Origin of the sequence: Kocuria sp. NBRC 114282 (assembly GCF_030268385.1) — a bacterium.
Taxonomy (GTDB): Bacteria; Actinomycetota; Actinomycetes; order Actinomycetales; family Micrococcaceae; genus Kocuria; species Kocuria palustris.
Window position 1 is genome coordinate 1 of the sequence record NZ_BSQO01000007.1, and the last position, 92,980, is coordinate 92,980.

Annotated in this window: 83 protein-coding genes, 4 tRNA genes and 1 pseudogene; 26 read left to right on the forward strand and 62 right to left on the reverse strand. The window is 70.6% G+C overall.

Annotated elements, in window-relative coordinates:
* Positions 1-203: 203 nt before the first annotated feature.
* Positions 204-551: pseudogene (locus QSJ40_RS10755) on the forward strand (helix-turn-helix domain-containing protein); the annotation flags it as partial.
* A gap of 85 nt (positions 552-636) precedes the next feature.
* Here the strand turns inward: QSJ40_RS10755 and QSJ40_RS10760 are convergent.
* From QSJ40_RS10760 to QSJ40_RS10775, 4 genes are all read right to left on the reverse strand, one after another.
* Entirely contained in the window at positions 637-1,263 is a 627-nt protein-coding gene (locus QSJ40_RS10760; protein WP_241445325.1) for an SRPBCC domain-containing protein, read from the reverse strand.
* Positions 1,260-1,610 carry an ArsR/SmtB family transcription factor gene (locus QSJ40_RS10765; RefSeq protein ID WP_024290610.1) on the reverse strand — a complete coding sequence of 117 codons (351 nt, stop codon included), beginning with the start codon at positions 1,608-1,610 and terminating at the stop codon, positions 1,260-1,262. Before QSJ40_RS10765 ends, QSJ40_RS10760 begins: the two co-directional genes overlap by 4 nt.
* A gap of 191 nt (positions 1,611-1,801) precedes the next feature.
* Positions 1,802-2,645 (reverse strand): IS5 family transposase gene (locus QSJ40_RS10770; RefSeq protein ID WP_155931041.1). Its coding sequence is split into 2 segments (ribosomal slippage): positions 1,802-2,338 and positions 2,340-2,645, totalling 843 coding nucleotides; the frame shifts between segments, so codons are not numbered across the junction.
* Positions 2,646-2,766: 121 nt separating this feature from the next.
* Positions 2,767-4,485, reverse strand: a complete 1,719-nt coding sequence (locus QSJ40_RS10775) for a choline/carnitine O-acyltransferase (RefSeq protein WP_024290612.1) — start codon at positions 4,483-4,485, stop codon at positions 2,767-2,769.
* Positions 4,486-4,701: 216 nt separating this feature from the next.
* On the opposite strand from QSJ40_RS10775, the gene QSJ40_RS10780 reads away from it, so the two are divergent.
* Together QSJ40_RS10780 and QSJ40_RS10785 are read left to right on the forward strand one after the other, a co-directional pair.
* On the forward strand, positions 4,702-5,703 hold the full coding sequence (locus tag QSJ40_RS10780; RefSeq protein ID WP_024290613.1) for a hypothetical protein: 1,002 nt from the start codon (positions 4,702-4,704) through the stop codon (positions 5,701-5,703).
* Entirely contained in the window at positions 5,700-6,647 is a 948-nt protein-coding gene (locus tag QSJ40_RS10785; protein ID WP_024290614.1) for a glycosyltransferase family 2 protein, read from the forward strand. The genes QSJ40_RS10780 and QSJ40_RS10785 overlap by 4 nt, the downstream gene beginning before the upstream one ends.
* Positions 6,648-6,702: 55 nt before the next feature.
* On the opposite strand, the gene QSJ40_RS10790 is transcribed toward QSJ40_RS10785, so the two are convergent.
* From QSJ40_RS10790 to QSJ40_RS10830, 9 genes are all read right to left on the reverse strand, one after another.
* Positions 6,703-7,572 carry a hypothetical protein gene (locus tag QSJ40_RS10790; protein ID WP_285730877.1) on the reverse strand — a complete coding sequence of 290 codons (870 nt, stop codon included), beginning with the start codon at positions 7,570-7,572 and terminating at the stop codon, positions 6,703-6,705.
* Positions 7,569-8,999 (reverse strand): sugar nucleotide-binding protein, encoded by a 1,431-nt coding sequence (locus QSJ40_RS10795; protein ID WP_029643843.1) that lies wholly within the window; start codon positions 8,997-8,999, stop codon positions 7,569-7,571. Before QSJ40_RS10795 ends, QSJ40_RS10790 begins: the two co-directional genes overlap by 4 nt.
* Positions 9,000-9,033: 34 nt before the next feature.
* The gene (locus tag QSJ40_RS10800) at positions 9,034-9,957 is read right to left on the reverse strand and encodes a glycosyltransferase family 32 protein (RefSeq protein WP_204783123.1); all 924 of its coding nucleotides are present in this window, start codon (positions 9,955-9,957) and stop codon (positions 9,034-9,036) included.
* A gap of 55 nt (positions 9,958-10,012) precedes the next feature.
* Positions 10,013-11,008 carry a dTDP-glucose 4,6-dehydratase gene (gene rfbB / locus QSJ40_RS10805; protein WP_268143013.1) on the reverse strand — a complete coding sequence of 332 codons (996 nt, stop codon included), beginning with the start codon at positions 11,006-11,008 and terminating at the stop codon, positions 10,013-10,015.
* Between the two features lie 21 nt (positions 11,009-11,029).
* Positions 11,030-12,004 carry a glycosyltransferase family 2 protein gene (locus tag QSJ40_RS10810; RefSeq protein WP_280614083.1) on the reverse strand — a complete coding sequence of 325 codons (975 nt, stop codon included), beginning with the start codon at positions 12,002-12,004 and terminating at the stop codon, positions 11,030-11,032.
* Positions 12,001-12,522 carry an acyltransferase gene (locus QSJ40_RS10815; protein ID WP_285730883.1) on the reverse strand — a complete coding sequence of 174 codons (522 nt, stop codon included), beginning with the start codon at positions 12,520-12,522 and terminating at the stop codon, positions 12,001-12,003. The genes QSJ40_RS10810 and QSJ40_RS10815 overlap by 4 nt, the downstream gene beginning before the upstream one ends.
* Entirely contained in the window at positions 12,519-13,541 is a 1,023-nt protein-coding gene (locus QSJ40_RS10820) for a glycosyltransferase family 2 protein (RefSeq protein WP_024290621.1), read from the reverse strand. The genes QSJ40_RS10815 and QSJ40_RS10820 overlap by 4 nt, the downstream gene beginning before the upstream one ends.
* A 52-nt stretch (positions 13,542-13,593) precedes the next feature.
* Positions 13,594-14,370 (reverse strand): alpha-1,2-fucosyltransferase, encoded by a 777-nt coding sequence (locus QSJ40_RS10825; protein ID WP_204783121.1) that lies wholly within the window; start codon positions 14,368-14,370, stop codon positions 13,594-13,596.
* Positions 14,371-14,452: 82 nt separating this feature from the next.
* A complete protein-coding gene (locus QSJ40_RS10830; RefSeq protein ID WP_024290623.1) occupies positions 14,453-16,288 on the reverse strand; it encodes an ABC transporter ATP-binding protein in 1,836 nt (611 codons plus the stop codon).
* A 91-nt stretch (positions 16,289-16,379) separates the two neighbouring features.
* Here QSJ40_RS10830 and rfbA point away from each other — a divergent pair, with 91 nt between their 5' ends.
* From rfbA to QSJ40_RS10845, 3 genes are read left to right on the forward strand one after another with little or no spacing between them, the layout of a single operon-like run.
* Complete coding sequence (rfbA, locus tag QSJ40_RS10835) at positions 16,380-17,282, forward strand: glucose-1-phosphate thymidylyltransferase RfbA (RefSeq protein WP_285730888.1); 903 nt, start codon at positions 16,380-16,382, stop codon at positions 17,280-17,282.
* Entirely contained in the window at positions 17,279-18,136 is an 858-nt protein-coding gene (locus tag QSJ40_RS10840) for a nucleotidyltransferase family protein (protein ID WP_024290625.1), read from the forward strand. The genes rfbA and QSJ40_RS10840 overlap by 4 nt, the downstream gene beginning before the upstream one ends.
* 17 nt (positions 18,137-18,153) lie before the next feature.
* Positions 18,154-18,495, forward strand: coding sequence for a hypothetical protein (locus QSJ40_RS10845; protein WP_268143008.1), 342 nt, complete (start codon positions 18,154-18,156; stop codon positions 18,493-18,495).
* Between the two features lie 57 nt (positions 18,496-18,552).
* Here QSJ40_RS10845 and QSJ40_RS10850 read toward each other — a convergent pair whose 3' ends face one another.
* From QSJ40_RS10850 to QSJ40_RS10900, 11 genes are all read right to left on the reverse strand, one after another.
* Positions 18,553-19,755, reverse strand: a complete 1,203-nt coding sequence (locus QSJ40_RS10850) for a glycosyltransferase (protein WP_024290627.1) — start codon at positions 19,753-19,755, stop codon at positions 18,553-18,555.
* Positions 19,756-19,838: 83 nt separating this feature from the next.
* On the reverse strand, positions 19,839-20,813 hold the full coding sequence (locus QSJ40_RS10855) for a glycosyltransferase family 2 protein (RefSeq protein WP_204783118.1): 975 nt from the start codon (positions 20,811-20,813) through the stop codon (positions 19,839-19,841).
* On the reverse strand, positions 20,813-21,862 hold the full coding sequence (locus QSJ40_RS10860) for a glycosyltransferase family 4 protein (protein ID WP_285730892.1): 1,050 nt from the start codon (positions 21,860-21,862) through the stop codon (positions 20,813-20,815). The genes QSJ40_RS10855 and QSJ40_RS10860 overlap by 1 nt, the downstream gene beginning before the upstream one ends.
* The gene (locus tag QSJ40_RS10865; protein WP_024290630.1) at positions 21,859-22,986 is read right to left on the reverse strand and encodes a hypothetical protein; all 1,128 of its coding nucleotides are present in this window, start codon (positions 22,984-22,986) and stop codon (positions 21,859-21,861) included. The genes QSJ40_RS10860 and QSJ40_RS10865 overlap by 4 nt, the downstream gene beginning before the upstream one ends.
* Positions 22,987-23,156: 170 nt before the next feature.
* On the reverse strand, positions 23,157-24,248 hold the full coding sequence (locus tag QSJ40_RS10870) for a glycosyltransferase (protein WP_024290631.1): 1,092 nt from the start codon (positions 24,246-24,248) through the stop codon (positions 23,157-23,159).
* A complete protein-coding gene (locus QSJ40_RS10875; RefSeq protein WP_024290632.1) occupies positions 24,245-26,488 on the reverse strand; it encodes an N-acetylneuraminate synthase family protein in 2,244 nt (747 codons plus the stop codon). Before QSJ40_RS10875 ends, QSJ40_RS10870 begins: the two co-directional genes overlap by 4 nt.
* Before the next feature lie 53 nt (positions 26,489-26,541).
* Positions 26,542-27,249 carry an acylneuraminate cytidylyltransferase family protein gene (locus QSJ40_RS10880; protein WP_024290633.1) on the reverse strand — a complete coding sequence of 236 codons (708 nt, stop codon included), beginning with the start codon at positions 27,247-27,249 and terminating at the stop codon, positions 26,542-26,544.
* Positions 27,246-28,283 (reverse strand): RNA-binding protein, encoded by a 1,038-nt coding sequence (locus QSJ40_RS10885; RefSeq protein ID WP_285730898.1) that lies wholly within the window; start codon positions 28,281-28,283, stop codon positions 27,246-27,248. The genes QSJ40_RS10880 and QSJ40_RS10885 overlap by 4 nt, the downstream gene beginning before the upstream one ends.
* Positions 28,274-29,263, reverse strand: a complete 990-nt coding sequence (locus tag QSJ40_RS10890) for a CgeB family protein (RefSeq protein ID WP_024290635.1) — start codon at positions 29,261-29,263, stop codon at positions 28,274-28,276. Before QSJ40_RS10890 ends, QSJ40_RS10885 begins: the two co-directional genes overlap by 10 nt.
* Positions 29,260-29,826, reverse strand: coding sequence for an acyltransferase (locus QSJ40_RS10895; RefSeq protein ID WP_285730901.1), 567 nt, complete (start codon positions 29,824-29,826; stop codon positions 29,260-29,262). The genes QSJ40_RS10890 and QSJ40_RS10895 overlap by 4 nt, the downstream gene beginning before the upstream one ends.
* Positions 29,826-30,803, reverse strand: coding sequence for a glycosyltransferase family 2 protein (locus tag QSJ40_RS10900; protein WP_051452716.1), 978 nt, complete (start codon positions 30,801-30,803; stop codon positions 29,826-29,828). Before QSJ40_RS10900 ends, QSJ40_RS10895 begins: the two co-directional genes overlap by 1 nt.
* Positions 30,804-30,985: 182 nt before the next feature.
* On the opposite strand from QSJ40_RS10900, the gene QSJ40_RS10905 reads away from it, so the two are divergent.
* Together QSJ40_RS10905 and QSJ40_RS10910 are read left to right on the forward strand one after the other, a co-directional pair.
* The gene (locus QSJ40_RS10905) at positions 30,986-32,506 is read left to right on the forward strand and encodes a tyrosine-protein kinase domain-containing protein (protein WP_024290638.1); all 1,521 of its coding nucleotides are present in this window, start codon (positions 30,986-30,988) and stop codon (positions 32,504-32,506) included.
* Position 32,507: 1 nt separating this feature from the next.
* On the forward strand, positions 32,508-33,689 hold the full coding sequence (locus QSJ40_RS10910; RefSeq protein WP_024290639.1) for a hypothetical protein: 1,182 nt from the start codon (positions 32,508-32,510) through the stop codon (positions 33,687-33,689).
* Positions 33,690-33,698: 9 nt separating this feature from the next.
* Here QSJ40_RS10910 and QSJ40_RS10915 read toward each other — a convergent pair whose 3' ends face one another.
* Positions 33,699-34,316 (reverse strand): arsenate reductase/protein-tyrosine-phosphatase family protein, encoded by a 618-nt coding sequence (locus tag QSJ40_RS10915; RefSeq protein ID WP_285730905.1) that lies wholly within the window; start codon positions 34,314-34,316, stop codon positions 33,699-33,701.
* A 213-nt stretch (positions 34,317-34,529) separates the two neighbouring features.
* Between QSJ40_RS10915 and QSJ40_RS10920 the strand changes: the two genes are divergently transcribed.
* On the forward strand, positions 34,530-36,029 hold the full coding sequence (locus tag QSJ40_RS10920) for a sugar transferase (RefSeq protein WP_204783108.1): 1,500 nt from the start codon (positions 34,530-34,532) through the stop codon (positions 36,027-36,029).
* Between the two features lie 84 nt (positions 36,030-36,113).
* On the opposite strand, the gene QSJ40_RS10925 is transcribed toward QSJ40_RS10920, so the two are convergent.
* From QSJ40_RS10925 to ileS, 3 genes are all read right to left on the reverse strand, one after another.
* Entirely contained in the window at positions 36,114-36,563 is a 450-nt protein-coding gene (locus QSJ40_RS10925; RefSeq protein ID WP_006214627.1) for a DUF4233 domain-containing protein, read from the reverse strand.
* 5 nt (positions 36,564-36,568) lie between these two features.
* Positions 36,569-37,930 carry a bifunctional folylpolyglutamate synthase/dihydrofolate synthase gene (locus QSJ40_RS10930; protein ID WP_285730983.1) on the reverse strand — a complete coding sequence of 454 codons (1,362 nt, stop codon included), beginning with the start codon at positions 37,928-37,930 and terminating at the stop codon, positions 36,569-36,571.
* A gap of 101 nt (positions 37,931-38,031) precedes the next feature.
* Positions 38,032-41,391, reverse strand: coding sequence for an isoleucine--tRNA ligase (gene ileS, locus QSJ40_RS10935; protein WP_285730910.1), 3,360 nt, complete (start codon positions 41,389-41,391; stop codon positions 38,032-38,034).
* A 379-nt stretch (positions 41,392-41,770) separates the two neighbouring features.
* Here ileS and purU point away from each other — a divergent pair, with 379 nt between their 5' ends.
* Positions 41,771-42,634, forward strand: coding sequence for a formyltetrahydrofolate deformylase (gene purU / locus QSJ40_RS10940; RefSeq protein WP_251715402.1), 864 nt, complete (start codon positions 41,771-41,773; stop codon positions 42,632-42,634).
* A gap of 317 nt (positions 42,635-42,951) precedes the next feature.
* Entirely contained in the window at positions 42,952-43,158 is a 207-nt protein-coding gene (locus tag QSJ40_RS10945) for a hypothetical protein (RefSeq protein WP_006214623.1), read from the forward strand.
* Positions 43,159-43,190: 32 nt separating this feature from the next.
* Here QSJ40_RS10945 and QSJ40_RS10950 read toward each other — a convergent pair whose 3' ends face one another.
* Positions 43,191-43,970, reverse strand: a complete 780-nt coding sequence (locus QSJ40_RS10950; RefSeq protein ID WP_251715401.1) for an SDR family oxidoreductase — start codon at positions 43,968-43,970, stop codon at positions 43,191-43,193.
* 307 nt (positions 43,971-44,277) lie between these two features.
* Between QSJ40_RS10950 and QSJ40_RS10955 the strand changes: the two genes are divergently transcribed.
* Positions 44,278-45,249 (forward strand): putative endonuclease domain-containing protein, encoded by a 972-nt coding sequence (locus QSJ40_RS10955; RefSeq protein WP_206390074.1) that lies wholly within the window; start codon positions 44,278-44,280, stop codon positions 45,247-45,249.
* A gap of 55 nt (positions 45,250-45,304) precedes the next feature.
* Here QSJ40_RS10955 and QSJ40_RS10960 read toward each other — a convergent pair whose 3' ends face one another.
* Positions 45,305-45,664: a DUF488 domain-containing protein gene (locus QSJ40_RS10960; RefSeq protein ID WP_040561677.1), complete on the reverse strand. Its 360-nt coding sequence runs from the start codon at positions 45,662-45,664 to the stop codon at positions 45,305-45,307.
* A gap of 110 nt (positions 45,665-45,774) precedes the next feature.
* Between QSJ40_RS10960 and QSJ40_RS10965 the strand changes: the two genes are divergently transcribed.
* Entirely contained in the window at positions 45,775-46,623 is an 849-nt protein-coding gene (locus QSJ40_RS10965; protein ID WP_285730918.1) for a DUF1648 domain-containing protein, read from the forward strand.
* A gap of 126 nt (positions 46,624-46,749) precedes the next feature.
* Here the strand turns inward: QSJ40_RS10965 and QSJ40_RS10970 are convergent, their stop codons facing one another.
* The 12 genes from QSJ40_RS10970 to QSJ40_RS11025 all read right to left on the reverse strand — a co-directional run bounded on the left by QSJ40_RS10970 (position 46,750) and on the right by QSJ40_RS11025 (position 57,016).
* On the reverse strand, positions 46,750-47,502 hold the full coding sequence (locus tag QSJ40_RS10970; protein ID WP_285730921.1) for an ABC transporter ATP-binding protein: 753 nt from the start codon (positions 47,500-47,502) through the stop codon (positions 46,750-46,752).
* Positions 47,499-48,515, reverse strand: a complete 1,017-nt coding sequence (locus QSJ40_RS10975; RefSeq protein ID WP_251715396.1) for an ABC transporter substrate-binding protein — start codon at positions 48,513-48,515, stop codon at positions 47,499-47,501. Before QSJ40_RS10975 ends, QSJ40_RS10970 begins: the two co-directional genes overlap by 4 nt.
* A gap of 10 nt (positions 48,516-48,525) precedes the next feature.
* On the reverse strand, positions 48,526-49,626 hold the full coding sequence (locus QSJ40_RS10980) for a FecCD family ABC transporter permease (RefSeq protein WP_024290652.1): 1,101 nt from the start codon (positions 49,624-49,626) through the stop codon (positions 48,526-48,528).
* Positions 49,627-49,704: 78 nt separating this feature from the next.
* A complete protein-coding gene (locus tag QSJ40_RS10985) occupies positions 49,705-50,532 on the reverse strand; it encodes a class I SAM-dependent methyltransferase (protein ID WP_285730926.1) in 828 nt (275 codons plus the stop codon).
* Positions 50,533-50,687: 155 nt separating this feature from the next.
* Positions 50,688-51,623, reverse strand: a complete 936-nt coding sequence (locus QSJ40_RS10990; RefSeq protein WP_285730928.1) for an urea transporter — start codon at positions 51,621-51,623, stop codon at positions 50,688-50,690.
* Between the two features lie 57 nt (positions 51,624-51,680).
* Entirely contained in the window at positions 51,681-52,577 is an 897-nt protein-coding gene (locus QSJ40_RS10995; RefSeq protein WP_285730930.1) for an urease accessory protein UreD, read from the reverse strand.
* The gene (gene ureG, locus QSJ40_RS11000) at positions 52,570-53,181 is read right to left on the reverse strand and encodes an urease accessory protein UreG (RefSeq protein ID WP_024290656.1); all 612 of its coding nucleotides are present in this window, start codon (positions 53,179-53,181) and stop codon (positions 52,570-52,572) included. Before ureG ends, QSJ40_RS10995 begins: the two co-directional genes overlap by 8 nt.
* A 65-nt stretch (positions 53,182-53,246) precedes the next feature.
* The gene (locus tag QSJ40_RS11005) at positions 53,247-53,957 is read right to left on the reverse strand and encodes an urease accessory protein UreF (protein WP_061711309.1); all 711 of its coding nucleotides are present in this window, start codon (positions 53,955-53,957) and stop codon (positions 53,247-53,249) included.
* Positions 53,958-54,449 carry an urease accessory protein UreE gene (gene ureE, locus QSJ40_RS11010; RefSeq protein WP_285730933.1) on the reverse strand — a complete coding sequence of 164 codons (492 nt, stop codon included), beginning with the start codon at positions 54,447-54,449 and terminating at the stop codon, positions 53,958-53,960. It abuts the gene before it with no gap.
* A gap of 78 nt (positions 54,450-54,527) precedes the next feature.
* Complete coding sequence (gene ureC / locus QSJ40_RS11015) at positions 54,528-56,243, reverse strand: urease subunit alpha (RefSeq protein WP_058871023.1); 1,716 nt, start codon at positions 56,241-56,243, stop codon at positions 54,528-54,530.
* 21 nt (positions 56,244-56,264) lie between these two features.
* Positions 56,265-56,702, reverse strand: a complete 438-nt coding sequence (locus QSJ40_RS11020; RefSeq protein WP_006215157.1) for an urease subunit beta — start codon at positions 56,700-56,702, stop codon at positions 56,265-56,267.
* 11 nt (positions 56,703-56,713) lie between these two features.
* Positions 56,714-57,016, reverse strand: a complete 303-nt coding sequence (locus tag QSJ40_RS11025) for an urease subunit gamma (RefSeq protein ID WP_006215156.1) — start codon at positions 57,014-57,016, stop codon at positions 56,714-56,716.
* Between the two features lie 353 nt (positions 57,017-57,369).
* Here QSJ40_RS11025 and valS point away from each other — a divergent pair, with 353 nt between their 5' ends.
* On the forward strand, positions 57,370-60,024 hold the full coding sequence (valS, locus tag QSJ40_RS11030) for a valine--tRNA ligase (protein WP_285730939.1): 2,655 nt from the start codon (positions 57,370-57,372) through the stop codon (positions 60,022-60,024).
* Positions 60,025-60,206: 182 nt separating this feature from the next.
* On the opposite strand, the gene QSJ40_RS11035 is transcribed toward valS, so the two are convergent.
* Both QSJ40_RS11035 and QSJ40_RS11040 read right to left on the reverse strand, forming a co-directional pair.
* Entirely contained in the window at positions 60,207-60,812 is a 606-nt protein-coding gene (locus QSJ40_RS11035; protein ID WP_006215154.1) for a mycothiol-dependent nitroreductase Rv2466c family protein, read from the reverse strand.
* A gap of 179 nt (positions 60,813-60,991) precedes the next feature.
* Positions 60,992-61,558: a TetR/AcrR family transcriptional regulator gene (locus tag QSJ40_RS11040; RefSeq protein WP_285730941.1), complete on the reverse strand. Its 567-nt coding sequence runs from the start codon at positions 61,556-61,558 to the stop codon at positions 60,992-60,994.
* A 241-nt stretch (positions 61,559-61,799) separates the two neighbouring features.
* Here QSJ40_RS11040 and QSJ40_RS11045 point away from each other — a divergent pair, with 241 nt between their 5' ends.
* The gene (locus tag QSJ40_RS11045; RefSeq protein WP_285730943.1) at positions 61,800-62,687 is read left to right on the forward strand and encodes an ABC transporter ATP-binding protein; all 888 of its coding nucleotides are present in this window, start codon (positions 61,800-61,802) and stop codon (positions 62,685-62,687) included.
* A 173-nt stretch (positions 62,688-62,860) separates the two neighbouring features.
* On the opposite strand, the gene clpX is transcribed toward QSJ40_RS11045, so the two are convergent.
* The 5 genes from clpX to QSJ40_RS11070 all read right to left on the reverse strand — a co-directional run bounded on the left by clpX (position 62,861) and on the right by QSJ40_RS11070 (position 67,571).
* On the reverse strand, positions 62,861-64,147 hold the full coding sequence (gene clpX / locus QSJ40_RS11050) for an ATP-dependent Clp protease ATP-binding subunit ClpX (protein ID WP_053447239.1): 1,287 nt from the start codon (positions 64,145-64,147) through the stop codon (positions 62,861-62,863).
* Between the two features lie 270 nt (positions 64,148-64,417).
* Positions 64,418-65,104, reverse strand: coding sequence for an ATP-dependent Clp protease proteolytic subunit (locus QSJ40_RS11055; RefSeq protein ID WP_006215150.1), 687 nt, complete (start codon positions 65,102-65,104; stop codon positions 64,418-64,420).
* A gap of 50 nt (positions 65,105-65,154) precedes the next feature.
* Positions 65,155-65,784, reverse strand: a complete 630-nt coding sequence (locus QSJ40_RS11060; RefSeq protein WP_053447238.1) for a ClpP family protease — start codon at positions 65,782-65,784, stop codon at positions 65,155-65,157.
* A gap of 209 nt (positions 65,785-65,993) precedes the next feature.
* Positions 65,994-67,367, reverse strand: coding sequence for a trigger factor (tig, locus tag QSJ40_RS11065; protein ID WP_053447237.1), 1,374 nt, complete (start codon positions 67,365-67,367; stop codon positions 65,994-65,996).
* A gap of 131 nt (positions 67,368-67,498) precedes the next feature.
* Positions 67,499-67,571, reverse strand: a tRNA-Pro gene (locus tag QSJ40_RS11070).
* Positions 67,572-67,806: 235 nt separating this feature from the next.
* Here QSJ40_RS11070 and QSJ40_RS11075 point away from each other — a divergent pair.
* Positions 67,807-67,880: transfer RNA gene (locus QSJ40_RS11075), tRNA-Gly, on the forward strand.
* A gap of 202 nt (positions 67,881-68,082) precedes the next feature.
* Here QSJ40_RS11075 and QSJ40_RS11080 read toward each other — a convergent pair.
* Positions 68,083-69,018, reverse strand: a complete 936-nt coding sequence (locus QSJ40_RS11080) for an Fpg/Nei family DNA glycosylase (RefSeq protein ID WP_285730949.1) — start codon at positions 69,016-69,018, stop codon at positions 68,083-68,085.
* A 3-nt stretch (positions 69,019-69,021) separates the two neighbouring features.
* Complete coding sequence (locus QSJ40_RS11085) at positions 69,022-69,531, reverse strand: ribose-5-phosphate isomerase (protein WP_024290667.1); 510 nt, start codon at positions 69,529-69,531, stop codon at positions 69,022-69,024.
* A 204-nt stretch (positions 69,532-69,735) separates the two neighbouring features.
* On the opposite strand from QSJ40_RS11085, the gene pepN reads away from it, so the two are divergent.
* Both pepN and QSJ40_RS11095 read left to right on the forward strand, forming a co-directional pair.
* Positions 69,736-72,381, forward strand: coding sequence for an aminopeptidase N (gene pepN, locus QSJ40_RS11090; protein WP_285730952.1), 2,646 nt, complete (start codon positions 69,736-69,738; stop codon positions 72,379-72,381).
* 287 nt (positions 72,382-72,668) lie between these two features.
* On the forward strand, positions 72,669-73,112 hold the full coding sequence (locus QSJ40_RS11095; RefSeq protein WP_285730985.1) for a globin: 444 nt from the start codon (positions 72,669-72,671) through the stop codon (positions 73,110-73,112).
* 6 nt (positions 73,113-73,118) lie between these two features.
* On the opposite strand, the gene QSJ40_RS11100 is transcribed toward QSJ40_RS11095, so the two are convergent.
* Positions 73,119-73,784 (reverse strand): DUF8185 domain-containing protein, encoded by a 666-nt coding sequence (locus QSJ40_RS11100; protein WP_285730954.1) that lies wholly within the window; start codon positions 73,782-73,784, stop codon positions 73,119-73,121.
* 1 nt (position 73,785) lies between these two features.
* Positions 73,786-74,292, reverse strand: a complete 507-nt coding sequence (locus tag QSJ40_RS11105) for an acyl-CoA thioesterase (RefSeq protein ID WP_285730956.1) — start codon at positions 74,290-74,292, stop codon at positions 73,786-73,788.
* 205 nt (positions 74,293-74,497) lie between these two features.
* On the opposite strand from QSJ40_RS11105, the gene QSJ40_RS11110 reads away from it, so the two are divergent.
* The gene (locus tag QSJ40_RS11110) at positions 74,498-75,346 is read left to right on the forward strand and encodes an acyl-CoA thioesterase (protein ID WP_053448226.1); all 849 of its coding nucleotides are present in this window, start codon (positions 74,498-74,500) and stop codon (positions 75,344-75,346) included.
* A 98-nt stretch (positions 75,347-75,444) separates the two neighbouring features.
* Here the strand turns inward: QSJ40_RS11110 and QSJ40_RS11115 are convergent, their stop codons facing one another.
* Both QSJ40_RS11115 and QSJ40_RS11120 read right to left on the reverse strand, forming a co-directional pair.
* Positions 75,445-76,722 carry an MFS transporter gene (locus QSJ40_RS11115; RefSeq protein ID WP_285730958.1) on the reverse strand — a complete coding sequence of 426 codons (1,278 nt, stop codon included), beginning with the start codon at positions 76,720-76,722 and terminating at the stop codon, positions 75,445-75,447.
* Positions 76,719-77,429, reverse strand: a complete 711-nt coding sequence (locus tag QSJ40_RS11120) for a siderophore-interacting protein (RefSeq protein ID WP_285730961.1) — start codon at positions 77,427-77,429, stop codon at positions 76,719-76,721. The genes QSJ40_RS11115 and QSJ40_RS11120 overlap by 4 nt, the downstream gene beginning before the upstream one ends.
* Before the next feature lie 219 nt (positions 77,430-77,648).
* Here QSJ40_RS11120 and QSJ40_RS11125 point away from each other — a divergent pair, with 219 nt between their 5' ends.
* From QSJ40_RS11125 to QSJ40_RS11140, 4 genes are read left to right on the forward strand one after another with little or no spacing between them, the layout of a single operon-like run.
* Positions 77,649-79,205 carry a pyridoxal phosphate-dependent decarboxylase family protein gene (locus QSJ40_RS11125; RefSeq protein ID WP_285730963.1) on the forward strand — a complete coding sequence of 519 codons (1,557 nt, stop codon included), beginning with the start codon at positions 77,649-77,651 and terminating at the stop codon, positions 79,203-79,205.
* Positions 79,202-81,190, forward strand: coding sequence for a GNAT family N-acetyltransferase (locus QSJ40_RS11130; RefSeq protein ID WP_285730965.1), 1,989 nt, complete (start codon positions 79,202-79,204; stop codon positions 81,188-81,190). Before QSJ40_RS11125 ends, QSJ40_RS11130 begins: the two co-directional genes overlap by 4 nt.
* Entirely contained in the window at positions 81,187-83,079 is a 1,893-nt protein-coding gene (locus QSJ40_RS11135) for an IucA/IucC family protein (RefSeq protein ID WP_285730968.1), read from the forward strand. Before QSJ40_RS11130 ends, QSJ40_RS11135 begins: the two co-directional genes overlap by 4 nt.
* On the forward strand, positions 83,076-85,922 hold the full coding sequence (locus QSJ40_RS11140; protein WP_285730970.1) for a GNAT family N-acetyltransferase: 2,847 nt from the start codon (positions 83,076-83,078) through the stop codon (positions 85,920-85,922). Before QSJ40_RS11135 ends, QSJ40_RS11140 begins: the two co-directional genes overlap by 4 nt.
* Positions 85,923-86,000: 78 nt before the next feature.
* Here the strand turns inward: QSJ40_RS11140 and ettA are convergent, their stop codons facing one another.
* Complete coding sequence (ettA, locus tag QSJ40_RS11145; protein WP_024290679.1) at positions 86,001-87,683, reverse strand: energy-dependent translational throttle protein EttA; 1,683 nt, start codon at positions 87,681-87,683, stop codon at positions 86,001-86,003.
* Between the two features lie 189 nt (positions 87,684-87,872).
* The gene (locus tag QSJ40_RS11150; protein WP_285730973.1) at positions 87,873-88,469 is read right to left on the reverse strand and encodes a single-stranded DNA-binding protein; all 597 of its coding nucleotides are present in this window, start codon (positions 88,467-88,469) and stop codon (positions 87,873-87,875) included.
* A gap of 227 nt (positions 88,470-88,696) precedes the next feature.
* On the opposite strand from QSJ40_RS11150, the gene QSJ40_RS11155 reads away from it, so the two are divergent.
* Positions 88,697-88,769, forward strand: a tRNA-Arg gene (locus QSJ40_RS11155).
* Positions 88,770-89,051: 282 nt separating this feature from the next.
* Here the strand turns inward: QSJ40_RS11155 and mptB are convergent.
* The gene (gene mptB / locus QSJ40_RS11160; RefSeq protein ID WP_285730975.1) at positions 89,052-90,614 is read right to left on the reverse strand and encodes a polyprenol phosphomannose-dependent alpha 1,6 mannosyltransferase MptB; all 1,563 of its coding nucleotides are present in this window, start codon (positions 90,612-90,614) and stop codon (positions 89,052-89,054) included.
* A gap of 177 nt (positions 90,615-90,791) precedes the next feature.
* On the opposite strand from mptB, the gene orn reads away from it, so the two are divergent.
* Together orn and QSJ40_RS11170 are read left to right on the forward strand one after the other, a co-directional pair.
* Positions 90,792-91,421, forward strand: coding sequence for an oligoribonuclease (orn, locus tag QSJ40_RS11165; protein ID WP_285730988.1), 630 nt, complete (start codon positions 90,792-90,794; stop codon positions 91,419-91,421).
* 154 nt (positions 91,422-91,575) lie between these two features.
* Positions 91,576-91,651 (forward strand) — tRNA-His (locus QSJ40_RS11170).
* Here QSJ40_RS11170 and QSJ40_RS11175 read toward each other — a convergent pair.
* From QSJ40_RS11175 to QSJ40_RS11185, 4 genes are all read right to left on the reverse strand, one after another.
* Positions 91,644-91,991 carry a hypothetical protein gene (locus QSJ40_RS11175; RefSeq protein ID WP_285730977.1) on the reverse strand — a complete coding sequence of 116 codons (348 nt, stop codon included), beginning with the start codon at positions 91,989-91,991 and terminating at the stop codon, positions 91,644-91,646. The genes QSJ40_RS11170 and QSJ40_RS11175 overlap by 8 nt on opposite strands.
* 28 nt (positions 91,992-92,019) lie before the next feature.
* A complete protein-coding gene (locus tag QSJ40_RS12840) occupies positions 92,020-92,301 on the reverse strand; it encodes an IS3 family transposase (RefSeq protein WP_352156507.1) in 282 nt (93 codons plus the stop codon).
* Positions 92,302-92,335: 34 nt separating this feature from the next.
* Positions 92,336-92,689, reverse strand: a complete 354-nt coding sequence (locus QSJ40_RS11180; RefSeq protein ID WP_285730979.1) for an IS3 family transposase — start codon at positions 92,687-92,689, stop codon at positions 92,336-92,338.
* Positions 92,686-92,980: IS30 family transposase (locus tag QSJ40_RS11185; RefSeq protein ID WP_285730981.1), on the reverse strand; the 295-nt coding region annotated here is incomplete at its 5' end. The genes QSJ40_RS11180 and QSJ40_RS11185, both read right to left, overlap by 4 nt.

Here is a 92,980-nt window from a genome sequence, read left to right on the forward strand (position 1 = left end):
CGACTTCACGGCGAGATCGGCATGATCCCGCCCGTCGAGCTCGAGGACACCTACCATCACAACCACCCCGCACCGGCACCCGCCGACGCGGCACTTGCGAGCCTCTAACAAACCCGGGGCGATTCACTTCACCCAAACAATCTCGCCGCCCGCGGCGGCATCTGGCCTTCCTGGGCGGCACATGCCCCCAGGAAGGCTCAGTCATGTCCCACGCCAACGCGGCGCTCACCCCACGGCATCGCCTGATCGTCGCGCGCATGGTTGTTGACGACGGTTGGCCGATCAGCGAGGTCGCCGCCCGATTCCAAGTCTCCTGGCCTACCGTCAAGCGTTGGGCCGACCGCTAGCGAGACGGCGAATCCAGGCAAGACCGGTCTTCCCGGCCGCGTCGCTCCCCGAACAAGACGAGTCAGAAGACCACTCGGCGCTGCATCAATCTGCGGCTGCGCCTGAGGGAGGGGCCGGTGCAGTTGGCGTGCCGACTCGGGATCGCCCCGTCCACTGTCCACCGCATCCTGGTCCACGCGCACCTAGAGCGTGTCTCCCAAATCCCGATGCCGTATCGGCGAGGCTAGGCCGTGTTGATCAAGAGTCTGAGACCGGATACGGCCAGGAATCCCATCCGTCAAGACCCGATCAGTCGGCGGGTTCCCACTGGGCGCGATCGAGCGCCAGCGCAGCGCGAGCGGCAGCGTCGGCTTCGCTCTTCGGAGCGCCCGCTTCCTGGTGCGCCCGCGACCACTCTTCAGACCCGCGTCTAGCGAACTCGGCACCTTCTTCTGACCCCATGATGCGGCTGACGGCATCGAGGTCAGCACGCGGATCGTCGAGATGAAGCGCGAGCCCCAGGAGCCCCGCGTCCCACCCGCCACCGCCGGCAGCAGGACCGTACTCGCGCCAGTGGTCGTTGCTCTCTCCAAAGTGACGCACGGTGAGCGCGGCTGCCCCGGTGCCATGTCCTTCGATCGACGCGGTGACGCGAGAGACCTCGCCCTCGTACTCCCACGTTATCGTCAACGCGCGCGGCGCCTCGCACGTCTCGATCGTGCCGACCGTGCCACTGTCCAAAAGGCGATACCGACCACCCCGGCGCAGGTCTCCGGTCAGGGGCTCGAACCAGCGCGCCAGGCGGTCGGGATTCGTGCACGCGTCCCACAGGTCGTCAGGGGTCGTCGGGAAGGTCTGGGTCAGGGTGATCACGTTCCGCTCGTCGTCGAACTCGACGTGACGTAGAACCTCGTTGATCTGACTGGCGATGTTCACTGCTGGCTTCCTTTCGACTCATAGCGACGGTCACGCTGACCGCGCGCGATCTCGGTGCCCAGCGCCGAGAGCGAACCGCCCCACAGCTGCCGCAGCCGGTCCGCCCACTCGCCGATGGCCTCGACACCGTCGCGGTCCAGGCTGTAGATGCGACGCGATCCCTCGACGCGCGAACGTACGAGGCCGACCTCACGCAGCACGCGAAGATGCCGAGACGCTGCGGGCTGACTCACTCCGAACTCTTCACGAACTACGGCGCTCAGCTCGCCGGCCGTACGATCACCCTCGGCAAGCTGCTCCACCATCCGCAGACGAGTGGCGTCCCCCAGGGCACCGAAATGATTCACAGATCTGTTATATAACGAAAAACGGAATCAATCAACAATGCTTGTGATTCGAGGACGGCTGCAAGCAGGACGGGGCCCCGCTCCTGCTATGTCGGCTGGCAATCACCGGCGCATCAGGTCGCGCTGTGCAGGGTGGTGTCGATCTGACAGTTGATCACGGCACCGTCAGCATCGCGGACACCGGTCCGTGCTCAGGCCGGAGGAGGCAGGTCCGTCTTGATCCAGATCAGCGTCGCGGCGAGGCTGACGGCGGCCCGATAGTTGCGGGCGAGCTTGTCGGAGCGCATCGCGATTCCGCGCCACTGCTTGAGTCGGTTGAAGCAACGCTCCACGACGTTGCGGCCCTTGTATCGCCCCTGCTGCTGATCGCCGAAGTCGATCGGTCGGCCCGGCTTCTTGCGGCGGTGCGCGATCTGATCGTTACGTTCCGGGATCGTTGCCGCGATCCTCCGATCGCGCAGCCAGGCCCGGTTCGCCTTCGATGGATACCCCTTGTCCGCCAGGACGCGGTCGGGACGGGTGCGAGGCCGGCCCTTCCCGGCGCGCGGAACGCGGACATTCTCGAGCACGGCGGTCATCATCGCGGTGTCGTTGATGTTCCCGCTGGTGATCATCATGCCTAGTGGCCGGCCACGGCCGTCGCAGACCAGGTGCAGCTTGGTCGTCAGCCCTCCCCGGGAGCGGCCGATCCCGTGATCAGGCGGCTCGAACCGCGGATTCTTGTGATTCCGCAGAGCCCCCTGTGTCCCGCTTCAGGGTCGCGCCGTGCTGATGAACACGCGCGATGGTCGAGTCGATCGAGACGACCCAGTCGATCTTCCCAGCAGCGTCCGCCTGCTTCTGCACCTCGGCCAGCAGCATCTCCCACGTGCCATCTTCAGCCCACCGGTTGAACCTCTTGTAGATCGAATTCCACTTCCCGAACCGCTCCGGCACATCCCGCCACGGCGCCCCAGTCCGGTATTTCCACGCGATCCCCTCAACAGCGAGCCGATGATCCGTCCACGGCCGCGAGCGGCCAGTGGTCGACGGCATCAACGGCTCTATCACGGCCCACAACCCGTCAGAGATCTCCTGTCGCGTCACCGTTCAAGGCTCACCCAGCCGAGGTCGAAACCTCTTGATCAACACGGCCTAGTGGGGCCCGGAGCTCGCTTCAGCGCGCGGGCGTCCCGACAACGGACCACAGCAGCTGCGCGGCCTCGACCAGCGCCTCGGCGAAGCCGTCGGGGTCCTCGGCCGTGTCGGCGCGGAAGCTGAGGCAGAACTCGAACTCGCGCTCGCCCTTGGTGTAGGCGATGCCGAGACCGGCCGCGGAGGTGGGGGCGAAGGCGTAGCGCACGATGGACTGCGCCCCGCCCACCGAGGTGGTCGACAGGAAGTCCTCCGATAGCGCCTCCAGCGATGGATCCCCGAGCAGCCCCTCCCGCACCTGATCCTCATCCGCCATGAGCCGAAGGCCGGTGACGTGGCGCTGCGGGCCGTGCCCGGCCTTGCACGCCTTGATCCAGTCCTTGTGCGCCTCGATCGCAGCGCGCAGCTGCTCCTGGGTCGCGGTGCCCTCCACGGCGGCGGCCGCGAGCTCGACGGCCTGGGCCGTCACCGGGCGCAGGCACTCGGTGCGCCCGGCCTGGAACTCGCGGACGTCGACCGACTCGTAGACGCTGCGCACCCGCCCGAAGGCCAGCTGCTGGGCGATCGTGAAGATCAGCTGCTGGACGGCGTCGTCGCTCATCTTGAACGGGCGCTCCTGTGCTGACATGCGCGGCACCGTGACGAGGCGCACCGACAGCGGCTCGGCGGCCTGAGACACGCCCTCCAGCCCGGTGCGCACGCGCCGGGCCTGCTCCGCAGTCATCGACCAGGCGAGCTCCGGGGCCTCGATGACCAGCTCCGGAACGGCGGCGGGGGCGTCGTGGATCTCGACCTGCTGCATGCGGCCCACGGCCGCCAGCACCGTGGCCCCGTCGATCGTGCTGTGCTCCACGTGCACGCCCGTGAAGGAGTCGTGCAGCGCGATCTCGTAGGACATGGGCTTGCGCACCCAGGCGTCGTGGAAGCCGAAGGCCAGGTGCTGCAGGTGCTGCTCATCCGTGAGCTGCTGCTCCTGCAGGTCCACCGTGTACACCAAGCGGGACAGCCGGTCGTAGGTCCGCGCGTTCGCCGAGTCCTGCAGCAGCTCCTCGAGGATCTCGGCGGCGTCGTCGGCGGGCAGCCAGGAGACCGCGCCGAAGGGCAGCTCGTCCCGGGCTCCGCCCGGCGCGGCGACGATCGTGCGCAGCGCCTGCGCTATCCAGGCGGCGCTGCGGGGCTGGCCGTCGGCATCGGCGATCGGCAGCACTCGGAGGTGCCCGCGGTGGAGGATGCCGATCTCGGCGTCGGCGGCCTCGACCCGCGGCCGGCGGATCTCGTCCATGCCCGCCTGCGGGTGCCGCAGCCCGCCGCCCAGGGCCTCCCACTGCTGCATGCACAGGTGCGCACCGCGCGGGCTGACCTCCACCGGGGTCTCACCGCGCAGCTGCTGCAGGTGGACGGCGGCCGCGCGGTGGATAAACCGGGCTGCGCGGTCGAGGCCGGGAGTCCCGGGCTCGTCGGCCAGCTGGAAGCCCACGCTCGTGCTCAGCGGCAGGGACTCGCGCGTGCGCAGGTAGCCGCGCAGCCACTCCCGCGACAGCCAGCTGCGACCGGCGGCGTCCTCCCGCCGGGCGAAGTCCAGCAGGCGCTGCTGCAGCACGGGGGCGTCGCCGGCCAGCCACTGCCGGGCGGTCTCGCGGGTGCGCTCGGCCTCGGCGTCGTCCTGGAGGGGTCGAAGCGCGCTGAGCAGCCGCTGCACGGTCGGCTCGAGCTCGGGCACAGGCAGGACGGTTGTGGTCATGGGTGTCCTCTGGGAGAAGGCGGCGGCGATGACGGCCTCTCGATTCTCGCAGGCGGCGAGCAGGCCCGGCAGAGCGCGTCAGCGACTGTGATCAGGGCCACGTCACCCGGACTCGCTGCGGCTCGCGGCAGGTGCCGCGGGTGGTCGCGCCCTAGAATCGGGCGAGCCCCGCGGCACCGAACTCGGGGCCACGATGATGCGAGGAGGGTCGGCGCCTTGGAGCTGGATCTGCTGCACGTGCGCGCCGGCGGCCAGGGGTGGGGCCCGGTGGACGCCCTCGTCCAGCTGAGCGCGCGTCTGCTGGACGCACGGCTGATCACCATCGATGAGCGCGCCCGCCCCACGGCGCTGCAGCGCGGCGCCTCCGCGATCCCCCGGCTGCTCTCCGCCTCCTCGCGTCGTCTGCTGGTCATCGCCCCGAATCCGGCGCACCTGGCCCAGGCCGCGCGGATGCGGCACTGGCTGCCCGGCTATGCCTCGACCGCGGCCTGGGTGATCGACTCGTTCTGGACCGAGCGCATCGCGCGCTTCGCCCGTACCGGACGGCACTTCGATCACCTGTTCATCACGGACCCCGGACTTCGCCAGGAGTGGGCAACGCTGACGGATGCTGCCGTCTCCGTGCTGCCCTGGGGCGCCGACACCCTCGCCTTCCCGCTGCAGGACGGCAGCCGGAGCACCGATCTGCTGCGGGTCGGACGCCAGCCCTCAGCCTGGGACGACGACGCCGCCATTGCGCGCCTGGCCTCAGCGCGTGGGCTGCGCTTCGAGGGACGCCCACCGCTGGATCCTGCGGACCCCGCCGGCAGCTATGAGCAGGTGCGGTCGGCACTGCTGCGCACGCGCTTCATGCTGGCGTTCTCCAACCTGGTCAGCCCCGCGACCTACACCCACCCGACGCGGGACTACCTCACGGGCCGCTGGACCGATGCGCTGGCGGCCGGCGCGGTCGTCGTCGGGGCGGCGCCGAGCAGCGCCGCGCAGCTGCTGTGGGAGACGGCCACGGCGGAGGTCTCCCCCACGGATCCGGTCGTCGGACTCGAGCGCATTGCCGAGCTCAGCGCGCAGTGGACCCCGGGCTCGGCACGAGCCCAGCAGCTGCTGGCCCGGCAGAGTCTGGACTGGCGGCATCGTCTCCGCACGCTGTCCGAGGTCCTGGGGCTGCCAGAGCCCCCGGAGCTCACCCGGGAGCTGAGCCAGCTGGTGCCGCCGCGATGAGCGCCGATCCGCTGCGCCGCCTCAAGCACCGGGCCTTCCTGGCCCGCCGGGACGCCGGGCTGGTGGGAAGCAGCCTGCTCAGCCGCCGGACCGGAGCACTGGCCCAGCAGCTGCGGATCGCCCGTGCGGGTCTGGACCTGCCGCCCCTGGCGGCTCACCGGGGCCTGTGGGCCGTGGGCATGGTCCGCGATGAGGCCGATGTCGCGGCCGAGACGATCCGGCATCTGCTCGAGCAGGGAGTGGAGCGAGTGCTCGTAGCGGACAACCTCTCCACGGACGGCACCGGTCGGATCCTGCGCGAGCTGGCCACCGAGCATCCTCAGGTCCTGGTGGCCCGGGACGCGGAGCCGGCCTACGTGCAGTCCGCCAAGATGACGATGCTGGCCGATGCCGCGGCCCGTGCGGGTGCCAGGTGGGTCATCCCGTTCGACGCCGACGAGCTCTGGTACGGCGCTGAGGGCACTCTTGCCGAGACGCTGTCATCCGCACGCGCTCCGATCGCCCGGGCCGTGGTGCACAACGTGTTCCCCTCCCCCGACTCCGAGCACGAGCTCCGGGTGGATCGGACCCCCCACTACGACGACAAGGTCGCCTTCCGCCCCTTCCCCGGGGCCGTGGTGGCCATGGGCAACCACGAGGTCAGCCGACCGGGCAGATCCGAGTCGTCGCTGCGGATCCTGCACCGCCCCTGGCGCAGCTACGAGCAGTTCGTCCGCAAGGCCCGCGGCGGAGCCTCGGCCCTTGCACTGACGCAGCTGCCGGCCGAGAAGGGGTACCACTGGCGAGCCCTGGGCGCACTGTCGGACGACGAGCTGGGCAGGGCATGGGAGTCGCTGCTCCAGGGCACGGCATCGCAGGAGATCGCATGGCGGCCCCGGGGGAGCCTGGTGCCGCTGGGGCCGCGGCTGCCGCGCTTGTGGGACGAGGTCCGGCGAGCGCTGTGAGGCACTGCCTGCCAGAGCACGGACGTCGTCCACGATCCAGAGGCGCCAGCGGCCCTCAGCGCCCGACGAGTCGGCGCAGTGGCGCCTCCGCGGCCGGGACCCTCTTGAGCAGAGGGCGGACGGTGCGCTTGGCACGCGACCAGGCGCGCGCCCGAGCTGCGCGTGCGAGCCGCTCCGGGCGGGTCATCGGGCTGCGCACGCGGACGCTGTAGCGATCCAGCAGGTGCTCGGGCACGAGCTCCTCCCCCACCCCGAAGCGCTCCGCGAAGCGGACGACGCCCAGCGGCTTGTCGCCGTGGCCGCAGAAGTGCATGACCAGCGCGTCCGAGAGGGAATCCTCGTAGTAGTGGCCCCGGGAGTTCAGCGCGCGGTGTCCGACGATCTGCGTGCGCTCGAGCAGATCGGTCGTGGAGAGGGCCCACCACATCTGGTCCTGGTCGCCGCCGGTGAACAGCCCATCGCGCTGCGGATCCCACCACTCGCGCACGGCATCGAGTTCGGCGTCCTCCATGAGCCGCAGCAGCCTGTTCGCGTCGTCGCCGCGGCGCAGCAGGAAGACGCCCGTGTTGATGCGGGACCAGAAGCCATTGGGCTCCTCGGGCCCTTCTGCGATGACCAGGAACTTCCCGTCCTGCTCTGCGTCCTGGGCAAGACGGCGGATGCCGTCGGAGTCGAAGTCCGTGAAGTAGGCGTCGTCGTCGATCCACACCAGCCAGTCGTAGTGCTCCAGGTGACGGCGGATGATGGCTGTGGAATAGAGGAAGGGGTTGTCGATCCCCTCGTCCAGTCCGATCTCCAGCCGGTAGTCCAGACCGTGCTCCCGGGCATAGATCAGGTGATTGACGTAGGAGCGGAAGCGGATCTCGTCTCCGCCGGATACCAGGCCGATGGACAGCTCCTGCTCGCGGCCGTGCCCGTGGGTCATCGTGACTGCTCCTTGAACGTGCGCGTATAGGCGCTCAGGCTCTCCATCGCCTGAGGCAGGGTGCCCTCGGCTCCCAGCAGGGAGTTCCTGGGACGCGGCGCCGCACCGGGGCGGTCCCGGAAGAAGTCCGCCGTGCTGACGGGGCTCACCCGCTGCGGGTCGTGGCCCGTGAGCTCGAAGACCGCGCGCGCCACCTGGAACCAGCTCATGGCCGGTCCCGCGTTGGTGACGTGCCGGGTGCCGTAGGGGGCCTGCTCGACCACGAGGTCCAGCAGGACCTCGGCCAGGTCGGCGGCGAAGGTGAGACGGCCGTGCTGATCATCCACGACGGCGGGGTCGATCCCCCGCTCGGCCAGCGAGGCCATGGTCCGCACGAAGTTCGCGCCGTCGCCGATCACCCAGCTCGTGCGCACGATCCAGTGCTTCGGCCAGGTGCGCACCGCGGCCTCCCCGGCCGCCTTGGACTGGCCGTAGACGGACAGCGGGGCCACGGGGTGCTCGGGGGCGTGCTCCTGATCCAGCGGCAGGGAGCCGTCGAAGACGTAGTCGGTCGACACGTGCGTCAGGGGGACGTCGTGATCGCGGCAGGCGGCGGCAAGCGCGCCCACGGCCGTGGCGTTGACCTGCCAGGCTCGGGAGCGGCCCTCGGCGGTCTCGGCCTCGTCGACCGCAGTGAACGCCGACGCGTTGAGCACCGCGCGGGCGGTCTCCAGCTCGCTGAGCGGCCAGCTGCCCGGGTCCTCCATGTCCCATTCGCCCCGGGTCAGGGCCCGGTGCGCGATCCCGCGACGACGGCAGGCCGCCACCAGGGCACGGCCGAGCTGCCCAGCGGCACCGAGGATGAGCACGGGCGAGGCCCGCACCGGTGCCACCTGCGCCAGACGCGGATGCTCGCGGTCCTTGTCCGAGAGCTCCGCCTGCTCGAGCGGGACCGGCCAGTCGATCGCCGCGGTCTCGTCGGCGAGGTCCAGGAACGTGTAGCGCGACTGCGCCTCGGGCGACCAGTGCGCGGTGACCAGATAGGTGTAGGCGGTCGAAGGCTCCAGGGTCTGGAAGCCGTTGGCCACCCCCCGCGGGACGAAGACCGCGGTGTCCGGTCCGATCTCCTGCGTCACGACGGCGCCGAAGCTCTCCCCCTCGCGCAGGTCGACCCACGCGCCGAAGACCCGGCCGGTCGCAACGGACACGTACTTCTCCCACGGCTCGGCGTGCAGGCCGCGCGTGGTCCCGATCGCGCCGTTGAAGGAGATGTTGTTCTGCACCGGTTGGATGTCAGGCAGCCCGGCCTCGGTCATCTTCTGCCGCTGCCAGTTCTCCTTGAACCAGCCGCGGCTGTCGCCGTGGACGTCGAGCTGCACGATCAGCAGTCCCGGGATCGCTGTCTCGGTGATCTTCACGGGCGGGACCTTTCCAGAAGAGAGAGCCATGGCACGGACACGGAGGGCGGCTGCCCCGCGAGGCTCATCGGTAGCCGCCGCCGGTGTAGTCGAAGTGCATCTGCGGCCAAGGCTCGAAGCGATGCGCGTATCGCAGGGCCAGAGGCGAGAACACATGCCCCATCAGAGCGCTCCACGGTACCGGGTAGTCGCCCTCCAACCCGTACGGGTCCTGGGCCGGGTGCTGCGCGAGCAGTCCCTGGAAGTAGTCCAGGCGCCGCTCGACCTCGCACAGCCACTGCTCGGTCCAGCTGGAGCCGGGCTTGAAGGCGAAGGCCGCCTGGAAGGCCGTCCTCGTGTAGTAGAGCCGCTGCTGCCTCCCGAGGGGGCCCATGGCGGGGCACGTGTTCCGCGAGCTCATCTCATGCGGTCCGGCGGCCCACAGATGATCGGCCGAGTTCAGCCTCTCGAGCACCGGGGCCCACGGCTGGCGCATGACCTTGAGATCCGCGTAGGCGCCCCCGTGATGGTGCATCAGGTAGCAGCAGAGGTAGTCCGAGCGATGTACGGGGCTCAGGAACGAGAAGGCAGGGTGCAGCGGCGAGCCCTTGACGAGGACGTCGTCGAGGTTCTCCAGCGTGATCAGCGCGATCTCGAGCCCGGCGTTGACCTCCCGCATCACCTGCAGGGCCGTCCGGCGCGGGGCCGTCAGCTCGTTGGCGCCCAGCCAGGCCGCATAGACGACCCGCGGAGCCTCGCCGCGCGGCCCGTGCTCCACATGGGGGAACCGGAGATGGTCGATCTGGAACGTCGAGGAGGCGGGCACCACCACGTCGCCGACGTGCTGCTCATGCTCACTCGGGTCATACCGGTACTCGATGTGCGCTGCCCAGTGCCGACGGGCGGCATCAGGCGCCCGCTTCAGCCGCCGACGGGTCAGCCACAGCCCGTGCTTGATCCGCCGCAGCGGCCGCAGCAGGTCCCTCGGCGTTGGCTCCGGCTCGCTCATGGCCTCGCGCCCCCTGCGCCCCGACGCGCTCCACGGCGCTCGGCCGGGTGCGCAGTCACTGCCCCTCCCGGGCGTAGCCGGCCTCGACGGCGGCCTTGTGCGGGCGCCACCAGGACTCGTTGTCGCGGTACCACTGCACGGTCGCCTCGAGCCCGGCGCGGAGATCGGTGAAGCGCGGGGTCCAGCCGAGCTCCTCGCGCAGAGCGGTCGCGTCGATCGCGTAGCGGCGGTCGTGGCCGGGACGGTCGCGGACGAACTCGAGGTCTTCGGCCGGCCGGTCGAAGATCTCGAGCAGCAGCCGGGCGATCTCCAGGTTGCTGCGCTCGCCGTCCGCTCCGATCAGGTACGTCCGGCCGATCTCCCCGCGCTCGAGGATCCGCAGCACCGCCGAGGAGTGGTCCTGCGTGTGGATCCAGTCGCGCACGTTGAGCCCCTGCCCGTAGAGCCGCGGCGGGCGGCCGTCGATCAGCTCGGTGATCTGGCGCGGGATGAACTTCTCCACGTGCTGATGCGGGCCGTAGTTGTTCGAGCAGCTGCTCAGCGTGGCCTCGAGACCGAAGGAGCGCACCCACGCGCGCACCAGGTGATCCGAGCCGGCCTTCGAGGCCGAGTAGGGACTCGAGGGGCGGTACGGCGTGGTCTCGGTGAACTTCTCCGGATCGTCCAGGGCCAGATCGCCGTAGACCTCGTCCGTGGAGACGTGGTGGAAGCGGGTGCCGTGCCGGCGGGCGGACTCCAGCAGGGTGAAGGTGCCGACCAGGTTGGTCTTGATGAACGGAGACGGGTCCGCCAGCGAGTTGTCGTTATGCGATTCGGCCGCGAAGTGCACGACGGCATCCGCCTGGCGCATCAGATCGTCAACCAGCTCGGCATCGCAGATATCGCCCTGGACCAGGCGCATGCGCTGCGGATCGGCTCCCTCCAGGGAGGCCGGGTCGCCGGCGTAGGTGAGCTTGTCCAGCACCACGACGTCGTGGGCGGTGGCCTCCAGGACGTGGTGGACGAAGTTGGAGCCGATGAAGCCGGCTCCGCCGGTGACGAGCAGTTCCATGATGAGCAGGGCCTTCCGTGGTCAGTCGGGACTCGAGGATGAGGCGGAGGCGGCGGGTTCGAGGCCTTCCCCGATCCGGCGGGCTGGGATGCGGCGCAGGATGCGATAGCGCAGCATCCCCTGCAGCGCTCCCAGGTGCCCGCCCAGGAGCCGGGCGTGCAGAAGCCTGCTCTCCCGGTCTCGAGCGAGCAGCAGCCGCGGTGCCTCGCGTGCGACGGTCAGCAGCGAGTCCTTGGCGCTGGGGCCGTTCATGCCGCGGTCCCGGAACCGGATCCACAGCAGGATGCGCGCCAGCTGCTGGATGCGCTGCTGACGCAGCAGCGCCCGCGGGGTGGAGCGCAGGCGGTACTGCATCGTGGCAGCGGGCACCCGGAGCATCGTTCCGCCGGCCTCCAGGAAGCGCCAGGAGAAGTCCGTCTCCTCCGATCCGCCCGGGTACGCCGCATCCATGCCGTTGACAGCCCAGTAATCGCTTCGCAGGATTCCGAAGCCGCATCCGGGCACCGAGGGCAGATAGCCGGCGAATCCCTCCTCCGCCACAGTGGGCGGCTCATCCGTCGCCTGCAGACGCTGCAGATCGGAACCGATCCCATAGGCTGCGAGCACCGCTGAGTCATTGAACCCCTCATGCAGGAGGGTGCTCGAGGCCAGGCACCGTCCCCCATCCTGCACAGCAGCCGCCATCGCGCTGACCCAGTTCTCGCTGACGAGGTCATCGGCATCGCAGAACAGAAGGATCCTCCCGCGGGCGACAGCTGCCCCGCGGTTCCGCGCGAAGGACGCGCCGTGCTGCGCTGAGGCATCCACGATGTGCAGGTCGAGATCCTCGCGGAAGCCGGCGGCTGCTCCCGCCAGGCCATCCGAGCTCCCGTTGTCGGCGATCACGATCTCGAAGCGCGGTGCACCGCGCTGGGCAGCGAGCGCCGCCAGCTGCTCTCCGATCACGGCAGCGACATCGTGGGCGGGGATCACCACACTGACCTCGGGCGCACTCATTCGGACACCTCCGGGGAATCGTCGGGGAGCTCGCGGACGCGACGGGCGGGCACGCCCACATACATCCCGTCGAGCGCGCAATCCTTCGTCACGACCGCTCCGGCGCCGATCACGCAGCCGGAGCCGATCGTGACGCCGGGCAGGATGATCGCCCCGGCCCCGATCCAGCTGCCGTCGCCCACATGGACCGGGTCCGGGTGCCCTGGTGCGGCCCGCTGCTGCGGGCCGCCCACGGGATGACGGGTGGTGACGAACATGGCTCGCGGCCCCACGAAGACATGGCGCCCCAGATGGACCTCCGTGTCCACGAACACCTGCCGGTTCAGGAAGCTGCCCTCGCCGATGCTGATCCGACGCGGCGGGGCGAGCACCACGCCGTCGCTGATCAGCACTCCGTCCGCCACGCCGGCCAGGCCGAGGCGCTGGAGGAGATCGCGCCGACGGGTGTTGGGCACGATCGGTGTCAGAGCCGCCTCCCATGCCGCGCGCCGCAGCGCGGCCAGTCCTGGGATCCTCATCTGCTCGCCTCATCCTCCGGGGTCGGGTGCATGTCCATCGACGGCGCTGCGGCCTCCTGCAGACCGACGCCGATCTGCGCGTCGGGCATCCGCCTCAGCCAGCGGTACCGGACGGTGCCCTCGGCCAGGCCCCAGGCGATGCTCGTCCTGTGGATGAGCCCGAACCAGTCCGGCGTCTGCCGCCGGCTCAGCATCTTCAGTCCTGCTCCGGCACAGCGCAGCAGCTCCGTGTGCCAGCGGGGCATCTGCGAGGCGGGCCAGGCATCGTAGCGCTGCATCAGCAGGCAGTGGGCCCGGGCGGATCGACGGACGATGCGCAGCTGATCGGAGGCCGACCAGTGCCCTCGGCAGCCGACACGGAGGTGTTCGGCCGAATGCAGTGACACCCCGGCCCGCTGTGCGCGGAAGGCCAGGTCGTTGTCATCGCCTGCCAGCGGGAAGGACTGATCGAATCCCCCGAGCCTCAGCAGCAGGTCCCTCCGTGCGCCGAAGTCGCCGCCGAAGAGCACGGGCAGTGCCTGCCCGTCTCCCTGCCGCACCTCGACGACGGCGTCCTCCTGCGACGGCTCGACGTCGAACCGGGCCCGGATGACCTCCAGCGGATGCTCGAAGGCCCCCTGGGGCAGCAGGTGGGCCATGCCGGTCCACAGATCCGCCGTCTCGAAGGCAGCCGCTCCCTGGGCCAGCCAGCGGGCGGAGACGGCGTCGTCGGCGTCGCAGAACATCAGCAGCTCGGCGCGCGCCGCACCGATGCCGACATTGCGCGCGTAGGACGCACCCTGGTGCGCCTCCGCTCGCAGCACGCGCAGGTCCAGGGGCCCGCCCAGGAAGGGCTGCACCGCCGCAGCGAGGTCATCGCTGGATCCGTTGTCGACCACGATGACCTCGAAGGCCGGCGGATCGACCTGTGCAGCCAGCGCCTCGAGCTGCAGCGGAAGCGTCCGGGCAGCGTTGTAGGCGGGGATGATCACGCTCACCGCCGGTGCGGCGGCGCGATCAGCGGGGGGAACGGTCGTCATGGCTGTGCTTCCTGGGGTGCTCGGGGGTGTGCCCAGTGCGGGTCCTGCGGGATCAGAGTCCAGGGTCAGTCTGGTACTCATCCTCGGGGATCGCCGTCCATTGCGGCAGCAGCAGCGGCGAGTCGCCGTGGTTGTACTGCCGGGTGAAGAACAGCGGAGCGAGGATCTGACGAGGGCGCTGCGCTGGGGGCCGGCTCGTGGCCAGATACCCGCCCCAGTAGGAGAACGTGGAGTTCGTGAGGATCAGCGTCCTTGCTGCGGCCAGCTGGGCGAGGTCCTGGAACATGTCGTGCGGCGGCGGCATGGCCTGCACTGCCCCCCGCTCGGCCAGGAAGCCCAAGTGCTCCATGCACCACGGAGGGTCATCGGAGACCAGCACGAACCGCTCCTGCGCAGTGCTCGGTATCCGTCGCACGGCCTCGCGGATGAAGGCCTCGATGTCCATCCCGTAGCGGCTGCGGTTCAGCGCGTCCGAGTAGTAGTCCCCGCGGCGGACGTTGACCACGACCGCATCCGGCACTGCAGCTGCCACACGTTCGGGGAAGCCCGAGCCCGGCAGCAGCACCTCGCGCACGAACATCGGGATCTCCGGGACCAGGTAGTCGTAGCCGGCCTGCTGGCCCCATTCCACGGTGCGCCGCTGGAGGGGGCCGACCTCGTGCTCCTGGACGGTCCACTCACGCAGGCCGGGGAACTCCTCGAGCCAGGGGCGCATCTTGGGCTTGAAGCGCACCGTCCACCGCTTGCCGGTGCGCCGAGTGCGCGACCAGGCGGTGAGCCACAGGTACAGGAAGTTCCCGCCGTTCATGGGCTCGGCACCCCAGATCACGGAGGGGCTCTGCCGCCGCAGGGGGCCCAGGCTGCGGGCGATAAGCGGCCTGAGAGCATCGAGCGGTCTCGACCCCATCGCCTCAGCCCACCTCCAGCCGGCCGAGCTCGACCAGGTGCGCGAAGTCGGGGTCGCGCTCCACCAGCTCGGACATCGTCCCGCTCGCGCGCAGCCGGCCCTCGGCGAAGTAGAGGATCTGATCTGCGTTCTTCACGGTCGAGAGGCGGTGGGCGATCACGATGACCGTCAGCTGTCCGTGCAGCTGCTCGACGGTCTCCGTGATCTGCCGCTCGGTCTCGTTGTCCAGGGCGCTGGTGGCCTCGTCCAGGATCAGCACACTCGGACGCGAGTACAGGGCGCGGGCGATCCCCAGCCGCTGCGTCTGACCGCCTGACAGGCGTGTGCCGGCCTCCCCCACGGTGGTGTCCAGCCCGTGGGGCAGGGACTCCACCACTTCCGTGAGCCGGGCCTTCTCGAGCACGTCGGCCAGGTGGCGCTCGTCGATCTCTCCCGCAGGCGCGGCGAAGGTGATCAGGTCCCGGATGCTCGCGTCCCAGAGGTAGACGCGCTGGGAGACCATGGCCACCCGCGGCAGCCATGCGCCCGGGTGCTCCGTCAGATCCACGCCGCCCACGCAGAGGCTGCCGGTCGAGGGCTCGTACAGTCCGGCCAGCAGGTCGGCGAACGTCGTCTTGCCTGCGCCCGACCCGCCCACCAGTGCCACGGTCGATCCCGCCGGGATGTCCACGCTGACGCCCTCCAGCACAGGGCGCTTGCCGTCCGGGAAGCGGAAGCCCAGATCGCGGACGCGCAGCGGCGCGGTGGGGTCCAGCTCCACGTCACCGCCCGTGCGCCGAGCAGCCCCCTGCTGCTCGAGCGTGCGGATCTCCGCCACGAGTTCGCGCAGAGCCGGGGTGCCCGCATGGATCTGGTTGTTGGAGGCCACCACGCGGTTCAGCGCCGGGACGATGCGCATGGCAGCCGCGACGAACACGGCCAGCAGGCCGAAGGCCCTCTCGGGGCCCTGCAGGCCGAACAGCAGCAGCGCCACCAGCAGGATGCCGAGGATCATGACGACCTCGAGCAGGTAGCGCGGCAGCTCGATGAGCACCGACTGGAAGCGCGCCAGCCCGGCGGCCTCCTCCTTGTTCCTGCGGTAGCGCTCGACGAACAGCTCTTCGCGCTGGAAGAGCCTGGTCTCCCGGAAGCCCTCGATCGCCGGATTCAGGGCGGCGATGGCGTCGCGGTCGAGCTCGAAGGCACGATGGGCGAACTTGAGCGACCAGGGCTTGAGATAGCGGGAGAGCAGCACGGCGAAGCCGCCGAAGACGACCAGGGCCGCAGCCGCTGCGATCGGTGACATGGCCACGAGCAGCCCGAGCATCAGCACGATGGACAGCAGGTCCACCAGCAGCGCGAGCCAGCTCGAGAGCACCAGGGAGAACGCCGCGGGCACGGCACCGCCGACCATGTTGGTCATCGCGGACTTGGAGCGCAGGCGGTGATCGACGTAGCGCGCGGCGGCGTAGCGGCGCAGAAGCTCCGCCTGGACGGCTGCGCTGGCCCGATTCGACTGCCCGATGCTCCACCACCGGATGGCGATGACGGCCACGTTCTTGACCAGGAAGGCGGCGCCGACGGCCACCGCTGTGAGGATCAGCAGCCGCCGAGGGTCGGTGCCCGCCAGCGGGACCAGGAACCGATCGACCGCACCCGGCAGCGGGTCCGGGGCGGTGAGCATCTGGGTCAGCGGCAGCATGGCCGCGACCGCCACGAGATCCAGCATGGCCGCCAGCAGCGCGGCGACCGCCATGGCGATGATCCGCCAGCGCATCCGCCACGGCACCAGGGTGAAGACCACGCGCAGATCGGCGATGGTCGACCCGGCCGAGAGGCGGGACTGATCGCTGGGGGGCACAGGCTTCTCCGAAAGGGGGTTGGGGATGCGGCTGCAGGAGCCAGAACGATGCGATCGCATGGGATGCATGTCTCGCCCTAGGATAGTCCCCATGAAGGGCATCATCCTCGCCGGCGGGACCGGCTCACGGCTGCATCCCATCACCCTCGGGATCTCCAAGCAGCTCATGCCCGTCTACGACAAGCCGATGATCTACTACCCGCTGTCCACCCTGATGCTGGCGGGCATCCAGGACATCCTCATCATCACCACACCGCAGGATGCCGAGGCCTTCCAGCGCCTGCTCGGCGACGGCTCCCGATTCGGCATCCGGCTGAGCTACCAGGTCCAGCCCTCCCCCGACGGCCTGGCCCAGGCGTTCCTGCTGGGGCGCGAGCACATCGGCGAGGACTCCGTGGCACTCATCCTGGGCGACAACATCTTCTACGGCCCCGGCATGGGCACGCAGCTGCGTCGCCATCAGGAGGTCCGGGGGGCCTCGATCTTCGGATATCGGGTCAGCGACCCCGCGGCCTACGGCGTGGTCGAGTTCGACGACGCCGGCCACGCCGTCTCCCTCGAGGAGAAGCCGCCCCTCCCCCGCAGCCCCTACGCCGTGCCCGGGCTGTACTTCTACGACAACGACGTCCTCGCGATCGCCGAGTCGCTCAGGCCCTCGGCCCGCGGGGAACTCGAGATCACCGACGTCAACAGGATCTTCATGGAGCAGGGCCGCCTCAGCGTCGACATCCTGCCGCGCGGCACCGCCTGGCTGGACACCGGCACGTTCTCGGACCTCAACGACGCCTCCAACTTCATCCGCACCGTGGAGAACCGCCAGGGCCTCAAGGTCGGGGCTCCCGAGGAGATCGCCTGGCGACAGGGCCTGCTCAGCGACGACGCGCTGCGCGAGCGCGCCGAGCCCCTGGTGAAGAGCGGCTACGGCAGCTATCTGCTCGGCCTGCTCGAGCACCAGGACGCCTCCGCTCCCGACGCAGCGGAGCGAGCCCGGTGACCGAGCCCGCCGTCGGCTCCGCCCTCCCCATGGAGGTCCGCGTCCGCTTCGCCCACGCGATGATCGCCCACCTGTTCGCACAGGCGGGGATCCGAGCCCTGCACCACAAGGGGCACACCGCCCCGGAGGGCACCTATGTGTCCGGTCGAGCCTCCACGGACGCCGACGTCCTGGTGCCCCCGGACCAGGCCGCCCGAGCCATCCAGGTCCTGCAGGCCCGCGGCTGGGACCTGGTCACGAGCTACCGGGACGGGTCGATCTTCCAGCACGCGGCCTCCCTGTGGCACAGCCATCTGGGCTACGCGGACATCCACCAGCTGATCCCGGGCACCGGCCCCACGCCCCAGGCCGTCTTCGAGCGGCTCTGGAGCCAGCGCTCCACAGCGGATATGGGCGGACAGCCCTGCACGGTGCCGGGGCGCTTGGACCACCTGGCTCTGATCGTCATCCACGCCGCCCGCGACACCTCGAGGGGGCAGCCGGACACGGCCCACCTCCGCTCGAGCCTCTCGCCCCAGGAATGGGCCGAGGTCCGAGCCCGCGCGCTGGAGCTGCGGGCAGCAGCGCCCTGGGTGGTCGCCACCGGCGAGAGCGCACCCGCCGCGCAGGCGGAGGTCGCGCTGTGGCGCGCACTGCGCGATGGCGCCGAACGGGACGTCCTGCTGCGCGCCCGGATCCACGCCGCGGAGGGCTTCCGAGAGCGGGCGAGCATCACCCTGGGCACGCTGGTGCCGAATCGCGGTCATCTGCGCATGCAGCTCGAGAGGGAGCCGCGCCTGACGGATTACCTGGCGGACTACCGCGACCGGCTCGGGGCCGCCGTCGGCGCGGTGAAGAGGGGTCTGCGCCGATGATTCCCCGCGCACATCCGATGTCCTGGCGACCGGCGCCGACCGTCGTCTGGCTGTCCGAGCCTCACGAGGAGACGGCAGAAGACGCGCCGACGGTCTATCTCCTGGACCTCGAGGCCGAGATCCCCAGGATCCTCGAGCAGTCCTCGGCCCTGATCTGGATCGCGCTGCTGGAACGGCTGGCGCACCCCTCGACGTCGGCGGACGAAGGCGTCACGGCCGCACGGATCGCCGAGGATCTGACGGCGGGCGCACCGCTGGACCCGCAGGACATCCAACCGGACATCGAGCGGTTCCTCGAGGCTCTGGGCGCGGACGGTGTGCTGATCCCGGCGTCGAGGGAAGGCATGCGCCAGGACTGATGCCCTGCGCCCCCGTCGCACCGGCTCCGTCCGGAGCAGGCGACGGACCGCTCGTGGTCAGGCCACGGAGGAATGCCGGTGCCGAGCAGCGGATGCCCCGCGCTCCGGCAGCGGGCAGACCACGGACTCCTCGGCCTCGAGCAGCCTCTGGATGCTGGCCATGAACCGGCGCTCGGAGAACTTCGCGGCGTGATCGCGCATGGCCTTCAGGTTCCAGTCGCGCGCCAGCGCCCTGCGGATCCCGGCGGCCAGCGCCTCAGGAGACGGCTGCTCCACGAAGGTCCCGTTGAGGCCCTCCCGGATGGTGTCCAGATAGCCGCCTCCGCGCAGCGCCACCGTGGGAAGGCCCCATGCGCTGGCCTCCAGCGGCGTGATGCCGAAGTCCTCGAAGCTGGCCGCCACCAGGGCCGAGGCATGGGCGTAGGCCCAGCGCAGCTGCGCGTCCGAGATGTCCTGGGCGAAGACCACGCGGTCCCCCGCCAGCGCCCGCAGCCGCTGCTCCTCCGGGCCGCGCCCGACCACCAGCAGCGGCAGATCCAGCTGCTCGGTGGCTCGGATCACGGCGTCGACGTTCTTGTACGGCAGCAGCCGTGCCACGGAGAGCAGGAAGCCCCCCTGCGCCACGAGCCGCTGGGCCCCCTCGATCGGCTCCAGAGGCACGGCCTCCGTCTGCACGGAGTGCGGGGGGAAGATCAGCTGCACATCGTCGCGGTCGTAGACGCGGGAGATGCGGTGCTGGACCTCCGTGGAATTGCCCACGTAGACGTCGTGACGGGCCTGCGCCCGCTGGTCCCAGGGCTCGAGCACCGGGTGCATGGCCCGTGCCAGCACGCCCTTGGGAGAGCTCCACCAGGGCCCTCCCACGTAGTCCTGCAGCAGGTGGACCCAGCGCGCCGGGGTGTGGCAGTAGACGGCGGTCTCGCCCGTGAAGCGGAAGCCGTGCGCCCAGCCCGAGCTCGAGACGATCGCCTGATCGGCATCGACGAGCATCCGCGAGCACGCCCACGGCAGCAGCGGCAGCGCCTTGCGCGGATCCCGACGCAGCGCGCCGATCGAGTTCAGGGGCGAGGTGATGATGGTGGCGTCGCGGAATTCGGGGAACGTGGCCTCGGGCTCGTAGAACAGCGTGTAGATGGGCGCCTCCGGGTAGAGGCGATGCAGGGCGAGCACCACGCGCTCGGCGCCGCCGCGCTGCGTGAGGTAGTCGTGAGCGATCGCCAGCGGGGGCCGGCGCGTCTCATCGGCGAACGAGTGGCTCATCAGGGGCTCTCTGCGAGGCGGGGGGGGAACAGCGGACCGGGGGATGTCCGCTGCTTGATTGTTTCAGATGCATAGTCATCATGTCAGAAGGAAGCGGTCGCGCGAGCGGGATGTCGCCGACCGGCCTCCGCGGCGGCCTCCACCTGCAGCGCGATCAGCTTGATGGCCAGCCACCGGGGCAGACGCCCGATGCTTCGGTCCAGTGCCCGGGCCGTCACGCTCAGCGACCGCTCGGTGGTGACCGAGGCGACCAGGCGCACCGCCGCCCCCCATATCCCCCGCGGCGGACGGTCGCCCTCCAGCGCCTCGGCTCCGTGCCGGGCGATGAAGATCTGCCGCGAGGCCCCGGAGTGCAGGGCTCGCCGGGCCTTCAGGAGGGTCGTGGTCGCCGCGGCGTGGTGCCTCGTCTCCAGCTCCCGGGCGAAGCGGATCGGCACACCGAGCTGATGCAGACGGTATCCGTAGTCCACATCCTCCCATCCGTAGCGGCGATAGGCCTCGCTGTAGCCGCCGATCCGCTCATGCAGGTGCCGCGGGACCGACACGCTGCCTGCCCAGTGCCGCCAGACCTTCTCGGGCGGCAGGGCGTAGGCCTCGGCCGCATGGCGCAGGTCCGCGCGATCTCCGTAGACGCGCTGATATGCCGTTCGAGGCAGGACGTGGCGCTGCATGCCGATCACCCCGCAGTCCCCGGCCGCATGGGCGGCCGCGTGATCCCGGATGTAGTGCGGTCCCGGCTCCAGGTCGTCATCAGCACGGATCAGGATCGGCCCTGTCGTCGCCTCCGCTCCGGCATTCAAGGCAGCCGACCTGCCCCTGTTCTGCGCGAACACCACCCAGTGCAGGTCGAGGACGGGCCAGCGATCGGCGCACTCGCGCAGGACCGCCTCCGAGCCGTCGACGTCGCCGTCGAGCACCACGCAGATCTCGAAGTCCGGCGCGCTCTGCTGCTCGGCCAGCGCCGAGAGCAGGCGGGGAAGGCGGCGGGCTCCTCCGCGCGACGGGACCACGACGCTGAGCTCCGGCCGCGTCCCCTGATTCGTCGTCGATGCGTCCATCAGATTCCCCTCTCCATCAGGAAGCGCTGCAGTCGTCGCCGCCCGGCCTCCGGGGACCAGTGCTGGACCCAGCGCTGGTGCTGGGTCCCGACCAGCTCCTCTGCGTCGAGCTGCTCGGCACGCCGGATCGCCGCAGCGAGGGACTCCGGGTCCCCCGCTCGCGCGATGAGCGGGTGGTCCCTCCCCACGACCTCGGGCAGCGCACCGGCATCGGAGACGATCACGGGCACTCGGGCCGCCATGGCCTCGGCGGCGGCAAGGCCGAAGACCTCCGACCAGTCGGAGGGCACGGCCAGCAGGTCGATCCGCTGGAAGAGCTCCTCCTTGGGGATCCAGCCCAGCAGCCGGACACGCTCGCCCGCAGCGTCGAGGCGCCGCTGGATCTGCTCCGCCTGGGCCGAGGGCACGAAGCGACGGTCCCCCGCGATCAGCAGCTCGATGCCGCCCGGTCGACCCTGCTCGAGCAGCTCGCCGGCCCGGAGCAGATCGAGGATGCCCTTGTCCGGGCTCAATCGGCCGAGGAATCCGACGCGCAGGGGGGCCTCGGCTCGCGGGGACGAGCCCTGCGGCTCTGCTTCCTGCGGCGCAGCCTCGACCCAGTTCGGCAGCGGCGTGGATCCCGGGAGACGCTCGGACATCCACTCGGAGGGGACCACCGTGGCCACCGCTCCCAGACGCGCGATCCTGGACAGGACCGCCTGCAGCGGCCCGGCAGGCAGCTGGTGGAGGTGCAGCACCCGCCGGGCGCGCCCGGACAGGGCGACCGCGGGCAGAAGCCCGTTGCACCACGTCACATCGACCGTCGAGCGGGGATGCCACCGACGCAGGCTCAGCATGTACGCGCGCCGCGACCGACCGGGAAGGCGTTCCACTGCGAATCCCGCATCCTCCAGCAGCTCGGCGGTCTCCGACGGCGAGCGTGGTGCCACGACCGTGACCTCCCGGCCGAGCTCACGCAGCTGCCTCGCCAGACGCAGCAGCATGACCTCTCCGCCGGAGACACGGCCCTGATTGGCCACGAGTCGAATGGCCGTCTTCGATGCGCTCACGGGGCTGCTGCCCCGGTGCTGCGGGCATGGGCCCTCTCCTGAGCCATCCGCCGCCGCTCCAGCTCCCACAGGGCCATCGCCCCGCCCAGCGCGACCATCGAATAGACGGTCAGGAAGACCTCGCCGAGCCGGAAGGAGACGAGAAGGATCACGAGGACGGAGGCCTGTGCTGCCGTGGTCGCCCAGGTCCTGCGTCCGGCTGCTCCGAGGCCGAGGCCGCCGATCGCGAGCACGGCCAGCATGAGCACCAGCAGGGGCAGCCCGCCCTCCACGATCAGCGCCCAGTAGGAGTTGTGGAAGAAGAACGGCTGCTGCTCCGGGGGCAGCAGCACGAACGCCTGGCCCGCTCCCTCGCCCCACGGCATGGCCTGCTGGGTCTTCGCCCAGGCTGCGTCGTCGATCCGGCCTCGGAACCAGTCGGTGCCGGTCCGGTCGCCGAACACGTCGAGCGAGGCGAGGTTCTCCTCGGCCCAGATGAAGACGAAGTAGAACGCCGTCAGCAGCGCTGCGCGCAGCACCGGACCCCCTCGCCCGCCCAGAGCCATCCATGCTGTGCCGAGGATCATCGCGGCCAGCCCCGTGCGGGAGCCGGTCTCGAATACGAGCACCAGCCCCAGCAGCAGGACCAGCACACGCGCCCATGGGTGGCGGATGAAGGCGACCACCAGGAGCGGCACGACCGCGTAGACGAAGCCGGCTACGTTCTTGTCCAGGATGTATCCCGACAGCGCCCCCTGATAGTTGTCGGGAGCCAGACCGGCGAAGAAGAGCACGGCGTTGATCACCAGTCCCACACCCATGCCGAAGATGAGCGGGCGCAGCGGAACGCGCCCCGTCGCCAGCATGAGGGCGAAGCCGAAGAGCATGCCGATGCGGACCATGCGCCGAGTCCATTCGACGTCGGAGGTGATCGAGACGGCCAGCAGCCAGACGTAGGCGGCCGCCAGCAGCACCATGACCACGGGCACAGCGGCGGCCCTCAGCCGCCCCGAGCGCAGCAGGGATCCTGCGAGCAGCACGCCCATGACGGTCTCGCTGACAGGCAGGTTCATGGCGATCCCCGGCATGGGGGACTCGACGAACAGCAGCGCGCCCAGCAGGAAGACGATCGGGGAGCGCCCCATGGCCATCCGGAGGTATTCGGCAGGCGAGCCCCAGGCCAGCGGCGCCGGAGGGGCCTGAACCGCTGCTGGGGCCGGAGCGCTGCTCCACGGTGCTTCCCCTGCGGATCTGCTCCGCCGCGCCGCAGAGGACTCCTGCGGGCCGCGGCGGGTGCGGCGCATCGGCTCTGTGCTCATCGCAGGGCTCCCTTCACGACATGTGCGATCTCCTGCGTCATCTGCTCCACATCCGACGGGGTCTGCGCCACCGCAGGACTCTGCGCGAGGCGCTCGAGAGCGTGGACGAGCTCGTCGGCTCCCGCCCGGTCCAGCAGCGATTCCGCGGGCAGGATCTCCGCGTTGCCGCCCACATCGGTGGCCACGGCGGGCATGCCCGCGGCGGCGGCGTCGAGCAGGCTGTAGCTCAGATTCTCCCAGGCCGAGAGCTGGATCAGAACATCGTGCTCGGCCATCGCGGGCCAGGGCTCGACGCGCCCGGCGAAGCGCACCGCCTCACCCAGTCCCAGGGTGGCCGACAGCCGCTGCAGCGTCTCGCGCAGCGGGCCGTCGCCGGCCACGGTCAGGGTGGCCTGCGGATCCCGCGCCAGCACGGCCGGCATGGCGCGCAGCAGCGCACTGACGTTCTTCTCGGGAGCCAGCCGGGACAGGGTGAGCAGGCGGACGCCCTCCCCCAGCCTCTGTCGGGGAGCCTGCCCGACGGCCTGGCGGACGCGCACGACGTCCACGCCGTTGCGCACCACCGAGATCGGGCAGCTCGGATCCCAGATCTCGCGCACGACGGCGCGCGTGGACTCCGAGACCGCGATCAGATGATCGCTCCGGCGCAGCCGTGCCCGATGCGCCGCCCGCACCGCCGAGGCCCGGACCCGGCTCGACTGGTACAGGGCCTGATCCGGGGCGATGCCGTGCTCGGTGCTGATCAGCGCGATGCTGCGCTCAGCCGCCAGCGCGACGGCGCCCATGAGATCGGCATAGGCCAGGTGCGTGTGCACGGCGCGCGGACGCAGCCTCCGGATCGCCCTGCGCAGGCTGCGCACCGAGCGCTGCAGCCCGGCCTGCGGTCCCAGCTCGTCGGTCAGCACGGCGATGCCCGTCTCACGAGCTCGCTCGGCCAGCGGGCCTTCGGGGCACAGCAGCACGGCGCGCAGACCCGGCAGACCGTGGCCCAGGGCGTCCAGGACATGCCGGGCCACGCCGCCGAGATCGGCGACGGGCACGACCCACAGCACGAGGGGATCGGGCGAGGTGCTGGGAAGCGCGCTCACAGCAGCGGCTCCAGGCGCTCCAGGGCGGTCCAGAATCCGGCGCCGCCGTCCACGTGGCCCTGCCAGATCTCGGGGATGAAGCTCACGCCGGGAGCCAGCCGGTCGAGCTGCTCGGCGAGCACCGGCCAATCCACATCGCCCTCGCCGACCTGCACGCCCTCGCCGTCCACGCCGGTGCCGTCGACCAGGTGCAGGTGCGAGCTCAGCGGAGCCAGGGTCTCGACGGCCTCCGCGAACGAGATCCCCAGGAAGGTCGCCGCCAGACGCGTGTGGGAGATGTCCAGGCACAGATCCGTGCCCGTGCTGCGGGCGAAGTCCGCGGTGTCCTGCGGGTCCAGGAAGAGGTTGTGGAACTGCTGTCCGCCCATCAGCCATGGGAAGGGCGGCAGCGTCTGGGCGGCGATCCGCACGCCCGAGGAGTCCAGCCGCTTCAGCGCATCGGCGATGCGCTGGTACTTGTCCGCTCGCCGCTCGGCGGACAGGTGCCCGTCGGAGGTGAACCCGCCCATGGTGACCACCATGATCGGGTCCTGGTCCTGGGTGAACCTGGCGCGCAGGGCACGGGTGACATCGATCGTTCGCTGGACCTCGGCGATCGAGCGCTCCCAGTGCTCGGGATCGTGCGAGGACAGATCCACCAGGAAGTCGCCGGCGAACAGGTCCGGCAGGTGCGTGGTGAAGCCCATCGGCAGTCGCTGCGGCAGCGCCTGATCGATGTCGATCTCCAGGTCCTTGTAGGAGAAGTGGAACTCGAGGAAGTCGGGGTGCGTGGACTCGAGCAGCGACAGCGCGTCGTGATAGCGCACCGGAAGCCCCCAGGGGCGGCGGAAGGAGTAGTCGCGTCCGCGGGCCGGGGCATCGAGCAGGTCGCCCTCGAAGAAGAAGTCGCCTGCGCCCATGTCGCGGTGCGCGGTGCGGCCCACGAGCTGGCTCAGCCGGTCCGGCTGCAGGCCGCGGCCCGGACTGCGGACCTCGATGTCCCCCTGTCCCAGCCGCTGGCCGGCGCAGATGGGTCCGGCGGCCACGAGCGACTTGGCCAGGTTGGTGCGGTTCATGGCCTCGCCGGTGGAGACGGTGCGCTCCCGTGCTGTGCCCATGGCCTGCTCGATATCTCGGATCTGGCTCATCATCTGCCGGAACTCATCGGGCAGCAGAGATACCCGGTGATCCGAGCCCTCGAGCTCGCGGTCCGTGGTGAAGTGCTTCTCGATGATCTTGGCTCCGCGCGCCACGGCTGCCAGGGGAACGTGCCAGCCGCGCTCGTGCCCGGAGTAGCCCACCGGCACTGCCGTGATCTCGGCCAGGCGGTCCATGTACGCCAGGTTCACGTCCTTGTACGGCGCCGGGTACGTCGACTGGCAGTGCAGCATCGCGAAGGGCACCCCGAGCGAGCGCACCACAGCGGCGGACTCGCGGATCTCGGCCTCCCGGCTCATGCCGGTCGAAAGGATCAGCGGCAGCCCGTGCGATCCGGCGGCGCGCAGCAGGCCGTGGTTCGTGAGATCGGCCGAGGCGATCTTCAGCGCCGGGAGCCCGTAGTCCGCCAGAGCCGTCACGCTGGCCTCGTCCCACGGGGTACACAGGACCTGGATGCCATGCTCCCGGGCATGGTCGAAGGCCCGGAAGAGCTGCTCGGCAGGCAGGGAGTACTTGGCCAGCAGATCCAGGGTGTACTGCGCGCCCAGGTCCTCCCCCGCCGACGTCGATCCGGACTGCCGGTACAGAGTGTCCATGTCGCGCAGCTGGAACTTCACGGCGTCGGCGCCGGCCTCGGCGGCGAGATCGACGAGGCGGCGGGCCTGTTCGACCGAGCCCTGATGGTTGTTGCCGATCTCGGCGATGACATAGGCCGGGCTCGACTCGTCGATGCGCCGGTCGCCGATGCGCAGCTCGGCCGGGCGGTCGATCGCGATCGCCGTGATCCGCCCGCGCTCATCCAGCACCGGCAGGTGGCTGGCGCCGGCGGGCAGCGCCGCGCGCATCTGCTCCTCGGTGGCCTCCGGGCCGACCGTGGCCGGATGCGGATTGGCCACCTGCTGGACGGCGACCTCCAGATCTGCCTCCGGGTGGGCCACGATCCAGCGTCGGAAGTCCCCGTCGGTCAGCGAGCCCAGCAGCTGCCCGGTCCCGTCGACGACGAACACGATCCGCTCCGCATTGCCCGTCATCTTGCGCAGGGCGACCACGACGGACTCGTCGTGGAAGACGAGGTACGGGGTGAGGCGGCGTTCGATGATCACGGGGGGGTCCTTGGTTCGGGGGGGGGGTGCGGATGGGGCGGGAGATGAGCCCCTCAGTCTGCCAGTCGGGCGCGGTGGGCCCTGACCTGCAGCTCGGCCAGCTGGAAGTCGAGCTCGGTATCGATGTCCACGCCCTCGAGGGGGTCGAGCTCGAAGAGGCTGATCCGGCCGCCCAATCGGTTGTGGTGCTCGTCGTAGACCCACGGACGCGTCACGTAGAGCGAGCCGTTCTCGCGGTAGCGCAGATCGGCCGGGGCCATGTCCTGGCGGCGCAGCCGGTGCTCGACGTCGTAGTCGGCACTCGGAGCCTGGCCGGGGGTCTCCGGCTGCCGCCACAGGAAGGGCGTCTCGGGCACGGCTCCCACCAGCGAGTCGGCGCCCTGCTCCCGCAGCTGCCGCACGGCTCGATCCAGGGTGCCGGGGAGGCGCAGGGGGCTCGTGGCCTGCAGCAGCATGACGGCCTCGGGCTCCCCATGTCTCCGGCGGTGATCCGCCAGGGCATGGAGGATCACCGGCTCGGTGGGGGTCTCGTCGCGGGCCAGCTCATCCGGGCGCAGGAAGGGGACCTCTGCGCCGTGCTCACGGACGATCGCCGCGATCTGCGGCGCATCGGTCGAGACCACCACGCGCAGGTCCTCCTGCGCGGCCAGCGCCGCGCGGATCGTCCAGGCGACCAGCGGGCGGCCCGCCAGCTCGCGGATGTTCTTCCCGGGGACTCCCTTGGAGCCTCCCCGCACGGGGATCACGCACAGGATGGTCATGGAGTCCCTCCTCGCAGATAGTCGGCCACGGCGCGGGCCGGCTCGGTCTCGGCCCAGCGCACGGGCCGCGTGGGCTCCTGGCCCCAGCGCGCCAGGCCGTAGCGGTCCCAGAACTCGACCAGCCAGGGCGGCGGGTCGTCGTGGTGGACCCACGCGCGGCGACCGCGCTGAGCCGCCTCCAGCACACCGGTGGAGAACACGGAGACCACGTCCGCCTCCGCACTCGCCAGCGGCACGGACGCGTCCTGGAAGCGCACGCCGCGTCGGCGCATGCCGGCGTGGACCGCGCGGCTCAGGATGTCCTTCTCCGAGGGATGCGGCCGGTAGACGGTCTGCGGCTCCCTGCGCAGGAACCCCAGGGTCTGGCCCACGATCTGCCTGCGGGGCAGCTCGCGGCCGTGCATCTGCCCCAGGAACACGAGCTCGCCGTGCTCGGCAGACTCCGCCGGAGCACCGGCCGCTGCGCTCCACAGGGCCTGGGAGCCCACGGGGCGCACGGTCACGTCGCTGCGGCCGCTGGCCCAGAAGGCCCCGTCCTGCTCGGTGAACGACAGCAGCGTGGCCCCGGCGGGAAGCGGCGGCGCCCACGGGGTCAGCAGGCCGTGCTGGACCACCACCGACTCGATGCCGCGCTGCACAGCCCAGTCGCAGACCGCATCGCCGGCGGGCAGACCCGCACCAACGCTCAGGACGCGCTCGATCCCCGCCCACAGCGGGTCCTGCGGATCCCAGCCAGGCAGCTGCTCGGCATGCTCGCTGAGCCCTGCCTGCTCCAGAGTCAGCGTCGAGCCCACGCAGGCCACGGATCCGCGCTCCAGCAGCTGCGCAGGCTCGAGCACCGAGGCGCGGCTTGAGGGATTGGCGCTGTCCAGGGCCACCAGGAAGCGCGGGCGCTGCCCGGTGGCGAGGACCCTCAGCTGCGGACGCTGCTCAGGGGCACCCTTGCGACGCACGGCGGCCACCGCCCGACGCGCGGCCGAGGGCCGCTGCCAGCGCCGCCACTGCTCCAGGTCCTGCGGATGCCTCAGACCCACAGCGCCTCCATCCGCTGCGCTCGGTGCACGAACGTGTGCTCCGCCAGGGTGCGCTGACGGCCCCTTTCGCGCAGGTCCTTCGCCCAGGCAGGATCGCGACGGACGCGCTCGACCTGCTCGGCGAGCTGCTGGGCGTCGTCGAAGACCAGCACCTCCCGATCCGGTGCGTAGAACTCACCGACGTCGCGACGATCGATCAGCTGGATCCCCCCGGTCCCCGGGATCTCGAAGGTGCGCATGGTGAACCCGTCCTGCCGGGCGTGCGTGTTGATCGAGGCGAGGCTGCCGGCCATGACGCCATAGCCATCGGAGCGGTCCAGCTGCGGCCCCGTGGGCAGCCCGGGCACCGGCAGCATCCGCGTGGCGGCGATGTCCGCCGGGCGCCGCGACCAGTCCCTCCCGTAGACGCGCACGGGCACGCCCAGCCGGTGGGCTTCGACCAGCAGGCGGACGCGCTGGTCGTAGCGCGCCCCGATGAACGAGACGGCGGGCTCCTGGCGAGGCGTGAATCCCAGCAGCGAGTCGAAGGCGTTGGGCAGATGGTGCGCGGTGATCCCCCGCTCCCGCAGGACACCGACGTCGTGCGGCGAATAGGAGGCGATCGCAGGCATGGACTCGAGCCGCTCCCACGTGTAGTCCATGCGCGCGACCTCGTCGTAGAGCCACGTCAGCACGGAGGCGCCGCTGCGCAGCACCGCATCCCACCAGCGATCGTCGAGCAGATCGCCCTTGATCACCAGAACGCGATCCGGCCGCACGGCCTGCAGCCGCTCGACCGCGCGGCGGGACGGCTCGCGGCGCCACTCGGACGGGACCAGGGCGGCGGGGAGGTCATGCACCGCCTTGTTGCGCACCCGCATGGCGAAGGAGGTGGGGAGGTCGTAGCTGTGCAGGATCGCCTCGTGGCCGAGCCGCTGCATGGCACGAGCCACCGAGGCGCCGTAGCCGTGGAAGCGCGGCGCGACGATCAGCGTCCTCATGCGCTGCCTCCCTGCGCGCGCACCGGTTCCGCGACCCCGCCCAGGACCCGTGCGGGGACTCCGCCCACGACGGCCCCGGCCGGGACATCTCGAGTCACCACCGCACCCGCTCCGATCACCGCGTCGTCGCCGATCGTCACGGAGGCGATGACCATGGCCCGGCTGCCGATGAACACCCGGTCCCCGATCGTGATGGGGCCGCCGCGCGTCACCGCCCCGCCGCGGTGCAGATCGTGTCCGGCGGAGGTCACCAGCACCCCGTCGGCGAGCATGCAGCCCGAGCCCAGGACGGTGCGCGTGATGCCGTGCAGGTGCACGTCATGGCCCAGGTACGCGTCGTCGCCGATCTCCAGCTCGCCTCCGGGCTCGGTCCCCAGCCACGCCCCGGGGTAGATCGCGCAGCCGCTGCCGACGCTGATCCGCTCGCTGCCCTGGATCTTGCGCGGCGAGACCATGACGGAGCCATCGCCCCAGGCGCGGAAGCCGCGTCGGTAGACGAGCTCGGAGGCCACCCGACCGCGCTGCCAGGCCAGGCGAGGCGGCAGCTCGGCGAGTGCGGACATCAGGCGCATCGGATCCCCTCACGGATCAGGCGCAGCTCGCTGCGCAGGGTGGAGATGGGTCGCACGGGTGTGCCCGCTGCTCGGCGCAGGCAGTTCACGGCGAAGTTCGCCGTCGAGGCAATGGTCAGGGAAGCGGCCAGCACGCGGGGCCTGTCCCACTTGCCGGCATAGCGGAAACGGGAGTCCACGAGCCACTGACGGCGCCGCTGGGGATCGGAGGAGCCTCCTCCCACATGCACGGCCTGCACCGACGGGATCACCACGGAGGCCACGCCGATCCTTCGCAGCCGCAGCTGGAGGTCGACCTCCTCGCTGTTCATGTGGAAGCCCTCGTCGAAGCCGCCGAGCGCACGGACCTCCGCGACCGGAAGCAGCATGACCGCTCCCATGACCCAGTCCACGGCGATCGGCTCGGTGCTCTCGACCGCCCGCATGTCATGTCCGACGGCCTCGTGCAGCACCCGGTGATGGCGCCAGCGCGCCAGCGGCGTCAGCCACTCGATCGTCTGGTGGCCGATCGTGGGGAAATGCCTCCCGGAGTACTGGGCGGTCCCCTGCGGTCCGAGAACCTGGGCGGTGGCCACGACCGGCTGCCAGGGCGCGGCCTGCGCCACGAGCTCGGAGATCTGCTCCGCCTCGATCTCCAGATCGGAGTTGAGCACCAGGGCCAGCGGCGTGCGCACCTGCTCCAGGCCCGTGTTGACCGCGGCCCCGAACCCGCCATTGCGCTCCCGGCGCACGACGCGCACGCTCACCGCCTGCGCACCTGCGGCAGACGCCCGCTCAGGAAGCGTCCCCGGAAAGGGGGACGGAGAGCAGTCGTCGGAGATCACGATCTCCGCGACCTCAGGGGCAGGGGAATTGCGCAGTCGACTGACGAGATTCAGCGTCTCCGCAGGATCGCCGTAAAAGGGGATGACGATCGTCACAGCGTCGCGCCATGTCACAGGCACCTCCGCCGCAGACTCGATGCGCATTCAGCCCCTTAGAAGAATATGGTGTCGCTCACCTCGGAATCGCCCGGCCGGGCGCCGCTCATTGCGACTGATCAGGCCGCCATCATATAGTCTCGCATGTACTTCTCGGTGTCGAGGCGGGTGAGCAGCCGTGCGCGGCATACCGCCCGCCACGGCGCCGTCCCACGCACAGAAGGCCTTCCGTGACACAGCCGCTCATCGCACCAGACCTGGACGCCACCCCCTCCATCGCGGATCAGCTGCGCGCAGGCCTGGGGACCCTCATCCGGAACTGGAAGGTGATCCTCGGCATCATCCTCGCGTGCCTCGTGATCGCAGGCATCGTCACAGCGCTGATGCCCAAGACCTATTCGGCCACCTCGAAGGCCATGGTCATCGCCGGCGGAGCGACCAGCCTGGCCAACTACGAGGCCGCACAGAGCCTCGCCGGCTCCAAGGCCGCGACCTACGGAGCAGCCGTGGGCTCTCCGGAGGTGGCGAAGCTCGCCCAGGAGGATCTGGGCGGCATCGAGGTGGCCGGCGTCTCCGCCGACGTCCCCCCGGGCACGACCGAGATCAACGTGACCGGACGGGCGAGCACCCCCGAGGACGCCGTGGTCGTCGCCGACACCTACGCCGAGGCGCTGTCCGAGCACGCGGGGTCCATCGAGGCGGCCATGGCCCAGGGCCAGGAGGTGCCCACCGGTGAGGACGCCGAGGAGCTGACGGATCAGGAGCTCGCGGTCCAGCAGGCGATCGTGGACGGCAACCTGGTCCAGATCGTTCCGCTGTCCAGCGCGACCCCGCCGTCGGCGCCGTCGTCTCCCGATCTGAAGAAGAACCTCCTGATCGGCTTGGCCGCCGGCATCGTGATCTCGCTGCTCTACCTGTTCCTGCGTCACGCCTTCGACCGCAAGATCCGCTCCTCCGAAGGCGTCGAGAAGCGCACCGGCCTGCCGCTGCTGGGCGCCGTCCCCGTGGACTCCCGCCTGAGCAGCAGCCGCCAGCTCATCCCGCTGAGCACCTCCCGCAAGGACGCCCGCGGCTGGGCCACGGCCGAGGCCCTGCGGATGCTGCGCACCAACCTGGCCTTCTCCAATGTGGACAACCCGCCGCGCTCGATCGTGGTGTCGTCGTCGATCTCCGGCGAGGGCAAGTCCGCCGTGACCGCCAACCTGGCAGCCGCGCTGGCCGCCGCCGGCGAGTCCACGATCGTGATCGACGCCGATCTGCGCCGCCCGGTCCAGCACCACTTCTTCGGCGTTCCCGGCGGAGCGGGGCTCACCGACGTCCTGCGCGGGGCGGCCACCCTCGACGAGGTCCTGCAGCCCGGCCCGGACAGCGAGAACCTCTTCGTGCTCACGGCCGGGCGCACTCCCCCGAACCCCTCCGAGCTGCTGGGCTCGGACACCATGCGCCAGCTGATCCAGGAGCTCAGCCGCGATCACATCGTGCTGCTGGACACCCCGCCCGTCCTGCCCGTGACCGATGCCGCCGTGCTCGCCCGCAGCTCCGACGGCGTGATCCTCGTGGCCCAGGCCGGGCGCACGAACCTCGACGACCTCCAGAAGGCCGTCGAGCGGCTGCGCAGCCTGAGTGCTCCCCTGCTGGGCGCCGTCGTGAACCGCGCACCGCGCAAGGGAGCGGCTGCCAAGGACTACGGCCAGTACTCGAACGCGTACTACTACAACCAGACCGAGACCCCGGCCGCGGATCAGGCCTGAGATGCAGCGGGTCCCCGGAGCAGGCTCGTCGGGATCCGGGCACCGGATCGCGCTCGATCTGGGCGACGGGGCCGCGCTGCGCGTCGACGGCCTCGGAAGCCGGCAGCTGGCACAGCTCCGGCGAGCCTGGAGCCGGTTCCGCGAGCTCCCGGCAGATGCGCAGCGGCACGAGCCGGTCCTGAGCTGCCCCACGACGCAGGATGAGACCTCGAGCCTGCTGTGGAGCGCGTTCCACGAGGAGCTCTCCCAGCTGGCGGCCCGGCTCGTCATCGACGCCGGCCGGGGCACGTCGCTGATGCTCCACGCGGCCGCCGTCTCCGACCGCTCCGGCCGGGCCCTGGTGCTGGCCGCCCCCAGCGGCACCGGCAAGACCACTGCGACCGGGACCCTCGGGCGCAGCTTCGGCTACCTGAGCGATGAGACCTCGGTGATCGAGCCGAGCACCCTGAGCATCTCCCCGTTCCCCAAGCCGCTGTCCGTGCTGCGCCCGCACGGCCGCCGCCCCAAGGACCAGGTCGGCCCGGATGAGCTCGGCCTGCTCGAGCCCGTGCCCTCGAGGCTTCACATCCTGGGCGTGCTGCTGCGCCGACGCGAGCCGGACGGCTCCGCTCCCCGGCTGCGCAGGATGCCCCTGCTCGAGGCGCTCGAGCACCTGGTGCCCCAGACCTCGTCGCTGTCGCGGATGGACCGGGGTCTCGTCCTGCTGATCCGCACCCTCGAGCGCCTGGGCGGCGCCTGGGCCCTGGAGTACTCCGAGCAGCATGAGCTGCTCGGGCTCGCCGAGCGCCTGCTGGGGGGCGAGGAGGCGGTGGGCGAGGCCGCGGAGCCGGCACGAGCCCCCTGGGAGCCCGTGCCCCACGAGCAGCTGCGACTCGAGGACGCTGCGCCCCCAGAACCGGGCATGCTGCGCAGCGTCCCCGTGGACGACGCCGTGATGCTCACGGACCCGCTGTCGCCCACGCTCCTGCTGCTGCGCGATGAGCACTTCCACTGCCTGGTCGGCCTCGGACCGCAGCTGTGGTTCGACTGCCTCGGCTGGCGCAGCAGGGACGAGCTCGTGGCCGAGCTGCTCGGACTCCCCGGGGCCCCGCAGGACGCCGAGATGCTCGTGCACCGGGCGATCGAGGACCTCCTCGAGCTCGGCGCGCTCGAGAGCTCGGGGGACTCCCAGCTCTCGAGCTGACCCGCTCCCTCACGGCTGCGTGAACCCGCCCCCACCAGGCTCCGCACGCATGGAGCGCTCCCAGCCGACGATGCGCCGGACGGAGTCGTCGATCTCGGCGGCCATCGAGCGGAATGCCTCCTGCCCGCGACGGTACGGATCCGCGATCTCCGGGGCAGGCTCGCCGAGCCGGGCGCGCCGCGCCGAGAGCACCTCGGGGAGCCGACGCCAGCGCTGCTCGGTGCGGCGCGGGGCCGCCCCGGGACGCAGGGACTCGACGGGGCCGGAGGCCGACAGCTGCTCGAGCAGGGCCGCGAACTCCGGCAGGGTGAACGTCCGCTTGAGCATGCGCGGCGAGAGCTCGAGCACCTGCTCCACATGGGAGCGCTCGGCGGTCAGGACCAGATCGGAGGCCTCCAGCTCGGCCGCCGCCATCTGACGGGCCCGAATGCCCTGGGCGCTGAGTCCGCGCCGTTCGAGCTCGACCCGGGTGCCGGGATCCGCCGGTGCCCCCGCAAGCGCCCCGGTGCCGGTGCTGGTCACCTCGAACCCGCCGGGGGCCGCCTGCTCGAGGGCTGAGCCCAGCACGACCTGCAGATATGGCGAACGGCACACGTTGCCCGTGCACACTGCCAGCACGCGGATCATCCGGCTCCCTCCCGCTTCGCTGCATGCGATCAGCCCTCGGACAGGCTTTGTCCCCTGAAGAGCGATCCACTATCTTGCCTGATGAGGCGACGCATGGGGGCAACCGCCGTAGGCTGAATGCATTCGCATGGACGCCGGCCCCCCACCACCGGCTCCGGACGCACCCCCGCCGTCCCCTCGCGATTCCCCCCACGCGATCCGCAGGTTCCTCCATTGAAGCAGTCTTCCGCAGACCACAGCGTCGCTGCCGCGACACCGCAGGGTCCTTTCGACCCCCGCGGTGCTGAGGGCTCCCCCGGACTGCCCTGGCACAGCCGACTCGTGGGCGCCGTGCGGCTCATGGATCTTCTCGCGCTGTCTGCGGCCGCTGTGCTGAGCCATCTGCTGCGCTTCGGCCCGCAGCCCGGCGCCAGCAGCCCCGACGGCCATTCCTACGCGGCGATCTCGCTGATCATCGTGGGCCTCTGGTGGGCCGTCCTGGGTCTGGCCGACTCCCGCAGCATCCGTCTGCTGGGCACCGGGTCGGAGGAGTACCGCGCTGTCGTCAACGGCTCGGTGGCGGTCTACCTCCTGGTCACCACGCTCAGCTACCTGGCCTTCCTGCAGCTGGCCCGCGGCTACGTGATCGCGCTGTTCCCCCTGGGTGTGCTGCTGCTCCTGCTCGGGCGCCGGTTCGTGCGCCGCCGGCTGGACGCGGCTCGCGCCCAGGGCCATGGGCTTCGACGCGTCCTGCTGGTCGGCTCAGCCGAGGCGACCCACGTGGTCGGGCAGACCATGCGCAGGACCCATTCGGCCGGCTACCGCCCGGTCGGGCTGGTCATCCCGGACGGCGCTGCGCCCCGGGACGATGACCTGCCCGCCCTGCGCGGTCGGCAGGACGTGCCGGGCATCATCCGCATGGCCCGCGCCACCGACGCCGAGGCCGTGGCCCTGGCCGGGGCGGATCCGCTGCCCAGCCAGACCCTGCGCGAGCTGACCTGGGGCCTGCACCAGGCCGGGATCACCCTGGTCATGGCGCCCTCGCTGCTGGGGATCACCTCCCCGCACACGGTGCACCAGCCCCTGGCGGGCATGCCGATGATCCAGATCCCGGCTCCGGAGAACAGCGGCTGGCGGGTGGCCGCCAAGCGGATCTTCGATGTCGTGGTCTCGGCGATCGGCCTGATCCTGGTGGCTCCCCTGCTGCTCGTGCTGTGCTTGCTGATCCGCCTGGACAGCCCCGGCCCGGCCCTGTTCCGCCAGGAGCGCGTGGGCCGCGACGGCCGCTCCTTCCAGATCCTCAAGCTGCGCACCATGGTGGTCGACGCCGAGGAGCGCCTGGGGGAGCTCATGCTGCGCGAGCAGCTCGGCCGCGAGGGTCTGTTCAAGCTCGAGCACGACCCGCGCATGACGCGCGTCGGGGCCTTCCTGCGGCGCACGAGCCTGGACGAGCTGCCCCAGCTGCTCAACATCCTGCGCGGCGAGATGTCCCTGGTGGGCCCGCGCCCTCCGCTGCCGCGCGAGGTCGCCGCCTACGACACCCCCACCCGGGGCCGTCTGCTGGTGCGCCCCGGACTGACCGGGCTGTGGCAGGTCTCCGGCCGCTCCAACCTCTCCTGGGAGGACTCGGTGCGCCTGGACCTGCTGTACGTCGAGCAGTGGTCGATGGTCCAGGACCTGCTGATCCTCGTGAAGACGGTCCGTGCCGTGGTCACGGCGCGCGGCGCGTACTGACGTCCAATCCCGCTCCCCGGACGAGACGGCGAGGGCGGCGACCGCGTGATGCGGTCGCCGCCCTCGCCGTCGCTGCGGAGCCTGTCAGCCCAGCCCGTGGCGCCGATCCCACTCGAGCTCGGCCTCGTAGCGCTGCCGCTTCTCGCGGTCCAGGCGCCGGCCGGTGCGCAGCGAGTACCACCAGCACAGCACGAACAGCACGCCCACCAGGAACATGGGCGGGAACACGAATCCGGTGGCCAGCATCACGAGCTGCAGGATCCAGCCGAAGGCCGGGCCCCACGGACGGCTCACGGTGCCGGAGCCGACCACGAAGACGATCCCCAGCACGGCGGCCCCGATCAGCACGGGCACGCGCCCGGTGTGTCCAGCACCCCAGATCCCGAAGGCCGCCAGTCCGCCGAAGAACACGACGAAGGCCTCCATGAGCAGCGTGGTGGCCCCGAACATGACCATGACCGAGGACGGCTTCTTGCGCTGCCCCGGGCGCCACTGCTGCTGCTTGCGGCTGAGCCTGCGCTGCTTCTGCGCCACGGCGCTCACCTCCCCAGGATCTCGCGGGCCTCGCCCACGACGGTGATGGAGCCGGTGACCAGCACGGCGGACTCGCCCTTGCCCTCGGAATCCGAGGCCGATTCCGCGCGTGCGGCCGACAGGGCCTCCTCGATAGCCTCGCCGATGCTCGACGAGGTGCGCACGGCGGCCTCGTCGAAGCCCAGGGCGATCGCGGCCTCCGCGAGCTGCTCGGGGTCCACGGCCCGCGGCGAGCTCGAGCGGGTGAACCACCACTGGGTCCGGGCGTGGTCGTAGCCGTCGTGCAGGGCCCGCAGGACGCCGTCGACGTCCTTCTCGGCGAGCACCCCCACCACGGCGTAGAGCCGCTCGGGGTGGAAGGACTCCACGAGCCCCTCGGCGCTGGCCCGGGCCCCGTGCGGGTTGTGGGCTGCGTCCAGGATCACCGGCGGCGACGGCTGCATCAGCTCGAGCCGCCCGGGCGAGGTGACGGCGGCGAAGGCGTCGCGCACGACCTCGAGATCCAGGGCGCGCTCCCCTCCGCCCACGAAGGCCTCGACGGCGGCCACTGCCACCGCCGCGTTCTGGCCCTGGTGCGCCCCGAGCAGAGGCAGCAGCAGCTCCTCGTACTCGGAGGCCAGGCCGCGGATGGACAGCTGCTGCCCGCCGACGCCCGGGGTGCGCTCGGTGACGCCGAACTCGACGCCCTCGAAGCGGAACGGGATCCCGAGCTCCTGCGCGCGCTCGAGCAGGATGTCGGCGACCTCCGGGACCTGGGCCGCCGAGATCAGGAAGCCCTCGGGCTTGAGGATCCCGGCCTTCTCGTGGGCGATGTCCTCCACCGTGTCGCCCAGCAGCTCGGTGTGATCCAGGTCGATCGGCGTGATGACCGAGACGGCGGCATCGGCCACGTTGGTGGCATCCCACTGCCCGCCCAGCCCCACCTCGAGCACGACGATGTCCACGGGGGCGTCGGCGAAGATCGCGAACCCCAGCACGGTCAGCAGCTCGAAGTACGTCAGCCTCTGCTTGCCCTCGGCCTCCAGGCCGGAGTCCACGACCGAGATCAGTGGGGCGATCTCGGCGAAGACCCGCACGAAGGTCTCCTCGGTCACCGGGGAGCCATCCAGGCAGATGCGCTCGGTCACCGACTCCAGGTGCGGCGACGTGTAGCGGCCCACCCGCAGATCCTGGGACAGCAGCAGCGCCTCGATGATGCGCGCCGTGGAGGTCTTGCCGTTCGTGCCCGTGATGTGGATGACCGGGGCGGCCCGGTGCGGATCGCCCAGCAGCTCGACGGCCTGCTCGACCGCCTCCGTCCGCGGTTCCATGGCAGATTCCGGGGCACGGGCCAGCAGCTGCCGGTACACATCCTCGACGGAGCCCACCGACGGCGAGGCCCACACGGAGTCGTCCTGGCTCAGCGCCGAGGCGCCGAGGTCGGCGTCCTCGGCGGCTGCGCCAGCGTTCTTCTCGGGGGGATCGATGCTCACAGCGCGCCCTCCGATCCGGCCGAGGCCACCACGGCGACCGTGATGCCCGACTGCTTCGGGTCCGGGGTCTCGAGCAGCTCGAGCTCGACCGACAGTGTCTCCCCAGAGACGAGCTCGCTGTTCTCCTGCACGGCCGCGACGACCTCGGCGGTGTCCGTGATCGTGGTGCGGATGCGGTCGGAGACCTGCAGCCCGGCGTCCTTGCGTGCCTGCTGCACGGCGCGGACCATGTCGCGGGCCACGCCCTCGGCCTGCAGCTGCGGGGTCAGGGCGGTGTCGAGCACCAGGAACCCGCCGCCGGGCAGGACGGTCACGGCGGTCTCGGCCGCCGCGTCCTCTCCCACCACGGTCTGCAGCTCGTACTCGCCCTCGGCCAGCTCGACGCCGCCGGCGGTCACGGTGCCGTCCTCGGCGGTGGACCAGTCCCCCGCCTTGGCCGCCTTGATCACGGCCTGCACGCCCTTGCCCAGGCGCGGGCCCGCCGCGCGGGCGTTAACCTTGAGCTGCTGGGAGATGCCGTAGTCCGCGGGGCTCGTGCTGGCGGTGTCGCGCAGCTCGACCGACTTGAGGTTCAGCTCATCGGCCACGATGGACTCGAACGTGCCGGCCAGCGCCTGGCCGTCCGGGACGACCACTGTCATGCCGGCCAGCGGCTGGCGCACGCGCAGGCTGTGCGCCTTGCGCAGCGACGAGCCCGCCGAGCACACCGCACGCGTGGTCTCCATGAGCTGGACCAGGCGCTCGTCCTCGGCGGAGCGGGGGAACCGATCGGCGTCGGGCCAGTCCGTCAGGTGCACGGAGCGCCCGCCGGTCAGCCCGCGCCAGATCTCCTCGCTGACCAGCGGCAGCAGCGGAGCCGCCATGCGCACGGTCGTCTCGAGCACGGTCCACAGGACGTCGAAGGCCTCGCGGTCCTCCTCGAAGAACCGATCGCGGCTGCGGCGCACGTACCAGTTGGTCACCAGCTCCATGTGAGCGCGCAGCGCCTCGGCCGCGGCCCAGACGTCGTAGTCCTGCAGGTGGCGCTCGACCTCCCGCACGGCGGCGCCGGTGCGGGCCAGGACGTAGCGGTCCATCACGTGATCGGAGCTGTACCGGGGCTGGGCGTCGTAGCCGGCCCCGCCGTCGGCGGCGTTCGTGTAGAGGCTGAAGAAGTTCCAGGTGCTCCACAGCGGCAGCAGCACCTGGCGGGCGGCCTCGCGGATGCCCTCCTCGGTGACGATCAGGTTGCCACCGCGCAGGATCGGGCTCGACATCAGGAACCAGCGCATGGCGTCGGCGCCGTCGCGGTCCAGGACCTCGTAGACATCCGGGTAGTTGCGCAGGGACTTGGACATCTTCTGCCCGTCCGAGCCCAGCACGATGCCGTGGGAGATCACATTGCGGAAGGCGGGGCGGTCGAACAGCGCCGTGGCCAGGATGTGCAGCGTGTAGAACCAGCCGCGGGTCTGCCCGATGTACTCGACGATGAAGTCGCCCGGGTTGTGGGTCTCGAACCACTCGCGGTTCTGCATCGGGTAGTGCACCTGGGCATAGGGCATCGACCCGGAGTCGAACCACACGTCGAGGACCTCGGGCACCCGGCGCATGGTGGCCTCCGGGTGATCCGGGTTGGGGCGCGTCAGCTCGTCGATCCAGGGCCGGTGCAGGTCCACCTCGCCCTCGGCATTGCGCGGCAGACGGCCGAAGTCCGCCTCGAGCTCGGCCAGCGAGCCGTAGACGTCGCGGCGCGGGTGGGCCGGATCATCCGACTCCCACACCGGGATGGGCGAGCCCCAGTAGCGGTTGCGCGAGATCGACCAGTCCCGGGCGTTCTCGAGCCACTTGCCGAACTGCCCGTCCTTCACATTGCCCGGGATCCAGTTGATGTCCTGGTTGAGCTCGACCATGCGCTGCTTGAAGCGCGTGACCTCCACGAACCAGGAGTCCACCGCGCGGTAGATCAGGGGGTTGCGGCAGCGCCAGCAGTGCGGATAGGAGTGCGCGTAGGACTGCTGCTTCACCAGCAGCCCGCGCTCGCGCAGATCGCGGATGATCGTGCGCGAGACCTCGGAGTCGAACACGTTGCGATCGGCGATCGGGCCCAGCGGGGTGCCCGGCAGCACGGAGCCGTCGGCGAACCAGCCGAAGAAGGCACCGGACTCGTCGACGGAGAGCACCACGGGGATGCCGTGGGCGGCGCACGCGATCTGGTCGTCCTCGCCGTATGCCGGGGCCTGGTGGACGATGCCCGTGCCGTCGGTCGTGGTGACGTAGTCGGCCACGATGATCTGCCACGAGTTCTCGAGCGACTGCCCCGGGGCCAGCGCCACGGCCGTGCCCGGCAGGCCGCGCAGGTAGTCCCACAGCGGCTCGTAGCGCAGGCCCTTGAGCTGCGCGCCCTGCAGCGTGCGCTCGACGGCGGCCGCGGCCTTCTCGGCGGACTCGAAGCCCAGTGCCTCGGCGTGGGCGCCCAGCAGGTCCTGGGCCAGCAGGAAGCGGCGGCCCTCGAGCTCGCCGCGCCCCGGCACCAGGACGTAGGAGATCTGCGGGCCGACCGCGAGCGCCTGGTTCGTGGGCAGGGTCCAGGGGGTGGTCGTCCAGGCCAGGGCCTCGGCGCCGGCGAGCTGAGCGGCCAGATCGAGGTCGCCGGCGGTCTCGTCCTGGACCTCGCCGGTCAGGCGGAAGGCCACGGTGACCGTCTGGTCGGTGCGCTCCTGGTAGACGTCGTCGTCCATGCGCAGCTCGTGGTTGGACAGAGGGGTCTCGTCCTTCCAGCAGTACGGCAGGACGCGGTAGCCCTTGTAGACCAGGCCCTTGTCGTCCAGGGCCTTGAACGCGCCGATGACCGACTCCATGTAGTCGGGGTTCAGGGTCTTGTAGTCGTTGTCGAAGTCGACCCAGCGCGCCTGGCGGGTGACGTAGTCCTTCCACTCGGAGGCGTACGTCATCACGGAGGTGCGGCAGGCGTCGTTGAAGCGGTCGATGCCCATGGCCTCGATCTCGGCCTTGTCCGTCATGCCGAGCTGCTTCATGGCCTCGAGCTCCGCGGGCAGGCCGTGGGTGTCCCAGCCGAAGCGGCGCTCCACGCGACGGCCCTGCTGCGTCTGGAAGCGGGCCACGAGGTCCTTGACGTAGCCGGTGAGCAGGTGGCCGTAGTGCGGCAGGCCGTTGGCGAACGGGGGGCCGTCGTAGAAGACGAACTCGTTGGAGCCGTTCTCGCCGGCCGGGCGCTGGTCGATGCTGGCCTGGAAGGTGCCGTCCTGCTTCCAGTACTCGAGCACCCGCTCCTCGATCTGCGGGAAGCGCGGAGAGGCGGGGACGCCGCGGGTCTCGCCGGTGCTCGCCTTGGGATACAGGGGATGCTGTGCGCTCATGTGGTCCGTCCTGGTCGTGCGTCGTCCTCGTTCCCGCGGACCATGCTCCGCGGGACCCTGCTGCAAGGACGCCGTGGCCGTGCGTGACGGCCGTCTTCGACGCGGTACCACCTCGCTTGCCCGCCGCCCCCGTGTCCGGGAGCAGGCGAGCCGCTCGATTCCTGAGGCTGTGTCGGGCCCGACCCGTTCGGTTCTACTGAGGGCGCAGGCCCCGTTCTTCCGAAGAGCTCCCCGGTGATGGCCGGATCTGTGCTCACGTTCTGCCTTCGATCATAGGCCACGGCCCACACCTGCGGCACGTCGGGATGGCCGCGCCGTGCGGGCGCCTGTGGGACGATATCCCTTCGTTCCCCTGCCTCTCGTCCCTCGAGGAAGTGCCGTGCTCCAGCGCATCGTCCGCGTCTCCTGCCCCGACCGCACCGGACTGGTCTCCATCATCACGACCGCCTTCGCTGACCGGGGTCTGAACATCAACCAGCTGGATCAGTTCACGAACGACGGCTCGTTCTTCGTGCGCGCGGTCATCGAGGCACCCTCCGGGCTCTTCGCCTCGCCCGCGGCCGAGGACGATGAGTTCCGGCGCCTGGGCGAGCGGCTGACCGCCTCGATCGACGACGCCGAGGTGGAGATCCGCCCGCACCCGGCGCAGCAGCGCATCGTGGTGCTGGCCTCCCGGACGGATCACTGCCTCAACGAGATGATCCGCAGGGCCCAGGACGGGCAGCTCGGCGGGTCGATCGTGAAGGTCGTGGCCAATCACGACGTCCACCGTCAGCTGTGCGAGTTCCACGGCATCCCGTTCGTCGTGGTGCCGCACGAGGGGCTGTCCAAGCAGGAGCACGAGGCGGCGGTGCTCGAGGCGATCGGCGAGGACGTCGACCTGATCGTGCTGGCGCGCTACATGCGCATCCTCTCGGACGAGTTCCTGCAGAAGGCCCCCACCCCGATCATCAACATCCACCACTCGTTCCTGCCGTCGTTCATCGGCGCGAATCCGTATCAGCGCGCCCACGACCGCGGCGTGAAGATGATCGGGGCCACCGCGCACTACGTCACCGCGGATCTCGACGAGGGTCCGATCATCGAGCAGGACGTGACCCGCGTGCACCACGGGCACTCCAAGGACGACCTGGTGCAGGCCGGAGCCGATGTGGAGCGCACCGTCCTGCACCGGGCCGTCCAGGCGCACTGCGAGGGGCGGATCTTCCTCAACGGCGACCGCACGGTGGTCTTCGGGTCCTGAAGCTCCTGCTGTGACAGGGCTCTCGCCCAGCCGCGCCCCAGGTGTGACCCAGATCAACTAATCGGCACACAGTGACCGGATCGTTATCGGTTTTCCCCTCGAATCGGCTCGCGGCCCTCGTGCGGGTCGCTACGTTGTCTCGTGGTCCGTCGCCGGAGGCTGTCCTCGACACGCATCTGGGCCCGGCAGACCCACTGCAGCGGAGGGCGCCGCAGCCGACCGACAGGTGCCGCAGGCGGCGGCACCGCGCCCCGGGGGCGACGATCGCAGGGAGTGATCGTCCGAGGGTCGCAGACAGCAGTGCAGGAGGTGCCCGCATGACCGATGCTCTCAACGGCCGAGCTCTGCTCAGCGCAGTGCTCGCCTTCCTGCTGGTGCTCAGCGTCCTGGCCGGCGTGGGCGCCTATGCCTCCAACGTCCACAGCGCCTGCGACGGCACCGACGCCGGCTCCTTCCTCTCCCAGGTCCAGGCCTTCCACTCGGACGACGGCTGCGAGGTCACCGGCACCGCCTACACCCGCTGAAGGCTCCTCCGCATACACCCGCTGAAGGCTCCTCAGCTGCTCCGGATCATCTTGTGCGGGGCGGCCTGGGCCACCGGCTTCACGGTGATCGTGTCCAGGTCCACGTGGTGCGGCAGGTTCACCGAGAAGGCGCAGACCTCGGCCACGTCCTCGGCCGTCAGCGGCTTGTCCACCCCCGCGTAGACCTTGTCCGCGGCCGCCTGATCCCCGCCCAGGCGCATCAGCGAGAACTCCTCGGTGTGCACCAGACCCGGGGCCACCTCGATCACCCGCAGGTTGTTCTCGGCCTCCTCAAGGCGCAGCGCCTCGGTCATGGCGCGCTCGGCGAACTTGGCGGCGTTGTAGCCGGAGCCGCCCTCGTAGGCCCGCCAGCCGGCGATCGAGGTCAGGTTGAGCACAGTGCCCTCGCCGTTGTCGCGCAGCGCCGGCAGGAAGGCGCGGATCAGGCGCATGGTGCCCATGACGTTGACGTCGTACATGAACTGCCAGTCCTCGTCCTTGGCATCCGCGACCCGGTCGGTGCCGCGCGCGCCGCCGGAGATGTTCAGCAGCGCGTCCAGGGTGCCCTGCTCGCTCAGCACGCGATCGCGCAGGGCATCGACCTGCTCCTGCACGGTGAGATCGGTCGCCGCCGCGATCACCCCGGTCTGCTGAGCCAGCTCTTCCAGGCGCTCGGCGCGCCGCGCCACGGCGTAGACGATCCAGCCGTCGGCGCTCAGGCGTCGTGCGGTGGCCTCGCCGATACCGGTCGAGGCCCCGGTGACCACGGCGACCATCTGGCGTCCGGCGGCGTTCGTCTTCATTGCGTCCATGTCCTGCGCTCCTTCGCTGCTGTGCGTCGACGGGCCCGACCTGCACCGCCCGTCCTGTCTGTCCCTGACGCTACCGACGCCCTGCCCGAACATCCACGCCCACCGAGTCCCCCTCTCCCCTCCCCGCCGAGTGGATGCTCAGTTGCGCTGTTCGCCCCAACAGCGCAACTGAGCATCCACTCGGCGGGGAGGGGGCGGGAGGGCAGCGGCTCCACAGGGCTGCCCTGCACAGGCCGGCCCCCACGCGCACTGCACAGAGTCCGATCCCGGCCCCACGACGGCGGCGCGCTGCGGCACCGTTGCGGCCATGGGAAAACCGCCTCATGTCGTGCCGGAGTCGCTGTCCCAGCACGCCTTCACCACCGCTCAGGCGGCCGTCGCCGGGGTCAGCCCCGCTCAGCTGACACGAGGGCCCTATGTGCGGGTCTCTCGCGGGGTCTGGCAGGCCGGCCAGCGCGATGCGGTAGCCGACCATGTCCGGGAGCTGCGCCGCCTGCTGCCTGCCATGCTCCAGGCCCAACCCGGGGCGGCGGCCAGTCACGTGACGGCTGCGGCGCTGCTCGGTCTGCGGGTGCCGAACCGGCTGCGCATGGCCTGGCCGATTCACCTGGTCTCCCCCGATCCCAAGCTGCTCATGCGATCTCCCGGGATCATCGCCCACCGCCTGCTGCCCCGGCTGACTCCGCTGATCGAGTTCGAGGGCGTCGTCGTCACCTCCCCTGCGCGGACCGCAGTGGATCTGGCCGGTGCCGCTCAGGGCCGCTGGCCGCTGCTCGACGACGACGCCCTGGTCGCCGTGCTCGACGGCATCATCTGCACCCACACCACCGGCATCCGGAAGGATCTGCCGGCACTGAGGTCTCGAGAGCAGCTCGAGCGAGAACTGCGCGAGCTGCCGGGAGTGCGCGGAGTCGCTCGGATCAAGCGCGCCCTGCAGCGCACGGCGGGGGCCGTCGACTCCGCGCTGGAGACCGAGGCGCGCCTGTGCCTCGAGCGCTTCGGGGAGACCCGCTGGGTCACCGATCTGGAGGTGAGCGCGCCGAACGGATCCTGCTTCTGGCCCGATCTGGCCGATGACGAGGATCGGCTGAGCCTGCAGGTCGAGGGGCCGCATCATGCCCGCGGGGATCAGCTGCGCAAGGACATCCTGCGGCGTCGGCTCACCGAGGCGGCAGGGTGGCAGGAGCTGCGGGTCACCGCAGAGGACCTTCGAGGCCACCGCCCGGCGCTGATCGACATGATCCGCCGCGCCCGCCGCCCCTCCCCCTTCGCCGAGTGATCACTGAGTTGCGCAGAGGGAGCGAACAGCGCAACCCAGGATCCACTCGGCGGTCTCAGAGGTGGTCGCGCAGCCACTCGCGCAGGACGATCGCATGGTTGTGCTCGTCGTCCTTGGCGCCATAGAGCAGCGTGACCTGCTGGGGGCGCTCATCGCGCAGCTTGGCGGCGAGGTCATGGGCTGCGTCATTGTCGTCGAGCTCTGCGCGATAGCGGTCGCCGAACTCCTGGAACTTCTTCGGGTCGTGGTCGAACCACTTGCGCAGGTCGGTACTGGGGGCCACGTCCTTGGGATGGCCGTCGAGCTCGGCGTCGGCCTTGGACACCCCGCGCGGCCAGATGCGGTCGACGAGCAGCCGGTCGCCGTCGTCCGAGGAGGGCTCGTCGCGGACCTTCTTGATCTCCACATGCGTCATGCCCCGACCCTACGCGCCCCTCCCCTCCCGCCGAGTGGATACTCAGTTGCGCTATCGGGGCGAACAGCGCAACTGAGTATCCACTCGGCGGGGGGTGGGAGGATGGCGCGGTGAGCTCCGACCGATCCGCCGCCCTGCCAGCATCCCGGGACCGCCCCGCGGACTCCGACGGCCTGCCGAAGGGCGAGTGGGCGCGGACGGTCGAGGAGGGCGGCTACGAGCTGCACGTCGACGGCATGCCCTCGCCGCTGGTGCCCTCCGTGGTCATGGCCGCGGTGCTGGTCGCGACGCTGCTGCTGTGCGCCGCATGGTGGGACCGGATCCCCGAGCAGGTCGCCGCCCACACCGACGCCGACGGCCAGGTCACCCGCTGGGAGCCCAAGACCCTAGGCTCGGTGCTGGTCGGCCCGCTGCTGGGGGCCAGCGGCGTCCTGTTCGCCTCGGGCCTGACGACGCTGGTCACCGCAGTGGGCCGACCTCGTCCCCGGAACCCCTTCGCCGATGGACTGGGACCGCTGATCCGCATGGCTGTGCAGAACCGCCGCCTCGCCGCCGCCGTGGCCTGGTCCCTGCTGCCGCTGGGCACCGCGATCTGCGCGACGAGCGTGGCCGGCTGGGCAGACGGCTCAGGGCAGATCCGCGGTACCTGGCTGCTGGGCGCCTCCATGCTGGCTCTGCCTCTGATCGCCGCCGCCTGCCTCCGCGGAAGCCGGGCTGACGTGCTGCGCGAGCTCGACGCACTCGAGATCCCCCTCGGCGAGCACTCGCGAGAGGACCTGCATCGATGGCGCATCCCGGGTCTGGTCGATGACCCCGAGCTTCCGCTGATGGTCCAGAACCAGCCGTCGAACTGGACGCTCAATGTGGCCCACCGGACGGGCAAGGTCCTGTGCTGGATCTTCCCCGTGGGCTGGCTGCTGCTGGGTCTGGCGCTGCTGGTCGGGCCCCTGATCGCCTGATCGAACCGGACTTTCCGCTGCCGTCGTTCCAGCCCCCCCGGCCGAGTGGATGCCCAGTTGCGCAGAAGGGCCGAATTGCGCAATTGAGTATCCACTCGGCGGGGTGGCAGGACGGGGCGGGGAGAGTCAGTCTCGGAGGCCGAAGGAGAGGTGGATGCCGTCGTCGTCCCAGCGCCGCACGCCGATGCGGTAGACGGGCTCCAGGACCTCGGCGCGCAGCACCTCGTCCGGCGTCCCGCGGGCGGCGATCCGGCCGTGGTCCAGCAGCACCAGTTCATCGCAGTACTGCGCCGCCAGGTTCAGGTCGTGCAGCACCACGATCGACGTGCGGCGCAGCTGCCGCACCGTGGAGAGCACCTCGTGCTGGTAGCGGATGTCCAGGTGATTGGTGGGCTCGTCCAGCAGCAGGTGCTCCGTCTCCTGCGCCATGGCCCGGGCGATCATGACCCGCTGCTGCTCGCCGCCGGACATGGCCGACAGCGGCCGCTCGGCCTGGGCGAGAAGGCCCACCTGCTCCAGAGCGGACTCCGCGGCCGCATGATCGGCGGCCGCCGGGCCGCCCAGCCCGCCGCGGGGCAGGCGCCCCAGCATGACCATCTCCGCTGCGCTGAGCTCGACCGCGGGCTCGTGCTCCTGGACGACCACCGCGATGCTGCGCGCGATGTCCCTGGCGCTCATCCCGGCCAGATCGCGCCCGTCGACCGTCACCCGCCCGGAAGCCGGCCGCAGGCGACCATGCAGAAGCCGCAGCAGCGTCGACTTGCCGCTGCCGTTGGGTCCGATCAGACCCATGAGTCGCTCGGGCACCGACACCACGTCGATCCCGTCCACCGCGGGGCCCCGGCCGTAGGAGAAGGACAGCCCGGTCCCCTCGATCACTGCTGGAACTCCTCCACGATCCGCTCCAGACCGTCCACTGCCTGCGGAGTGGCCGGCTCCGTCATGTTCATCGGCATGGCCAGGATCCGGTCCTCGACGACCGCGGAGATGCCGTCGGTGCCGGGGATGTCCGAGATCGAGTCCTCGACGGCCTGAGGGTCGCCCTCCGAGTAGAGGACGATCAGGACGTCGGGATCCCGCCCGGCCAGCTCCTCGGGAGTCACCTCGGCCACGCGCTCGTCGAGGTCTGCGAACACGTTCTCCAGACCCGCGGCCTCCAGCTGCGGCGCGGCCATGCTGTGGGCGCCGTAGGCATAGGTGGTGCCGCCGCCGACCGTGGGGTAGAGCACCGCGGCGGTCAGGGGCTCTTCCTGGTCCGAGGCGGATCCGTCGACCTGCTCCTCGACAGCCGCCACACGATCCTCGAGCTCGCCGATGTTCTCTTCGGCCTCGTCCTCGCGGTCGAAGACCTTCCCGTACAGCCGCAGCTGGTCGTAGACGTCGTCGAACCCGGGGTCCTCGATGCCCCCTGGGCACAGCGCCGGCTCCTCGAGCAGCGGGATCCCCACCGACGACAGCGCGGAGGCATCAAGGTTCTCCGCCTGTCCCATCACGACGTCCGGCTCCTGGGCCATGACGGCCTCCTGGGACACGCTCAGATGCCCGCTCGAGTCGACGTCGCCGCCCAGCGAAGGGATGGCCTCGACCTCCTCGCGGGTGGTCTCGTCGTAGGACTCCAGCGGATAGGCCCCGGCCTTGGCCTCGACCCGGTCGAGCACACCGAGCTCGTGCAGCCCCGGCACCGACGCGGACTTGAGCAGCACGATCCGCTCCGGCTCCTGCTCGAAGGTGACGTCCTCCCCGCAGCTGTTCACGGTGACCGGGTAGTGCCCGCCGCCTCCGTCGGATTCGGAGGCCTGGTCCTGGGAGCAGCTGCCGAGCAGAAGTGCGGCCGCCGGCAGCACGGCGGCTGCCGACAGGACGCGGGCGCGAGAACGGGATGACGAGTGCATGGAGCTCCGATCAGCGAGAGGAGGACCCGGCGCGCATGCGTCGGATGAGGAGGAGGAGGAAGGGGGCGCCCAGCATCGCGGTGATGATGCCGATGGGCAGCTCCTGGGGCTGCAGCACGGTGCGCGCGGCCAGATCCGCCAGGCTCAGCAGCAGAGCGCCCAGCAGGGCCGCCACGGGAATGGCGGCGGTGTGAGCCGCGCCGACCAGTCGCCGGGCCAGGTGCGGCATGATCAGCCCCACGAACCCGATGCTGCCCGAGGCCGCGACCAGCACCCCGATGCACAGCGAGACGAGCACCAGCAGCAGGGCCCGCGTGCGCTCCGGCGACACGCCCAGCGAGTGCGCGGTGTCGTCGCCCAGGGCCAGGGCGTCCAGGCGCCGCCCCTGGAGGCTCAGCACGACCACGGTCACCGAGGCGATGACGACGACGGCGGCCAGCGGCGTGCCCCACGACGCCAGCGACAGCGAGCCCAGCAGCCAGAACATGACCGAGCGGGTGCCCTCGGCGCTGCCGCTGGCGAAGATCAGGAAGCTCGTCAGCGCGTTGAGCGCGTAGCCCACCGCGACCCCGGCCAGCAGGAGCCGAACCGAGGTCAGCCGGCCGCCGGAGCGGGCGGTGGCGTAGACGAGCACGGAGGCTCCCAGAGCGCCCAGGAAGGCCATGGCCTGCAGGGCGTGCTCCCCGCCGCCCAGGGTGAACCCGAAGAGGATCGAGGCCGCCGCGCCGCAGGAGGCTCCGGAGCTGATGCCGAGCAGCTGAGGATCGGCCAGCATGTTGCGCACCATCGCCTGCAGGGCCATGCCGCACACCGCCAGCCCTGCCCCCACGAAGGCCGCGAGCACCACGCGCGGGGCGCGGACCTGCCAGACGATCGCATCCTGCGTGGCGCTGGCACCGGGGCCTATCTCCACCCCCGTCAGATGCTCGACGAGCACACCCAGCACGCGCACGGGCCCGATGCTCACCGAGCCCACGCCGACCGCCAGCACGAGCGCAGCGCACAGCGCGGCCACCAGGGCGATGATCCACAGGACCGCGCGTCGGCGGCTGCGCGAGAGCACCCGCCCGATCCGCGAGCCCGCGACTGGCGGGCTCGTCTCCTGCGTCACGATGCGGCCCCTCCTTCGGCTTCAGAAGCCTTCACTGTACTGACGATCCCGCAGCGCGCGATCCGCTGCCGTCCCACCTCAGGGCCGAGCCGTGATGAGGTGCTGGGGCACCAGATCGTGGCCCTGAACGACCCCTCGATCGCGGTCCAGCTCCCACAGCTGCTCGAGCAGACGCACCCGCACGTCCCGGAAGCCCGCGGCGCGGATCCGCTCAGTGAGCTCCTCGACGCTGCGGGCCTCGGCCAGCGGCAGCACCGAGCGCACGGCAGGGTCGTAGTGCTCGCGAAACCCTGGAGTCGGGTTCGCGTCGATCCCCCGCGGGAACCACAGGCCGTCGACCGCGACGAGCAGCCCCGACGGTCGCAGCGCGCGCCGCCAGGCACGCAGGGCGTCATCGGGCGAGCGCAGGGTCCACAGCAGGTACCTGCTGACGAGGACGTCGAAGGAACCGGGCGCCACCGGAGGCTCGGCGGCATCTCCCAGGCCGAACTCCACCGCCAGGCCCAGCTCAGCAGCCCGGTCCCGGGCGATACCGAGCATGGCCTCCGAGAGGTCGATCCCCGTGACGCGGTGGTCCAGCTGCGCCAGCTGCAGGGCCATGTAGCCGCTGCCGGTGCCCAGATCCAGCACGTCCTGGGGCTGAGCGGGCATCACCTGCTCAAGGATCCCCCGCCACGCGATCCGATCCGCCTCCACGCGTGCTTCGCGGTGCTGCTGGCGGTCGTACTCCCGCGCCCGCTGGTCCCAGTAGTCGGTGATCCGGCGCTGGACCTCGTGCCCGCTGTCCGGCCTGAATCGACGTCCGGGGGTGTGCTCGCAGGCCTCCGGACGGTGCGTGTCGAGCCTCTTTCCAGGGGCTGGTCGGTGCGGGTGCAGTTGCCCACCGGTGGGCGGACGACCAGTCATCTCTGTCTCCTCGTCGGGCATCTCAGACGGCACGGCAGACCGTGAGCCCCTGTCCCTCGTCTCCCCCGCATCGAGTGGATGCCCCGTTGCGCTGTCGGGCTGAACAGCGCAACGGGATGTCCACTCGGACGATGGAGCGGAAGCGGCAGGACGGCTCACGCGGGCGCACGTTCGCTGCTCGGCGACGCGTCCGAGAACTGCCGCCGCTGCGGCGAGAGCAGCTCGTCTGCGATCAGCACGGCCCACATGGCCAGCAGGAACGGCCAGGTGTAGGTGGGGATGGGGGTGGGGTCCAGCACCCAGCGCAGCCCGACGGCTGCGGCCACGCCGATCGCCGCGCAGACCAGCCGGTGGACCAGGCCGCGTCCCGGGCAGAAGATCGCCCCCAGGGCGATCGCGACGAGCACGGCGCTGTAGCCGATCAGACCTGTGGACACCGGAGCGATGTCGCCGGTGAGGACGAGACCGAGCACCAGAGCGAGAAGCGAGCCGAACAGCCCCCACAGCCCCACGCGCAGCGATCCCACCAGCAGCGCCGCGAGGATCACCAGCCCCGGGACCAGGCCGTCCGCGAGCACGACCTCGGCGAAGGGGTTCAGCATCCCGAGCAGCGATCCCTGCACGGCGCCGGCCGAGGTCGTCGTGATGCCAGGCTCGACGATCGGCTGCAGCACGCCGAAGAGCAGTCCCGCCACGAGGCAGAAGGGCGCGGTCGAGACCGGCAGTCCGAAGCGGCGCAGCGCGTCCGTGTCGAACAGGCCACGGAGGACCAGGTGGGCCGGGATGCAGGCCAGCGCGCCGACCACTGTCATGTTGATGGACAGCGCGGTCTCGTTGAGATGGATGGTCGACAGCGAGGCCGCTGCGCCGACCAGGGCGCCGTTGTAGCCCATGAGCCCGTCGCGGACGAGCTCTCGCTCTCCGATGACCCATGCGGCCAGCGTCTGGACGGCACAGCCGATCACCACGAGGATCGCGGTGCGGGGATTCGCCACGGCGATGCCGATCAGCAGCAGCGCTCCGGCGGGAGCGCTGCGCAGGAAGAAGATCTGGGAGATCCCGTACAGCACGGTGCGGACAGCGTTCATCATGTGAAGCCTCTCAGCATGGCGTCGGCAGGACGCAGCAGAAGGGTCGGGGCCTGGTCGTCACGGGCGCCGCAGGTCGAGCGGGGGCTGATCGCGCCAACGGGCCCGCAGCAGGTCGACGACCCCGCGGTGCAGCGCGGCGATCGCGCCCGTGGAATCGGCCAGGGAGCGGATCGCGACGCACCGCAGGCCGTCGGGATGGGGAAGGCCGCCGCGGGTGATCCCGGACAGCGTCGCCGAGTCCTCCACGGACGAGGCCAGCTGCTCGTACAGCTCGTCGTCCAGGCGCCGATCGGCGATCAGCAGCTGGCCCGTGTGGCTGCGGCCCTCCATCATCCCCGGGCCGGTGATGGCCTGGGTCGCGTCGGGGACCATGCGCAGCTGATCGACGACGAGCCGGCGCCGGTGCTCGTCGTCCTCGGCCTGGACCTCTGTGCGCAGCCGCACCTCGTCGAAGCGGAACGGCTCGCCGTCCGGCGACCACCCCGGGGTGATGATCTCGGCCATGACCAGCGACGCGGTGGGGTGCATCCGCACGAGCGTTCGCTGGCGGTAGGAGCCCTCGCGATAGACGATCAGCTGGTCCGGCAGGTGCTCGAGCACCGCCCCGGGGCCCAGGCGGACCTCCATGTCCTGCCGCGCCGGGCCCTGCGGGGTCCGATACACCTTGGTCGCCGACTGCGTAGTGGACAGCAGCGAGGCGTCCTGACCCACCTCGAGCTCGAGCTCGTAGCGGTCCGCACCGAAGTACGCCCCACCCGGGTTGATCACCGGGTAGCAGACCTGCCCGGTGCCATCCAGGTGCAGCGGCTTGAGGATCCGCAGCGCGCCGTCGTGGAACTGCCGGGCCGCGTAGGAGCGGCCGTCGCGCTGCTCGATCCGAAGCCGCAGCTGCCCGGTCGGCGGAGCGCTCGGCGACTGCTCGTCCTGCGAGGGGCCCGCAGCCTGCTCAGTCAAGGTCGAGCATCAGGACGTCGGAGCGGATCCAGCTCATGACGGAATCCAGGCCCTCGTCCGTCTTCAGGTTGGTGAACGCGAAGGGCTTGTCCTTGCGGAAGACCTTGGAATCGGCTTCCATGACCTCCAGGTCCGCGCCGACGTGCGGGGCGAGATCCGTCTTGTTGATCACGAACAGGTCCGACTTGATCATGCCCTGCCCCGCCTTGCGCGGGATCTTCTCGCCCTGGGCTACGTCGACGATGTAGATCGAGAAGTCCACCAGCTCGGGGCTGAACGTCGCCGAGAGGTTGTCTCCGCCGGACTCCACGAAGATGAGGCGCACGTCCGGCAGGCGCCGCTTGAGCTCCTCGATCGCGGCCTCGTTCATGGAGGTGTCCTCGCGGATCGCCGTGTGCGGGCAGCCGCCCGTCTCCAGGCCGATGATCCGCTCCTCCGGCAGCACCGACTCGCGCGCCAGGATCTTGGCGTCCTCGATGGTGTAGATGTCGTTCGTGATCGCGGCCATCGAGATCTCCTGGCTCATCGCACGGGTCAGGCGCTCGATCAGCTGGGTCTTCCCGGCGCCCACGGGGCCTCCGATGCCGATGATGACGGGGTCCATCGTTTCTCCTTCTGCAGTTGCTGTGTGTGCTTCGTGTCTTGTCAGCGCACCCGGCGCCGAGCGCATCAGCTCATGAAGAGCCGAGCGCGCTGACGCTCGTGGTGCATCTGCGCGATCTCCAGCCCCGGGGCGATCGCACCCAGGTCCTCGCGCTCCAGTCCCCGGGAGACCTCGACGGCCCGGCGGGTCCAGTCCTGCGCAGCGCGGATGATGCGCTGCCCGGCGCTCTGTCCCAGGGGGATGCCGCGCACCGCGTTCTGGGTCAGAGAGGTCGCCGTGGCCTGGACGTGGGCCGCCACGGCGGTGTCCTGATCGAGCCCCAGCTCGCGGGCGAGGACTCCCCAGACGACGGCCTGATGGCCCTGCATGCGTCCGGCCTCGACCTCCGCCGCGCAGTGCAGCGTCCACGGTCCCGGATAGGACGCCGCGCCGATGCTCAGCAGGCGACGGCCCATGGTGATGCCGCCGTCGCGCACCTGCTGCGGCAGCGCCTGGACGGTCGCCAGCTCGTCCAGGTCGACGACCTCCTCCACCTCGCGCGCGGCGTAGACCAGGCGGATGGCCAGAGCATCCGTGTAGGTCAGCTGCTGATCGGCGAACATCTGCAGCCACTCGGCGAAGCTGCCCTCGTCGTGGATCTGCCCCCGCTGCATGTAGGTCTCGAATCCCAGCGACTGGCTGAACGCGCCTGTCGGCAGGGCCGAGTCCGTGAGCTGCATCAGGCTCAGCAGCGGATCCGGCCCGGAGGCCGCCGCGGTGATCGGTGCCGCTCTCATCTAGTGCGTGTGCTCCGCGTGGCGGAAGGGCTCGGGCATGACCCTCTCCTGGCGCTCGAACGGAATGCCGTGATGCACCAGGAAGTCCTCGACGGTGTGGTCGTAGCGCACCACCATGACTTCGGCGCCGTACGGGCTCTGCGCGTCGAAGAACTGCGCCGGCAGGTGCCGGTTGCCCAGGCTGTGCGCGGCGAAGGCCATCTCCACGATGCTGCGCGCCGCGATCACCAGGACGTCCGTGGGCAGCAGCGAGACCACCACGGCATTGCCGTCGGCCTCCTCGCCCTCGACGGCCAGGATGTCGCCGTCGCCCAGATCGGCGCTGCCGCGGGGCAGGCGCAGCCCGATCTCCCGGTCGTGGTCGGTGCGCACGCGCTGGATGCGCTTGGACAGCTCCTCGTCCGCCAGGACCACGCGCTCGACGTGCCGCCGCCCCACCAGGGCGCGCCCGGCCTCGTCGTTCATGCTGCCGAGCAGCTCGGTCACGATCATCGCCGCGACTCCTCTCGTCGTCGGTCCTGCCCGCGGCGGACGCTGCGTCCGCCGCGGGCAGGGTGAACGGTCACGACCTCAGAAGAGGAAGTACCGCTGGGCCATGGGCAGCTCGGTCTGCGGCTCGCAGGTCACGACCTCGCCGTCCACGGAGACCTGATACGTCTCCGGGTCCACGACCAGCTCGGGCGTCTGGCCGTTGAACTTCAGGTCGGCCTTGCGCAGGGTTCGGATGTCGGAGCAGGCGCGCACGACCTTGCGCAGCCCCAGCTGGCGCGGCACGCCCCGCTCGATCGCCGAACGGGACAGGAACGTGATCGAGCCGGCCGAGACCGCATCGCCGTAGGCGCCGAAGGCCTTGCGGTACCAGCGCGGCTGAGGCGTGGGGATCGAGGCATTGGGGTCGCCGAGGACCCCGTGCACGATCGTTCCGCCCTTGAGGATCATGTCCGGCTTCACCCCGAAGAACTGCGGCTCCCACAGCACCAGATCCGCGAACTTCCCGACCTCGACGGAGCCGACCGATCCGCTGATCCCCTGCGCCAGCGCCGGGTTGATCGTGTACTTGGAGATGAACCTCTTGATCCGGTGGTTGTCGCCCGTGCTCCCCTCGTCCTCCGGCAGCTTGCCGCGCTGGCGCTTCATGGAATCGGCCACCTGCCAGGTGCGCAGCACGACCTCGCCCACGCGCCCCATGGCCTGGGAGTCGGAGGAGGTCATGGAGAAGATGCCCATGTCATGCAGCACGTCCTCCGCGGCGATGGTCTCCTTGCGGATGCGGGAGTCCGCGAACGAGACGTCCTCCGGGAGGTCCGCGCGCAGGTGGTGGCACACCATGAGCATGTCCAGGTGCTCCTCCACCGTATTGCGGGTGTAGGGCAGCGTGGGGTTGGTCGAGGCCGGCAGGATGTTCGGCTGCGAGGCGAGCTCGATGATGTCGGGAGCGTGCCCGCCGCCGGCGCCTTCGGTGTGGAAGGTGTGGATCACCCTGCCGGCGATCGCCGCCTTGGTGTCCTCCACGAACCCGGCCTCGTTGAGAGTGTCGGTGTGGATCGCGACCTGGACGTCGTACTCGTCGGCGACCTCCAGGGCCGTGTTGATCGACGACGGCGTGGCGCCCCAGTCCTCGTGGATCTTCAGCCCGATCGCACCGGCGCGGATCTGCTCCGCCATGGGCTGGATCGCGGAGCCGTGGCCCTTGCCGAGCAGCCCGAAGTTCATGGGGAAGTGCTCGAAGGAGCGCAGCATGCCGTGGATGTTCCACGCGCCGGGCGTGATCGTGGTGGCCTTGGTCGACTCCCCCGGGCCCGTCCCGCCGCCGATCATGGTCGTGATGCCGGAGACCAGCGCCGTCTCGATCTGATCCGGGCTGATGAAGTGCACGTGGGTGTCGATGCCGCCGGCCGTGAGGATCTTGCCCTCGCCCGCGATGATGTCCGTGGCCACGCCGATGATGATGTCGACGCCGTCCATGGTGTCCGGGTTGCCGGCCTTGCCGATCTTGAAGATGTGCCCGTCGCGCAGGGCCACGTCGGCCTTGTAGATGCCGGTCCAGTCGATGACCACCACGTTGGTGATCACGGTGTCCGGGATGCCGACGTCGCGGACCAGCTGCCCGTTCTGGCCCATGCCGTCGCGCACCACCTTGCCGCCGCCGAACACCGCTTCCTCGCCCGGCGTGGTCAGGTCCTGCTCGATCTGCGCGAACAGCTCGGTGTCCGCCAGTCGGATCGCATCCCCGGTCGTGGGCCCGTAGAGGCTCGTGTACTGCTCGCGGCTCAGCTCGAAGCTCATGTCGTCCTGGTCCTCTCGCGCTCAGCGCGTCTCATTGGAGTAGTCGGTCTCGGCGCGCTCGCGCAGCGGCTGCGGGGCGTCCCCGGCAGCATGGCGCCGGTTGCCCGAGTAGTCCTCGGACCTGATCTGGGAGACGTCCGCGGCCTCCTGGGGATCCAGGCGGCCGTCGACCAGGTCGCGGAACCCGTGGACCACGCGGTCGCCGCCCAGCGGGATCAGCTTCACGGTCGTCGAGTCGCCGGGCTCCAGCCGCACGGCGGTGCCGGCGGGGATGTCGAGGCGGCGTCCCAGGGCGGCCTCGCGATCGAAGTCGAGCGCCCGATTGGTCTCGGCGAAGTGGAAGTGCGAGCCGACCTGGATGGGCCGATCGCCCCTGTTGAGGACCTCGAGCTCGATGGCCTCCCGACCGGGATTGCACACGACGGGGTCGCTGGCGAGGACGTACTCTCCGGGCTGCATGACGGTCTCCTTCAGCGGATCGGGTCGTGGACGGTCACGAGCTTCGTGCCGTCGGGGAAGGTGGCTTCGACCTGGACGTCCGGGATCATCCCGGGGACGCCCTCCATGACGTCGTCCGCCGTGAGGATCGTGCTGCCCCAGCTCATCAGGTCGGTGACGGTGCGCCCGTCGCGGGCACCCTCGAGCAGCTCGTAGGTGAGGATCGCGACGGCCTCGGGGTGGTTCAGCTTGAGACCGCGCGCCTGGCGGCGTCTGGCCAGATCGGCGGCGACGACGACCAGGAGCTTCTCCTGGTCCTTGGGCTGAAGGTGCATGAGCTTCCTCTGCTGGCTCGAGGGCCCGAGCCGACGACGTGCCGTCGGATCGAGCCGTTCGGATCGATGCGTGTCGCAAGCCTTCTCGACAGTCGGGGAACATGTCTACTCCTTTTTTGTTGCCTTTGCGTGACGGAATGGCTTCGACACTCCGACAGCCGCCTGAGTCTTCCCCGACGACCTCCTGCACACTCCCGCCGAGTGGATCCCCAGTTGCGCTGTTCACCCCAACTGCTCAACTAGGGATCCACTCGAGCCAGGTGAGGGATCCGCTCGGGCCAGGTGGGTATTCCCCTTGGCCAGGGCAGTGAGAGGTGCTGAGACGCAGGGCGAGCCATGGGAGACTGGTCCCCATGGCTGACAACACTCAGGGCACAGACACGCCCACCACGATCACGGTCCCGGACAAGCCCGCCCTCGAGGGCCTCGAGGAGAAGTACTCGCAGCGCTGGCGCGAGCAGGGCACCTACGCCTTCCAGGAGGGCACCCCGCGCGAGCAGGTGTACTCGATCGACACCCCGCCGCCCACGGCCTCCGGCTCGCTGCACGTGGGCCACATGTTCTCCTACACGCAGACCGACGTCATCGCCCGCTACCAGCGCATGACCGGCAAGAACGTGTTCTACCCGTTGGGCTGGGACGACAACGGCCTGCCCACCGAGCGCCGCGTCCAGAACTACTACGGGGTGCGCTGCGATCCCTCTTACGCCTACGTGGAGGGCTACCGCCCGCCGGAGAAGCCTGCCAAGAACCAGCGCGACTGGGACGTGGTCTCCCGCCAGAACTTCATCGAGCTGTGCGAGGAGCTGGCGGTCGAGGACGAGAAGGTCTTCGAGCACCTGTTCGCCACCCTGGGCCTGTCGGTCGACTGGACCCGGACCTACCGCACGATCGACGACCACTCGCGCCGCGTCTCGCAGCTGGCCTTCCTGAAGGACCTCCAGGCCGACAACGCCTACATGGCCGAGGCCCCCACCATGTGGGACGTCACCTTCCGCACGGCCGTGGCACAGGCGGAGATCGAGGACAAGGAGCGCGAGGGCGCCTACCACCGCGTGGCCTTCCACCGCCCGGACGGGCAGAAGGTCTTCATCGAGACCACCCGCCCCGAGCTGCTGCCGGCCTGCGTGGCCCTGGTGGCCCACCCCGACGACGAGCGCTACCAGGAGCTGTTCGGCACCACCGTGCGCTCGCCCCTGTTCGACGTCGAGGTCGAGGTCAAGGCGCATCACCTGGCCAAGCCGGACAAGGGCTCCGGCATCGCCATGATCTGCACGTTCGGCGATCTCACCGACGTCACCTGGTGGCGCGAGCTCGAGCTGCCCACCCGCGCCCTGATCGGGCGCGACGGCCGCTTCCTGGCCGAGCAGCCGTCGTGGATCGCCGACGGCGCCCCGGCTGAGCGCTACGCGAACGTGGCCGGCAAGACCGTGTTCTCCGCTCAGCAGGCTGTGGTGGAGATGCTCACGGAGTCCGGCGACCTCGAGGGCGAGCCGAAGAAGATCACCCACCCGGTGAACTTCTACGAGAAGGGCGACAAGCCCCTGGAGGTCGTGACCTCCCGGCAGTGGTACATCCGCAACGGCGGCCGCGACGCCTCTCGCCGCGAGAAGCTCATCGAGCGCGGCAGGGAGATCGAGTGGCATCCGTCGTTCATGCGCTCCCGGTACGAGAACTGGATCGAGGGGCTCAACGGCGACTGGCTGGTCTCCCGCCAGCGCTTCTTCGGCGTGCCGATCCCCGTCTGGTACCCGCTGGACGCCCAGGGCGAGCCGGTCTACGACTCCCCCGTGCTGCCCGACGAGGCCGCGCTGCCGGTCGATCCCGCCGCCCAGCCGGCCCCGGGGTACACCGGGGACCAGCGCGACGTCCCGGGCGGCTTCACCGGCGACCCGGACGTGCTCGACACCTGGGCGACCTCGTCGCTGACGCCGCAGATCGCCACGGGGTGGGAGACCGATCCGCAGCTGCACGCCTCCACGTTCCCCATGGACCTGCGTCCGCAGGGCCACGACATCATCCGCACCTGGCTCTTCTCGACCGCCGTGCGCGCCGAGACCCTGGCCGGCTCCGTGCCGTGGCGCCACACCGCGCTGTCGGGCTGGATCCTGGATCCGGACCGCAAGAAGATGTCCAAGTCCAAGGGCAACGTGGTCGTGCCGAACGAGGTCCTGGAGAAGTACGGCGCCGACGCCGTGCGCTACTGGGCGGCCTCCGCACGCCTGGGCGCGGACACCGCCTACGACGAGGGTCAGATGAAGATCGGCCGTCGCCTGGCGATCAAGCTGCTCAACGCCTCCAAGTTCGTGCTGAACCAGGGGGTCACGGAGGCCTCGGTGCTGGGCACCGGAGCCGCTTCCGCCGGTGCCGATCCGTCGGTGATCATCAACGGCCTGGACCGCGCCCTGCTGGCACGTCTGCGCGAGGTCGTGGAGCAGGCGTCGAAGGCCCTGGCCGGCTATGAGTACGCCCGGGCGCTGCAGCTCGTGGAGTCGTTCTTCTGGTCGTTCACCGACGACTACGTCGAGCTCGTGAAGGACCGGGCCTACGGCGCGCAGGGCCCCGAGCAGCAGGCCTCCGTGCATGCCGCCCTGGCCACCACCCTGGATGCGCTGCTGCGGCTGTTCGCCCCGTTCATCCCCTTCGCCACGGAGGAGGTCTGGTCGTGGTGGCGCGCAGGCTCCGTGCACCGCGCGCCGTGGCCGTCGGCCGAGTCCCTGGGCCAGGCCGATCAGGCCGATCCCGAGATCCTCACCGCCGTGGGCGTGGCACTGTCCGGGCTGCGCAAGTCCAAGTCCGAAGCCAAGGTCAAGCAGCGCACGGAGGTGCTGTCGGCGACCATCACGGCCCCGGCCGCCCAGGTCGAGCAGCTGCAGGCCGGGCTGGGCGATCTGAAGGCCGCCGGCAACGCACGCGAGCTGACCGTCGTGGAGGGCGAGACGGGCGATGCCCTGCTGCTGGTCGGCGACGTCCGGCTGGCTCCCCCGGAGGAGACCGGGCAGGCCTGATCCGCTGGCACAGCACTACGGCCCCCGCACCGATCGGTGCGGGGGCCGTAGTGCTTGCTCGGCGCCTCATCGAGTTGCGTCGGATACTGGCCGACGCCTGCCCCGTCGACCACGGCCTTCGTCAGCCGCGGGCGTGACGGCGGCCGTCGTCGGGGCAGTCCCGGCGAGCGCGGCCGGAGGCCTCAGCTGAAGTCCGGGCCCTTCTCGCGGCCGCGCTTGAGCTCGTAGAACCCCGAGTAGCCCGACAGGGTCAGCGCGGCGTCCCAGATCTCGGCCGCCTGCTCGCCCTTGGGAGCCGGGGTGAACACAGGGCCGAAGAAGCCGGTGCCGTTCACGGCGATGCACGGGGTGCCGATGTCCTTGCCCGCGACGGCCTGAGCCGCCTCGGTGGACTCGCGCAGGGCGGCGTCGAAGTCGGTCGAGTCCTTGGCCTCGATCAGCTCGGCCGGCAGGCCGACCTCCTCGAGGGACTCGGCGATGGTCTCGACCAGCTTCTTCTCGTCGCCGTAGCCCTGGACGTGCCAGCGGGTTCCCATGGCGTCGTAGAGCTTCTTGCGGTACTCGTCGCCGTGGGCCTGCGCGGCAGCCTGGATCACGCGGACCATCCACATCGACTCGTCGTGGCCGTGGTGGTGGTTGTCCGGGTTGTTCTCGTTGAGGATGCCCAGGGAGATGATGCGCCAGTCGACCTCGACATCGCGGCGCTGCTGGACCTCGCCCATCCACCGGGAGGTCATCCAGGCCCAGGGGCACAGGGGGTCGAACCAGAAGTCCACCTTGTCAGACATGCTCACTCCTTGATCAGCGGCGAGGTGCCGCCATGTGCGGGGGCGGCCGACCCGGAACAGGACCCGGCCATCGCTGCCCAACCTATGACGCACGGACGGCACAGGTCGAGGCGTCCGCTGACAGCGTGATGACGTGCAGGATCCGACCGCCCGCCGCGTGTGCGCAGCCTGCCCGCCCCTCAGGGACGCAGACCGTGGAAGTAGGCGCCCACGAGCCAGCTCAGATCCACGGGCATGGTCTGCGTCACGGTCTCCGGGAGCGGGCGGGTGACCACCGCCAGGCCGAAGTAGAACTGCGCAGGGCTCAGGTCCTCCCGCACCAGCCCCGCCTCCTTGCCCCGACGCAGCAGCGCGCCCAGCCGGTCGAAGAGCCGGTCCCGCAGCTGCAGCACTCGGTCCCAGCCCGCCTCCTCGAACGCCGCCTTGCGCTGCGGGTCGGCACCTTCCACCAGAGCGCCGATCCGCAGCCGCCCGAGCTCGTCGGCGGCGGCCTGCCACGTGGCCCGGGGATCCTGATCCCACGCCGTCTCCAGCTCAGCGGCCGCCGCCTCGACCTTCTCGACGACGGCCTCCATCACCCCCAGGTAGAGCTCCCCTCGCGTGGGGAAATGGCGGTAGAGGGTGCCGATCCCCACGCCCGCTCGTACCGCAACCGCGCTGAGCGGGACGTCCGTGCCCTGCTCGGCGAACAGCTCAGCCCCGGCCGTCTGCAGAGCAGCGCGCTTGGCTCGGGCATCGGCTCGCATGGTGGTCCTTCCGTGGTCATCTTCTCGGCTGGCAGCACTCTGACGCTCGGAACGCCGCCTCATGATCCTCGCACGGCCATGACCCAGCTCACCGGCCCTGAACTCCGGCTCGGAGGACCTGCCGCTGGCGGTCGCCGGTCCCGCCCCGGCCGTCGAGCAGATCACCGATGCGCTCGAGGAGCGCTCCCCCGGCGCCTTCGAGATCACCGAGTACGACGACGCCGAGCAGGCTGAGCAGGCCGTGGCCGATCGAGAGGCCATCGGTGCCGTGACGGTGGGACAGCAGGGTGTCGAGATCCTCAAGGCCTCGGGAGCCGGCACCCCCTACGGCACGATGATGGACGGCATCGCCACGGGTCTGGAGGAGCAGCAGAAGGCCCAGGCGCAGCAGGCACAGGGGCAGGAACAGCAGGCTCCGGCGCAGGGCGATCAGACTGCCGCTCAGGGCGGACAGGCGCAGGGCCAGCAGGCCCCGAGTGACCAGCCCCAGCAGGCCCCGACCCAGGAGGTCACCGTGCGCGACGTCGCCCCGCTGACCGACGACGACCCGAACGCGACGGCCATGAGCACGCTTGCCCTGCCGCTGGCCTTCGGCGGCATGATCTCCGCTGCGGCCTTCACCATGCTGTCCGGGAATCGTCCCGCTGTGCGCGCCCTCGGCATCATCGGCTTCTCGGCACTGGCGGGCGTGGCCGTGACCTGGGTCCTGCAGAGCTGGCTGCACGCGGTCGACGGCGACTTCTGGGCCCTGGCCGGCGTGCTCGCGCTGGGCATCGCGGCGATCTCCCTGGCCGTCTCCGGGCTGCAGTCCGTGCTGGGCGGTGCCGGTCTGGCACTGGGCGCGGTCCTCATGATGTTCGTGGCCGACCCTCTGTCGGGCATGGCGACCGGCTGGCAGTGGCTGCCGCAGCCGTGGGGCGCGATCGGACAGCAGCTGCCGATCGGCGCCGCAGGCACCGCATTGCGCTCAGTGGCCTTCTTCGACGGCACAGGGATGACTCACGCGCTGATCGTGCTCGTCTGCTGGGCGGCCGCGGGTCTGCTCCTCATCGCGCTGAGCGCGCTGCGCAAGCACAGGAAGAACCGCACCCGACGCGCGGACCCCTCCGCCTCGACGCGCAGCGCCTGAGCCGCTGAGCACCTGTGCGCAGGACAGTCCGCAGAAGAGCAGGGCCCCGATCACCGCGCGGCGATCGGGGCCCTGCTCATGTGTCTCTGCTTGCCTGCTCGTCGACGTCCGGGAGCCGGCTGCACGATCCGGAGACCGGGTCCGCTCCCCGCGCACCGGGCATCAGCTCAGGCTCAGGCGGACTTGGACTCCTCGTCCGGGGCCATGAGGATCTGGGGCGCCACGCCGTCGGTGACGCACTCGGCCTCGACGATCACCTGAGCCGCACCCTCGAGAGTGGGCAGATCGAACATCACGGGGAGCAGGACCTCCTCCATGATGGCTCGCAGGCCGCGGGCGCCGGTGCCGCGCTCGTCCGCCTTCTGCGCGATCGCGGTGAGGGCCTCGTCGGTGAAGCTGAGCTCCACGCCGTCGAGCTCGAACATCTTGCGGTACTGCTTGAGCAGTGCATTCTTGGGCTCGCGCAGGATGCGCACGAGATCCTCGGTGGTCAGCTCGTCCAGCGCAGCGATGATGGGCAGGCGGCCGATGAACTCCGGGATCAGACCGAACTTCAGCAGGTCCTCCGGCAGCACGGTGCCGGAGTGCATGGCCTTCTGCGGGTTGAGGATCTGCTCCACCGGAGCGCCGAATCCGATCGAGGTCTTGCCGGCGCGGGATTCCACGATCTCGTCGAGCCCGGCGAACGCCCCCGCCACGATGAACAGGACGTTCGTGGTGTCGATCTGGATGAACTCCTGCTGGGGGTGCTTGCGCCCGCCCTGCGGCGGCACCGAGGCCACGGTGCCCTCGAGGATCTTCAGCAGCGCCTGCTGGACGCCCTCTCCGGAGACGTCGCGGGTGATCGACGGGTTCTCCGACTTGCGGGAGATCTTGTCGATCTCGTCGATGTAGATGATCCCGGACTCGGCGCGCTTGATGTCGAAGTCGGCGGCCTGGATCAGCTTGAGCAGGATGTTCTCGACGTCCTCGCCCACGTAGCCGGCCTCGGTCAGCGAGGTCGCGTCCGCCACGGCGAACGGGACGTTGAGCTTGCGGGCCAGCGACTGCGCCAGGTACGTCTTGCCGGAGCCCGTGGGGCCCACCAGCAGGATGTTGGACTTGGCGATCTCGACGGACTCGTCGCCCTCGTCGGTGGCCAGCTGGAGCGGGCGGCCCTCCTGGGAGGCGCGCACCCGCTTGTAGTGGTTGTAGACGGCCACGGACAGCGCCCGCTTGGCGGGGTCCTGGCCGATCACGAACTGCTGGAGGTGGTCGTAGATCTCACGGGGCGTGGGCAGCGAGGAGTCCTCCTGGCCGACGGTCTCCGTCAGCTCCTCCTCGATGATCTCGTTGCACAGCTCGATGCACTCGTCGCAGATGTAGACGCCGGGGCCCGCGATGAGCTTGCGGACCTGCTTCTGGGACTTGCCGCAGAAGGAGCACTTGAGCAGGTCAGCGCTCTCGCCGATGCGGGCCATGGGGCTCTCCTTCTGCCGGGTGCTGCCGACGCCCCGGGTGCGGGCGCACGACGATGAGCGCCGGTCGGCGCTGACGATTCCACGATACGCGAGGGGCGACGACCCGCCCAACAACATGACTGCGCCTGAGTGTCCGCCCGCTCGGCGGACGTCGCCGCGCCCGTCATGGGCCGACCGGGGCTCGAGGCGATGAGACGGCGGGAGGGCGAGGCGCCTGCGTGCGCCTCGCCCTCCCGCCGGAGGATCACCCCTTCGGCCGATCCCGTGGTGTCACGGGGTGACGGTCTTGGGCTTGACCGCCTTGCGCGACTCCAGGACGTGATCCACGATCCCGTAGTCCTTGGCCTCTGCGGCCGTGAGGATCTTGTCGCGCTCGATGTCGCGGTTGATCTGCTCGGAGGACTTGCCGGTGTGCACCGCCATGGTGTCCTCGAGCCACGAGCGCATGCGCACGATCTCGTTGGCCTGGATCTCGATGTCCGAGGCCTGTCCGCCGCCCTGGCCCTGCATGGCCGGCTGATGGATCAGCACGCGGGCGTTCGGCAGCGCCAGGCGCTTGCCCGGGGTGCCGGCGGCCAGCAGCACCGAGGCGGCCGAGGCCGCCTGGCCCAGGCACACGGTCTGGATCTCGGGGCGGATGAACTGCATGGTGTCGTAGATGGCCGTCATGGCCGTGAACGAGCCGCCCGGCGAGTTGATGTACATGGTGATGTCGCGGTCCGAGTCCTGGGCCTCGAGCACGAGCAGCTGCGCCATGACGTCGTCGGCGGAGGCGTCGTCGACCTGGACGCCCAGGAAGACGATGCGGTCCTCGAACAGCTTGGTGTACGGGTTCTGACGGCGGTAGCCGTAGGGGGTGCGCTCCTCGAAGTCCGGCAGGACGTAGCGGGAGGAGGGCATGTGGGATGCCGCGGAGCCGGCGCCGTAGGCGGCGGCCATGGCCTGGTGGTTGTGCATGGAAGTCATCCTCGGTTCCTTCGGAAGATCAGCGGGCGTGGGCTGCGGGCTCAGGACTCGGTGTCCTTGCGGGTGCCGCCGCCCCCGGAGACGCCCGAGGCGTTCGCGGCGATGTGGTCGAAGAAGCCGTACTCCAGGCCCCGCTCCGCCGTGAACCAGTTGTCGCGGTCGTTGTCCTCGAGGATCCTCTCGATGCTCTGACCGGTCTGCTCGGCCGTGAGCTGGGCCAGGCGCTTCTTCATGTCCATGATCAGCTCGGCCTGCACGCGCACGTCCGAGGCCGTGCCGCCCATGCCGCCCGAGGGCTGGTGCATGAGGATGCGGGTGTTCGGCGTGGCGTAGCGCTTGCCGGGCGTGCCCGACGACAGCAGGAACTGTCCCATGGACGCGGCCAGGCCGGTGGCCACGGTCACGACGTCGTTCGGGATGAGCTGGATGGTGTCGTAGATCGCCATGCCGGCGGTCACCGACCCGCCCGGGGAGTTGATGTAGAGGTAGATGTCCGCCTCGGGGTCCTCCGCGGACAGCAGGAGCATCTGCGAGCAGATCAGGTTCGCGTTGCGGTCCTCGACCTGCGAGCCGAGCCAGATGATGCGCTCGCGGAGCAGGCGGTTGTAGACGTAGTCGTCCTGGCCCATGGGGCCGGGCGTGGTCTCCATTCGCGGCTGCGACGAAGTCATGAGTGCGTCCTCTTCTCGGGGTCGTTCTGATTGCCTCCGACACTAATCCGGCGGCGGGGCCGCGCGGGGAGCTCGGCGGCAATGTTCGCTGATGGCTGTCGCGGGCCCGCGGATCCCCGCGACGACGACGGCGCCCCGTCCGATCGGACGGGGCGCCGTACGCTGGGCCCGGGGCGGGCTTCCCTCAGGAGGCGCTCACCGGGATCGGATCACTTGCCGTCGTTCGGCTCGACGATCTCGTCGGCCTCGACAGCAGCGTCCGAGGCGGCGGCCTCGGAGGCCTCCTCCGCGGTCTCGTTGGCCGGCTTCACGAAGTCGGACAGGTCGACGGGCTTGCCGTTCGAGTCGGAGACGGTCGCGTACTCGAGGACCTTGGCCAGGGCCTTGCGACGACGGACCTCGCCGACCATCATCCCGGCCTGGCCGGAGCCGTCGAGCATCTGGGCGAACTGGTTCGGGTCCATGCCGTACTGCTGCGACGTGGTGACGATGTAGTCGATCAGCTCGGACTGCTCCACGCCGATCTCCTCGGCGTCGGCGACGGCGTCCAGGATGATCTCGTTGCGGAATGCCGCACGGGCGTTGTCGCGGACCTCGTCGCGGTGCTCCGGGGTGTCGTGCCCGGCCTCGGCGTTCGGGTTGTTGAAGTGCTGCTCGAGCTGGTCCTCGATGATGGACTCCGGGACCTCGATCTCGACGAGCTCCACGAGCTTGTCGAGGACCTTGTCGCGGGCCTCGATGCCCTGATCGACGACCACGGAGTCGGCGGCCTGCTTCTTCAGGTCGGCGCGCAGCTCCTCGATGGTGTCGAACTCCGAGGCCATCTGGGCGAAGTCGTCGTCGGCCTCGGGCAGCTCGCGCTCCTTGACCGCGGTGACCTTGACCTTGACGGTGGCGTCCTCGCCGGAGTGCTCGCCGCCGGCCAGCTTGGTCTCGAAGGTGGCGTCCTCGTCGGCGGACAGGCCCAGGATGGCCTCGTCCATGCCCTCGAGCATGTTGCCCGAGCCGATCTGGTACGACAGGTCGTTCGCGGCGTCGACCTCCTCGCCGTCGACCAGTGCCTGGAGGTCCAGGGTCACGAAGTCGCCGTCGGCGGCCGGGCGGTCGATGCTCTTCAGGGTGCCGAAGCGGCCGCGCAGCTCGTCAAGGGCCTCGGTCTCGTCGGCGTCCTCGGCGTCACGCGCCTCGACCTCGACGGTCAGGCCCTTGTACTCAGGCAGCTCGATCTCCGGGCGCACGGTGACGTCGACGGTCGCCTTGACGTCCGCCTCGCGGTCCTCGGAGGAGGGCTGCTGGGTGACCTCGAGCTTGGGCTGGGCGATCGGGGTGAGCTCGTTCTCCGCCAGGGCCTGCTGGAAGAAGGAGTCCATGCCCTCCTGGAGGGCGTTCTCCACGACGAAGTCGTAGCCCACGCGCTGCTCGATCAGCTTCGAGGGGACCTTGCCCTTGCGGAAGCCCGGCACCTGGATCTGATCAGCCAGGGACTTGTAGGTGCGATCGAGGTACGGCTTGAGCTCCGCGAACGGGATCTCCAGCTCGATCTTGGCCTGGGTGGGGCTGACTTTCTCGACGGTGCTCTGCACTGGCGATGCACTCCTCAGTGGATTCGGATCGGTGATGATGCGATGTCTGCTCGGCCTGCGGACCGTCACTGGGCCGCAGGCACGGACGGCGTCCTCGTGCACCGCGCACAGCACGGCGACGGGGACAGGCGTCGGGGTGACAGGACTCGAACCTGCGATCTCCTGCTCCCAAAGCAGGCGCGCTAGCCACTGCGCTACACCCCGTGGGCGTGCGGGCCGCGCGCTGCCGGAGGGACCCGGCTGGAGCCGGTGGCACACGCTGCGGGGTCCGCTGACCGTCCGCGGTGCCCGCGCCTGGGCGCGGACATCGCACGAGTCTAGCCGCACGCACCGTCATGCCGCACCCGCGGGGGCTCCGCGCGGTTTGCCGAGGTGGTCTGCGTGGGGTAGTTTCATCGTCGCTCGTGCTCGTCGGATCCGATGCCGTCGACGCATGCGCGGGGATGTAGCTCAATGGTAGAGCCTCTGTCTTCCAAACAGATTACGCGGGTTCGATTCCCGTCATCCCCTCCAGAATCGAGGGCCCCGGCGATCAGCAGATCGCCGGGGCCCTCGTCGTCGCTCTGCCGGCTGGTGACAGATCTGCAGCCCCTCAGCGCTGAGGGGCTGCAGATCTGTCATCAGCTCACCAGGAGACGGCACCGCACACTCGTACCGGTGGTCCAGGCCGCACTTCGGCACCCGATCAGCATCGATCGCGTGCGCTGCTGCGGCCTCAGCGGGGTGAGACCGGCGGCTGGCAGCTCGGGCACCAGAACAGCGCGCGCCCGGCCAGCTGCTGGCGCTGCACCGTCGTGCCGCAGCGACGGCAGGGCAGGCCGGCTCGGCCATAGACATAGTTGGCCTGCTCGGGCCATGCTTTGGCCTCGTCGATCCCGGGGCGGTCCGACGGATCCGTGGTGATGATCCGTCCCAGTCGCACGCCGGTGCGCATGAGCTCCACGTTCTCGCTCCACAGCGCCTCGAGCGTCTCCTCGGAAGCCGAGGCCCCCGGCAGGAACGGATCCACGCCCTGACGGAACAGCGACTCGGCGCGGAAGATGTTGCCCACGCCGGCGATCATGTCCTGCTCCATGAGCAGCACGGCGATCGGACGACGGCTGCGGGCCGCACGCGCGCAGAAGGCAGCCGGGTCGGCATCTGGATCCAGCGGATCGGGACCGAGCTTCGCCTCAGCGGCAGCCGCTTCGTCCGGGCTCTCCACCGTGCACAGCGCGGGTCCGCGCAGATCGGCCCAGCCGTGGTCTCCGACCAGGCGCACTCGCACGGCGCCCACGGGCGGATCGGGGATCACGCGGCCGTCGTCATCGTGCTCCACGGACTGGAGGGAGTCCTCCGACTCGCGCTCCCCCAGCCGGCGCGGAGCCCCGATGCTGGAGGCGGCGGAGAACTCGGAATCTCCCGCGAAGCCCCAGGCGCCGTAGATGCCCAGGTGCGAGCGCATGATCAGGACGTCGGAGGGATCATCCGGGGCCGCCAGCTCCAGGAACAGCTGCTTGCCGTGAGCGTGCGAGGACACCAGCCGCCGGCCGTCGAGCATGGCCGCGCCGTCGGAGAAGCGACCCTGCGGACTGGACACGACCAGAGCCTGCCCGCCGAAGACGTCGCCGAGCTGAGTGGCCAGGCGGTGGGCCGAGTGCCCTTCCGGCACGGGTCAGCCCCGATAGGCGCGGGCGGTCACGGCGTCGTAGTGGCCGACGACCCTCCCGGTGCGCTCGAACTCCTCGATCTGGGCGATGCGGCGCACGTGGCGCTCGTCGCCGGAGAACGGCTCGTTCAGGAAGGCGAGCACGATCTCGAGGCCCTCCTCCTGGGTGTGCTGGCGTCCCCCGAGCGCCACGACCTGGGCGTCGTTGTGCTCCCGGGCCAGCTTGGCTGTGTCGAGCGACCAGGCCAGCGCGGCGCGGATGCCGGTGACCTTGTTGGCCGCCATCTGCTCGCCGTTGCCGGAGCCGCCCAGCACGATGCCCAGGGAGTCCATCCCGGCCTGGCGGTCCTCGATCACAGCCTGCGCGGCGTGGATGCAGAAAGAGGGGTAGTCATCCAGGGCGTCATAGACCTCGGGGCCGTGATCGATCATCTCGAATCCGCGCTGCGAGAGCTGTTCGACCAGGTACTGGGACAGCTCCATTCCGGCATGATCCGTGGCGATGTGCACGCGCATTAGCGTTTCAGCTCCTCGAGTTCTCGACGGGCGCACGGACCGCGCCCCAGATGCGGCCCCAGCCTAATCGCCTGCTGCGACGTGCGAGGCGCATGGCATCATGGGCAGAACGCCCGGGAGGCCCCTCCCCCACTCAGCGCGAAGATGCCCTGATGAGCCGCCGCCCGCACCGCAAGTGGAGAACCGTCCGGAAAGGACCCGACCGTGCCCGGAAAGAACCTGACCCGCGCGGAGGCCGCCCAGCGCGCCGCCGCCCTCGAGGTCGCCTCCTACGACGTCGTGCTGGACCTGACGACCGGCGACGAGACCTTCGAGGCGCTCACGACCGTCCGCTTCACGTGCCGGGAGACGGGTTCGGACAGCTTCATCGACGCCTTCACGGCCTCCGTGTCCTCCGTGCGCCTCAACGGCCGTGAGCTGGATCCGGCGGAGGTCTCCGACGGCGTGCGCATCCTCCTGCCCGAGCTGGCCGAGGACAACGAGCTCGTCATCGCCTCCACCATGCAGTACACGAACACCGGCGAGGGCCTGCACCGCTTCGTGGACCCCGCCGACGGCGAGGTCTACCTGTACTCGCAGTTCGAGGTCGCCGACACGCGGCGCATGTTCCCGGTGTTCGAGCAGCCGGACCTGAAGTCCCGCTTCGCCTTCACGGTGACCGCGCCGGCGCACTGGAAGGTCGTGTCGAACCAGCCCACCCCGGGGCCCGTCGTCGAAGGCGACAAGGGCACCTGGGCCTTCGCCCCCACCCCCGTGCTGCCGCCGTACATCACCGCACTCGTGGCCGGCCCGTACGAGGTCGTGCGCGACGAGCTGACCTCCAGCGACGGCCGCACCATCCCGCTGGGCGTCTTCGCCCGCAAGTCGCTGATGGACCACGTCGATGCCGAGGAGATGTTCCGCATCACCAAGCAGGGCTTCGAGTTCTACGAGGCCCAGTTCGACACCCCGTACCCGTTCGAGAAGTACGACCAGCTCTACGTCCCGCAGTTCAACGCGGGGGCCATGGAGAACGCGGGCGCTGTGACCTTCGTGGAGTCCTACGTCTTCCGCTCCAAGCCGACGCAGGCCCGCCGCGACCGCCGCGTCATCACGATCCTGCATGAGCTGGCGCACATGTGGTTCGGCAATCTCGTGACCATGCGCTGGTGGAACGACCTGTGGCTCAACGAGTCCTTCGCCGAGTACGCCTCGACCCTGGCCAGCGCACAGGCCACGGATGTGGAGGGCGCCTGGACGATCTTCGCCTCCGGGGAGAAGTCGTGGGGCTTCGAGCAGGACCAGCTGCCCACCACGCACCCGATCAAGGCCGAGATCGCCGATCTGGAGGACGTGCTCGTCAACTTCGACGGCATCACCTACGCCAAGGGCGCCTCCGTGCTCAAGCAGCTCGTGGCCTGGGTGGGCCAGCCGGAGTTCATGGCCGGGCTGCGCACCTACTTCCAGGCCCACGGCTGGGCCAATGCCGAGCTGAAGGACCTGCTGGTCGAGCTTGAGAAGGCCTCGGGTCGCGATCTCAAGGACTGGTCCCAGCGCTGGCTGGAGACCGCAGGGGTCAACACCCTGATCCCTCGGGTCGAGCGCGACGACGACAGCGTCATCACCTCGTTCGCGATCGAGCAGACCGCCCCTGAGCAGCTGCCGACCCTGCGCCCGCACCGCCTTGCGGTCGGGTTCTACGACGTCGACTCCGCGACCGGGCTGCTGCAGCGCACCCACCGCCACGAGCTCGACATCGACGGCGCGCTCACCGAGGTCCCCGAGCTCGTGGGGCGCGATGCCCCCGACCTGATCCTGCTCAACGACGACGACCTGGCCTACGCCAAGATCCGCCTGGACGAGTGCTCGCAGGACACCGCGGCCGAGCACCTCAAGGACTTCGCGGACTCGCTGCCGCGCGCCCTCGTGTGGCAGGCCGCCTGGGACGGCGTGCACGACGGCGTTACCCCGGCCCGCGCCTACGTGGACACCGTGCTGAACAACATCGGACAGGAGTCCGACTCCACCACCGTGAACCTGCAGCTGCGCCGGCTGGACCAGGTCCTGGACTCGTACGTGGCTGCGGGAGCGCGCCAGGCGACTGACCACGATGCCGCCACCCGCCTCTGGGAGCTCGCCGAGAAGGCGGCACCCGGCTCGGATCATCAGCTGCAGTTCGTCAGCGCCTTCGCCCGCCGCGCCTCGACCGAGGAGCATCTGGACCTGGTCCAGCAGCTGCGCTCCGGTCAGGTCCGGCTCGAGGGCCTGGAGATCGACGACGACCTGAGCTGGTCGCTGCTGATCAGCCTGGCCGCGGGCGGCCGCGCCGGCGCCGCTGACATCGACGCCGCGCTGCAGGCGGACAACACCGAGCACGGGGCCATCTCGGCCTCCTCGGCCCGGGCCGCGATCCCCACGCCGGAGGCCAAGGCCGAGACCTGGCGGGCCGTCGTCGAGGAGGGCACCATGCCCAACTCGCTGCAGGCCGCCGCGATCGCCGGGTTCCGCAAGACCCAGGATCCGCAGCTGCTCGCCCCTTACACGCAGCGCTACTTCGAGCAGGTCACCGACATCTACCGCACGCGCTCGCACGAGCTCGCCGAGCAGATCGCGGTGGGCCTGTTCCCCCGCACGGCAGTCCAGGCCACGGTGGATGCCGCCGATGAGTTCATCGCTCAGATCCCCGAGGACCTCAACGGCCTGCGCCGCCTGGCCCTGGAGGGTCGGGACCGCGTGGTGCGGGCCGTGGCCGCACAGGAGGTCGACGCCGCCCACCCGGCATCCCCCGGCGTGCACGAGCCCGATCTCACCTCTCTTGCCGATGCCGAGGCCGCCAAGCGCACGCCCGCACCGCGCACCACCATGGAATGACGCGCCCCGACCCCACGCTGTCTGCAGCACAGCACCCTGCAGCACAGGACCCCGTGTCCGGCGACCCCGAGGAGGCCAGCATGCCCGAGCCCAGCGCACCCCGAGACTCCGACGACCGTGAGGATCCCTCGACGGGCGAGGCGGCCCCGCAGGCAGCCGGCGACGGGGCTTCGACCGGTCAGGCTCCGCACGTATCGGCGCCCGTCCCCGACCCCGCTCAGCAGCCGACGGCGCCGGAGGCTCCTGCCGATGCGCGGCTGATCCCGGTGGGCCGCCCGCTGTCGGCCATGCGCCGCCCGCAGCGCAGCTCCGGCTCGGTCTCAGGCTCCGGCGAGCAGAGCGCGGAGTCTTCGCGCAGCTCGTCGTTCTACGACGAGATCGGCGGGCATGAGACGTTCGCCAAGCTCACCCGCGAGTTCTACGCCCGGGTGGCCGAGGACGAGCGCTTCCGCTCCATGTATCCGGAGCAGGACCTGGGTCCCGCCGAGCGTCGGCTGCGGATGTTCCTGGAGCAGTACTGGGGCGGGCCGAGCACGTACTCGCAGGAGCGGGGCCACCCGCGCCTGCGCATGCGGCACATGCCCTTCACGGTGGACACCTGGGCCCGCGACACCTGGCTGAAGCACATGCGCGCCGCCGTGGAGACGCTGGAGCTGTCCCCCATGCACGAGGGCGTTCTGTGGGACTACCTGGAGCGCGCGGCGCACTCGCTCGTCAACAGCCCCGGCTGATCGTCCTCAGCGGCGGATCAGCACGAACCCGCCGGGACACGCCAGCCGCGCCCAGGAGCCGTGCACGGCCACCGGGACCTCGGAGTCGTCGTCGGCGCGCAGGAAGCCCAGGGACCAGGCGGCGAACGCCGCCCCGACCGGCACGTCCACGGCGCGGCCGGGGGTCTTCCCCCAGTCCGAGACACGGCCCCAGACCTGCGAGCGCACACGGTCGACGATCTCCTGCCCGGAATCCGTGGGCACGGCGCGCGCGACCTCCTCGATGCCGTCGCGGGCCGCGCGCACGAGCTCCGGGGCCGGGGTTGCCGCAACGGTCTCCCAGCCCGACAGCGACGGCGAGATCCCAGCCCAGGCCGCGTGGGCGTCATGAGGCGGCAGGCCCAGCAGGGTGTCGTCCTGATCCGCGCGCGGGATCCGGTCCAGCACGGCCGCCAGCGACACCACGACGTCGAGCTCGGCGGCCTCGGACAGTCCGGCGGTGCGCAGCCCGAGCACCGTGGGCGTGGAGTCGAGCAGCCCCTGCTTGGCCAGGGCGCAGGTCCAGATCCCCACGGCACCGCCGACGGCCTGGAACCGCACGGCTCCTTCGGCATCGACCGCCCGGGCTCGGCTCAGGTACGTGCCGACGTCCTCGACGGACTCCCGGTCCCGCAGGCGCAACGAACGTCCCATCTCACGCCTCCTGAGCGCCCGAGCCCTCTTGGGCTGCGGTCTCGGCCGGACGGCGGCCGAAGACGATCGGATCCCCGCTGCAGTGCTCCAGGAAGGCGCGCTGCTCCGGGCCGAATGCCTCCGGGCGGCCGGTCCTGGCGTCGATCTCGACGGTCGTGGACTGGGCGATCGCGTAGACGGTCCCGCCGCCCGCGTCCTGGAGCCTGTAGTTGAGCACGTAGGAGCTCGTGCCGATGTGGGAGGCCCACACCTCCACCTCGATGTCGGAGATGCGGTAGTGCAGCTGCGCCAGGTACTCGACCTCCTGGCGCCCGATCACGGTCAGGCGCTGCCCCACGAGCTCCCGGAACGTCACGCCCCCCGGCACACCGGGGACGCCCTCCAGAGTCGACTCGCTGAGACGCACTCGCGCTTCCTCGAAGTACTGCAGCTGGATGACGTTGTTGGCGTGGCCGTAGGAGTCGATGTCGCCGAAGCGCATCTGCACGGGGATCCTCAGGGTGGTCATGCCATCCATGGAAGCACACGGGCCCGACGCCGCCGCTGCACCCGCTGCGCAGCCCCGCGCCCCTAGAGTTGAGCCCATGAGCCAGCACCCCGATGAGCACGCCCGCCCCTCCTCCGCAGCGCCCCAGTCCTCCCCGACGCAGCGGTCCTCGGCCCAGGAGGTGCCCGCCAAGGATCCTGCCCGTCGCACGCAGGATCTGATCGACATGCTCCAGCTGGCCGATGGCGGCGGGGCCCGCACCCACGAGGACATCTTCGTGGGACGCACCCTGTCGGCCATGCGCCGGGCCGTCTACGGCGGCCAGGTGCTGGCGCAGTCCGTCATCGCGGCGGGGAGGACGGTCGAGGAGCCGTCGCGGCGCATCCACTCGATGCACGCCTACTTCCTGCGCGCCGGAGACATCGACGAGCCGATCACGTTCGGTGTGGAACGCATGCGCGACGGCCGCTCGTTCTCCACCCGGCGCGTGCATGCCTACCAGTCCGGCAGCACGATCTTCTCCGGGATCTGCTCGTTCCAGGAGCCCGCCGAGGGCCTGGAGCACCAGGACCGGATGCCGCAGGGCATGCCGGATCCGGAGTCCCTGCCCACCGCCGAGACGCTGCTGGAGGGCGTGCCGCTGTCGGCGGCCCGCTCGGTGATCGAGCGCCCGTTCGACATCCGCTACATCACCCAGCCGATCTACCTGGCCCCGGACGAGGATCGCCAGCCGTTCAACGCCGTGTGGGTGCGCACCCACAGCCGCCTGCCCGATGACCCTCAGCTGCACCAGGCCGCACTGGCCTACGTCTCCGACTACGTGATGCTCGAGCCCGCGCTGCGCCGCCACGGCAAGGTGTGGACCCAGAAGGGCATGTCCGTGGCCTCGCTGGATCATGCCATGTGGTGGCATCGCCCGGCTCGCGCCGACGAATGGCTGCTCTACGTGCAGAGCTCCCCGTCGGCCTCCGGAGCCCGCGCGCTCGGTGAGGGCCGCATGTTCGACCGCGATGGGAACCTGGTGGCCACCACCATGCAGGAGGGCATGATGCGACTGCCCGAGTTCGCGGACTGAGGACGAGGGCTGGGGAAGGAGCGGATGCTCGCCAGCCGCGACTCGGCTGGCAGCATCCGCTCGGAACCTGCGTCGATTCCCGTACCGGAGACGGGAGCTCAGCCGCGGCCTGCCGCTCGACCCCAGACCCGCTGATGCCGCTGTGCGGTGAGGATCCCGGCGGCGGCCACGACCAGGCCGACGAGCAGGGAGATCGGGTAGCCGGTGAACGCCGCGACCGTGAGTCCGGCCCAGGCCCCGATCGTCCCGGCGAGCATGTTGAGGCTGCTCAGCAGCGTGAAGTCGGCCCCGGCATGGTCGGGGCGCGAGAGATCCAGGTTGACGGCGTACATGCCGGTGTTCGCCACGGTGTAGCCCGCCAGGATCAGGCAGGCGCCGAGGACGGCTGCCGCCCCCGCGGTCGCGGAGGCGCCTGAGCCGAGCACGAGCGGCAGCAGGAGAAGACCGCCCAGCAGCTGGACGCCCGCCCCCAGACCCATGATCGGAGCCCGTCCCCATCGGCCCATCAGGCGCCCGGCCAGCAGGCCGGCACCCAGGGCCGGGATCGAGGCCAGCACGGAGGTGGTGAGCCCGATCCGGCTCAGCGACCAGCCGGCGTCGGTGAGGATGGGGGTCACCAGCGACCACATGCCCGCCGAGCCCATGGCCACCAGCGGGATGGCACCCAGGCCCCACAGCCGGGATCCCGGCTGTGCCAGCACGCCCACGACATCGCGCAGGCGCAACCGGACGTGCGCGAGGTCCTCGCGCTCCGGCTCCCGGCAGCGCAGCACGGGGATCATGGCCGCAGCGGTGCACAGCACCAGCAGCACGACGGCCGCGCGCCAGCCCCACTGGTCGTGCACGACCAGCGCCAGCCCGCCGCCGATCACCGTGCCGACGTAGCTGGCGGCCACCTGGACTCCCGCGCCCTCATCGTGCCGGTCCTCGGGCAGCTGACGCACGGACAGCGCGTCGGCGGCGATGTCCTGCGTGGCGGAGAACAGCACGAACAGCCCGGCGAGCACGGCCACCGGGCCCAGCTGGGCGACTGGGTCGCCGATCAGCGCCAGGCCCAGGAGGCTGAGGACCATCAGCGACTGCAGCAGGATCAGCCAGGCTCGATGATGGCCCGCCGCCCGTGCGGGGCTCCAGCGGTCCACGAGCGGCGCCCACAGGATCTTCAGCGGCCAGATCAGCCCGAGCAGCTGGAGCAGGCCCAGCATCGCCAGGTCCACCCCGCCGCTGCGCAGGATCCCGGTGAGGCCGGTGCTGATGAACGACGCCCCGATGAACTGGGTGGTGTACAGCGCCCAGAGCAGGCTCCACAGCCCTGCGGCCACGTGCGGCCGCGCGACGGAGGCCCTCGGGGTGCTCGCGGTCCTCGCCCGGCTCATGCGCTCCTCCAATATGCCGTGGCCTCGATGGCCTCGCGGCCCACGCCGTGAGCGCGCAGCATCGACGACACCCCGCGGGTGTCGCGGGCCTCGAGCGCGATCCAGTAGCGATCCTGCGGGCTCGGCGGCTGCTGCGACCAGCGGCTCTCCAGGACGGCGCGCACCCCGCTGCTCTCGTCGCTGCGGTGCACCCTGTGGCCTTCCGCAGTCGGCCCCAGGTGCAGCGGCAGCTGCCGGTCCTCGGGCAGCCTGTGCTCGAGCCAGACCTCTGCCGGAGCCTCGCCCAGCGATGCGAGCAGCGAGTTCATCGCGGGCAGCGCTGCCGAGTCGCCGATGACGATCGTCCGGCCGCTGAACGGGACGTCGGGGTCCACGGCCTTCCGCGCGCGACGACCGCGGGGCTCCCAGGGCGGCTTGCTGCCCAGCAGCGACGCTCGGATCGTGTCGCCGGGACGGCACTCGCGCGCCCAGTCGCTGGCCGCGCCCTCGTGCAGGGCGAACTCCAGGCTGAACCGGCCGGCGTCGACATCGGGATCCACCAGGGTGTAGGCCCGCTGGTGGTCCCGGCCTCCCTCGGCGAACCACAGCCGCAACCACATGGTCGGGTGCGGGACCCTGCGGGCCAGCAGTCCGCCGTCATCCAGCTCCAGCCGCAGGTACGACGGCGCGATCTCCTCCCGCCCCAGAACTGTGAGCTTGGTCTCCATCGACCCCATGGCACGCACCACGGCACTCTCTATCCTCGCCATGCTCCCTCTCCCGCTGGGTTCTGCCGGTTCGGCCAGCTCGCAGTGAGCCGCCACTCAGGAAGATTAGGCTAACCTCACTGTTCGTTGCGGCCGGGAGGAACACCCCGTGTCCCCCGATCGTGACGGCCCGTGTCCCACCGGTCCCCTCGCGGACCACGGCGAAAGGCAGTCTGCTCCATGCCCCCAGCCCCCGATCCCGCCGATTCCACGATCTGCCGCCCCCCAGCCGTCCCGGCATCCGCGCAGCGCGATCTGCTCGCCGCTGCCACGGCCCCGCAGCTGCGCGAAGCCGTCGCCTCCGCCGCACTGACCTCCTCGACCCGCCTCGCCGAGGCCGGCGCAGCGCACTCCCCCGCCGGATTCGACGACCTCGCCGCCCTGATCGACCCGATCGACCTCGACCGGCCGCTCGGGGATCTCGACTCGGCGCTCGGCGAGCTCGACGAGCTCTGGCTGCGTCACGCCGTGTGGTTCCACCTGCCGCGCACCGCCGCCCACCTCAACTGCCCGGTGGCCGTTCCCGCCGTAGCCGCCGAGACCATGGCCGCGATCGTGAACACCTCGGTGGACACCTGGGACCAGTCGACCTCGGCCACCCTGATCGAGCGGCGGCTGCTGGCCTGGACCGCGCAGCGCATCGGCTTCTCCGACGGCGCCGACGGCATGTTCACCCCCGGCGGCACGACCTCGACCCTGCAGGCGCTCATGCTTGCCCGAGACGAGGCGCTCGAGCGCTCCGCGGCGACCCCGCGAGCCGAGCCCCGGCCCGTGCGCGCGGCTCGGCTGCGGCTGCTGGCCTCCGAGCAGAGCCACTTCTCGGTGCTCACCGCAGCGCACATCCTGGGCCTGGACGACGATGCCGTGGTCCAGGTGCCCGTCGACGACGACGGCCGCATGCTTCCCGAGGCCCTCGAGCTCGCACTGGAGGATCTGCGCGCCCAGGGCCTGGTCCCGGCCGCCGTCGTGGCGACCGCCGGGACCACGGACCGCGGTGCCATCGACCCGCTCGAGCGGATCGCCCAGCTGTGCGCCGAGGCCGGGACCTGGCTGCACGTCGACGCCGCCTACGGCGGAGGGCTGCTGGCCTCGCCGACTCAGCGGGAGCGCCTGGCGGGGATCGAGCAGGCCGATTCGGTGACCATCGACTTCCACAAGTCCTGGTTCCAGCCGGTGTCCTGCTCGGCCGTGATCGTGCGCGATCCCCGCACGCTGCGGCACTGCACGCATCACGCCGACTACCTGAATCCGGCCGACACCCCGGAGCCCAACCAGGTGGACCGCTCCCTGCAGACCACGCGGCGCTTCGATGCGCTCAAGCTGTGGACGACCCTGCGCGCCATGGGCCCGGAGCGGATCGGCGAGCTCTTCGATCGCTGCTGCGCCCTGGCCCAGGAGACGGCCCGGGAGATCACGGCCGATCCGCGCTTCGAGCTGATCGCGCAGCCGTCGCTGTCGACGGTGCTGTTCCGCTGGCTGCCCCTGGACGGCTCGGAACCGCAGGCTCTCGTGCGCCCAGTGCGGCGCCGAGTGTGGGACGACGCCTCCTCCACGGTCGCCGAGACCGTGGTCGATGGTCAGCGCTGCCTCAAGCTCACGCTGCTGAACCCCGCCGCTCAGCTCAGTGACCTGCGCGCCGTCCTGGACGACGTCCACCGGGCCGGGGAGGCCGTGCTCGCCGAGTGCGCTGCGCAGCCGCATCCCGACATGGCCCAGACCGCAGAGAGGATCCGATGACCATGCGCTCCACCGCCGAGACGGGCTCCGCAGCCGAGCCGCTGGACCTGCTGTGTGTGGGCCTCGGGCCTTTCGGCCTGGGGCTGGCCTGCCTGGCCGATCCCCTGCCGGACGTGCGCGCCGCCTTCCTGGACCGCAGACCTGGCTTCGACTGGCATCCCGGGCTGCTCCTCGAGGACGCGACGCTGCAGGTCCCCTTCCTGGCGGACCTGGTGACCATGGCCGATCCCACCTCCGAGCACTCGTTCCTGAACTGGCTCAAGGAGACGGGGCAGCTCTACTCCTTCTACGTGCGCGAGTCCTTCTATCCGCTGCGACGCGACTACAACGCGTACTGCCGCTGGGCCGCCTCCCGCGTCCCGGGACTGCACTGGGGCCAGGACGTCCTCGAGGTCCGTCGCCCGTCCGGCTCCGGGGCCTGGCAGGTCCGCTCCCGCGACGACGACGGTCTCGAGCAGCTCTGGTGGACCCGCCACCTCGTGGTCGGGGCGGGCACGATCCCCACCCTGCCGAAGGCGCTGGATCCTGCGGGCGATGCGGTCCTGCACGCCGGCGACTACCTGGCCCACCAGGACCGGCTGCACGGGCAGGATCATGTCACCGTGCTGGGATCGGGGCAGTCGGCCGCGGAGGTCGTCGTCGATCTGCTCGAGGATCCCCGCGGCCCGGCCGTGGACTGGGTGACCCGCTCCCCGCGCTTCTACCCCATGGAGTACTCCGAGCTGTCGCTCGAGCTGACCTCCCCCGAATACCTGGATCACTTCCGGGGCCTTCCGGAGGATCAGCGGGATGCGATCAACCGCGCCCAGCCGCAGCTGCACCGCGGCATCTCGGCAGAGACGATCACCCGGATCTACGAGGCGCTGCACGTCCGCCGCGCGGCCGGCGGGCGTGCCCCGGTGCGGCTGCTGGCCGCGACCGAGCTGGTGGCCGCCGCCCCGCACGACACCCGGACGCTGCTGACCTGGCGCTCGATCGAGACCGGGCGCAGCCGCGAGACCGTGACGGACGCGGTCGTGGCCGGCACCGGCTACGCCCCTGCTCCCCTGCCGTGGCTGGAGCCCGTGCGCGCTCAGCTCAGCCTGGACGGAGCAGGACGCCTGAGCCCGGACCGATGGCACCGAGCCAGCTCCGACGGCACCCTGCACGTGCTCAACCACACCGAGCACACCCACGCCCTGACCGCCCCGGATCTCGGCATGGGCGCGCTGCGCAATGCGATCGTCCTGGGCCACGTCACCGGTCGGCAGCCGTATCGGACGGAGCGGCGGACCATGTTCCAGAGCTTCGGCCGCCTGCCCCAGCAGCACTGGGGCCCCCGCACCGCCGAGGCCCAGCCGTTCTGCGCCGAGATCGACGGGCGCCGCTTCATGCTGCGTCCGGTGGACCCGCAGCGCGACGGCGCCGCGCTGCACGAGTGGCTGAGCCGGCCTCGGGCCAGGGCCTGGGATCTCGTCGGCGCAAGCCCCGAGCGGATCCGAGAGGTCTTCGAGGCGATCGAGCGCGCCGATGACATGGATGCCTGGCTCGTCGAGGAGATCGTGGCCTCGGATCCCGAGCATCCGGTGCGGCGCGGCTTCGTGGAGACCTACGACCCCGCACGCAGCCCGCTGGCCGAGCACTGGTGCGTGCGCGACGGCGACGTCGGGCTGCACTTCTTCATGGCCCCGGCCCAGGATCCGGTGCCCGGGACGTCCTCGGCCGTCATGGCGGCGGCCCTGCGGCTGCTGTTCAGCGACCCGTCCGTCCAGCGCGTCGTCGTGGAGCCGGACGAGACCAACCATGCGATCCGCGCCGTGAACCGCAGCGCCGGCTTCCGAGAGCTCGGACCCCTCGAGCTGCCGGAGAAGACCGCCTGCCTGTCCGTGCGCGAGCGCACCGCGGCCGACGCAGCGCCCGAGACGTCCGAGGGCACCTCGGCTTCCGAGCGCCCGTCGGCCGGCACCCTGACCGTCGATCCCGCGAGCGAGGAGGATCCCCGATGACCGAGACCGCCCTGACCGGAGCCGAGACCGTGAGCTCCGCCGGACCCACGCCTGCCCCGAACCTGGATGCCGAGGGCGCCGAGCAGCTGCAGCGGCTCACCCTGGCCAAGCTGTTCGCGGAGTTCGCCCACGAGCGCATCCTCGCGCCGCGTCCGGAGGCGGAGGGTTGGGTCGTGGACGATCACACCGGCACGCCGCGCTGGCGCTTCCGCGCGAGCCGCCACCCGATGGAGCACTGGCGAGTGGATCCGTCGTCGATCCAGCGCCTGGACGACGATGGCCGCCCCAGCCCAGCGCCTCGCGATCTCGACGCCCAGCAGGCGATCCTGGATCTGCGCGAGGTCCTCGAGCTCACCGACCGGGTGCTGCCGCTGTACCTGGAGGACCTCTCCGCCACGCAGCTCACCTCCGCCCGGCGTCAGGCCCGACCCGCACCGAGCTCACGCGAGCTCGCCGCGAGCCCTCTGGAGCTCGTCGAGCAGCATCTGCACGAGGGCCACCCCGGATTCGTCGCCAGCTCCGGCCGGATCGGCTTCGGCGCCGCCCAGCAGGAGCGGTGGGCGCCCGAGGCCCCGGAGCCGACCCCGCTGGTGTGGCTCGCCGCCCGCCGCAGCGGCTGCGTCCTCTCGCTCTGCCGCGAGATGGACGACCGCGAGCACATGGAGCTTCACCTGCTGGACTCGGAGCGCGAGCGCTTCCGCGCTGCCGTGCGGGAGGCGGGCGAGGACCCGCAGGACTACACGCCGATCCCCCTGCACCCCTGGCAGTGGGAGCACCGGATCCTGCCCGGCATGCTGCCGGACGTCCTGCGCCGGGATCTGATCCTGGTGGGCCCCAGCGAGCACCGCTGGCGCGCCCAGCAGTCCGTGCGGACCTTCCTGGACATGGACGATCCGGCCCGCGACTACGCCAAGACCGCGCTGGGCGTGCATTCGATGGGCTTCCTGCGCGGGCTCTCGCCGGCCTACATGGAGGCCATGCCCGCCATCAGCGACTGGCTCGACGACATCGTCTCGGCCGACCCCGTCCTCAGGGAGTGCGGCGTGGAGGTCCTGCGCGAGCGCAGCGCCGTGGGATGGGTGGGCGATGCCCAGCACCGCTCGGGGCTGCGCAGCGATCACACCAAGCAGCTGGCCGCGCTGTGGCGGGAATCCCCGGTCGCTCGGGTGGCCCCCGGGGAGCAGGCCGCCAGCCTCGCCGGGGTCCTGCACACCGATCGCGACGGCGTGCCGCTGGCGCGCGCCTGGATCGAGCGCAGCGGGGTCGATGCCGAGACGTGGATCCGTGCTCTGCTGAAGGTCTACCTGCTGCCCGTCGCGCATCTCGTGCTCTCGCGCTCGATCGCGCTGATGCCCCATGGCGAGAACGTGATCCTGCGCCTGCAGGACGGCCTGCCGGTCGGCGCGTTCTGGAAGGACCTCGGCGAGGAGATCGCCGTGATGGATGATCAGCCCCTGCCCCCGCAGATCGAGCGCATCCGCACACTGATCGAGCCGGAGTCCCAGGAGCTGTCCGTGCACACCGACGTCCTGGACGGCGTGCTGCGCCACCTGGGTGCGCTGCTGCACGACGACGGCGTCCTGGACGAGCAGCGCTTCTGGGGTCTGGCCGCCGAGGTCCTCGACGAGCACCGCGCTGCCCATCCCGAGCTGTGGCGCGGACACGATCTCTTCCGCGAGGACTTCGCCCACTCGTGCCTCAACCGCCTCCAGCTGCGCGACCCGCAGTCCATGGTGAGCCTCACGGACCCGTTGGGCTCCCAGATCCTCGTGGGGCGGATCCGCAATCCGCTGGCGCAGTTCCGCGGCGTCGGCCCCACCTCGGACGAGATCGGAAGTCCGGCCGGCGTCGAGGTCGAGTGCCGGGACGAGGCGGCGAGCCGCCCATGACCGATCCGGATCCGCACGGCTGCGAGCTCTCCGGCGACGGGTGGGCCGTGTTCCGGGACCCGCACGGCGTGCCGCACGTCCAGGCGCGCGACCTCGAGGCGCTGGCCTTCGGTCACGGGGCCGTGACCGCCCGCGACCGGGTGTGGCAGCTGGAGGTCCTGCGCACCCGGGCCGAATCCCGCAGCGGGCATCTGCTGGGCCCGGAGCACGACGACGGCGACCATCTCAGCGCCGCCCTCGGCATCGAGGAGACGGCGCGGTCCTGGTGGGAGGCCGCTGGGTCTCAGGACCGCGTGTTCCTGGCCGGCTACGCGCGCGGGGTCAGCTCGCAGCTGTCGCAGGCCTGGGCAGCAAGCCCCGAGGTGCAGTCCCTGGGCCTCGGTCATCGTCCGCCCCGGCCCTGGCAGCCATGGACGCCGATCGCGGTGCACCTGGACGTTCACCTGCTGGCGGGAAGTCTGCCGGAGCAGCTGTGGCGCGACCGGGTGCGCCGGCAGCTCGGAGCGCAGTGGCTCGACGCCCTGGACGCGGAGAGTCCCCGCACGGCCGGATCCAATGCGTGGCTGGTCCCGGGGCGGCTCAGCGCCTCCGGCGCGCCGATGATCGCGGCTGATCCGCACCGGATCGTCGAGGAGTCGGGGCCCTACCAGCCGGTGTGCCTGTCGTGCCCCGGTGTGCGCGTTCGGGGCTTGGCGCTGGTGGGCCTGCCGGGCGTCCCGCACTTCGGGCGCACGGAATCAGCGGCATGGGCGATCACCGCCTCGATGGCCGTGACGGAGCAGCTCGCCGAGATCACTGTGGTGCGCTGTGGCGGGCAGCTGGTCCAGCAGGAGACCGGTGAGCCTCTCATCGAGTCCGGGTTCCGGGACAGCACCGGCGCACTGCGCGTGATTCGTCGCTGCCGCCAGGGTCGGGTCCTGCCCGGCAGCAGCGAGCGAGAGGCTGCGCTGTCGGACCTGCCCGAGGGCGGCACCGCGTCCGTGCTGGTCGTGCGCACGGCAGCCGAGCAGCTGTCGCCAAGCTCTGCGGCCACGGCCCTCAGCGCCTGCCGCACTCTGCTCGGCGCCGGCACCGCTGCCGATGTCCTGGCCGCGGCACAGAGCTGGGCGGTGCCCGTCAACGACCTGGTCGCGGCCGACACGACGGGCAGGTGCGTGCACGCCGTGATCGGTGCGGCCGCGCGCCCGCTGCCCGAGCCCCGCGACGTCGACGACCTGCTCGTCCGCGCCAATCAGCGGCCCCCGGACCCCATCGCAGCCGGGTCCGTCCTGGGGTGTGCCCCTCCCCATCGCGCCCGGCGCGCAGAGCACCTGCTGCGCCAGGCGCTCGGGGACAGCGGTGCGATCTCGGCGGAGGACCTGCTCAGCGCCCAGCTGGACACGCGCTCGTCGTCCCTGCTGGGTCTGGTGCACGCGCTGCTGGCTCCGGCTGACGCGCAGAAGGACTCCGACGACGACGCCGGCGGGACCGTCGATCCCGTCGCCGGCCCCTGCGCGGATCGCACCGCCGGCTCGTCCAGCCCCGTTGCAGGATCGGAGGTCGAGGCCCTGCGCCAGGAGCTGCTCGAGTGGGACGGGGAGATGGCCGCGGACTCCGTCGTCGCCGCGCGCGCAGCCCAGTGGCGGGATCTGCTGGCCCGGCACCTCGCGGGCCATCCGGCGCTCGAGCCGCTGCGCGGCGCCACGGGCCTGCCGCCCCTGTGGGATCCCCTGCTCGGGACCACCCCTCGGGTGGGGCTGGCCCTCGAGTCGATCGTCACCCTCGGCCCGGGGCTGGGGCTGGACCCCGGCCCCTGCGCCCAGGCGGCGCTCGAGGAGCTCGCGGCGCAGCTGGACAGGCCGTCCGGCTCCCCGTGGGGAGTGCAGCACGCCTTCGCCCCGTGGAGGGCCTGCGACCAGCTGCTGCCCTTCGCTCCCGTGCCCGTCGGCGGGGACTCCGATGCGCTGCTGGCCGCAGGCGTGCTGCCGGGCCTGGGCGCGGGCTGCGCTCGTGTGCCCTCGGCGCGGGTGCTGTGGGACCTGGCGCACCCGGCCGCCTCGGCATGGATCACCCCGGACCCCGTGGACCGCGGCCAGCGGGGCTCGCGACCGCTCGATCGGTGGGCGGCAGGCGAGATCGATCAGGCGCTGCCGTGGGTGCCGCCTGGGGCTCCGGCGTCCACTGACCGTCCGCACCCGTTGGGAGGCCTGCACCTGCGCCGCCCTGCCGCGCAGGTCACGTCCGAGGCTCCGGTCGGCGCTTCCGCAGAGGAGTCCACCGGTGCCCCCGGGTTCGGCGCCGATGCTCCCCTGCTGAGCCTGCGACCGGTGGATCCCCTGGCCGATGCCGAGCTGCTGCACGGCTGGGTCAGCTCACCGCGCGCCGTCTTCTGGGGCATGGGAGGACTGGAAGCGGAGACGGTCTCGGCGATCTACGCCGAGATCGCAGCCTCCGACAGCCACCACGCCTGGGTCCTCGAGCTCGAGGACCGCCCCCTGGGGCTGCTGCAGACCTATCACCCGCACGCCGACCCCATCGGCGGGGCCTATCTGCCGCGGGCCGGGGATCTGGGCATGCACCTGCTGCTCGCCCCGGCCCGGCGGCCGCAGCCCGGATTGACCTCTGCCCTGGCGGAGTCGCTGGCGCAGTTCCTCTTCGCCGACCCCGCTACCCGGCGCGTGGTCGCCGAGCCCGATGCCTCGAACTGGCGAGCGGTGCGGAGGATGCAGCGCACCGGCTTCGAGCTCGGCACGCAGATCCGGCTTCCGGACAAGACCGCCCAGCTTGCCTTCCTGACTCGCGAGACCCTGCAGGGCGCCCGAGTCAGGGGCGGTGCCGCGGCTGATCCGAACCAGCGCACATGATGACGAGGGCCCGTCGTCATCCGGTGCAGGATGACGACGGGCCCTCGAGGCGCGGTGCGAGGGCCGCGGCAGAGCAGCTCAGTCGCGCGTGAGGCGGCGGTGGGTCATGCGGCCCGGGCGGGCTGCCTCCTCGCCGAGGCGCTCGATCTTGTTCTCCTCGTAGGACTCGAAGTTGCCCTCGAACCAGTACCAGTTGTCCGGGTTCTCCTCGGTGCCCTCCCACGCCAGGATGTGGGTGGCGACCCGGTCCAGGAACCAGCGGTCGTGAGAGATGACCACGGCGCAGCCCGGGAAGTCGAGCAGCGCGTTCTCCAGAGAGCCCAGGGTCTCGACGTCGAGGTCGTTGGTGGGCTCATCCAGCAGCAGGAGGTTGCCTCCCTGCTTGAGGGTCAGCGCCAGGTTCAGGCGGTTGCGCTCACCGCCGGAGAGGACGCCGGCCTTCTTCTGCTGGTCCGGGCCCTTGAAGCCGAACGCGGAGACGTAGGCGCGCGAGGGCATCTCGACCTGGCCGACGTGGATGTAGTCCAGGCCGTCGGAGACGACCTCCCACAGCGACTTCTCGGAGTCGATGTTCTCGCGATTCTGATCCACGTAGGAGATCTTCACGGAGTCGCCGATGCGCAGCTCGCCGCCGTCGATCGGCTCCTTGCCCACGATGGTCTTGAACAGCGTGGACTTGCCGACGCCGTTGGGGCCGATCACGCCGACGATGCCGTTGCGGGGCAGGGTGAAGGACAGATCCGAGATCAGCGAGCGGTCGCCGAAGCCCTTCTGCAGGTCCTTGGCCTCGATGACCAGGTTGCCCAGACGCGGTCCGGGCGGGATCTGGATCTCCTCGAAGTCCAGCTTCCGGGTCTTCTCTGCCTCGGCAGCCATCTCCTCGTAGCGCGCCAGACGCGACTTGGACTTGGTCTGGCGGCCCTTGGCGTTGGAGCGCACCCACTCGAGCTCGTCCTTGAGGCGCTTTGCCTGCTTGGCGTCCTTCTTGCCCTGGACCTCCATGCGCTTGGCCTTGGTGTCCAGGTACGTGGAGTAGTTGCCCTCGTAGGGGTACAGGCGGCCGCGGTCGACCTCGCAGATCCACTCCGCCACGTGATCCAGGAAGTAGCGGTCGTGGGTCACGGCCAGCACGGCGCCGTGGTAGGCGGCCAGGTGCTGCTCGAGCCACAGCACGGACTCGGCGTCCAGGTGGTTGGTGGGCTCGTCCAGCAGCAGCAGGTCGGGCTTCTCCAGCAGCAGCTTGCACAGCGCCACGCGGCGGCGCTCACCTCCGGAGAGGCTCTTCACATCGGCGTCGCCGGGAGGGCACTGCAGGGCGTCCATGGCCTGGGCGAGCTGGGAGTCGAGATCCCAGGCGTTTGCTGCGTCGATGTCCGTCTGGAGGGATCCCATCTCCTCCATGAGGGCGTCGAAGTCCGCGTCCGGCTGGGCCATCTCCTCGGAGATGGCGTTGAAGCGGTCGAGCTTGGCCTTGATCTCGCCGACGCCCTCCTCCACGTTGCCGAGGACGGTCTTGTCCTCGTTCAGCGGGGGCTCCTGCTGGAGGATGCCCACGGAGTAGCCGGGCGAGAGACGGGCCTCGCCGTTGGAGGGCTCGTCGAGCCCCGCCATGATCTTGAGGATGGTGGACTTGCCCGCGCCGTTGGGACCCACGACGCCGATCTTGGCGCCTGGGTAGAACGACATCGTGACGTCATCGAGGATGACCTTGTCGCCCACCTTCTTGCGGGCCTTGTTCATGGTGTAGATGAATTCAGCCATGGCCCCCAGGCTACCCGTCGGGGACGACAGCCGGAGCCACACCGCCTGAGCATCTGCCCAGGGTCCAGTCCCCTCGGCCGGGCTCCGCACCCCGGCGGCGCCTCCCCCTGCCCCTGAGAGCACCCGAGCGGGAGGCGCCGCGAGCGCCCTGCAGGCCCGGCACGGACCTGCTGCTGTCCGCACTCCGACTCAGGAGGAGGAACCCTGCCCGGCACCGGCCAGCAGCTCCTGCGGATCGCCCTCCCACGAATGTGCGTCCTCGGAGCTGCCCCCGGCATCGGAACCGGAGCCGTCGCGGCCGTCGTGCTCGTCGTTCCCGTCGAGGATTTCGCCGGTCATGGGGTCGACCGGGCGGGGCCCGTCGCCCCAGTCGTCGCTGTGCTGCGAGGCGTCCGAGCCCTCGCCGCGCGAGCTGTCGGAACCGGCGCCGGAGCGCTTGTAGGTGGCAGTGCCCATCGCCAGGTCCGGGCCCAGGGCCGTCGCGTCGATCTCGACGGTCAGCCGCTCCTGACCCTCCTTGGTGGTCCAGGGCCGAAGGCGCAGCCGGCCCATCACGAGCACGGCGTCGCCGACCTTCAGAGACGAGGCGGCATTCCCCGCCAGCCGCCGGAAGCAGGTCACGGTGTACCAGTTGGTGGGGCCCACATCGACCCAGGAGCTCGACTCGGTGTCGAAGCGCCGCGGGGTCGAGGCCAGGCGGAACGACGCCACCGGAGTGCCGTCGGGAAGATTGCGGAGATCGGGCTTGGTGGCGGCGAAGCCGCGGACCGTGAGGGTGTCGAACATGGCAACTCCTGATGGTGAGGGCCGAGACGAGCCGCTCGGCGGATGGTCGCCGGAGCCTGCTCGTGCGGGCAGCGCCCCGGAGTCCGCTCAGACTGGACCGCCATGCCCCGACCCCGGCGGCGGCGCCGACGCATTTGGGGGCATCTGCAGGCACACGCCCGGATCTTGTTGCTGTGGAGGCAGGGTGCACGGTCGGCGCGAGCTGTTCGATAAGCTGTTCCGCGCCCGCCTCGGTAGCTCAGGGGATAGAGCAGGAGCCTTCTAATCTCTTGGTCGGGGGTTCGAATCCCTCCCGGGGCACTTCTGTCCTGAGTCGCGACATCGTTGACAGACGATGTCGCGGCTCAGCCTCTTCTCGCGGCGAGCAGGCGGTTCGAGACAGATATGCACGCCATCCGCGCTGATGGCATGCATATCTGTCACCAACCGGAGCTGCCGTAGGCTCACGCGCTCACGGCGGACGTTCAGGCGCGGGGACCTTGCCGTTCGCACATGGATCGTCTCGCGCACTGTCTAGGGACTCCATGCCCCTGGGCGTCCCCGTCATCGATCCCTGGGACGCGCAGAACGGTTCCTGCGCCCTCAGATCACCACGGGCTGGTTCGGATCGAGGGTGCGCCTCCGTCGGCTGCGCCGGGTGGCGGGGTCCAGGAACCAGAGGTAGGCGCCGTAGGCCACGCCGATCACGGCGGCGATGGTGCGGCCGGAGCCCAGGTCGATGTCCAGGTATGGGAAGACGTCGAGCTGGTCCGAGATCGCGTAGATCATGAAGAACACGGTCAGGAAGAGCAGGACGTCGGCCTGCCAGTCGGGGCGGATGCCGGTCACCGCGAAGAACGGGATCAGCCACACCACGTACCAGGCCTGGATCATGGGTGAGAACACGACGATCGCCGCGAAGGCCAGCGTCATGCGCCGCACCACGCGCTCGTCGCGGCCCGTGAACATCAGCCACAGGATGATCGGCACCGCCAGCGCCTGACCGGCCGAGTGCACGAAGCCCCTGGCGGCCCCCGCGTCGCCGCCGAACAGCCCGGCGATCCCACCGACCACCACGCCCAGCAGGCCGATCGGGGCGTACCAGATGAACGAGGTGCCGGTGGTTGACAGGCCCTCGATCCAGCCCCAGCCGAAGCCGGACATCCAGCCCAGCACGGCCATCACGGCGATCGCCCAGGCCAGCGTCAGGAACCAGATCAGGAACTTCCGCGGCCACGAGGCGCCGCGCCCTGCCCACAGGAGCCCGATGAACGGCAGCAGCACCACGGTGATCGGCTTGATGCCGATGGACAGGACCACCAGCGCCGTGCCTGCCAGTCCCCCGCGCCAGTCGCGCCACGTGGCCGCGACCAGCACGCCGAGCAGCGCCAGCGCGGTCATGATGGCGTCGTTGTGCACGGCCAGGATGAAGTTCACCAGCAGCAGCGGATTGGCCGTCGACAGCCACAGGGCGCGCGTGGGATCGATCCCGTGGCGCTGCGCCAGCCGGGGAACGGTCCAGGCCAGCAGCATCACGGACAGCACGCACAGAATGCGGAACAGGAAGACCGACGAGTCCGGCTCCGCGCCGGTGATCCCGACGATCGCCCGCTCCATCATGATGAACAGCGGCCCGTACGGCGGCGGGGACTCGCTCCACAGCTGATCCGCCCCCAGCTGGAAGAAGTTCTCGATCGTGGAGACGCCGGCCTCGTACGGGCTCAGCCCGGCAACCGCCACGCGGCCCTGCCCGATGTACGAGTAGACGTCGCGGCTGAAGATCGGCACCGAGAAGACCATGGGCACCGACCAGGCGATGGTCGCGGCGGTGACCCACCTGCGGGAGCCCGGTCCCCACCCCTGCAGCTTCTGACCCAGCCGGAACCACTCGCGCACCAGCATCATGGATCCGATCGCCACCAGGATGATCGACAGGATCGCGCCCGGTGTGGTGAAACGCAGCTCGATCACCAGGGGGCTGCGCCGCAGCTCGGAGACCCCTGCCAGCCAGCCGACCCCGTAGGAGCCGATCATCAGCAGCACCGATCCGAGAGTCCCGAAGACGACGGAGCGCAGGATCGACCGCTCTTCGCGCGCGGAGCGCGGCGGGGTCGTCGCGGCGTCGGCCGCCGGCTCGGGCGGCTGCTCGGTGGTCGTCTTTGGCACGGATCCCCTCACGGCGGTCTGCTGACGGTCGATCGGGCGGCACGGTCCTGCTGCAAGAGCCGCCCGCAGTGGCCGTCATACTACCGGCGCGCCGCGGCTGAGACTCCTCGCGACGGATATGCAGGGCTGTCCGCCGCCGCGGCTACAGTGACCGACGTGGCTCTCTCTAACGAACGAATGGTGTGGATCGACTGCGAGATGACGGGTCTGTCCCTGACGGACGACGCCCTCATCGAGGTCGCGGTGCTCGTGACCGATGATCAGCTCAACGTGCTCGGCGACGGCGTGGACGTCGTCATCCGGCCGCCGGAGGGCGCGCTCAAGCAGATGGGCGACTTCGTGCGGAACATGCACGTCGAGTCCGGCCTGCTGGAAGAGCTGCCGTCGGGGACCTCGATGGAGGAGGCCCAGCAGCAGGTCCTCGACTACATCAGGACATGGGTTCCGGAGCCGGGAAAGGCACCGCTGGCCGGCAACTCCGTGGGCACCGACCGCACGTTCCTGGTCCGGGACATGCCGGAGGTCGTGGAGCACCTGCACTACCGGATCATCGACGTCTCCACGATCAAGGAGCTGTCCAGGCGCTGGTTCCCCAGGGCCTACTTCCAGTCCCCGGACAAGACCGGCAACCACCGCGCCCTGGGCGATATCAAGGACTCGATCGACGAGCTGCGCTACTACCGCGAGGCCGTGTTCGTGGACGACCCCGGCCCCTCCTCCGATCAGGCCAGGGAAGCGGCCTCGCGAGTGGTGGCTGCCCGGCGCCTGGCCGAGCAGAGCGGCTCCCAGGACGAGCCGCAGGCCTGAGGTCCCGCGCCGCCCCTGCGGCCGTGCGATCTGCGCGTGACGAGATCGACATCGTGCGCGCGGAAGACTCAGGAATGGGTTACAGTAGTCCGCGTTGCTCAGCGGCTGACAACGTCTCCCCTGCGGAGACGGCCCGGCCGTGGAGAGCAGCTTGGTGGGCGTAGCTCAGTCGGCAGAGCGCCTGGTTGTGGTCCAGGAGGTCGCGGGTTCAACCCCCGTCGCTCACCCCAAACGGGTCAGGTGTGAACTTTCGACCAAGGGTCCGCCCTTGGTCGCGGTTCCCACCTGGCCCATTTTCTTCGCTTCGGCGGTCCAGCTCAGGGCGTCGGCATGGAGGCCAGGGATGCTCAGCCCGTCGTACGGGTTCCGGTAGCCGACGCGCACGTCGTTGTCCTCGTCGATGTAGAGCGCCTTGAACAGCACCTGATTGATGAGCCGCCGGTTCGCGTCGTCGGCGTGCTCGTAGATGTCGGCGGCGTTGGACAACAGCTTCAGGGAGTCGTCGAAGTTCTCTCGCGCAGCGGCGTAGTTGCCGTGGTGCGCGGTGATCCGGTGCTCGATGGTCTCCAACGACGCGGTGTGTATCGCCCCGGGTTTGTTAGAGGCTCGCAAGTGCCGCGTCGGCGGTCGCCGACACGGTCTGGTGGTGATGATAGTTCTCCTCGAGCTCGACGGGCGGGATCATGCCGATCTCGCCGTGGAGCCGGCGATGGTTGAACCAGTCGATGTACTCAGCGGTCGCGATCTCGAGCTCGTCGATGCCCGTCCCGGGCGAGGTCGGCCCGGCAGCGTCGTCGACAGCTGCCAGCCGTCCACACGGCGGGAGAGCACATCGATGACGAACACGGCATAGACCCAGCCCGCGAAGGTGCGGCAGCAGGTGGTGTCCGCGACCGGCAGCTGGTTCGGGGCGGTCACGGTGAAGTCCCGTTCGACCAGGTCAAGGCCAGTGTCCGGCCATCGCCGGCAAGCGTGATCCGCGGGCCCTTCTCTCGAGTGATCCCGCGAAGTCCTTCCGCCGGCATCAGTCGTTGCCCGGTGCAGCGCGCGACCATGACGCCTTCTCGGCGCAGCTGAGCGTGGAGCTTCTTCGCGCCGTAGACCCCGAAGTTCTTCGCCTGGACACGGCGAATCTGGACCAGCAGCTCGTTGTCCCGAATCGTGCGCTTCGAGGGCGGGCGGGTCTTGAAGGCGTCGTGGGTGCTCGGCGCGATCTGGGTGCCCGCTGCGAAAAAAGCCGAGGCCGACTTCAGGATCGGCGGATTCAAGCGGTGAGCGCAAGGAACTCTGCGAGCTTCTCTGATGGTGTCAGATAGCCCAATGTCTTCCGAGGGCGCCCGTTGAGACTGTCCTGGATCATGTCGAGTTCCCTGCGGCTGAGGCCGCTGAGGTCGGTGCCTTTGGGGAGGTACTGGCGCAGCAGGCCGTTGGTGTTCTCGTTGCTGCCGCGCTGCCAGGGCGAGTGAGGATCGCAGAAGTAGATCGGAATGCCCGTGGCGGTAGTGAACGCAGCATGCTTGGCCATCTCCGCGCCCTGGTCCCAGGTGATCGTTCGGGCC

Coding starts and splice junctions, on each gene's coding strand:
- rfbA (WP_285730888.1), top strand. CDS start 16,380: ATGAAGGGCATCATCCTCGCCGGCGGGACCGGCTCACGGCTGCATCCC.
- QSJ40_RS11055 (WP_006215150.1), bottom strand. CDS start 65,104: ATGCACAACCACCAGGCCATGGCCGCCGCCTACGGCGCCGGCTCCGCG.
- QSJ40_RS10915 (WP_285730905.1), bottom strand. CDS start 34,316: ATGATCCGCGTGCTGGCAGTGTGCACGGGCAACGTGTGCCGTTCGCCA.
- QSJ40_RS10820 (WP_024290621.1), bottom strand. CDS start 13,541: ATGACGACCGTTCCCCCCGCTGATCGCGCCGCCGCACCGGCGGTGAGC.
- QSJ40_RS11005 (WP_061711309.1), bottom strand. CDS start 53,957: ATGAGAGCGGCACCGATCACCGCGGCGGCCTCCGGGCCGGATCCGCTG.
- QSJ40_RS10900 (WP_051452716.1), bottom strand. CDS start 30,803: ATGCGCATCGAGTCTGCGGCGGAGGTGCCTGTGACATGGCGCGACGCT.
- QSJ40_RS10815 (WP_285730883.1), bottom strand. CDS start 12,522: ATGAGGATCCCAGGACTGGCCGCGCTGCGGCGCGCGGCATGGGAGGCG.
- QSJ40_RS11120 (WP_285730961.1), bottom strand. CDS start 77,429: ATGGAGACCAAGCTCACAGTTCTGGGGCGGGAGGAGATCGCGCCGTCG.
- QSJ40_RS10850 (WP_024290627.1), bottom strand. CDS start 19,755: ATGAGCCACTCGTTCGCCGATGAGACGCGCCGGCCCCCGCTGGCGATC.
- ileS (WP_285730910.1), bottom strand. CDS start 41,391: ATGAGCGCACAGCATCCCCTGTATCCCAAGGCGAGCACCGGCGAGACC.
- QSJ40_RS10855 (WP_204783118.1), bottom strand. CDS start 20,813: ATGGACGCATCGACGACGAATCAGGGGACGCGGCCGGAGCTCAGCGTC.
- QSJ40_RS11040 (WP_285730941.1), bottom strand. CDS start 61,558: ATGCGAGCCGATGCCCGAGCCAAGCGCGCTGCTCTGCAGACGGCCGGG.
- QSJ40_RS10975 (WP_251715396.1), bottom strand. CDS start 48,515: ATGCACTCGTCATCCCGTTCTCGCGCCCGCGTCCTGTCGGCAGCCGCC.
- QSJ40_RS10775 (WP_024290612.1), bottom strand. CDS start 4,485: ATGACCACAACCGTCCTGCCTGTGCCCGAGCTCGAGCCGACCGTGCAG.
- QSJ40_RS11140 (WP_285730970.1), top strand. CDS start 83,076: ATGACCGATCCGGATCCGCACGGCTGCGAGCTCTCCGGCGACGGGTGG.
- QSJ40_RS11135 (WP_285730968.1), top strand. CDS start 81,187: ATGACCGAGACCGCCCTGACCGGAGCCGAGACCGTGAGCTCCGCCGGA.
- QSJ40_RS10800 (WP_204783123.1), bottom strand. CDS start 9,957: ATGAGCGAGCCGGAGCCAACGCCGAGGGACCTGCTGCGGCCGCTGCGG.
- QSJ40_RS10985 (WP_285730926.1), bottom strand. CDS start 50,532: ATGACTGGTCGTCCGCCCACCGGTGGGCAACTGCACCCGCACCGACCA.
- QSJ40_RS11025 (WP_006215156.1), bottom strand. CDS start 57,016: ATGCACCTTCAGCCCAAGGACCAGGAGAAGCTCCTGGTCGTCGTCGCC.
- QSJ40_RS11095 (WP_285730985.1), top strand. CDS start 72,669: ATGCGCCGCCCGCAGCGCAGCTCCGGCTCGGTCTCAGGCTCCGGCGAG.
- QSJ40_RS10910 (WP_024290639.1), top strand. CDS start 32,508: ATGCAGCGGGTCCCCGGAGCAGGCTCGTCGGGATCCGGGCACCGGATC.
- QSJ40_RS10950 (WP_251715401.1), bottom strand. CDS start 43,970: ATGGACGCAATGAAGACGAACGCCGCCGGACGCCAGATGGTCGCCGTG.
- QSJ40_RS10890 (WP_024290635.1), bottom strand. CDS start 29,263: ATGAGGACGCTGATCGTCGCGCCGCGCTTCCACGGCTACGGCGCCTCG.
- QSJ40_RS10880 (WP_024290633.1), bottom strand. CDS start 27,249: ATGACCATCCTGTGCGTGATCCCCGTGCGGGGAGGCTCCAAGGGAGTC.
- QSJ40_RS10795 (WP_029643843.1), bottom strand. CDS start 8,999: ATGGCTCTCTCTTCTGGAAAGGTCCCGCCCGTGAAGATCACCGAGACA.
- QSJ40_RS11020 (WP_006215157.1), bottom strand. CDS start 56,702: ATGCAGCCCGGAGAGTACGTCCTCGCCAGCGACCCCGTCGTGTGCAAT.
- QSJ40_RS10990 (WP_285730928.1), bottom strand. CDS start 51,623: ATGATGAACGCTGTCCGCACCGTGCTGTACGGGATCTCCCAGATCTTC.
- QSJ40_RS10865 (WP_024290630.1), bottom strand. CDS start 22,986: ATGGGGCGCTCCCCGATCGTCTTCCTGCTGGGCGCGCTGCTGTTCGTC.
- orn (WP_285730988.1), top strand. CDS start 90,792: ATGGTGTGGATCGACTGCGAGATGACGGGTCTGTCCCTGACGGACGAC.
- QSJ40_RS10845 (WP_268143008.1), top strand. CDS start 18,154: ATGTCCTGGCGACCGGCGCCGACCGTCGTCTGGCTGTCCGAGCCTCAC.
- QSJ40_RS11035 (WP_006215154.1), bottom strand. CDS start 60,812: ATGTCTGACAAGGTGGACTTCTGGTTCGACCCCCTGTGCCCCTGGGCC.
- QSJ40_RS11130 (WP_285730965.1), top strand. CDS start 79,202: ATGACCATGCGCTCCACCGCCGAGACGGGCTCCGCAGCCGAGCCGCTG.
- QSJ40_RS10790 (WP_285730877.1), bottom strand. CDS start 7,572: ATGACCCACGGGCACGGCCGCGAGCAGGAGCTGTCCATCGGCCTGGTA.
- ettA (WP_024290679.1), bottom strand. CDS start 87,683: ATGGCTGAATTCATCTACACCATGAACAAGGCCCGCAAGAAGGTGGGC.
- rfbB (WP_268143013.1), bottom strand. CDS start 11,008: ATGGAACTGCTCGTCACCGGCGGAGCCGGCTTCATCGGCTCCAACTTC.
- ureE (WP_285730933.1), bottom strand. CDS start 54,449: ATGATCGTGACCGAGCTGCTCGGCAGCATGAACGACGAGGCCGGGCGC.
- QSJ40_RS10960 (WP_040561677.1), bottom strand. CDS start 45,664: ATGACGCATGTGGAGATCAAGAAGGTCCGCGACGAGCCCTCCTCGGAC.
- QSJ40_RS11105 (WP_285730956.1), bottom strand. CDS start 74,292: ATGACCACCCTGAGGATCCCCGTGCAGATGCGCTTCGGCGACATCGAC.
- QSJ40_RS11085 (WP_024290667.1), bottom strand. CDS start 69,531: ATGCGCGTGCACATCGCCACGGATCATGCCGGAATGGAGCTGTCCCAG.
- clpX (WP_053447239.1), bottom strand. CDS start 64,147: ATGGCCCGCATCGGCGAGAGCGCTGACCTGCTCAAGTGCTCCTTCTGC.
- QSJ40_RS11110 (WP_053448226.1), top strand. CDS start 74,498: ATGCTCCAGCTGGCCGATGGCGGCGGGGCCCGCACCCACGAGGACATC.
- QSJ40_RS11150 (WP_285730973.1), bottom strand. CDS start 88,469: ATGTTCGACACCCTCACGGTCCGCGGCTTCGCCGCCACCAAGCCCGAT.
- ureG (WP_024290656.1), bottom strand. CDS start 53,181: ATGGACCCCGTCATCATCGGCATCGGAGGCCCCGTGGGCGCCGGGAAG.
- QSJ40_RS10945 (WP_006214623.1), top strand. CDS start 42,952: ATGACCGATGCTCTCAACGGCCGAGCTCTGCTCAGCGCAGTGCTCGCC.
- QSJ40_RS11125 (WP_285730963.1), top strand. CDS start 77,649: ATGCCCCCAGCCCCCGATCCCGCCGATTCCACGATCTGCCGCCCCCCA.
- QSJ40_RS10785 (WP_024290614.1), top strand. CDS start 5,700: ATGAGCGCCGATCCGCTGCGCCGCCTCAAGCACCGGGCCTTCCTGGCC.
- QSJ40_RS11100 (WP_285730954.1), bottom strand. CDS start 73,784: ATGGGACGTTCGTTGCGCCTGCGGGACCGGGAGTCCGTCGAGGACGTC.
- QSJ40_RS11115 (WP_285730958.1), bottom strand. CDS start 76,722: ATGAGCCGGGCGAGGACCGCGAGCACCCCGAGGGCCTCCGTCGCGCGG.
- QSJ40_RS11060 (WP_053447238.1), bottom strand. CDS start 65,784: ATGACTTCGTCGCAGCCGCGAATGGAGACCACGCCCGGCCCCATGGGC.
- QSJ40_RS10895 (WP_285730901.1), bottom strand. CDS start 29,826: ATGTCCGCACTCGCCGAGCTGCCGCCTCGCCTGGCCTGGCAGCGCGGT.
- QSJ40_RS10955 (WP_206390074.1), top strand. CDS start 44,278: ATGGGAAAACCGCCTCATGTCGTGCCGGAGTCGCTGTCCCAGCACGCC.
- ureC (WP_058871023.1), bottom strand. CDS start 56,243: ATGAGCTTCGAGCTGAGCCGCGAGCAGTACACGAGCCTCTACGGGCCC.
- valS (WP_285730939.1), top strand. CDS start 57,370: ATGGCTGACAACACTCAGGGCACAGACACGCCCACCACGATCACGGTC.
- QSJ40_RS10810 (WP_280614083.1), bottom strand. CDS start 12,004: ATGAGTGCGCCCGAGGTCAGTGTGGTGATCCCCGCCCACGATGTCGCT.